General features: G+C 45.8%; 98 protein-coding genes and 19 pseudogenes (2 of these 117 only partly in view). 65 read left to right on the plus strand and 52 right to left on the minus strand.

Annotated elements, in window-relative coordinates:
- Window positions 1–115 carry the end of an osmolarity response regulator transcription factor OmpR gene (gene ompR / locus V6N89_RS20800; protein ID WP_338519320.1) on the plus strand. 608 nt of this gene lie to the left of the window's left edge, so only the last 115 of its 723 coding nucleotides appear in the window; its start codon lies off the left edge, out of view; its stop codon occupies window positions 113–115.
- 101 nt (window positions 116–216) lie between these two features.
- On the plus strand, window positions 217–1542 hold the full coding sequence (envZ, locus tag V6N89_RS20805) for a two-component system sensor histidine kinase EnvZ (RefSeq protein WP_338519322.1): 1326 nt from the start codon (window positions 217–219) through the stop codon (window positions 1540–1542).
- A 21-nt stretch (window positions 1543–1563) separates the two neighbouring features.
- On the opposite strand, the pseudogene V6N89_RS20810 reads toward envZ, so the two are convergent.
- Both V6N89_RS20810 and V6N89_RS20815 read right to left on the minus strand, forming a co-directional pair.
- Window positions 1564–2737: pseudogene (locus V6N89_RS20810) on the minus strand (MFS transporter).
- 81 nt (window positions 2738–2818) lie between these two features.
- Window positions 2819–5249 (minus strand): annotated as a pseudogene (locus V6N89_RS20815) (TIM-barrel domain-containing protein).
- Between the two features lie 299 nt (window positions 5250–5548).
- On the opposite strand from V6N89_RS20815, the gene V6N89_RS20825 reads away from it, so the two are divergent.
- Window positions 5549–7771: a TonB-dependent receptor family protein gene (locus tag V6N89_RS20825; protein WP_346993205.1), complete on the plus strand. Its 2223-nt coding sequence runs from the start codon at window positions 5549–5551 to the stop codon at window positions 7769–7771.
- Here V6N89_RS20825 and V6N89_RS20830 read toward each other — a convergent pair.
- The 3 genes from V6N89_RS20830 to hslR form a co-directional block, all read right to left on the minus strand.
- Window positions 7768–9330, minus strand: coding sequence for a phosphoenolpyruvate carboxykinase (locus V6N89_RS20830; protein ID WP_338519330.1), 1563 nt, complete (start codon window positions 9328–9330; stop codon window positions 7768–7770). The two genes, V6N89_RS20825 and V6N89_RS20830, sit on opposite strands and share 4 nt — an antisense overlap.
- A 417-nt stretch (window positions 9331–9747) precedes the next feature.
- Window positions 9748–10647: an Hsp33 family molecular chaperone HslO gene (hslO, locus tag V6N89_RS20835; protein WP_338519332.1), complete on the minus strand. Its 900-nt coding sequence runs from the start codon at window positions 10645–10647 to the stop codon at window positions 9748–9750.
- Window positions 10648–10670: 23 nt separating this feature from the next.
- Entirely contained in the window at window positions 10671–11075 is a 405-nt protein-coding gene (gene hslR, locus V6N89_RS20840; RefSeq protein ID WP_338519334.1) for a ribosome-associated heat shock protein Hsp15, read from the minus strand.
- A 129-nt stretch (window positions 11076–11204) separates the two neighbouring features.
- On the opposite strand from hslR, the gene gspC reads away from it, so the two are divergent.
- The 14 genes and pseudogenes from gspC (at window position 11205) to V6N89_RS20910 (ending at window position 24151) form a co-directional block, all read left to right on the plus strand.
- Window positions 11205–12125: a type II secretion system protein GspC gene (gene gspC / locus V6N89_RS20845; RefSeq protein ID WP_346993206.1), complete on the plus strand. Its 921-nt coding sequence runs from the start codon at window positions 11205–11207 to the stop codon at window positions 12123–12125.
- Window positions 12126–12216: 91 nt separating this feature from the next.
- Window positions 12217–14263: pseudogene (gene gspD / locus V6N89_RS20850) on the plus strand (type II secretion system secretin GspD).
- Between the two features lies 1 nt (window position 14264).
- A pseudogene (gene gspE / locus V6N89_RS20855) lies at window positions 14265–15831 on the plus strand (type II secretion system ATPase GspE).
- Complete coding sequence (gene gspF, locus V6N89_RS20860; RefSeq protein ID WP_346993207.1) at window positions 15831–17057, plus strand: type II secretion system inner membrane protein GspF; 1227 nt, start codon at window positions 15831–15833, stop codon at window positions 17055–17057. Before gspE ends, gspF begins: the two are co-directional and overlap by 1 nt.
- Entirely contained in the window at window positions 17057–17491 is a 435-nt protein-coding gene (gspG, locus tag V6N89_RS20865; RefSeq protein WP_338519339.1) for a type II secretion system major pseudopilin GspG, read from the plus strand. Before gspF ends, gspG begins: the two co-directional genes overlap by 1 nt.
- 9 nt (window positions 17492–17500) lie before the next feature.
- Window positions 17501–18126: pseudogene (gene gspH, locus V6N89_RS20870) on the plus strand (type II secretion system minor pseudopilin GspH).
- Window positions 18127–18179: 53 nt separating this feature from the next.
- Window positions 18180–18521, plus strand: a complete 342-nt coding sequence (gspI, locus tag V6N89_RS20875; protein WP_346993823.1) for a type II secretion system minor pseudopilin GspI — start codon at window positions 18180–18182, stop codon at window positions 18519–18521.
- A gap of 1 nt (window position 18522) precedes the next feature.
- Window positions 18523–19158, plus strand: a complete 636-nt coding sequence (gspJ, locus tag V6N89_RS20880; RefSeq protein WP_338519345.1) for a type II secretion system minor pseudopilin GspJ — start codon at window positions 18523–18525, stop codon at window positions 19156–19158.
- Between the two features lie 68 nt (window positions 19159–19226).
- A complete protein-coding gene (gspK, locus tag V6N89_RS20885; RefSeq protein WP_346993824.1) occupies window positions 19227–20201 on the plus strand; it encodes a type II secretion system minor pseudopilin GspK in 975 nt (324 codons plus the stop codon).
- A complete protein-coding gene (gene gspL, locus V6N89_RS20890) occupies window positions 20201–21400 on the plus strand; it encodes a type II secretion system protein GspL (RefSeq protein ID WP_338519349.1) in 1200 nt (399 codons plus the stop codon). Before gspK ends, gspL begins: the two co-directional genes overlap by 1 nt.
- Window positions 21397–21876 (plus strand): type II secretion system protein M, encoded by a 480-nt coding sequence (locus V6N89_RS20895; RefSeq protein WP_338519351.1) that lies wholly within the window; start codon window positions 21397–21399, stop codon window positions 21874–21876. The genes gspL and V6N89_RS20895 overlap by 4 nt, the downstream gene beginning before the upstream one ends.
- The gene (locus V6N89_RS20900) at window positions 21873–22379 is read left to right on the plus strand and encodes a type II secretion system protein N (protein ID WP_338519352.1); all 507 of its coding nucleotides are present in this window, start codon (window positions 21873–21875) and stop codon (window positions 22377–22379) included. Before V6N89_RS20895 ends, V6N89_RS20900 begins: the two co-directional genes overlap by 4 nt.
- Window positions 22355–22630: a type II secretion system protein N gene (gene gspN / locus V6N89_RS20905; protein ID WP_346993208.1), complete on the plus strand. Its 276-nt coding sequence runs from the start codon at window positions 22355–22357 to the stop codon at window positions 22628–22630. Before V6N89_RS20900 ends, gspN begins: the two co-directional genes overlap by 25 nt.
- Before the next feature lie 72 nt (window positions 22631–22702).
- Window positions 22703–24151, plus strand: coding sequence for a YdgA family protein (locus tag V6N89_RS20910; RefSeq protein WP_338519355.1), 1449 nt, complete (start codon window positions 22703–22705; stop codon window positions 24149–24151).
- A gap of 39 nt (window positions 24152–24190) precedes the next feature.
- Here V6N89_RS20910 and V6N89_RS20915 read toward each other — a convergent pair whose 3' ends face one another.
- From V6N89_RS20915 to yrfG, 4 genes and pseudogenes are all read right to left on the minus strand, one after another.
- Entirely contained in the window at window positions 24191–25276 is a 1086-nt protein-coding gene (locus V6N89_RS20915; RefSeq protein WP_338519357.1) for an MBL fold metallo-hydrolase, read from the minus strand.
- Window positions 25277–25442: 166 nt separating this feature from the next.
- Window positions 25443–26831: an NAD-dependent succinate-semialdehyde dehydrogenase gene (locus V6N89_RS20920; protein WP_346993209.1), complete on the minus strand. Its 1389-nt coding sequence runs from the start codon at window positions 26829–26831 to the stop codon at window positions 25443–25445.
- A gap of 198 nt (window positions 26832–27029) precedes the next feature.
- Window positions 27030–27577: pseudogene (gene yjjX / locus V6N89_RS20925) on the minus strand (inosine/xanthosine triphosphatase).
- A gap of 9 nt (window positions 27578–27586) precedes the next feature.
- Window positions 27587–28294 (minus strand): GMP/IMP nucleotidase, encoded by a 708-nt coding sequence (yrfG, locus tag V6N89_RS20930; protein ID WP_338519359.1) that lies wholly within the window; start codon window positions 28292–28294, stop codon window positions 27587–27589.
- A gap of 128 nt (window positions 28295–28422) precedes the next feature.
- On the opposite strand from yrfG, the pseudogene nudE reads away from it, so the two are divergent.
- The 3 genes and pseudogenes from nudE (at window position 28423) to V6N89_RS20945 (ending at window position 30477) form a co-directional block, all read left to right on the plus strand.
- Window positions 28423–28987: pseudogene (gene nudE, locus V6N89_RS20935) on the plus strand (ADP compounds hydrolase NudE).
- 3 nt (window positions 28988–28990) lie between these two features.
- Window positions 28991–29836, plus strand: a complete 846-nt coding sequence (gene cysQ / locus V6N89_RS20940; RefSeq protein ID WP_346993210.1) for a 3'(2'),5'-bisphosphate nucleotidase CysQ — start codon at window positions 28991–28993, stop codon at window positions 29834–29836.
- Window positions 29837–29895: 59 nt separating this feature from the next.
- A complete protein-coding gene (locus tag V6N89_RS20945; protein ID WP_338519361.1) occupies window positions 29896–30477 on the plus strand; it encodes a YceI family protein in 582 nt (193 codons plus the stop codon).
- A gap of 112 nt (window positions 30478–30589) precedes the next feature.
- On the opposite strand, the pseudogene mdoH reads toward V6N89_RS20945, so the two are convergent.
- A pseudogene (gene mdoH, locus V6N89_RS20950) lies at window positions 30590–32463 on the minus strand (glucans biosynthesis glucosyltransferase MdoH).
- Between the two features lie 103 nt (window positions 32464–32566).
- Window positions 32567–34189, minus strand: a complete 1623-nt coding sequence (locus V6N89_RS20955) for a glucan biosynthesis protein (protein ID WP_346993211.1) — start codon at window positions 34187–34189, stop codon at window positions 32567–32569.
- 486 nt (window positions 34190–34675) lie between these two features.
- Here V6N89_RS20955 and V6N89_RS20960 point away from each other — a divergent pair, with 486 nt between their 5' ends.
- Window positions 34676–35077 carry an outer membrane beta-barrel protein gene (locus V6N89_RS20960; protein WP_338519368.1) on the plus strand — a complete coding sequence of 134 codons (402 nt, stop codon included), beginning with the start codon at window positions 34676–34678 and terminating at the stop codon, window positions 35075–35077.
- Window positions 35078–35097: 20 nt separating this feature from the next.
- Window positions 35098–35229 (plus strand): hypothetical protein, encoded by a 132-nt coding sequence (locus V6N89_RS20965; RefSeq protein WP_346993212.1) that lies wholly within the window; start codon window positions 35098–35100, stop codon window positions 35227–35229.
- Between the two features lie 48 nt (window positions 35230–35277).
- Here V6N89_RS20965 and V6N89_RS20970 read toward each other — a convergent pair whose 3' ends face one another.
- The 4 genes from V6N89_RS20970 to V6N89_RS20985 are packed head-to-tail and all read right to left on the minus strand — an operon-like array spanning window position 35278 to window position 39062.
- Complete coding sequence (locus V6N89_RS20970) at window positions 35278–35508, minus strand: YheU family protein (RefSeq protein WP_338519371.1); 231 nt, start codon at window positions 35506–35508, stop codon at window positions 35278–35280.
- A 58-nt stretch (window positions 35509–35566) separates the two neighbouring features.
- On the minus strand, window positions 35567–36598 hold the full coding sequence (locus tag V6N89_RS20975; protein ID WP_346993213.1) for a hydrolase: 1032 nt from the start codon (window positions 36596–36598) through the stop codon (window positions 35567–35569).
- 24 nt (window positions 36599–36622) lie between these two features.
- On the minus strand, window positions 36623–37129 hold the full coding sequence (locus V6N89_RS20980; protein WP_338519375.1) for a TIGR02444 family protein: 507 nt from the start codon (window positions 37127–37129) through the stop codon (window positions 36623–36625).
- Entirely contained in the window at window positions 37110–39062 is a 1953-nt protein-coding gene (locus tag V6N89_RS20985) for an ATP-binding cassette domain-containing protein (RefSeq protein ID WP_346993214.1), read from the minus strand. Before V6N89_RS20985 ends, V6N89_RS20980 begins: the two co-directional genes overlap by 20 nt.
- A 177-nt stretch (window positions 39063–39239) precedes the next feature.
- On the opposite strand from V6N89_RS20985, the gene V6N89_RS20990 reads away from it, so the two are divergent.
- On the plus strand, window positions 39240–39446 hold the full coding sequence (locus V6N89_RS20990) for a YheV family putative zinc ribbon protein (RefSeq protein ID WP_338519377.1): 207 nt from the start codon (window positions 39240–39242) through the stop codon (window positions 39444–39446).
- A gap of 325 nt (window positions 39447–39771) precedes the next feature.
- Here the strand turns inward: V6N89_RS20990 and V6N89_RS20995 are convergent, their stop codons facing one another.
- Window positions 39772–39933 carry a hypothetical protein gene (locus V6N89_RS20995; protein ID WP_338519379.1) on the minus strand — a complete coding sequence of 54 codons (162 nt, stop codon included), beginning with the start codon at window positions 39931–39933 and terminating at the stop codon, window positions 39772–39774.
- A gap of 176 nt (window positions 39934–40109) precedes the next feature.
- Between V6N89_RS20995 and V6N89_RS21000 the strand changes: the two genes are divergently transcribed.
- Complete coding sequence (locus tag V6N89_RS21000; protein ID WP_338519380.1) at window positions 40110–41057, plus strand: DUF748 domain-containing protein; 948 nt, start codon at window positions 40110–40112, stop codon at window positions 41055–41057.
- A gap of 152 nt (window positions 41058–41209) precedes the next feature.
- Here the strand turns inward: V6N89_RS21000 and V6N89_RS21005 are convergent, their stop codons facing one another.
- The 3 genes and pseudogenes from V6N89_RS21005 to V6N89_RS21015 all read right to left on the minus strand — a co-directional run bounded on the left by V6N89_RS21005 (window position 41210) and on the right by V6N89_RS21015 (window position 42765).
- On the minus strand, window positions 41210–41368 hold the full coding sequence (locus V6N89_RS21005) for a hypothetical protein (protein WP_338519381.1): 159 nt from the start codon (window positions 41366–41368) through the stop codon (window positions 41210–41212).
- A gap of 188 nt (window positions 41369–41556) precedes the next feature.
- Window positions 41557–41823, minus strand: coding sequence for a SlyX family protein (locus V6N89_RS21010; RefSeq protein ID WP_338519383.1), 267 nt, complete (start codon window positions 41821–41823; stop codon window positions 41557–41559).
- 11 nt (window positions 41824–41834) lie between these two features.
- Window positions 41835–42765: pseudogene (locus V6N89_RS21015) on the minus strand (WD40 repeat domain-containing protein).
- A gap of 198 nt (window positions 42766–42963) precedes the next feature.
- On the opposite strand from V6N89_RS21015, the gene fkpA reads away from it, so the two are divergent.
- The 4 genes from fkpA to V6N89_RS21035 all read left to right on the plus strand — a co-directional run bounded on the left by fkpA (window position 42964) and on the right by V6N89_RS21035 (window position 48498).
- Window positions 42964–43746, plus strand: coding sequence for an FKBP-type peptidyl-prolyl cis-trans isomerase (gene fkpA, locus V6N89_RS21020; protein ID WP_338519385.1), 783 nt, complete (start codon window positions 42964–42966; stop codon window positions 43744–43746).
- A gap of 726 nt (window positions 43747–44472) precedes the next feature.
- Window positions 44473–44958, plus strand: a complete 486-nt coding sequence (greB, locus tag V6N89_RS21025; RefSeq protein WP_338519386.1) for a transcription elongation factor GreB — start codon at window positions 44473–44475, stop codon at window positions 44956–44958.
- Between the two features lie 189 nt (window positions 44959–45147).
- On the plus strand, window positions 45148–47367 hold the full coding sequence (locus V6N89_RS21030) for a Tex family protein (RefSeq protein ID WP_338519388.1): 2220 nt from the start codon (window positions 45148–45150) through the stop codon (window positions 47365–47367).
- Between the two features lie 327 nt (window positions 47368–47694).
- Entirely contained in the window at window positions 47695–48498 is an 804-nt protein-coding gene (locus V6N89_RS21035; protein WP_346993215.1) for a C1 family peptidase, read from the plus strand.
- A 1-nt stretch (window position 48499) separates the two neighbouring features.
- On the opposite strand, the gene V6N89_RS21040 is transcribed toward V6N89_RS21035, so the two are convergent.
- Window positions 48500–48622, minus strand: coding sequence for a hypothetical protein (locus V6N89_RS21040; RefSeq protein WP_346993216.1), 123 nt, complete (start codon window positions 48620–48622; stop codon window positions 48500–48502).
- 18 nt (window positions 48623–48640) lie between these two features.
- Between V6N89_RS21040 and V6N89_RS21045 the strand changes: the two genes are divergently transcribed.
- Both V6N89_RS21045 and V6N89_RS21050 read left to right on the plus strand, forming a co-directional pair.
- Window positions 48641–48898 carry a hypothetical protein gene (locus V6N89_RS21045; RefSeq protein ID WP_346993217.1) on the plus strand — a complete coding sequence of 86 codons (258 nt, stop codon included), beginning with the start codon at window positions 48641–48643 and terminating at the stop codon, window positions 48896–48898.
- Entirely contained in the window at window positions 48895–49488 is a 594-nt protein-coding gene (locus V6N89_RS21050) for a hypothetical protein (protein ID WP_338519393.1), read from the plus strand. Before V6N89_RS21045 ends, V6N89_RS21050 begins: the two co-directional genes overlap by 4 nt.
- A gap of 1 nt (window position 49489) precedes the next feature.
- Here V6N89_RS21050 and V6N89_RS21055 read toward each other — a convergent pair.
- The 3 genes and pseudogenes from V6N89_RS21055 to bioH all read right to left on the minus strand — a co-directional run bounded on the left by V6N89_RS21055 (window position 49490) and on the right by bioH (window position 51753).
- Window positions 49490–50489 (minus strand): annotated as a pseudogene (locus V6N89_RS21055) (putative metalloprotease CJM1_0395 family protein).
- A gap of 10 nt (window positions 50490–50499) precedes the next feature.
- Window positions 50500–50793 (minus strand): hypothetical protein, encoded by a 294-nt coding sequence (locus tag V6N89_RS21060; protein ID WP_338519397.1) that lies wholly within the window; start codon window positions 50791–50793, stop codon window positions 50500–50502.
- Between the two features lie 150 nt (window positions 50794–50943).
- Window positions 50944–51753: a pimeloyl-ACP methyl ester esterase BioH gene (bioH, locus tag V6N89_RS21065; protein ID WP_338519399.1), complete on the minus strand. Its 810-nt coding sequence runs from the start codon at window positions 51751–51753 to the stop codon at window positions 50944–50946.
- Window positions 51754–51851: 98 nt separating this feature from the next.
- Here bioH and V6N89_RS21070 point away from each other — a divergent pair, with 98 nt between their 5' ends.
- Both V6N89_RS21070 and V6N89_RS21075 read left to right on the plus strand, forming a co-directional pair.
- Window positions 51852–52175 carry a hypothetical protein gene (locus tag V6N89_RS21070; RefSeq protein ID WP_346993218.1) on the plus strand — a complete coding sequence of 108 codons (324 nt, stop codon included), beginning with the start codon at window positions 51852–51854 and terminating at the stop codon, window positions 52173–52175.
- A complete protein-coding gene (locus tag V6N89_RS21075; protein WP_346993219.1) occupies window positions 52165–52563 on the plus strand; it encodes a ComF family protein in 399 nt (132 codons plus the stop codon). Before V6N89_RS21070 ends, V6N89_RS21075 begins: the two co-directional genes overlap by 11 nt.
- A gap of 8 nt (window positions 52564–52571) precedes the next feature.
- On the opposite strand, the gene V6N89_RS21080 is transcribed toward V6N89_RS21075, so the two are convergent.
- The gene (locus V6N89_RS21080) at window positions 52572–55217 is read right to left on the minus strand and encodes a M14 family zinc carboxypeptidase (RefSeq protein WP_346993220.1); all 2646 of its coding nucleotides are present in this window, start codon (window positions 55215–55217) and stop codon (window positions 52572–52574) included.
- 160 nt (window positions 55218–55377) lie between these two features.
- Here V6N89_RS21080 and nfuA point away from each other — a divergent pair, with 160 nt between their 5' ends.
- From nfuA to V6N89_RS21100, 4 genes are all read left to right on the plus strand, one after another.
- Window positions 55378–55956 (plus strand): Fe-S biogenesis protein NfuA, encoded by a 579-nt coding sequence (nfuA, locus tag V6N89_RS21085; RefSeq protein ID WP_338519409.1) that lies wholly within the window; start codon window positions 55378–55380, stop codon window positions 55954–55956.
- Window positions 55957–56323: 367 nt separating this feature from the next.
- Window positions 56324–57040 (plus strand): aspartate/glutamate racemase family protein, encoded by a 717-nt coding sequence (locus tag V6N89_RS21090; protein ID WP_338519410.1) that lies wholly within the window; start codon window positions 56324–56326, stop codon window positions 57038–57040.
- A gap of 15 nt (window positions 57041–57055) precedes the next feature.
- Entirely contained in the window at window positions 57056–57436 is a 381-nt protein-coding gene (locus V6N89_RS21095; protein ID WP_338519412.1) for a VOC family protein, read from the plus strand.
- 28 nt (window positions 57437–57464) lie between these two features.
- Window positions 57465–58079, plus strand: coding sequence for a class I SAM-dependent methyltransferase (locus tag V6N89_RS21100; protein WP_338519414.1), 615 nt, complete (start codon window positions 57465–57467; stop codon window positions 58077–58079).
- Between the two features lie 8 nt (window positions 58080–58087).
- On the opposite strand, the gene V6N89_RS21105 is transcribed toward V6N89_RS21100, so the two are convergent.
- Window positions 58088–59341 (minus strand): MATE family efflux transporter, encoded by a 1254-nt coding sequence (locus V6N89_RS21105; protein WP_346993221.1) that lies wholly within the window; start codon window positions 59339–59341, stop codon window positions 58088–58090.
- Window positions 59342–59470: 129 nt separating this feature from the next.
- Here V6N89_RS21105 and V6N89_RS21110 point away from each other — a divergent pair, with 129 nt between their 5' ends.
- Entirely contained in the window at window positions 59471–60508 is a 1038-nt protein-coding gene (locus tag V6N89_RS21110) for a polysaccharide deacetylase family protein (protein WP_338519417.1), read from the plus strand.
- Between the two features lie 166 nt (window positions 60509–60674).
- Here the strand turns inward: V6N89_RS21110 and V6N89_RS21115 are convergent, their stop codons facing one another.
- The 6 genes from V6N89_RS21115 to V6N89_RS21140 are packed head-to-tail and all read right to left on the minus strand — an operon-like array spanning window position 60675 to window position 65220.
- Window positions 60675–61262: a GNAT family N-acetyltransferase gene (locus tag V6N89_RS21115; protein ID WP_338519419.1), complete on the minus strand. Its 588-nt coding sequence runs from the start codon at window positions 61260–61262 to the stop codon at window positions 60675–60677.
- Window positions 61263–61266: 4 nt separating this feature from the next.
- Window positions 61267–61914 (minus strand): SCO family protein, encoded by a 648-nt coding sequence (locus V6N89_RS21120; protein ID WP_338519421.1) that lies wholly within the window; start codon window positions 61912–61914, stop codon window positions 61267–61269.
- Window positions 61911–62828 carry a heme o synthase gene (cyoE, locus tag V6N89_RS21125; RefSeq protein WP_338519422.1) on the minus strand — a complete coding sequence of 306 codons (918 nt, stop codon included), beginning with the start codon at window positions 62826–62828 and terminating at the stop codon, window positions 61911–61913. Before cyoE ends, V6N89_RS21120 begins: the two co-directional genes overlap by 4 nt.
- Entirely contained in the window at window positions 62821–63960 is a 1140-nt protein-coding gene (locus tag V6N89_RS21130) for a COX15/CtaA family protein (RefSeq protein ID WP_338519424.1), read from the minus strand. Before V6N89_RS21130 ends, cyoE begins: the two co-directional genes overlap by 8 nt.
- 5 nt (window positions 63961–63965) lie before the next feature.
- Window positions 63966–64523, minus strand: a complete 558-nt coding sequence (locus V6N89_RS21135; protein ID WP_338519426.1) for a hypothetical protein — start codon at window positions 64521–64523, stop codon at window positions 63966–63968.
- Complete coding sequence (locus tag V6N89_RS21140) at window positions 64516–65220, minus strand: SURF1 family protein (protein WP_338519428.1); 705 nt, start codon at window positions 65218–65220, stop codon at window positions 64516–64518. Before V6N89_RS21140 ends, V6N89_RS21135 begins: the two co-directional genes overlap by 8 nt.
- A gap of 48 nt (window positions 65221–65268) precedes the next feature.
- On the opposite strand from V6N89_RS21140, the gene V6N89_RS21145 reads away from it, so the two are divergent.
- On the plus strand, window positions 65269–65475 hold the full coding sequence (locus V6N89_RS21145; protein ID WP_338519430.1) for a DUF2909 domain-containing protein: 207 nt from the start codon (window positions 65269–65271) through the stop codon (window positions 65473–65475).
- A 17-nt stretch (window positions 65476–65492) separates the two neighbouring features.
- On the opposite strand, the gene V6N89_RS21150 is transcribed toward V6N89_RS21145, so the two are convergent.
- The 5 genes and pseudogenes from V6N89_RS21150 to lexA all read right to left on the minus strand — a co-directional run bounded on the left by V6N89_RS21150 (window position 65493) and on the right by lexA (window position 71089).
- Complete coding sequence (locus V6N89_RS21150; RefSeq protein ID WP_346993222.1) at window positions 65493–66371, minus strand: cytochrome c oxidase subunit 3; 879 nt, start codon at window positions 66369–66371, stop codon at window positions 65493–65495.
- A gap of 21 nt (window positions 66372–66392) precedes the next feature.
- Window positions 66393–66980, minus strand: a complete 588-nt coding sequence (locus V6N89_RS21155) for a cytochrome c oxidase assembly protein (RefSeq protein ID WP_338520184.1) — start codon at window positions 66978–66980, stop codon at window positions 66393–66395.
- A gap of 96 nt (window positions 66981–67076) precedes the next feature.
- Window positions 67077–68692: pseudogene (gene ctaD, locus V6N89_RS21160) on the minus strand (cytochrome c oxidase subunit I).
- Between the two features lie 9 nt (window positions 68693–68701).
- A pseudogene (gene coxB / locus V6N89_RS21165) lies at window positions 68702–69867 on the minus strand (cytochrome c oxidase subunit II).
- A gap of 595 nt (window positions 69868–70462) precedes the next feature.
- Window positions 70463–71089, minus strand: a complete 627-nt coding sequence (gene lexA, locus V6N89_RS21170; RefSeq protein ID WP_338519432.1) for a transcriptional repressor LexA — start codon at window positions 71087–71089, stop codon at window positions 70463–70465.
- A gap of 160 nt (window positions 71090–71249) precedes the next feature.
- On the opposite strand from lexA, the gene V6N89_RS21175 reads away from it, so the two are divergent.
- From V6N89_RS21175 to V6N89_RS21190, 4 genes and pseudogenes are all read left to right on the plus strand, one after another.
- A complete protein-coding gene (locus V6N89_RS21175; protein WP_338519434.1) occupies window positions 71250–71405 on the plus strand; it encodes a hypothetical protein in 156 nt (51 codons plus the stop codon).
- Window positions 71406–71450: 45 nt separating this feature from the next.
- The gene (locus tag V6N89_RS21180; protein WP_338520185.1) at window positions 71451–71699 is read left to right on the plus strand and encodes a GNAT family N-acetyltransferase; all 249 of its coding nucleotides are present in this window, start codon (window positions 71451–71453) and stop codon (window positions 71697–71699) included.
- A gap of 314 nt (window positions 71700–72013) precedes the next feature.
- Window positions 72014–73066, plus strand: a pseudogene (locus V6N89_RS21185) (1-acyl-sn-glycerol-3-phosphate acyltransferase); the annotation flags it as partial.
- A 75-nt stretch (window positions 73067–73141) separates the two neighbouring features.
- The gene (locus V6N89_RS21190; protein ID WP_346993825.1) at window positions 73142–74299 is read left to right on the plus strand and encodes a hypothetical protein; all 1158 of its coding nucleotides are present in this window, start codon (window positions 73142–73144) and stop codon (window positions 74297–74299) included.
- Between the two features lie 153 nt (window positions 74300–74452).
- Here V6N89_RS21190 and ilvA read toward each other — a convergent pair whose 3' ends face one another.
- Window positions 74453–76003 (minus strand): threonine ammonia-lyase, biosynthetic, encoded by a 1551-nt coding sequence (ilvA, locus tag V6N89_RS21195; RefSeq protein WP_346993223.1) that lies wholly within the window; start codon window positions 76001–76003, stop codon window positions 74453–74455.
- Window positions 76003–77854, minus strand: a pseudogene (ilvD, locus tag V6N89_RS21200) (dihydroxy-acid dehydratase). Before ilvD ends, ilvA begins: the two are co-directional and overlap by 1 nt.
- A gap of 472 nt (window positions 77855–78326) precedes the next feature.
- Here ilvD and V6N89_RS21205 point away from each other — a divergent pair.
- Complete coding sequence (locus V6N89_RS21205) at window positions 78327–78944, plus strand: trimeric intracellular cation channel family protein (RefSeq protein ID WP_338519437.1); 618 nt, start codon at window positions 78327–78329, stop codon at window positions 78942–78944.
- 112 nt (window positions 78945–79056) lie between these two features.
- Window positions 79057–80573 (plus strand): annotated as a pseudogene (locus V6N89_RS21210) (YifB family Mg chelatase-like AAA ATPase).
- Here the strand turns inward: V6N89_RS21210 and ilvY are convergent.
- Window positions 80560–81430: pseudogene (gene ilvY / locus V6N89_RS21215) on the minus strand (HTH-type transcriptional activator IlvY). The pseudogenes V6N89_RS21210 and ilvY sit on opposite strands and share 14 nt — an antisense overlap.
- A 156-nt stretch (window positions 81431–81586) precedes the next feature.
- Between ilvY and ilvC the strand changes: the two are divergent.
- Window positions 81587–83065: a ketol-acid reductoisomerase gene (gene ilvC / locus V6N89_RS21220; RefSeq protein ID WP_346993224.1), complete on the plus strand. Its 1479-nt coding sequence runs from the start codon at window positions 81587–81589 to the stop codon at window positions 83063–83065.
- Window positions 83066–83141: 76 nt separating this feature from the next.
- Here ilvC and V6N89_RS21225 read toward each other — a convergent pair.
- A pseudogene (locus V6N89_RS21225) lies at window positions 83142–84391 on the minus strand (multidrug effflux MFS transporter).
- A gap of 482 nt (window positions 84392–84873) precedes the next feature.
- On the opposite strand from V6N89_RS21225, the gene V6N89_RS21230 reads away from it, so the two are divergent.
- The 3 genes from V6N89_RS21230 to V6N89_RS21240 are packed head-to-tail and all read left to right on the plus strand — an operon-like array spanning window position 84874 to window position 90375.
- Window positions 84874–86628, plus strand: coding sequence for an autotransporter assembly complex protein TamA (locus V6N89_RS21230; protein ID WP_431189817.1), 1755 nt, complete (start codon window positions 84874–84876; stop codon window positions 86626–86628).
- Window positions 86625–90113 (plus strand): translocation/assembly module TamB domain-containing protein, encoded by a 3489-nt coding sequence (locus tag V6N89_RS21235; protein ID WP_346993226.1) that lies wholly within the window; start codon window positions 86625–86627, stop codon window positions 90111–90113. The genes V6N89_RS21230 and V6N89_RS21235 overlap by 4 nt, the downstream gene beginning before the upstream one ends.
- Window positions 90114–90132: 19 nt before the next feature.
- Complete coding sequence (locus V6N89_RS21240; protein ID WP_346993227.1) at window positions 90133–90375, plus strand: hypothetical protein; 243 nt, start codon at window positions 90133–90135, stop codon at window positions 90373–90375.
- Here the strand turns inward: V6N89_RS21240 and V6N89_RS21245 are convergent.
- Both V6N89_RS21245 and V6N89_RS21250 read right to left on the minus strand, forming a co-directional pair.
- Entirely contained in the window at window positions 90372–90962 is a 591-nt protein-coding gene (locus tag V6N89_RS21245) for a hypothetical protein (RefSeq protein WP_338519449.1), read from the minus strand. The two genes, V6N89_RS21240 and V6N89_RS21245, sit on opposite strands and share 4 nt — an antisense overlap.
- On the minus strand, window positions 90955–91461 hold the full coding sequence (locus V6N89_RS21250) for an RNA polymerase sigma factor (protein ID WP_338519451.1): 507 nt from the start codon (window positions 91459–91461) through the stop codon (window positions 90955–90957). The genes V6N89_RS21245 and V6N89_RS21250 overlap by 8 nt, the downstream gene beginning before the upstream one ends.
- Window positions 91462–91752: 291 nt before the next feature.
- On the opposite strand from V6N89_RS21250, the gene V6N89_RS21255 reads away from it, so the two are divergent.
- The gene (locus tag V6N89_RS21255; RefSeq protein WP_338519452.1) at window positions 91753–92028 is read left to right on the plus strand and encodes a hypothetical protein; all 276 of its coding nucleotides are present in this window, start codon (window positions 91753–91755) and stop codon (window positions 92026–92028) included.
- 32 nt (window positions 92029–92060) lie between these two features.
- Here the strand turns inward: V6N89_RS21255 and V6N89_RS21260 are convergent, their stop codons facing one another.
- From V6N89_RS21260 to proB, 4 genes and pseudogenes are all read right to left on the minus strand, one after another.
- Window positions 92061–92963, minus strand: a complete 903-nt coding sequence (locus V6N89_RS21260) for a DMT family transporter (protein WP_338519454.1) — start codon at window positions 92961–92963, stop codon at window positions 92061–92063.
- 20 nt (window positions 92964–92983) lie between these two features.
- Window positions 92984–93925: a D-2-hydroxyacid dehydrogenase gene (locus V6N89_RS21265; RefSeq protein WP_346993228.1), complete on the minus strand. Its 942-nt coding sequence runs from the start codon at window positions 93923–93925 to the stop codon at window positions 92984–92986.
- Window positions 93922–94359: an acyl-CoA thioesterase gene (locus tag V6N89_RS21270; protein WP_338519460.1), complete on the minus strand. Its 438-nt coding sequence runs from the start codon at window positions 94357–94359 to the stop codon at window positions 93922–93924. Before V6N89_RS21270 ends, V6N89_RS21265 begins: the two co-directional genes overlap by 4 nt.
- Window positions 94360–94392: 33 nt before the next feature.
- Window positions 94393–95491: pseudogene (proB, locus tag V6N89_RS21275) on the minus strand (glutamate 5-kinase).
- A 191-nt stretch (window positions 95492–95682) separates the two neighbouring features.
- Between proB and V6N89_RS21280 the strand changes: the two are divergent.
- The 4 genes from V6N89_RS21280 (at window position 95683) to V6N89_RS21295 (ending at window position 100700) form a co-directional block, all read left to right on the plus strand.
- On the plus strand, window positions 95683–98157 hold the full coding sequence (locus V6N89_RS21280) for a M1 family aminopeptidase (RefSeq protein WP_338519461.1): 2475 nt from the start codon (window positions 95683–95685) through the stop codon (window positions 98155–98157).
- Window positions 98147–98704 (plus strand): DUF6702 family protein, encoded by a 558-nt coding sequence (locus V6N89_RS21285; RefSeq protein WP_338519463.1) that lies wholly within the window; start codon window positions 98147–98149, stop codon window positions 98702–98704. Before V6N89_RS21280 ends, V6N89_RS21285 begins: the two co-directional genes overlap by 11 nt.
- Window positions 98705–98857: 153 nt before the next feature.
- Entirely contained in the window at window positions 98858–99256 is a 399-nt protein-coding gene (locus V6N89_RS21290) for a hypothetical protein (RefSeq protein WP_346993229.1), read from the plus strand.
- A gap of 118 nt (window positions 99257–99374) precedes the next feature.
- Window positions 99375–100700, plus strand: coding sequence for an ABC1 kinase family protein (locus V6N89_RS21295; RefSeq protein ID WP_338519469.1), 1326 nt, complete (start codon window positions 99375–99377; stop codon window positions 100698–100700).
- 19 nt (window positions 100701–100719) lie between these two features.
- On the opposite strand, the gene V6N89_RS21300 is transcribed toward V6N89_RS21295, so the two are convergent.
- Together V6N89_RS21300 and V6N89_RS21305 are read right to left on the minus strand one after the other, a co-directional pair.
- Window positions 100720–101028, minus strand: a complete 309-nt coding sequence (locus tag V6N89_RS21300) for a DUF6482 family protein (RefSeq protein WP_338519471.1) — start codon at window positions 101026–101028, stop codon at window positions 100720–100722.
- Between the two features lie 113 nt (window positions 101029–101141).
- A complete protein-coding gene (locus V6N89_RS21305) occupies window positions 101142–102392 on the minus strand; it encodes a sterol desaturase family protein (RefSeq protein WP_338519473.1) in 1251 nt (416 codons plus the stop codon).
- A gap of 298 nt (window positions 102393–102690) precedes the next feature.
- On the opposite strand from V6N89_RS21305, the gene V6N89_RS21310 reads away from it, so the two are divergent.
- The 6 genes and pseudogenes from V6N89_RS21310 to V6N89_RS21335 all read left to right on the plus strand — a co-directional run bounded on the left by V6N89_RS21310 (window position 102691) and on the right by V6N89_RS21335 (window position 106860).
- Complete coding sequence (locus V6N89_RS21310) at window positions 102691–103551, plus strand: DUF3014 domain-containing protein (RefSeq protein WP_338519475.1); 861 nt, start codon at window positions 102691–102693, stop codon at window positions 103549–103551.
- The gene (locus V6N89_RS21315) at window positions 103538–104122 is read left to right on the plus strand and encodes a DUF1285 domain-containing protein (RefSeq protein WP_338519477.1); all 585 of its coding nucleotides are present in this window, start codon (window positions 103538–103540) and stop codon (window positions 104120–104122) included. Before V6N89_RS21310 ends, V6N89_RS21315 begins: the two co-directional genes overlap by 14 nt.
- A 52-nt stretch (window positions 104123–104174) precedes the next feature.
- Window positions 104175–105469, plus strand: a pseudogene (locus V6N89_RS21320) (amidohydrolase family protein).
- A 16-nt stretch (window positions 105470–105485) separates the two neighbouring features.
- Window positions 105486–106073 carry a YqaA family protein gene (locus tag V6N89_RS21325; protein ID WP_338519479.1) on the plus strand — a complete coding sequence of 196 codons (588 nt, stop codon included), beginning with the start codon at window positions 105486–105488 and terminating at the stop codon, window positions 106071–106073.
- A 119-nt stretch (window positions 106074–106192) separates the two neighbouring features.
- Window positions 106193–106552, plus strand: a complete 360-nt coding sequence (locus V6N89_RS21330) for a hypothetical protein (RefSeq protein ID WP_338519480.1) — start codon at window positions 106193–106195, stop codon at window positions 106550–106552.
- Window positions 106553–106680: 128 nt separating this feature from the next.
- The gene (locus V6N89_RS21335; protein ID WP_338519482.1) at window positions 106681–106860 is read left to right on the plus strand and encodes a hypothetical protein; all 180 of its coding nucleotides are present in this window, start codon (window positions 106681–106683) and stop codon (window positions 106858–106860) included.
- 5 nt (window positions 106861–106865) lie between these two features.
- Here V6N89_RS21335 and tusA read toward each other — a convergent pair whose 3' ends face one another.
- Genes tusA through rph form a run of 3 tightly spaced genes read right to left on the minus strand, consistent with a single transcriptional unit; the run spans window position 106866 to window position 108480 of the window.
- The gene (gene tusA, locus V6N89_RS21340) at window positions 106866–107126 is read right to left on the minus strand and encodes a sulfurtransferase TusA (protein WP_338519484.1); all 261 of its coding nucleotides are present in this window, start codon (window positions 107124–107126) and stop codon (window positions 106866–106868) included.
- A complete protein-coding gene (gene pyrE, locus V6N89_RS21345; RefSeq protein ID WP_338519486.1) occupies window positions 107116–107757 on the minus strand; it encodes an orotate phosphoribosyltransferase in 642 nt (213 codons plus the stop codon). Before pyrE ends, tusA begins: the two co-directional genes overlap by 11 nt.
- A gap of 9 nt (window positions 107758–107766) precedes the next feature.
- On the minus strand, window positions 107767–108480 hold the full coding sequence (gene rph, locus V6N89_RS21350) for a ribonuclease PH (protein ID WP_338519488.1): 714 nt from the start codon (window positions 108478–108480) through the stop codon (window positions 107767–107769).
- 266 nt (window positions 108481–108746) lie between these two features.
- Here rph and V6N89_RS21355 point away from each other — a divergent pair, with 266 nt between their 5' ends.
- From V6N89_RS21355 to V6N89_RS21380, 6 genes are all read left to right on the plus strand, one after another.
- Window positions 108747–109610 (plus strand): YicC/YloC family endoribonuclease, encoded by an 864-nt coding sequence (locus V6N89_RS21355; protein WP_338519490.1) that lies wholly within the window; start codon window positions 108747–108749, stop codon window positions 109608–109610.
- Window positions 109611–109806: 196 nt separating this feature from the next.
- Window positions 109807–111075, plus strand: a complete 1269-nt coding sequence (locus tag V6N89_RS21360; protein WP_338519492.1) for a tyrosine-type recombinase/integrase — start codon at window positions 109807–109809, stop codon at window positions 111073–111075.
- Between the two features lie 286 nt (window positions 111076–111361).
- Entirely contained in the window at window positions 111362–111883 is a 522-nt protein-coding gene (locus tag V6N89_RS21365) for a hypothetical protein (protein ID WP_338519494.1), read from the plus strand.
- A 169-nt stretch (window positions 111884–112052) separates the two neighbouring features.
- Window positions 112053–112343 carry a helix-turn-helix domain-containing protein gene (locus V6N89_RS21370; RefSeq protein WP_338519496.1) on the plus strand — a complete coding sequence of 97 codons (291 nt, stop codon included), beginning with the start codon at window positions 112053–112055 and terminating at the stop codon, window positions 112341–112343.
- Window positions 112344–112348: 5 nt separating this feature from the next.
- Window positions 112349–113707, plus strand: a complete 1359-nt coding sequence (locus V6N89_RS21375; RefSeq protein ID WP_338519498.1) for a HipA domain-containing protein — start codon at window positions 112349–112351, stop codon at window positions 113705–113707.
- 465 nt (window positions 113708–114172) lie between these two features.
- Entirely contained in the window at window positions 114173–114367 is a 195-nt protein-coding gene (locus V6N89_RS21380) for a hypothetical protein (RefSeq protein ID WP_338519500.1), read from the plus strand.
- Between the two features lie 873 nt (window positions 114368–115240).
- Here V6N89_RS21380 and V6N89_RS21385 read toward each other — a convergent pair.
- Window positions 115241–115343, minus strand: the end of a protein-coding gene (locus tag V6N89_RS21385; RefSeq protein WP_338519501.1) for a hypothetical protein. 824 nt of this gene lie beyond the right edge of the window; 103 of the gene's 927 nt are visible here — the last part of the coding sequence; the start codon falls outside the window, past its right edge; its stop codon occupies window positions 115241–115243.

Here is a 115343-nt window from a genome sequence, read left to right on the forward strand (position 1 = left end):
CGTGCAAGTTTCACGGTTGCGCAGAATGCTAGAAGCCGACCCAGCAAACCCTCGCTATATACAAACCGTATGGGGCCTTGGCTATGTATTTGTCCCTGATGGTGAGCAAATGTAGCGTCGTTGCTACTGCGCTTTGTCTTATCCACTTATGATATGGTTTAACAGCAACGTGCGATGTAGTTTTCTGCATCGCATTTTTACAGCAAAAGGTCGACTATGCGCTTGATACCTAAAAGTGCTTTTGGTCAGACCGTCATGCTTATTGGCGTACTGCTACTGATTAACCAAATCGTGTCGTATATCTCTGTAACCTATTATTTTATTCAACCCAGCTATCAACAAATAAACAGCCTTTTAGCGACACAAGTAAAATCTATTCTTGCCAACGACCTATTGGTTACAAACCAAGAAACACGCGATGAGTACTTTGAAAAAACCCGCGTATTAGTGCTTGATGAAAGCGCAGCGCGCAAAAACGGGTTAGAAAGTGCCGTCTATTATGGCTTTATGTCTTCGCAGGTAAGTAAACAACTGAATCAGCTGGCTGATGTACGCATAAGTACTACAACCCAAGCAAGCGATGACAGCGCACCTTATATCGTGTGGATTTCACTGAACCGCTACCCGGAAACCTGGATTTCTATTCCGATATCAGGCTTAAACGAAGCCAATATATCGCCGCTTACCATGTATCTTATGGTGATTGGGATACTCAGTGTCGCCGGAGGGTGGCTGTTTGTAAGGCGAATGACTCGCCCTCTACAAGCGCTACAAAAAGCGGCGATTTCGGTAGGTAAAGGCGAGCACCCTAAGCCACTTAGAGAGCAAGGCAGCACGGAAATGATCCAGGTGACGCGAGCTTTTAACCGCATGAACCAGGGAATAAAACAGCTAGAAAACGACCGCAATATTATGACAGCGGGTATATCACACGATTTACGCACACCATTAACCCGTATTCGTTTGGCATCGGAAATGCTGCCAGAAGACCAAGATTGGATAAAAGACGGGATTGTTAATGACATTGAAGATATGAATGCCATTATCGACCAATTTATTGACTATGCCCGTTACGACACCGAAGAAGTCACAAAAGAAACCGACCTTAACGCCATAATTGCAGAGCTTGTTCAGGCACGACACTTAGATGAAAAGCATCACATTGAATTGAAACTCAACGCTATACCGCCGCTACCGCTAAGACGCATAGCGATGAAACGCGTTATCGACAACCTCATTGAAAATGCCTTTAAATATGGGTCAGACGATATCGCCATCAGTAGTTTTTATAACCGCCATGAAAAGCGTGTGTATTGCAAAGTAAGAGACTTTGGCCCCGGTATTCCACAAGCAGAATTAGACAGTGTGTTTATGCCGTTTGCGCAAGGTGACAAAGCGCGTAACTCATCAGGTTCTGGGTTAGGCCTTGCCATTATTAGGCGCATTATCGAGGCTCATGACGGCGAAGTAACCCTGCGTAACCATCCAAATCAGGGTTTAGTGGCAGAGTTTTATCTTCCTTACTCGCCGTTTAAAGACTAGCGCGTTACCTCAATAAAGCGGCTATCCCTTATGGTGTTTTATCTTGCGACTATAGCCATAGGTTGACACCCACAATATCAGGCCGCCCACAGGAATTACCCAAAATGCTGTGGTTAGCGGCGCAAAGTTAGCCCATAACCCTGTAGAGAATGAGGCAACTTGAACGCCTGTAGAATTACCGATAATTGCAATGCCGGACAAGACAGGGCCGTTGTCGCTATCGATGTTCATTGCCGCTGATAGGGCTAAAGGAAACAACCCACCTAACCCAAGCCCTAACAACAAATTGCCAGCACCAATGCCGTAAAGCGTGGGCATTAGCTTAAGCGTAAACACGCCCGCTAAAGAAGCTGTAGCCATTAACAACATCATTCGATGCACAGACACAAAGCGCAGTAAAAATGGAAAGGTAAGTCGGCTTATCACCATGCCTGCAGTAAAACACGCCAGCAGGTTACGTGACTGCTCGCCGCTAAAGCCCAATCCATTTTGCGCATAGCTTACAAACCAATTGGCATTGCCAAACTCCACCGCACCATAACCAAATGCTAGCAAAGTGAGGAACATAAATACGGGCTGCCTAATAATTACACCAAACGCCAGCGTCTTCTTGTCTGAACTTGGCTGGCCTTTGAGTACTTTTGCCTGAGAGCGGGCGGCAATATAGGTGTAGCACGACAACATCATCATCACACCTAGCCACTACTTGAATGGGCAAGCGCCAGCTTTCTTCGATAAGGTATAAAAGGGTGACAAAGAACGACGCGGCGAACGTGCCAAGGCTAAACATAAAGTCCATTAGCCCCATCATCATAAAGCGTTTTTCAACGTACATGCGCGCTATCAGCGTGTGGCCAATAGTGAATATTGTTGAGCTTACAACACCAATTAACACCGCAAGCACTAAAAACCACTGCCATGAGGTGAGCAGAGACACCAAAATCAATAGCAGGGTATTCACGCTAAATAAACTGGCAAGCAAGGGCATAAACTCAAATCGACTGGCATACTTACCGCCAATCACCGCCCCCAGCATCATGCCAACGGAAAACAGCGAGAAAAGCGCACCGCTGATCACTTCTGACATTGCTAAGTCGTTGGCGATATCAGGAAGCAATATGCCCCATAAGATAAACAGTTTGCCGATAAGGAAAAAACCAGCAAATATGACAATTGTGGCAGGCAGTCGGCTCATTCAAGCTCCAAACGATTAGCATAAGGGCGCGATAACGCGCCCTTAATTACAATTCGAAAAGGGGAAATACCCCGTTAGGACTTACATTATCTTAATGTTTACAGATTGCTGGTAGTCGCACGAAATTGCAAGAGAAAACGTTTTCCCTTTTTCATTCCATACTCCGTCTACCACGTTGCCATCAAGAAGCACTTGGCGCGGCTTTTTATCAAGCCCATGCACTACATAAGTCAACGAACGCGTTTGCGGCATACCAATGTAACTTCCATCACTCGATATGCTAAGTGTTAACACTGCCTCACCGTCTGTCGATGCGCTCATGTTTAGGTTGGTGTATAGCTTTTTCTCTATCGCCTGTGGATTTTTGCCATCATCTTCATACATGGTGTATTGCGCGCTCGCAACCGAGTCATCGTGATAGTAGTGTAATGTTAGGTTGCTGGCGTCATAGTCTTCGGTTCGCGCAAGCTGTTCGCTCATAGGCACAAAGCTCCCCGCTTTTACCCATACAGGAAAGGTAGCATCAGTTAATGGGTAATGGACGGTTTTCCCCGCGCTGTCACCTTGGTATTTCTTATCAGAGAAAAAGTCGAACCACACGCCTTCTGGAAGCGTCACTTGCCATACTGATTGATTGGGCTCTGTGACTGGAGATACCAAGAACGCATCACCCCAAAGATACGCGCTAGCATCGTCAAACCAAGTGTCTTGATCAAAGGCCAATGAAAGCGGGCGCATAAGTGGTGTGCCGTATAATGCATTCTCAAACGCCAATGAATAGTTATAAGGCAGCATGGCGTAGCGTAGCTTGATAAACTCGCGTGCTATCGATTTTACCGGGTCTGCATGAAATACCGGTTCAGGGGCAATTGCGTCCTGCGCGTGCGGTCTAAACATAGGTGAGAACGTACCAAACTGTAGCCATCGGGTGTACAACTCGGGGTCAAAAGTCTCTCCACCCGCAAAGCCGCCCAAATCTGAGTGGGTGTATGCTAACCCAAACACGCTCATTTGAAGTGCAAGCTCTACTTGTGGCTTAAGGCCACCCCAGCTGCGACTTACATCGTAGGTCCAAGGCACCATACCAAAGCGCTGACTACCTAAAAACCCAGAGCGCATAAGCACAAATGGACGCGTATCCGGCTGAAGCGCCGTTAGATTGTTGTATACGGTTTTCGCCCATTGATGGCCATAAGCATTGTGCACCTCAGCACCACTCACTTTCTTTGAGTGCCACAAATGCTGAATATCGTCAGGATGCACTTCCGGCTCACCCAAGTCGCCCCACCAACCCGCAACACCTTGCGCAGCCAGTTTTTCATAAAACTGCCAGAGCCAGTCTTGCCCTTTCTCATTAAAGACATCCACCAAACCGGTATTGCCAAAGTAAAAGTCAAAGGTATAAGGCTGGCCATCGTCGCTTGTCGCCAAAGCATTAGCTGCTACTGCGCTTTCCCATTGCTTCGACGTCGTCAAAATAAAGGGTTCAGTAATCAGCACCGTTTTCACATCTTGGTCTCGAAGATGCGCAATCATATTTTCTGGCTCAGGAAAGCTATTGTTGTCCCAACTTAGGTTCCCCATGTGGCCTTTTACATCTTTACCAAACCAATAAAGGTCAAGTACTACGGCATCAACAGGAATATCTTGCGTGTTAAAAAGCTCAACCACATCCATAACTTCTTGCTGCGACTTATAGCCAAAGCGCGACGCAAAGTTGCCAAGTAGCCAGCGAGGCGGAAGAGGTTGTTTACCCGTGACCGCCACCGTTGAGGTAACGGTATCTTCAAGGTCGTCGCCAAGCACCAATATGTAACTTGCTCGCCCGCCCTGTGCCTTAAACAGCAGCTCATCATTTTGCGTGCTGCCCATATTTAGTTCACCTGATGCGGTGTTATCAAACAAGACGCTGTAGTTTTTGGAAGACATCACAGCAGATAAGCCGTAGTACATTTGATTGGACGAGGTGGTGTAACCATAGTGCGCTTTATTGTATAGCGGCATGCTATGACCACGGCGATTCATTCCCAATACCCGCTGACCGCCACCATAAAGCTTTTCGTTATCATCTAGGGAAAACGATAGGCTGACACCCAGTATCGCTAATCGAAAGCCCATTGCGTTCTTTCGCCACTATATTGCCATCAATGGCGTAACTGATGGCGTGGGTGTTTTTGTCGACATGCGCAGTAATTTCGTTGAATTTGAGTGTCAGTGACCTTTCATTTTCAATAAGTTCGACTTGAGAGGTATCCACGCCGCTGGCATCTGTTGATGTATGTTCTGGAAGCGCCATCGAAGGAAGATTGTGGTAGCGATTACCGTTGTTGTCAGTTAGAAAGGTAACTTGAAAGCTATTGTCGTTAAGCACTGTAATGGTGAAGTCATTGCTATCAGTATCGAGTAACAGTGTATTACCGTCTAAACTAAATTGTTGAATCTCAGCCGCTGCATGAGTGGACATTAGCGCCACTATTGTTGACGCAAGCATTGTGCGTTTTTGCCAGTTCATTGTTCTAAAACCTTCCTGTTAGATTCAGCCTCGGGCAAAGCTACAGCCACACACTGAATACTGTTTACAACTTATTAACCGATAATAGCCTGAGGTCTTGAGCACTTAAACATACATACGTATTCATTGGTGCGCCAAAGGGGTTCACGACCTATTGCTTTTCGATACACCCTCTAAATCAATGAAATGCCTTAAGTTAAATTAAATTCACTTTTAAACATTTTCATTGCCAAAGCACCACCAATGTAAATAATACTGCGAACTATTATCATTAAGCTTATATTTGATGGGGGATTTCAATGAAATACAGCGGTAAAGTTTCACTATTAGCGAAGTCGGTTCTAGCCGGACTTATTGGCGTTTCAGCGGCGCCAGCTCTCGCAAACATGGCACTAGAAGATATTGAACGCATCACAATTAACGGCGCGGATGACAATATCGTGTCCGATGTCATGCCTACACTATCTTCGGGCAAAATTTTTGCTGGTAAAAAAACTTCGGTCGCTAATTTAGAAGATATGCCGAATTTCATAGAGCCAAACTTGCGCCAAATGTTTTCGACGCTGCCGGGGCTGTTTGTATCTGACCAACAAATTCCGAGTATTTATAATATTAACTATCGCGGACTGGGCAACCCTCACGAATCCGAGTTTGTAGGCTTTTTCCAGAACAATGTTCCCCTTGCCTCCGATCTCTTTGGATACCCAACACTTTACTACCTACCACCAGCGCAACGCGTTGAGCGAGTGGAGTTCGTACGTGGTGGCGCGGGACTAATATATGGCCCCCAAATTGGACCCACTATAAATTTTGTAACCAAACGAGCAGAAGTCGGCAGCGAGACTCGTTTTCGTACTGACCACGCCGTCGGTAGCAATAGCATGTATAGCACGTACAACGAGTTTGCTACATCTAGCGGCGACTTTGGCTTTCTCGCATCCTTCGACCACCGTAAAGCCGATGGTCCGCGTCAAAACGAAGACTTTGACGTCACTTCAGGTCATGTCAGCGTAGCTTATGAAGGCTTCGACAACATCCGGTTGGGTTTCGAACTTGATGTTTATAATTCTGATTCGGGTGAGGCGGGTAGGCTAAGCAGCGCAGAGTTTGCCCAAGACCGTAATCAAACACTTACCCCATTTAACCGAATAGAAATTGATCGTGTTATTGCTAATTTCACCTATGAGCAAAAACTCAGTGAGCGTGAAACCCTTGACGCTAACGTGTGGTACTCTTACCAGGACAGATTTAGCCGCCGTTCTGGTCAATTCTCCCTGCCAGAGAACGAGCCTCTTACCACTAACATTGACCAACAAGAGTTCAATAATTGGGGCTTTGACGCAAGATACGCCAATGCTTGGGGTGATCAAAACATTCTGACCGTTGGCACCACGTCATACTGGGGCGATAGTCCTCGTACGCGCCACGTTAGTAATGATATTCGCTCTAATCAACAAAATGCGGAAGATTTGTTGTTCGACCAAGATAGAAAGATGTCTTACAACGCAATCTTTATAGAAAACTTGTTTAAATTCGATAAGCTAAGTGTCATACCTACGGCTCGCTACGAACGTATTAATTACGATTTAGAAGAGCTAACTAAAAACCCCAATTTGTCTCGCGATGCAATCAACCTTGATGAAACGGAAAACGAGCTACTCTTCGGATTAGGCTTGATGTATCAACTTAGTGATGTCAGTGAGGTTTACGCGAATATCTCAGAGTCATATCGACCTCAACGCTTTGATGATCTTGCCAACCCTAACTCTGAATTAGCAGCAACCAATGGGCCTGATGTATCAAGTGCAATGAACTATGAGATTGGTTTTAGAAGTGCACCAATACAAGGTTTAACTATCGACATTAGTGCGTTTAGAATCGATTTTGACGACAAAATAGAGACTATTCAGGTAAATATTGCCGATATTGAACGCGTTAATTCAGGCGATTCGCGTCATCAAGGCGTGGAATTCAGCATTGATTATGATTTATTAGCAGGTAGCGAGAACAGTTTGCGTATATTTGCTAACGGCTCGTTACTTGATGCTGAGATAGTATCCTCACAAAACGCGGCGCTCATTGGCAACGCCACAGCATTCTCGCCTGAATACTTACTTCGAACTGGCTTCATGTACAACAGCGAACGTCTTGATGTAGCACTTACGGCAACCTTGGTTGATGAGCAATATTGGCAAGATTCTAATCAGTCGCGCGGTACTGGCGTTGATGAAATAGATGACCTTATACCATCTTATGAAGTTGTCGACCTGACAGCAGAATATCGTTTGCACCCACAGTGGGCGCTATACGGTGGCATCAACAACTTGTTTGATGAGAACTATTACTCTCGTGTAAGAAATGACGGTATCGAGCTAAGCATTAGAAAGAACCGTTTTTGCTGGCGTACGCTTTCAAATGTAACTTTTACACCCACAAAAAAGCCCGCAACTAAGTGCGGGCAAAACATCGATCACGTTGAGTGTGATGAACGTTGGGAAGGGTCAGAGCAAGTAACTATTTAGTTACCTGGCCCTGCTTTGACGATAGCGTCACTAACATCGTACTTTTCAAAGTTTTGTTTGAAATCATTTACTAAGTTAGCGGCATATTCGTCGTATTTCGCTTTATCTGTCCAGGTGTTTTGAGGCACTAACAAATTGCAGTCAACACCAGGAACAGCCACTGGCACATCTAAATTAAGTGCATCGACGTGCTGTGTTTCAACCCCTGCAAGCTCTCCCGATACAATGGCATCAATGATGGCACGCGTAGTAGGAATATCGAAGCGGCTACCTGTGCCGTATGGGCCACCTGTCCAACCTGTATTCACAAGGTAAACTTTGGCGCCAAACGCTTTCACACGCTTGATAAGCAGCTCAGCATAAACACCTGCTGGACGCGGGAAGAAAGGTGCACCAAAACAGGTAGAGAATGTAGACTCAATATCGCTGGTTGAACCGATTTCTGTTGAACCCACTTTAGCGGTATATCCGCTTAGGAAGTGATAAGCGGCTGCCTCTTCGCTCAATACAGAAACAGGAGGAAGTACGCCACTTACGTCGCATGTTAGAAATACAACCGAGCGTGGCTCGCCACCACGGTTTTCAACTACACGCTTTTCAATATGTTCAAGCGGGTATGCTGCACGTGAATTTTGAGTAAGACTGGTGTCTGTGTAGTCAGGCGTGCGCGTGTCATCAAGTACGACGTTTTCTAAAATAGTGCCAAACTTAATAGCGTTCCATATTACCGGCTCGTTCTTCTGCGATAGGTCGATACATTTCGCATAGCAGCCGCCCTCAATATTAAAGACACTGCCAGGTGCCCAACCGTGCTCATCATCACCAATTAAAAAGCGCTTAGGATCTGCAGAAAGTGTAGTTTTGCCTGTTCCTGACAAGCCAAAGAACAAGGTCACGTCCCCTTCTTCGCCCACATTGGCAGAGCAGTGCATTGGCAATACGTCTTTTGCAGGCAGTAGGAAGTTTTGTACTGAGAACATGGCTTTTTTCATTTCACCCGCGTAGCGCATGCCTGCAATGAGTACTCGCTTTTTCGCAAAGTTAATAATTACTGTACCATCGCTGTTGGTGCCATCGCGCTCTGGCTCGCAAGTAAAACCAGGCACATTCAGAATTTGCCAAGGCTGATCGCCTTTCACATTCCACTGCTCAGGAATGATAAATAGGTTACGAGCAAATACATGCTGCCATGCCGTCTGTGTTCTTACTTCAAGTGAAAGTGCATGCTCTGGGTCTGAGCCAACTTGAAGGTGAGAAAGGAAATGTTCTTGCGTAGAAAGATAAGCATCTACTCTCTCCCATAACGCATCAAACTTATCCGCATCAAAAGGCTTGTTTACTTTGCCCCAGTCGATATCGTTTTCAGTGGTAGCTTCTTTGACAATAAAGCGATCGTTTGGTGAACGACCCGTTCGCTTACCGGTTTCAACAACAAGTGCACCGTTTTTATCTAGTACACCTTCACCACGCTTAACTGCGCGTTCGATGAGTTCGGCGTTCGACAGGTCGGTTAGTGGCGTTATTTTCAGATCCGTTTGAACTGAGGCTGCTGCGGTCATGGCTGTTACCCTATATGTAATTTTTCAAAAGCACTTTCAAAAAAGTATCACCTCAATGAGTGTAAAGTAAACAAGGGGTTTGACGCATTTTAAAATGACATAGTCAGTATTTCTCAGGTTTAACTTTCATAAATATTGTAATTTACTTTCAGGGAAAGGGTTTTCCTTGCATATAAATTCAGTTTTACAGACTAATGACGTGTTATTGATCGATAGATTTCAAAACAAAAAAAGAAGTAACCCCTGCTGTATTTTTTCAAAGTTATAAACAGCACGAGCGTGTAGATATCACATCCGCAAGAACGAAAGCTTACCAATGAACAAAAAACAACCAGATGTGAAGTGTAGATGTGCCATTAAAAAAGCACCTTTAGTGCAGAACACTAAAGGTGCTTTTGAGTAACACGCTATAAAGGCTTATTGATTCGCTGACGGCGCTTCAAAATTACCGCTGTGAATTGCTTCGATATCGATGCTGTCAAAACGATACTCAGCGTGACAGTATTGGCAGTTCATTTTCACCGCGCCTTCTTCTTCAACAATGGCAAGAAGCTCGGCTTTTTCGACGTGGCGTAATGCTTCAGCACTGCGTTCCTTTGAACAGGTGCATTTAAATGACACGTCTTTTGCTGGGTACATTTCAACATCTTCTTGGTGATACAAGCGATAAAGAAGGTCTTCAACCGACAACGTGAACATTTCGTCTTTGGTCAGGGTTTCTGTAAGTTTAGCGATGTGCGCAAACTCGTTAGCTTGTGATACATCCGTTGCACTAGCATCCGTTGGCAATACCTGTAGCAGTACACCTGACGCTTTGGCACTCTCTGGGTCGCTCATGTCAGTCATTAAGTGTACACGTGTGGCAAGCTGCTCTGACTGATCGAAATAACCCTCGATACACTCAGCTAGACTCGGTTTGTCTAACGCAACAACACCCTGATATCGCTCGCCTTCATCTGGCGTAATAGTAATAACAAGGACAGCTTGGGTAAGCAGTTCTGAAAAAGTCTCTGGTAGTGCAGTCAAAGATTCATCCCAGCGTGCAACACCGCGAAAAGTTTGGTCGTGGGTCGCATTAATAACCGCGTAACTTACAGGTCCTTTGCTTTGGATTTGCAAAGAGATTTCACCTTTGAATTTTAACGTGGCCGTTAGCAGTGACGTTGCCGCCGCCATTTCGCTTAGCAACGTTTGAATTTGTACTGGGTATTCATAGCTGTGCACAATTTGCTTCAAACTTTCGTTCAAGCGCACAAGCTCACCGCGCACATTAGCTTGCGTGAACATAAAGCGGTGTAGTTTATCGAAGTTGCTCATAGGTAATCCTGTTGTGAAGCCGCTTATTGCTGCTTAAATTTAATAATCTGTCGTCGCTGCTTTTTATCCGGCCTATGTTCTGGTTTCGGACTATGAAAAGCGTTCATTTTACGTGCCGCTTGGTTTTCTTCACGTTTTGTTACACTTTCATCAGTTTCTTCATACAGTGCCTGTGCAAGCGGCGCACTTAAGCGCTTGTCACTTAAGCCTAGCACTTTAATTTCACGAATATCCCAGCCAGAGGGAACTTTTATCATGGCATCAAGCTCTACATGCTTGCCTGGTTTGGCGCGCTGGCCGTTGTATTGCACCTTGCCGGACTGCACCATATCCCGTGCAATTGCACGAGTTTTAAAGAATCTTGCAGCCCATAGCCACTTGTCCAGCCTGACATTTTGTGTTGTATTGTTGCTATCCATTTGGCTCATGTAATAATTTCGTAATGGTGCGGCTTTAGTGTTGTGACCCCCACCTTTACTAGGCTATTATGGGTTTCGCTAAAGCGCGGTTAACCAAAAATTCACTTTATTATAAAAAGCAGTACCACTAGTGGCAGCATGACATTCAACAAACCCAATCCACAATCTCTGGTTGTTTATGTGAACCAGCATCAAAAACAGCTTAATACCCTCGTAGTGGTTCTGCTAAGTCTGTATTTAATTGCGTTCGCTGCCAAAACGCTTTGGCGAATTATACCTGAACCTCAGCTGTCTGCGACACCTGTCGTTGCGCGTGGGCCTTCGATTTCATCGCCGTCAGTGCAAAATGGGGTCAACGTTCGCAAAATACAACAGCTGAATTTGTTCGGTGATGCTGCAGCGGCGCCTAAGACTGAAACTGTCGTTGAAGTGACTGATGCACCAGAAACGCGACTTAACCTGACGTTAACGGGCGTGGTTGCAAGTTCAGAGCAATCATCAGGAACCGCAATTATCGAAAACCGAGGTAGCCAAGCAGTTTACGGTTTAGGTGAGAAGATTGAGGGCACCAATGCCACATTGCAAACGGTCTATCACGACCGCGTGATCATTAGAAATGGAGCGCGCAACGAAACGCTGATGCTCGACGGCATCGATTATGAAGAAGCGAATCGACGACGTGAGCAACAAGCTCGCCAGCGTCCACAAGTGAAAGCGCCCGAAGAAGACACGCGAGCACTGAGCGAAGAGGCGCTAGAAGCGACGGCAACCTTGCGCGAAAGACCAGCAAGCTTTACTGACTTTATCTCTATATCGCCCAAGACAGACGAAGGTCAGTTGATTGGATATCAAGTTAGTCCGGGCAAAGAACCAGAATTATTCAAATCGGCGGGGCTACAAGTTTACGATGTTATTACACAAATAAATGGGCTCGATCTAACCGACATGCAGCAGTCGCAAGAAGCATTGTCAGAGTTACGTAACGCGCAAACGATAGAATTAACGATTATTCGAGATGGTGGCTTAACCACGCTTTATTTAGATTTACCTGAGTCGTAAAAAACTAACAAGACAGGCATGACTCACAATAAAGCCGCGGTATTTAACATCATTAGCACCGTCGACCGATTAGGAAAGAAAGGAAGTTAGAATGAAAAGGCGTACTGGCCAACAATTATTATCTCGCTTAGCCACGGCAATGTGCACCGCGCTTGTGTGTTTTTCGGTGACGGCTGCCGAGTACATGCCAAATTTCAAAGATACGGACATCAATGAATTTATCAATATCGTAGGTAAAAACCTTGAGCGCACGATTATTATTGACCCCAACGTTCGCGGCAAAATTAGTGTTCGAAGCTACGATATGCTGGATGAAGATCAGTATTATCAGTTCTTCTTAAACGTACTGCAGGTTTACGATTTTGCTGTGGTTGAAATGCCAAGCGGCATTTTAAAAGTGGTACGTTCAAAAGACGCTAAAACGTCTAACATTCCTGTGGTTGAAGGCGCCAACCGTGATGGTGATGAAATGATCACGCGTGTTGTACCGGTTTACAACGTACCAGTGCGTGAACTTTCTCCTATTTTACGCCAGTTAAATGACCAAGCTGATGGCGGCAACGTGGTAAGCCATGACCCCTCAAACGTGATGATGCTGACTGGCCGTGCAGCAGTGGTTAATAGATTGGTAGAAATCATTGAGCGCGTTGACCGTGCGGGTGATGAAGAAGTTGAAATTGTAAAGCTTCGCTTTGCGTCAGCATCAGAGATGGTGCGTATTATTGATAGCATCAATAAATCACAAGGTAAGGCAAACACTGGGGCGAAATCTGAGCCGCGCGTGGTAGCGGATGACAGAACCAACTCTGTGATTGTCAGCGGTGATATTAAAGCCCGTCAGCGTCTAATAAATCTCATTCAGCGCATGGACCAAGAGCTTGAAACAAACGGCAACACCCGTGTGCTGTTCCTTAACTATGCCAAAGCAGAAGACCTCGTTCAGGTATTACAAGGTGTATCAGCGAGCATTCAAGCAGAAGAGCAAGGTGCGGCAAGCAACACCCGTCGTGGTCGCTCTAGCCGAGAAGTGAGTATTGACGCACACGAAGACTCTAATGCCATTGTTATTACTGCTGAGCCCGACATGATGCGCTCGCTTGAAGAAGTAGTAAGACAATTGGATATACGCCGAGCTCAAGTCCAGGTAGAAGCGATTATCGTTGAAGTATTCGAAGGTGACGGCACTACACTTGGCGTGCAGTGGGTGTCAGAAGAAGGCGGTGGTACACAGTTCAACAACGGTGTTATTCCAGTTGGCTCGTTAGCCGTTGCCCTGCGCCAAGCGGAAGACCGTGAGGTGACGACGACAAACATTACCGCCAACGGTGAAGTAGTTGAATCGGTAAATACTATCGAAGGTGACTTTACAAACCTTGCAAGCATACTGGGCGGTGCAAACGGAATGATAGCCAAGCATTATTCGGGACGGTTGGGGCGCAGTTATTCAAGCAGTAAGCAACGATACCAATTCTAACATCTTGGCTACGCCGCACCTTACTACCATGGACAACGAAGAAGCATTTTTCATTGTTGGTCAAGAAGTCCCCATTATTACGGGTACTACAACGGGTGCGAACAACTCTAACCCATTTCAAACGGTAGACCGCCAAGAGGTAGGTATAAAGCTTAAAGTTACGCCGCAAATTAATGAAGGTGATGCCGTTCAACTTCTTATAGAACAAGAAGTATCAAGTGTCAGTGGCGCAACATCGGTTGATATTGCCATCAACAAACGTGAAATAAAAACCACGGTTATCGTTGATGACGGCGGCACTATCGTATTAGGCGGTTTGATTGATGAAGACGTACAAGAAAGTATGTCTAAAGTACCGCTTTTAGGTGATATCCCGTTACTAGGCCACCTATTTAAAACGACGTCTACTACCAAGCGTAAGCGCAATCTTATGGTGTTCCTAAAGCCAACTATTGTGCGCGACGCTGCAACCATGAACAGTATCAGTCATCGCAAGTACAACTACATGCGCGCTCTACAGCTTAAACGCCAGCAAGAGGGCGTATCGCTGATGCCTTACCAAGAAACTCCTAGCATGCCACAGTGGGATGATGCGCTTTCTCTTCCACCTTCTTTTGAAGAGTATTTAACAGAGAAAGAAAAGCAGAAAGAAGGTAACGACTAGAATGGCAGGGCAAGACGAACAAATTACCCAAGCGCTAGAGGCTCAGGAAGAGGCGTTGGAGGCGATGGGCGAAGAGGCAGATGGTATTGACGATGAAGCCAAGCCCAAGGCAGCTGTCGTTTAGTTTTGCCAAGCGCAATCAGGTATTGCTAGAGACCAATGAAACACCTGCAGTGCTATATTTCACAGAAAACACACCGTTTGATGTTTTTGCGGAAGTGCGCCGCTTTTATGGTGAACCGTTTGTACCTAAGACAATACCGGCTGACGAGTTTGAAAGCTTACTTACCAACGCCTTCCAGCGTGATAGCTCTGCAGCAAAACAGCTTATGGAAGACTTAGGTAACGAAAGCGACCTGTTTGCACTGGCCGAAGATCTGCCCGATACCGAAGACTTGCTCGACAGCGAAGATGATGCCCCTATCATCAAGCTGATCAACGCCATGCTGGGTGAAGCCATTAAAGAGGGCGCGTCTGATATTCATATTGAGACGTTTGAAAACCAACTTGTCGTGCGCTTTCGTGTGGATGGCGTATTGCGAGAAATTTTACGACCTAATCGCAAGCTTTCCTCAATGCTGGTTTCCCGTATTAAAGTTATGGCCAAACTGGATATCGCAGAAAAACGCGTACCGCAAGACGGCCGTATAACGCTGCGAATTGCTGGTCGCGCGGTTGATGTACGTGTTTCTACAATGCCGTCGAGCCACGGCGAACGTGTAGTGCTTCGTCTACTTGATAAAAACAACGCTCGTTTAAATCTTGAAGATTTAGGCATGACGCAGCAAAACCGAGGTCATTTCTCAACGCTGATTAGAAAGCCTCACGGGATTATTTTGGTAACAGGTCCAACGGGCTCGGGTAAAAGTACAACCTTGTACGCAGGCCTTACTGAGATTAACTCACGCGATCGCAATATTTTAACGGTGGAAGACCCCATCGAATTTGACTTGTCAGGTATTGGTCAGACTCAAGTTAATGCTCGGGTCGACATGACCTTTGCACGCGGTTTACGCGCTATCTTGCGTCAAGACCCTGATGTCGTAATGGTTGGTGAGATTCGAGATATTGAAACCGCCCAAATTGCGGTACAGGCCAGTTTAACGGGCCACTTGGTGCTTTCTACTTTGCACACCAATACCGCAGCAGGCGCCATTACGCGTCTAGAAGATATGGGTATCGAGCCCTTCTTGTTATCGTCAAGCTTGCTGGCCGTGTTATCTCAGCGCTTGGTAAGAACACTATGCCCAGATTGTAAGAAGCCTCACACGCCAGATGCATCAGAGCTTGAAATTCTCGGCGAAAACGCCAACAGCGACACGGTGATTTACTCTCCGCATGGCTGTGCAGCCTGTAACCAAACGGGGTATCGCGGACGAACGGGGATTCACGAGCTTCTACTTGTAGACGAAAAAGTACGTGAAATGATGCACGAAGGGGTAGGAGAGCAAGCAATAGAACGCTACATCAGACAATCGACGCCAAGTATCCGCGAAGACGGGTGCCGCAAAGTACTTTCAGGGGTAACCTCGTTAGAAGAAGTGCTTAGAGTCACAAGGGAAGACTAATGGCCGCTTTTGCTTATAAGGCGCTTAATGCCAATGGAAAAAATTCAAACGGCGTATTAGAAGGCGACAACGCTCGTCAAGTTAGACAACAACTGCGCGAAAAAGGCCTGATACCGTTAGAGGTTGAACAAGTCGCTGAGCGGGCGCAAAGCGAAGGTACAGGCCTGCCGTTTACCTTGTTTAAGCCTCGTATTTCAGCGTCTGATCTTGCCTTGCTTACACGTCAGTTAGCCACATTGGTTGAGTCAGCGCTACCGGTAGAAGAAGCGCTATTGGCGGTAGCCGAACAAAGCGAAAAGCCTCGACAGAAAAACATGATGATGGCCGTTAGAAGCAAGGTGGTAGAAGGCCACGGGCTTGCTGATGCAATGGCGGAATTCCCCAGCGTCTTTGACGAGTTATATCGCGCCATGGTGGCTGCGGGTGAAAAATCAGGCCATTTGGATACGGTATTGAACCGCTTGGCCGACTATACAGAGCGTCGCCAGCAAACGCGCAGCCAAATTTCACAAGCCCTTATTTACCCATCGCTTATGCTGTTTTTTGCGGTGGGAATTATTGTGATGCTTCTGACTATTGTTGTGCCCAAAATTGTGGGGCAGTTTACCAATTCAGGCCAAGAATTGCCGACTATTACTAAGCTACTCATAGCCATTAGCGAATGGATGCAGAACTACGGGCTATTTTTGTTTATCGCTATTGTGCTTTTGATTGTGGTAGTGCAGCGATTATTGCAACAAAAACACATGAAACTGCGCTATCACCAATTGCTTCTGAAGTTACCTTTAATTGGTCGCGTTTCGCGAGGTATGAACACCGCGCGCTTTGCCAGAACACTCAGTATTTTAAGTGCCAGCGCCGTGCCGCTATTAGAAGCAATGCGGATATCAGGTGACGTGTTAGAAAATCAGCATATTAAGAATCAAGTTTCTGATGCCGCAGTTAACGTTAAAGAAGGTAGCAGCCTTCGCGCCGCGCTAGACAATACAAAAATGTTTCCTCCTATGATGATGCATATGATTGCATCTGGGGAAAAGTCGGGCGAACTTCAGCAGATGCTGACGCGCGCGGCAGATAATCAAGATAGGGAATTTGAAGCGCTTATTGGTGTCTCACTTAAGGTATTTGAACCCTTACTTATTGTGTCGATGGCAGGTATCGTTCTGTTTATCGTAATGGCAATATTGCAGCCAATTTTAGCATTGAACAACATGGTGAATATTTAATGAAAACTCTACGTCGCAGTTCTGGATTCAGTTTGATAGAAGTAATGGTTGTACTTCTTATCATAGGTATTATGGCAGCTATGATCGCTCCTAACGTAATAGGCAGCGGCGAAGAAGCCAAGCGCCAAAAGGCCGCTGTAGATATTCAAACGCTGAAAGGTGCGCTTCAGATGTATAAGTTGCGCAACAACCGTTACCCAAGTACCGAACAAGGCCTTGAAGCTTTAGTGAGCGCACCCACCATTGAGCCTATTCCACGTAACTACCCTGAGGGTGGCTACATTGACCGTCTACCGGAAGACCCTTGGGGCAACCCTTATGCATTGATAAGCCCTGGAGAGCTCAGCGCTATTGATATCTTCTCAAATGGCCCAGACGGCGAGCCAGGCACCGACGATGATATTGGTAACTGGAATATCGACGAGTACCTTTAAGGTTTAAACATGCAGAGGCGCAGCAGTACACGCAACTATCACGCAGGCTTTACCCTTATTGAGGTAATGGTGGTGCTGCTGCTCATCGGCTTAGCCGCAGGCTATGTCATGTATAACGCGTTTGGTTCAAGCCAAGTCGATTTGCTAAAAAGCCAAGCGCAGCGGGTACAGGTATTGGTCGATATGGCCAGTGATTTTGCCGTACTTAATCAAAGACAACTCGGTATTCGTTTTGAACACGATGACAACGAATACTACTTTGTCTACCTCGATGATGAAGACAAATGGCAACGTCTTGAAGATGAAGAGATGTACGCCACACATACCGTCCCAGAGCCCTTTACCTTTACCCTCAACCTAGATGATTTACCCTGGGCGCAAGAGGACCGTTTGTTTGACAGAGAACTGTTTGACGAAGAGCTCAGCGTGTCTGAAGAGGGCGTAGAGATTGGTAACGAAGAAGACAAACAGTTGCCTCCTCCCCAAGTGCTAATTATGTCTAGCGGTGAAATTACGCCTTTTACCCTTTCGTTTAACTTCGAAGGTGGCTTTGATGAGGATCCAGTGTACTTCAGTGTACAAAACCAAGAATTACCCCTTTGGTATTAGAAGGTCCGCTGGAGCAGCCGCTGTGAAGGCTCAATTTGATACTCGTAAACTGCAACAAGGTTTTACGTTGTTGGAAGTCATGGTGGCGTTGTCTATCTTTGCGCTAGCTGGCACCGCAATATTAAAAACAGCATCTGAACACCTTTCAAGCATTGGGCAAATTGAATCAATTACATTTGCAAACTGGGTTGCCAGCAATCGATTGAATCAGCTTCAGCTTGAAACCACATGGCCGCCCAAAAATAATGTAAAAGGCAACATGGAAATGGCCGACCGCACTTGGTATTGGCGTCAAACTGTTACCAAAACCAATGACAACGATTTACGCTCGGTCACCATTTTTGTAGGCGAAGATGAAACCTACAATGACTCGTTGACATCAGTGACTACCTTTGTCGCTAAGCCGACAACGGGGAGCTAATGTGAACAGTAAGCAAGGTGGTTTTACCCTTATCGAGGTACTTATAGCCATGGCGATATTTGCCATGATTGGCCTTGCCTCCACCAGCATTCTCACCACCGTAATAGACAGCAATGCGTTATCAGAAGAGCGCTTTGCCAAATTACAGCTTTTACAGCGTGCGATGACCACCATTGAACGCGATATACAGCAAGCAGTACCTCGCCCAATTAGAGTTAACGGTGAAAAGCAAGACGTTGTGCTAGCGGGCGGCGAAGTCGATGGCAGCGACGATGACGGCATAGGTTTCGTACGTGGAGGGTGGCACAACCCTCAACTAATGCTACCACGCAGTACACTGCAGTATGTAGCCTACCGCTTGCGCGAAAATAGAATTGAACGACTCTATGGCAATTATGTTGATAACGTCATAGGTTTCGAACCAAAAGTACGCGTATTGCTTGAAGATGTTGAAAGCTTCAAAGTCGAATTCATTGCCCCTAATAGCGAGGTCACAACCGTTAAAGATGAAGACGATTTAACATGGAGTGAGGGCTACCAAGGGAAAGCACTGCCACGTGCAGTAGCGGTAGAATTTATCAGTAAAGACTTCGGCAAAATTCGCCGAGAATTTGTTTTAACGGTAGGTGAGCAGTGATACACCGCCACGTACGTCATCGGCAATCAACGCCACCGTCGCTTCAGAAACAGCGCGGTGTAGCGCTAATGATTGTATTAATGGTCGTAGCTCTTGTTGCTGTGCTAGCGGTGGATATGGGGTCACGCCTACAGCTTCAAATACAGCGCACAATGAACTTGAAAGACAACAATCAAGCCTATTGGTACGCGCTAGGCGCAGAGGCATTTGCTCGCAAGTCTATTCAAACCCTAGTCACCGAAAGTCCAGATGTTATATCGCTTGACCAGCCATGGGCGCAAGAGTTTACGTATCCTCTTGAAAGTGGTGGTCTAACAGCAAACTTGGAAGACCTTCAGGCCTGTTTTAACCTTAACGCTATCCTCTCTGGCGCAAGTGGCGGCAATGGAAATGGTGGCAGTAGAAACGCCAGCAACAATCAAACTGAAGCAATGGAAGCCTTCCACACCATGCTTCTTGCGCTTAATATTGATGAACTTGATGCGTATACTGCTAATACCGTCAGAGACAGTCTTGCTGACTGGGTGGATGAAGACGATTTCCCGCGCAGCTACGGTGCTGAAGACAGTGAATACGAGTCGAGAGAATTTCCTTATCTTGCGGCAAATGGACCGCTGGCATCCACCAGTGAATTGCGTATTATTAACGGCGTATCACCCAAGTGGATCAGGAATCTACTGCCTCTGGTATGTGTGATCCCAGACAATACGGATTTGAAAATTAACGTCAACACACTTGATGAAGAGGATATGCCTCTTTTGGTAGGCCTTACGGGTTTAGACACCCAACAAGCATCAAGTCTCATTAGCGGCCGTCCTCAAGGAGGATGGGAGAAGCGAGAAGATTTTCTGAATGACCCGGCAATCACCGCATTGAACTTGTCGAACTCTCGCTTAGACTGGTTTCAGGTGAAAACCGAATATTTTATGTTGCACACAAAAACACAGTACAACAAAGCAACTTTTAAGCTTTCCACCGTGTTTCACGTGGACACTGATAACGGTGTTAGCATTGTGAATCGCGAGTTTGGGGGAACCTATTGATGGAACAATTATTGGTGCGACTAGGCGCCAACCAAGCCGATCCAATTAGTTGGCTGGTTTATTCACAAACTGAAGATGAAGTGATTGCGTCGGGCGAGTTACCTGATGCCGCTGCATTGTCCACACTTACTGAACGAGCAGGGCAGCGCGCGGTTATTGCGCTGGCACCCAGCAGCGACATTTTGTTGAAATGGGTAACGCTGCCGCCCAAAGCAGGCCGAAAAATACTGTCCGCAATACCATTCATGTTAGAGGACGAATTAGCCACTGATATTAGTCAGCAGTTTTTCGCCATTGGACCGAAAAAAGGCAACGAACAAGCGGTAGCTATTGTCAGTCATGACAAGATGCTGCAGTGGCAACAATGGCTACGTGATGCAGGCTTATTTTGTGACACTATCATTCCTGATGTACTGGCAGTGCCAGTGACAGAAGACGGTTGGTCGGTACTTTCATTAGGCGAACAATTACTCGTGCGCCAAGACACCTTCAAAGGCGTTCAAGGCGAACAAACTTGGTTACTGCCAACCTTGGGCCACTTCAGTGCACAGCAAGCGTCTGTCGTTACTATCACCAACTATGCTGGTATTGATTTAAGCGCGTTACCAAATACACAAGAGAACGAAGCACTGCTTGAATTGCCAATGCAAGTGTTGGCAAAAGAAGCAATGCAGAGCAATTTTAATTTATGCCAAGGTGAGTACAAGATAAAGCGCAAACGCAGCGGCGCATTGTCACAGTGGCGTATTGCCGCGGTACTGGCCATTCTTGCATTAGGTACTAGCCTGGTAGACAAAACCATCACGCTATATCAGCTGACAGCACAAAATGATGCGTTAGGTGCCGAAATAGATAAAACCGTAAAGTCTGGCTTCCCAAACATCGGTACTTATCGCAATGTAAGATTGAAACTACAAGGCGAACTGGCCAAGTTAGAACAGGGTGGAGGCAGCGCCTCTATGCTAGTGATGCTAGACCAACTTTCTTCAGCATTTTCAACAACGGGTGTAAAACCACAAACGCTGCGTTTTGATGCAAGTCGTACTGAAATTCGCATTCAGGCACAGGGCAAAAACTTTGAGGCACTGGAGCAGTTTAAGCGCACTGCAGAAGCAGCTGGCTTTGTAGTAGAGCAAGGCGCAATCAACAACCGCGACGATGGCGTGGTAGGTACAGTATCAATTAGGAGTACCTCATGAATGCATTATTAGAAAAATACAAAGCGCTTACCGAACGAGAGCAAAAGCTAGTGTTGGTATCGGCCGTGGTTGTCGTTGTCGGGCTATTTTATTTTTCTGTTTGGGCACCGCTCAACGGCGCAATCGACAAACAAAAACAGTTACTCGACAATCAGCAGTCATTGCTCGTTTGGGTAAAAGACAGTGCGGCTCGTGCCAAGCAACTTCGCCGCAGTACGTCGGGTCAGCGAGCTTTTTCAGGCTCGCTACCTCAGGCTGTTAACCGCACCACCAGCAAACACAACATTGAAATTTCTCGTATGCAGCCTCAGGGGGACGAGCTTCAAGTCTGGGTAGACCAAGCTGCCTTCAACAATGTATTAGATTGGTTAAAAGCCATGGAGAGTATGGGCGTCGTCATTCTGCAAGCCGATATTGCAGAAGCAGATCTCGCGGGCCATATCAAAATTCGCCGACTACAGTTAGGTAAAGCATGAAGTCAAAGCTAAGTTGGATAATAGGTGCAATTGTCGCCTTTATTGTATTTGCCATTGCTTATATGCCAGCATCTCACGTGCTTGGCAGAGTCACTCTGCCTAAAAATGTCACTATAAGTGATGTGAGCGGCACATTGTTTAACGGTAAAGCGCAGACGGTCGTGGTCAACGGGCTTCCAATTAACAATGTAAAATGGCAATTAAATGCGCTGCACCTTCTCATTGGACAAATCAACCTTGACGTAAAAGCAGGCAATATTCGCGATAAAAACGATATTGCGTTTGAAGGACCTATCAGTACTGGGGTATTCAACCAAAATACCGTAAGTACAACGGACTTTACCTTATACCTGCCCGTTGATCGCGTGATCGCACAGGTACGATTACCCCTGCCCGTTAATGCAGGTGGACGCTTTAAAGTGAAGCTGGATGAAATGACATTTGGCCCAACGTGTCAAAGCCTTAGTGGGACAGGTGATTGGTTAAATGCAACTGTTGCTTAGGTACCCAAGGGCCAATTGATTTCGGCACGTATTCCGCGTCATTGCGATGCGAAGGTGAAGACATTGGTATAACCGTTAGTGAACCTAACCTACTTAGCCTCTCAATCGACGCCGTCGTGGCGCCATCGATGAAAAATGTCAAAGTGAGCGGGAAATTTAAGCCTGATGAAAGTCTTCCAGAAGAAGTACATCAAGCTTCTCGCTTATTTGGCGCGCCTGACAACCAAGGCTATATCGCAATCAGGCTGTAAACGCTTTACAATCAAGTGTCTTCGCGACAACTGCTAAGACACCATATCACTCTTGAAACAAAGGATTGTACTATGAACAAACCTCTTATTTTTGGTGGCGGCATTACCTTAGTGGCATTGGCCGTAGCCCCTTACTTTGTCGGTAATGGTGTCGAAAGTGCCGTTAACTCAACGATAGATTCTATTAACGAGCAGGTGATTTATAAGGCAAACGTTGTCGATTATGACAAAGGGTGGTTTAGTACAACCGCCACTATCAACGTTGCTATCAACATTGGCGCAATTATGTCTGCACAGCAAATAGATGCAGATGAAATGCCGATGGATGAAAACCCAACCATGACTGTAATGTTCAACGCTCACCACGGCCCTGTTTACTTTGGCAACGGCGTAGGCGTTGGCAAAGTAAAATATACGCTTACCATCGACGGTGAAGAATTGCGTGAATACGCGGTATGGGATGAATCCAAAGCCCTGTATTCAAATGAAGGCGTAGTGGGGCTTTTAGGTAGCTTAAATTTCCGCGACGAAATTCCTTCTTTTAGCATCACCAGTGAAGAAGATGGCGCGACGGTAAGCTTTTCAGGGTATCGTGGTGAAGCGACACCACAAGGCGATACAACTGTTTATAAAGCTACCAGCGATTTGCTAAGTGGTGAAGTAGAGGGCGCTGCGTTTGAAATGTCCTCTATGTCTGTAGATACCATTTATTCAGGCGACTTTGTGTCTGCGCTTAAGGGAGAATTGTTCGACTCCAAAGTAGACGTGAAGAAAGTAGACGTGAAGATAGCCAGCATGAAAATTTCAGGGTTTGAGGCTGAATCTGACATCACTGTAGATGACATTACGTTTATTGCCGACACTCAAGTGAACAAGGCGGCAGATACCGCTAATATCTATGTTGAGTATGCGGTGGGCAAAGTGAGCGGCCCAGATATGGAAGCCTCTGACATGGTACTTGGCGTCGCAGTGAATAACATAGACGCCGACTTTATGCGCGCTTATCAAAAATTCAATAATGAATCGATGCTTATGTCTCCTGAGCAAGTGCCTGAAAAGATGATGGCGTTTATTCAAGAAAACCTACTATCGCAGCTTGAAGCCGAACCTGAAATTAATATTACCAAGCTGACAGCAACGGTTCCTGAGGGCTCATTTAGTGCTAACGCAAACACCAAATTAGTAGGTATCACGTCACTACCTGGAACGATGGAAGATATTGGATACTGGGTAAGTCATTTGCTTGCTGATGCTAGTATTACGGCTGATAAGGCCTTTGCAGAAAGTATGATGTCTGGCTACATGATGGGTCAGATTATGGCAAACCCGCAGGCGCAGTCGATGACACCAGAAGAGATACAAGCGGCGGCTGACCAGCAAGCACCTATGATGATCCAGTCTTTCGTTCAGCAGGGTCTTATCAAGGCGACAGAGCAAGGTTACGAAACCAAAATTACGCTAAAAGACGGCCAAGCCGATGTAAATGGCACAGCTATTCCACTGCCTTTTGCACCTCAGTAAATAGCAAAGACGCGTAAATCCAAAAAACGTTGAAGGACATTACTCTTTACCAAGGGTAATGTTCATCAACTCTTTTGCACCATATACCCTCCCTGGTGCTACCACAGACACCGCTTCGAGTAATGCAGCCAACCCTGGCTCACTTCGCTTCATAATATGCGATAACAACACCCGCTTTGCACCTGAGGCTTTAGCTATTGCGATGATTTGTTTAGGGGTCATATGTAGGTTTCGAGCCACGACACCTGCGTTGTCATCAATGGCGTTATTTAGCACTAACAGGTCTGCACTTGCTGCGAACGCACTAAGCGTGTTCGACTTATCGTTGGTATCACCAGAGAATACTAGCGTGCATCCATTAGCCTTCACCTTCCAAGCAACGGCTGGAATTGGACCATGATGCACTGATATTGCTTCTACTGTTACGGTCTCACTCAGCGTTGAAACAAAAGGTGATGACAACGATGCGTTAAGCGAAACCGATGTAGGATAAATAGTATAGTCGTCTTGTGCTTTTTGCGTGTACGAAGACAAATAGCGATATGCACCGTCTTGACCAAGGAGAGTATTCAAATAGGCTGACGTGGAGGGCATAACACCATTACCGTCTGGGCCTAGTAACGCCAAATCACTGTCTCGTGAAGTAAAGAAACTGCCTTTCACATAGCTCGGTAAATCAGCGGCATGATCAGTATGAAGGTGTGTTAACAAGATAGCGCTTAGATCAGCAAACTGTGCACCAGACGCGCCAAACTGAACGCTACTTCCACTACCCGCATCAACAAGCACCCTTGCTTTACCCTCTACCCACACAACATAACCGCTAGAGGTACGCCCGTCGTCTAATTCAGGGCCTCCAGACCCCAACACTTGAAGCGACACATCATGACATGTAGGCGCAATACTTTCTTCGCTGCTATGAGACACTGGCGATGAAATTTGCTCGCCATTAGTGTGCAGATAACTGTTATGTGCAAACACTGATGGCGACAGACAAACGGTCGCACCAATTAGTGCACTAACAACACGGCGCGCCAACGGTACACGCAACTCGCTAGTACAATTGTGGCCATTAGCCTTGTGAACACGCGTGTAGCGGTTTGCGAAGAGTAGTAATGCCTTCATTCTGGTATTCCTTGAACGGGGATTTGTTGCGCACCCAAACCATGCGCACTTATAGAGACCGATATTCATGGCCATTGTTTTCAATACTAGTAAAAAAAGGGAGCTAAGCTCCCTTTTTTAGCGCGTTTTATTTTTCACGGTTACACAAAAAAATCTTTGTGTGATGTTACTCTGCGTGTTTTTCCGCCACCATTATGGTTTTGATGTTAACAAACTCTCGAATACCGTAGCCGCCATGCTCACGACCATATCCGCTGTCTTTAACACCACCAAAAGGTAGGTTGGGTTGTGCTAAAGAATATCCGTTAATATTGACCATTCCTGTGTCAAATTCATCTTTAGCAAGGTCGATAGCTGCCTGCGTATCGGCACTAAAGATTCCGCCGCCTAAACCATAGCGAGAGTCGTTGGCCACTTCCATAGCCTCTTTGTTATCGCGCACGCGAATGAGCGATGCCACAGGTCCAAATAACTCGTCATCATAGGCAGGCATACCAGAAGATACATTTTCAAGCACGGTAACTGGGTAGTAATAGCCGTCCGAATCAGGAATTTCGCCGCCTAAAGAGAGCGTGGCGCCTTCTTCTATCGACTTCTTGACTTGTTGATGTAGCTCATCGCGCAAGTCTTTACGAGCCATGGGGCCAAGGTCGGTATTTTCGCGTGTTGGATCACCCACTTTCAATTTACGACATTGATCGACGAACTTGTTTTTGAACTCGTCATAAATACTATCGACAATGACAAAACGCTTTGCCGCAACGCACGTCTCACCATTATTGATGACTCGCCCTTGAATACACATTTCTACAGCCTGATCGATATCTGCATCAGCAAGCACCAAAAATGCATCGTTACTGCCCAGTTCCATTACCGTCTTTTTAGACAGGCTCGCGGCTTCTTTTGCGACTTCTTTACCCACTTCATCACTACCGGTAAAGGTCACGCCGCGAACGTATTTATGCTTAATCAAATCGCTCGCCGTTGCGCCATCTATTAACAAAGACTGATACACATTTTTGGGAAAACCAGCATCTTCATACATCTGCTGTATGGCCACGGCCATGCCGAAAACATTCTTCGCGTGCTTAAGTACTGTTGTGTTACCTGCCATAATATTTGACGCACTGTAACGAATGACTTGATACAGGGGGAAGTGCCACGGCTGTATGCCAAGAATGACGCCAATAGGTTGGTAGGTAATAATAGCGCGACCGCCTTCAAATATTCGGTGCTCATCATCTAAAAACTCTGCACCATGCTCTGCCGTATAGCGACAGATATCAGCACATAGCTGCACTTCCTGCTTACCTTGAGCAGTGACTTTGCCCATTTCTCGGGTCATTAAACTCGCCAGGTCGTCCATTCTCTCTTCCATAAGATTGGCGAGATTGTTGAATAAATCTGCTCGCGTCTCAAACGAGGTACGACGCCAGTTTAGATAGGCCTCTTGTGAACGATTAACAGCATGTTCAGCATCCTCGGCAGACATTAGGTGATAATGGTCAATTTTTTCCCCGGTAGCCGGGTTATAGGTATTTACTGTCTTACTCATTGTCACACTCCTTATTCCGTTTGGTTCAAGGAAACTGCAACTACGACACCAACAAAGACAAAATCAATAAGAACAATAACTTAAATCAGAACATAGCGTTATATGCCGAGTAACACGAAAGAAGAAACAAGAAAAGATTACCGATCAAGGTAAAGATTTCAGAGAGAACGGGTCTAAGTCACCCGTTCTGCTTGTGGGCTAGTCTGTATAAAGATCGGGAAAGTGAAACTTCGCCATGGCGAGTGTGAGTGCGACTTCATATACGCTTTGGCGTGTGGCGTGATTTAGGGTTAGCAAACCAATCGCCCCTCCCTTTTGCTTCACGTTTACGGTATCAAAGAGTTTGTCCATAACCTAAGCCCTAATTCTTCGCCACGCTGAAGCGCCTGATACACACTCACAGGCAGTGGTAGGCTTGCACTGCGACTCACTGACCAATGCCCTTCGTGATAAATTGCTACATAGGCAAAGGTCGCAGGGCCATCTTCAAAAACATCGACACCGCCTTCAATAGCCACATACCAGGCGTCTGTTAGCCCGCCCTGATGATATTCCAACATGGCTTTAACGCGATTAATAGCGCCTAGACGCGTCTCTTCTTCGGTCATAGGTTGGTCTGCAACACCGCTGGGTACAGAAATACCTTGAGCATCGAAGTCGTGCTCTAAAGTGTCAGATAACGTGTTAAGCGCAGCATTGACTTTGACAGGATTTTTCGACCCTACAAAAATGGTATCAGAAAGCATGATATGTCCTTATTTTTTGCCCTTTTGAGCGACTGGGTTCGCATGAATATCGTTAAGCATTAATCGGTAGTCTCTTACTGCCGGGAATTCAGTGATATTGCGATTGGGGAGCTGACTATCTGGATTATCAACCGCTAGCAAGTGCTTAATTCCATATGTCTTGGCTGCATTAAGAATTGGTAAGGAATCATCAACGAACAACGTTCTGTCTTTGTCGAAATTCACACGAGCTTGAAGACGCTTCCACAGCAGTTGCGACTCTTTCGTTACGCCAAACTCATGGGTCGAAATTAGGTTGTCTATATGTTCATCTAACTGAGTATGTTCTAGCTTCAATGCCAAACTATGAGGGTGGGCATTGGTGACCAGAATTACCTCTCTACCAGACTCATGAAGCGCCTTTAAAAAGGGAATTGTGTCGTCACGCAGCATTAGCAGGTGCGCTAGTTCGCGCTTTAACGGCATAAACTCACCGTCTAAGTCCATCTGTAGTGCCTCTGCCCAATAGTCTAGGCAGTACCATTGAATTTGACCGAAAACGGCATCGTAACGCGCCGTCATTTCAGCGCGACTATCCTCTTCTGAAATACCGCGCAATTCAGCTAAACGCTTAGGTAAATGATGTAACCAAAACTGATTGTCGTAATGCAAGTCTAACAGCGTGCCGTCCATGTCGAGCAACACAGTGTCAATTTCATTCCAGGGCAGAAAGGGCAAGCGATTTTCCTTATAATGAAGTAAGCTAAAGATTGTGTTCTTTGTCTGTTTGAATTTTAGCAACAAAGAGCAACAGGCCTTAGATACAGATTGTATGAAAATATGATAACAAAGTTGTAGCGAGAGACATGCCTAAAATTGACCCGAACAAACCGTTACCACAAATTCATTCTCGTGAGATTGTAGCAAAGAGCAAGCTCTTCAGGGTCGAGCGCCTTGATCTTGAGTTTTCTAATGGCGCAACGAGAGAGTTCGAGCGCATGGCCGGAGGCAACCGCGGCGCAGTTATGATTGTGCCCATGCTAGACAAAGATACCATGGTGCTTATTCGAGAATATGCAGCTTAGCACACACTCTTATCAACTGGGTTTTCCTAAAGGTTTGATTGACCCGGGGGAAACCGCAATTGAAGCGGCTAATCGCGAGTTGCAAGAAGAGGCAGGCTTCGCCGCCAACGAAATAGTAGAGCTCCATAAGGTCAGTATGGCGCCCACTTTCTTTAATGCTTCAATGACTATAGTGCTGGCACAAGACCTATATCCCAAGCAATTAGAAGGTGATGAACCCGAACCACTTGAAGTCATTCACTGGCCTTTAGCCCAAGCTGATGCTTTACTTGCACGAGAAGACTTTGTTGAAGCACGCTGTATTGCTGCGCTGTTTTTAGCTCAAAAGTGGTTTAAGGAACAATAAACAATGCCCGATGACGCCCACCCCGACCTATTAGAACTTGCCAAAGACATTGCCATAGAAGCTTATGAAGCGGTTTTAGAGGTGTATGACAAAGGTGACTTTGACGCCTATCAAAAAGACGATGAGTCGCCAGTAACCAGTGCAGACTACCTTGCTAACGACATTATTAATAAGCGGCTAAAGGCAGCAACCCCCGACATTCCTATTTTGTCGGAAGAGAACAAACACGCAAGTCTAGAAGAGCGAAAGCACTGGTCACGTTATTGGCTGATTGACCCCATTGACGGTACGCAAGAGTTCATTGCTAGAAGCGGTGACTTTGCAGTAAATATTGCGTTAATTGAGAACAATGAGCCTACAATTGGCGTTATTTTTTGGCCACCCGGTCAGTCTTTGTATTATGCGCAAAAAGGTAAGGGCGCCTTTAAATCTTCACCAGATGGCGAGCATCAAATTCGTGTGCGAAAGCTAGACGACCCTCAAAAGAGCGTCGTTATGATTGCGATAAGCCGCCGCCAGTCACGAGAAAAGGTGCTCAGTCGCATGTGTGCAAAACGCGTTTATCAAACGCTACCATTGGGCAGCTGCTCGCTGAAAGCGTGTTTTATCGCGGAAGGAAAAGCCGACGTCTTTATGCGTATTGGCGTAACGGGTGAATGGGACACGGGGGCTTCGCAGTGTATTGTGTCAGAAGCAGGTGGCAGCATTTTTGCAGCAAACTTTGAGCCGCTCACATACAACCAGCGCCACTCGCTAGAGAACCCGGACTTCGTTGTTATGGGCGACCAGCGCGTGCCTTGGCAGGATGTTGTGCAATATGACGACTTTGTAAACCCGCACCAACATTAGACCGTATAAATGACCATCTCACGCGATGGGACCAACAAATTAAAAGGAGTACCCCAATAATGGCGACACGTTTTCGTACGTTATCTACCGCAGTGCTTGCTTGTGGACTTGCATTTCCAGCCGCTGCAGACTGGAGCCTGGACAAGGACACAAGTTCACTACACTTTATGTCGACTAAAAATGCTCAGATCACTGAAGTGCACCAGTTTGATAATTTCGACGGTAGTTTATCTGACGACGGTAAATTAATGGTAACGGTCGATTTGTCTTCTGTGAATACGGCAATTGATATACGCAATAAGCGCATGCAAGAGATGTTGTTCAATGTTGCCAAATACGCTGACGCAACATTTCAAGCGACGTTACCTGACTCGATGATGAACGTAGAAACTGGCACAGTAGTATCAGGAAAAGTTGATGGCATTTTGTCATTACACGGCAAAGCAGTCCCTACAAGCTTCTCGGTTACCGCAAGTAAATTAACTGACGATACAATGTCAGTAACGACATCGTCGCCAACGCTTGTTAAAGCTGACGCATTCGGTTTGGCTGAGGGTGTAGCAGCATTACAAAAGATTGCGGGTCTAAGCAGCATAACGACCACGGTGCCAGTAACTTTCTCGGTAACATTTACGCAATAAGTACATCCGATAACACGGATAATCAGCCCACAAAAAACCGCACCCTTTACTGTGCGGTTTTTTGTTTGCTCAGCCTTACCCTATTAATAAGTCAGGGTACTCGCTTAATGCGTTAGGCACTGTTTACTAGAGCATGACGCATCGGTAACGGTTTTTCAGTTAACACTTGTTCTGGCATGGTAAGCCATAGACTTTCAGGTAGCGCTGGCACCTCAGGCTCATGCTGACTAATAGCGAAATAGGACATCGCCACGCGCAAGCGTTTAAGTGCTTTGCATTCGTTGCGTTCTTGGTCGATAACAAAAACACCCCATTTACGCATGACAAGCCCAAGCTTATCGCTACTGGTTAGTCGTATAACAGGAGCTGCTAGTACCATCCCCACTAGCACTGGCAATAGCCACATGAAAAGGGACGGGGTAAAATAAAAAGTTGTTACACCCCACGCCACTGCCAAACAGCTCATTATCTGCGTATGTTTTATAGCGACTTTCCAAGGTACTTTGCGACCTTCTCGCTCTTGCGCTTCCCACTTAACAGAGTGTCCAACAAACACGCTAATCACAAAGTAGCTGTGGTAGAACATCATAAGTGGGGCAATAAGTACCGCCATTGCCAGTTCGACGGCTGCGCCTTTCAGCAAAGACCAAGCGCCACCAAACGCTTCACGACGTTTCATTAACGCAAACGCGATGCCCAATAACTTGGGCAAGAACAAGAGCGCAGCCGTTCCCCACATGGTTACCATCATCATATCTTGACGCGCCACCTGCCAGCTTGGAAACAATTGATATTCAGATACAAAGAACTCTGGTACAGATGTGGCGCGAATCAATGCATCAGCGGTACCAAGTGCCAACATGCAGAACAAAATTAGTGATGAAATGTAGGCAAATGCGCCAAACAAGAAGTGCAGGCGATTGGCCATTTTTAGACCCTTCACATTGAGTAGCCCTAGGTGCTGGATATTACCTTGAACCCAGCGGCGATCTCGAATGGCGTAGTCAACGATATTGCTCGGCACTTCCTCATAGCTTCCGGTCGTATCAGTGAGCAAGTACGCTTGCCAGCCAGCACGTCGAAGCAGTGCAGCCTCAACAAAGTCGTGGCTTAAAATTTCGCCGCCAAAAGGCGCGCGGCCCTCAAGCGTCGGCAGCCCGCAATGCTGCATAAATGGCGCAATGCGAATAATGGCGTTGTGTCCCCAATAATTCGCGCTGTCAGTTTGCCAAAACGACAATCCCGTCGCCAGCATTGGACTATAAAGGTGCGCAGCAAACTGCACAAAGCGACCAAAGAAGGTGTTTTGACGAACCGAGCATCGGAATGGTTTGTACCAGTGCGGTATCAGGGTTTTGTTCGATACGACGCGCAAGGTCTTGCATTCGCTCGCCACTCATTACGCTATCGGCATCAAGCACAATCATTGCTTCATAATTACCGCCCCAGCGTTCACAAAACTCTTTTAGGTTACCCACCTTTCGATGCAAGTTTTGCTCGCGTCGACGATAAAATACCTGTTTTGAATAGCGACCTAATCGCTTCTGCAACCGCGTGAACGCGCGAAGCTCGGCATCCGCTTTTTCTGTATCTCTTGTGTCGCTAAGCATAAAAAAGTCAAACTGACTGGCATTGTCACTGTCTATCAGCTCTCGGATGCAGGCTTCAAAACCGACCATAATGCGCCGCGTATCTTCATTATAAACTGGCATTACAACGGCGTGACGTTTGTGTAGCAATGCGTGCTTATCTGGAGAAGGCTGCTTTTTACGAAGGCTTAGCGGATCTATATCAAATAGCTGTAACACAAACCCAATAATACCCGTCCAGAAAGCCATACATAACCAAGCAAACAGAGTAAGACCTAGTCCAAGCTGTGCTATCTCAAGGTTCGTTAACCCGTTGGGAAGAAAAATCTCATATAGACTCCAACTAAGCCAGCGCCGTGCTTGGAATCACTAGCATTGCCATTATTGCCAAACGCATAGCGTCTCCTTTGATAATCCATGTTGACGTCGTTGATTGCACGTCGCGTTGAGCGATTGTCCCCTCTGCGTTCGAGGCGCCTGATGGTTGCACCGACAAGTCCTTATTTTGGTTGGTAGACATAATTCCACACCTCACTAATACGAACGCCGTTCTGCTCAATGTAAGCACGCATATCTACTGTCTGCTTTTCTTGGGGCTTTACTAGAAAAGTAGCGCGCCACTCTTGCCCGTCAGCCACAGGGTATAGGCGCTGCTTTGACACAATGCCGTTCACCCCATGCACAACAAGGCGCATGTTTTCACTGTCGAAGGCTGCGTTGGCTGGCGCGGTGAAATCCACACTAAATTGACGAGTAGACGTTAGAGCGTCGTCTTTAAACTCATCACCGGGTAGCACGGCTTTGCCCTGTCGCGTTCTTACAACCGATGCCAAATCACTTACAAATGGGCTTTGCTCAACCGTGCTTAGCACATAAGAAAAATATAATGAGTCACCCGCTTTGAAGGCTTGTTCAGGCGTCCAGAAAGCAACAATGTTATCGTGCACTTCAGATTTCGTTGGGATCTCAACAATTTCGAGTCTGCCTTTGTCAAAGCCGACGTTAGGGGTTACCCAAAGTCCAGGGCGAAGGTGATAGTTTGCTTCCGCATCAAGATAATTGTCCCACTCACCATCACGCTGCAGCATGCCAAAGCCTTGCGGCGCAGCGTCACTTAAAGAGGTAACTTGAAGGCGCGCAGGGTTAGTAAGTGGGCGCCAAATTTCTTCATAAGCATGAGTAACCATAAGCACGCCATCGCTGTCATGTACTTCTGGACGATAATCGTCATAGCGATGTTCGGTATTTTCACCGTATAAGAACATGCTTGTAAAAGGAGCTATACCAAGCTTGGATACGTCTTCACGAGCAAACAACCAGCTCTCAACGTTTACCTTAGTATCAATGCCAGGCTCGATAACAAACTTGTACGCTCCTGCAACAGAAGGACTTTCCAAACGTGCATAAATGGTTATGGGCTGGCCTTCACTAGGCTCAATAACCCAAAATTCGGTAAAATGTGGGAATTCTTCCCCCTTAGATAGAGCGGTATCAATGGCAAGACCGCGCGCAGAAATACCATAAACCTGATTTTTTCCAATAAGGCGGAAATACGATGCGCCCAGAAACACTGCGAACTCATCTTTATAGTTTTCATTTTTTATAGGGTAGTGGACACGAAACCCCGCGAACCCTGACTTTTCGTTGGTCAGGCCCGCCAAGTCTTTTGCTTTGCCATCATAGCGAAACATGCTGCTGTCGAAATCAAGACGAGAAGGCGCATTACTGGCATCAATAGTGTGGATTGTCACTGGATACTCGTAGAGAAAACCAGGATGAAAAAACTGCAGTTCATAATCGTTCTCGCCCCGCCAAAGGCTTTCTTCGCTATTGAAGCGGATATCGCGGTACGTGGAATAATCTATTTCTTTTAACTGACTGTCGAGCCCATGATCGTCTTGCTCATAGCTTTCCTCAGCTGACGCTCTTGCCGCATCAATGATTGATTGCAACACGGGAGACGCATTTTTAGGCTGATTAGCATCGCTTACTTGAACCGCCCACGCAGGTTGAAGGCTTGCACTCACTAAAACAAAAGACAGCACACTTGCTACTGTTACAAGTGCATTTGAGAACGCCTGTGATTGAAAACACGTTGAAAAAAGTAAACCTGGCTTTGCCATTTGTCCTCTCCTTATGAAAACAGCAGTTATCGACTGCAACACGAGTACCAGGTGTTCGATAACGCACATGGTATTCCAGTAGAGCTGAGCAAAAGGTGTTCCATTAAAAGAAGCAACCAACATTAAATTAAGAAATACGTTTAATTACATGCGGTTGCACCTCATAAAAATCGAAGGATGCTATACCTTGTTTTTCAAACACTAGGCGTAAAGGCCATGCTCATTAATATTAGTGTTGTTTTTTAGCGACACTTCTTAGTAATAATCCGACCAAGCGAGGTAAACATTGCGTAACGCCGCAGTCTTTAGGCATTACGCGCAATCTTTTTTACCCATATATTTCAGTAGGTTAAAAGCAGCTCAAACGCATTTTAATTAGTGCTCGCGAGAAGTTGGCAAACGCTTTGCAACGCTTCTGTCCTCAGCAAAACGTTATTAATCGCGCTATACAGGGCGTTTTTATTGTGAGTATTAAGGAGTTATCACATGCGTAAAACAGTCGCACTTATCGCTGCACTAACGGGCGTAGCACTTCCTCTTTCAGCCTTTGCAGATAAGCCTGATTGGCGGTATGTAGAAGGCGGTTACACAAAAATGGATTTTGACGGCAACGAGTCATTTGAGCCAGATGGCCTCACGGTAAATGGCAAGTACTTGCTCGACAGCAACTGGTACTTAAACGGTGAGTACAGTTTCTTTGAAGAAGGTAATTTTGATTTCGATATGCTCACGTTGGGAGCGGGTTATCGCCTCCCTATAAACGCCACTACAGACGCTTATTTTGGTGCTAACCTAGAACGCGTCGATGGCGACGTAGAAGATGAGACAGGCTACAGCATTAATGCAGGCCTTCGTTCTATGATTACTGAACAAGTTGAACTTGCTTAGGTGAAATTGGCTACTACGATGTGGACGACGGTGAAGCGACATTCAAAGTTGGGGCAAACTATTACATTACACCGCAATGGGCGGTTGGTGCTAATTATAAGGTCATCGATGACTGGGACATTATGCAGGTAACAGCACGTTACGCGTTTTAAACCTTCCTCTCCTCAGGTAGGTAAGCCGGGTAGCTCGACCCGGCTTTTTTATTCGTCACTTTCCAGCTGAATATCTTCTTTGCGTTTTATATCCACAGTTTCGTGTAGCTCTGAATAAACGAGAACGGCGTCACCTGACTTTAGTCTATCTAATACTTGCTGCACTTTAATATCGAGTGATATTTCTTCCTCGCCATAGTCAGTACCTTCACGAAGCACAAATGCTTCGGCCAAGCTATACAGCGTATCAGCTTCCAGAGCATCAATTGGAATAATCATTAACTCTTCTTTCCCATATATGTTGTCTGTCGCGGCTAATAGCAGCCCAGATAAACTCTTATTTAGAATAACGGCAGGTGCTATCTCCAAGCAGTACTTCACCAACAAATCGTTTCACTCTTTCGTGAAGCCAGACCTTGGGGTTTAGCACTGAACCTTGCATAAACCCAACATGCCCACCACGTTCGCTCAGCTCTACCGTGACATTACGCGCTAGCTCTTCCTCTTTTGGAACAATGAGGTGATTCATGAATGGATCATCAATACTATGCAAAACCAGAGTTGGACAGTGTATTGCACTTAAGAAATGATAGGCGCTACATTTTTCATAATAGTCCTGGGCGTCGGCAAAACCATGCAAGGGTGCAGTAATTTTTTCGTCAAACTGTGTAAAGCTTGTGATGTGATCAACATCACTTTTTGTAAGTTGAATAAGTTTGCGGTAGTCAATGTACTCCATTTTCTTTCTTAAGGTACTTTTCATACTACCTAGCAGGTACTTTTGATAAACCCGCGAAAAGCCCTGATTAATAGACTTGGCGCATTCAGAGAGCTTTAGCGGTGAAGAAATTGCAACCGCGGCTTTCAGGTAGCGCTGCGCTGGATTTTCACCTAAGAGCTTTAACAACATGTTCCCCCCAAGCGAAAAGCCGATGGCAACTTTGGGTATGCTTGGGAACTTATCGTGTAACCATTGTAGAAAAAAGCTCGGATCTTGAGTTTCACCACTGTGATATGCCCGCGCTCTTAAATTAGGGACACCACTGCACCCGCGATAATGCATCATCACTACTTGCCAGCCGTTGGTTGATAGCTGAGCCATCATATCATTGGCATAGTGCGATTTAATGCTGCCTTCTAACCCATGAAACATGACAACCATGCCGGATGTTTCCTGTGGTCTTGGCCCCCATGCTACATCAACAAAATCGTCATCTGGCAACGTTAAGCGTTCCATTTCGTATGACAGCGGTAGGCGTTTTTGAATAAACCTTGGCCATATTGTCTGAACATGACGATTTTTGGCCCACCCTGGCACTTTAAAGCTGCTCTTAATTATTTTTCCATGCGATAGCGCTGATTTACTCATTTTGTTTCTTTTTTATCTTTATTATTAAGGTAATTGATTTACTACAAGGCCCATCAAACGGCGTGCTTCACTGTTATCTCGCAATGAATAGGCATTAATAAGTGCAGCAATAGATGCATTAAAAATATTCCCTGCCTGTCCGGTGACAGGTAAGCGAGTAACATCCTGCTCGTTAAACGCTGAAACAATGTCATTTTGCTGTTCGCGTTCAAGGGCTAACTCTTGCGCCTTAAGCGTTTCGTAATGCGCACTGTGAATGCCATCTTCAGGCCTAGCTGCTTTACGAACAGCACGGTGCACTTCAAGCTTTTCTTCACTCTCTAACGTGGCGTTAATAATTGCCTGCAACTGAGGTAGGTTTATGATGACATTATTTTCTAAACACCAGCACACAAGCAAGAGAACGTTTACATTCATTCCATGATTGTCTTGCAACAACAATGCGAGTGGCGCAATATCCGCAGTAGCATAGCGGCTTACCGAGTACTGCCAAAATGCTTTGTTATCAAGCTTAGGCATTGGCGTTGTCATAAGTTTCTCGCTCAAGTTCTATTTTTTCTTGGGCATCCAACCACGCCATTTCTTCCTCTTCAAGCTGCTGCTTTAATTTGGTTTGCTTATCTAGTAATTGCATAAGTTTTGCTTTGTTTTCGTCACTATATAACGATGTATCAGACAGCGACACTTCAACGTCGCTCAGTGCTGCGCTGTGTTTTTCCATCGCTTTTTCATGTTTCTCAACCGCCTTTTTAAGTGGTGCTACCTTCTGGCGAAACTCAGCTTCACGGCGCTTTTCTTCTTTACGGTCAATTTTTCTTTCCGGCTTACTTTGTTCACCCGAAGATTGCTCGGCATCAGCCTTCGCTTCACTATTTGCCTTGGCTTTTTCAGCGGCTTGCTGTTTTAAAATCCAGTCGCGATAGTCATCTAAGTCACCACTAAATGGCTCTACCGAACCACTGTCTACCAAATAAAAATCTTCACAGACTGAAGAGAGTAAAAACCGGTCGTGCGACACCAGTACCATGGCGCCTTCAAAGCCTTGTAGCGCAATATTTAGTGCATGACGCATTTCTAAGTCTAGGTGGTTAGTCGGTTCATCAAGTAGTAACAGATTGGGCTTCTGATAGACAATGAGCGTCAACACTAAACGTGCCTTTTCTCCGCCAGACATGGGCGCTACAGGCGCCAGTGCTTCATCACCGTTAAAGCCAAAGCCACCAAGATAATCGCGAAGCTGTTGTTCCGTAGCCTTTTCATCTATTCGCTGAAGATGAAGTAGCGGTGTAGCATTCGCATCAAGTGTTTCAAGTTGATGCTGAGCAAAGTAGCCAATTTTTAAACCTTTTGCCGCATTGAAGACGCCGGCTTTTGGCGCGTGCACACCAGCAAGCAGTTTGATCAGCGTCGACTTTCCTTGCCCGTTTCGCCCAAGCAAACCAATCCGACTGCCGGGCACTAAATTAAGCTTTACCTGTTGAAGGACAATATAACTGTCGTACCCCAACTGAATGTTTTCCATCTGTACAAGTGGGTTTGGCAATGATGTGGGTTCTGCAAAAGCGAAACTAAATGGGCTGGCCATATGCGCGGGCAACAGCGTTTCCATTTTTTCTAATTGCTTGATGCGGCTTTGTGCTTGCTTTGCCTTACTCGCTTTTGCCTTAAATCGGGTGATAAATGAGTTTAGATGAGCCACTTTCGCTTGCTGCTTTTCGTATTCTAAGTTCTGCAAGCGAATACGTTCAGCACGCTGTGTCTCGTAGGCGGAATAGTTACCTGTATAAGTAATAAGTTTTTGTTGTTCTACGCTGACAATTTGCGCCACCGTGTTGTCAATAAACGCTTTGTCATGTGAAATCAATAACAAGGTTCCTGCATAACGCTGCAGCCACTTTTCTAACCAGATAACGGCATCTAAGTCTAAGTGGTTTGTTGGCTCATCAAGCAAAAGCAAATCCGACGGACACAGCAATGCTTGAGCAAGGTTTAAGCGCATTCTCCAGCCACCAGAAAAGTCAGTAATAAGCGCATTTAGCTGTTGATTGGTAAAACCTAAACCCGCCAATATCGTGGCCGCGCGAGATTCCACATCGTAAGCTCCCGCTTGTTCAAGCTGCCCGTGTAGCTGCCCTATTTGCACACCATCTTCTTGCTGTTCCGCGTCCACCAACTTAGCTTGAAGGCCACGTAGATGTTTATCACCATCTATCACGTAGTCAATGGCAGATCTGTCAGTGGCTGGCGTTTCTTGGGCAACGCTCACAATTCTCCAGTCGTTCGGTACGCTGCATTCTCCAGCATCGACACTTAACTCATTGCGCAAAAGCGCAAAAAGGGTCGACTTTCCGCAGCCATTACTCCCAATTAGCGCCACTTTGTGACCGGGGAACACTTGCATAGAGGCGTCTTCCAGCAGCATTTTGCGGCCACGAAGTAATGAAACATTTGAAAGCTTGATCATGAATTACCTGCGATGAACAACTGAGGGCGCGTATAATACCAGTTCGCACAGGCATTACACAGCATTCGTCAAACACTAAAATACCGCGGCATGATAGCAAAAACTTAAGGTAAAAGCTGATCACCTAGGGAGATTTAACGGTATAATGACTCAGTAAGTTTTTACAAAGGTGTAAGTATGTCAAAACGCGTTAGACGACGCTTTGTTGCGGGAGCGACCTGTCCTAAATGTCAGGAGCAAGATACCATATCGTTGTATTTTGAGAACAACGTTGAGAAGCTCGAGTGCGTGGCCTGCGGCTACCATGAAGCCCAGACTGATGAAAAAGTTAGCGCAGTAACACGCGCTAATGAAGATGTTATCGGCATTTTTAAGCCTCACTAACCGTACCGGCTTTGCAGCCAAGTTAAGCCCAAAAAGCTAAACTATAGAAAGTGTGAGCAGAGGCCTGTTCACACTAACACGAGGACTACTCGGCGTTTTTTGAGCGCTTACACAAAACCCATCTAGTGATGACAAACACTAACCCGGTTATACCGCCGTTTATGGCGTAGACGGTCAGCTTTACACTGTCACTTATGTTGTCAATAACCTTGTCCAGCAGATAAAGTTGCAAAACCCCAACAACAACGCATGTAATAAAAGCCCAAAAAACATTTACCATATTAATCCGTCCACATTACATCAAACATGTAGGCAATCGCCGCACCTAAGCACCGCCACCTGCAGCACCCAACGGACCCGACACTGCACCAGCTACTGCACCACCAATAGTGTTCGCCATCAAGGCACCTAGCTCAAAATCGCCCCAGCAGTATTGTTCGCAGCCGCCGCTGACCATGCTAATTTCGTTTGCTTTTAATTGTTGCATTACTCTTTCCTTAGAATTATGACGTAGCCTTATTGCTACCGTATCAGACTCTCATACCTCGATTTAAAAGAAACCTGATCTACCTAGCTAGAATTGAGTACGCCATAAAAACGTTTCGGTACAGTTTTTGATGCGTCACTAAGTGATTATAAGGGTTTTGACGGGAGAATAAGCTCATGGTGCCATTTCGATTTATCATTGCGTTACTTGCGCTTTTGGTTGCTCTCAGGGCCAGTATGCCTTACGTCATTACGTGGTATATCAATGATACCCTTAGTAAACCTGGCAAATACGATGGTCGCGTGGGTGATGTCGATTTAATGTTATGGCGTGGCGCATACCGTCTTGAACACGTATTGCTGTATAAGAGCAACGGAAAAGTCGACCGTCCGTTATTTACAGCTGATAGTGTAGAATTCACACTATCTTGGTCTGAATTGCTTAAAGGTGCAGCGGTTGGGCGAGTGGTTATTAGTACCCCTGAGATTAATTTCGTCGACAGTAGTGAAAATGAAAAACGCCAAACGGGTAAAAATGAAAATTGGCTCTCCATTGCCGAACAACTCTTTCCCCTGCGCATTGATAAGCTTGCGGTTATAGACGGGCGTATTTCGTTCAACAACCCAGATACAACTCCCTCGATTGATATAGCTTTGCACGACATCCAAATTGAAATAACGAATTTGGTAAATAGTACGTACCTGTCTGATACTCGAGTGGCAAGAGCAAGTGCCAAAGGAAAGACGGCCGAGCAAGGTACACTCACTATCAATGCAAAACTCAACCCAGCCACCGCTCGCCCTACGTTCGATATGGACATACACGCTGATAATGTGGGGCTCGTCAATTTCAAAAATGCTCTCGACACCTATGCCCCTTTTGACCTTGAGGCAGGCACTATGACGTTAGCGGCTGAAGTCGCGTCTAATGAAGGGCAGGTAAAGGGTTACATTAAACCCGTACTGCATGACGTTGAAGTCTTTAGCTGGAAAGGCGATATTGAACAAGACGGAGATGGGGTTATCGAAGGCAGTATAGAAGCCGTATCTGCCGCCGTTACTGAGCTATTTGAAACCAAAGCAAAGACCAATGGGCAACTCGCATTCCAATTGAGGGCGATTTAACGCATATAGAAACACAAACTTGGGACGCCGTGATGGCTATTATTGAGAACGCCTTTATAAGTGCACTGAGTGGCGACGTAGAACGCTCTGTCGAATTGGAGAGACTGGAAAGTGCTAGCACAGACTAGCGCCGTGCTAGCTAGACATCGGTGTTAGATTGTACAGCTGTCGCCGCAATCGTTGGCACCATCGCGCATACCCTCAATTTCCTTGGTAGCTTGCTTGTCTTTTTCAGCTTGATTTTTCTCAACAGTCGCTTCAATGGCATCAAAGTCAAGATTATCAAACGCGTCCATATCAAAATCGCTCATGGCAGTCGCTCCTAACGTTGTATCAAAATAGAGTACCCTAGGGATACGGGCATCCAATACCGCAAGTGTAATCGTGGTGGTCACTTTTAGTGAACTAGAATATTAGTTCGAAGTACGATAAGCCATAACCAAACAATGTATGACGGTAAACAAAAAAACCGTGTTGACTAAGTTTTTGAATTATTTCACTAGTAGTGCGGAGGCGGTGTCTCTTCAGACTGTTTTGCGATATTTGAAGGCTCAATCGATTTTACTCTGTCGATAACATGCCGTACTTTGAACGCTAAGTCGTCAAGTTGCTGCTGCTGTGAAGATAGCGCGTCATTAAGCGCTTCTATGGTATGTTCTTGAAACGCAATTTTGGTTTGCAACTCTTCGATGTAGCTATGGGCGCTATCAAGCTGAGCTTGTAATGCTTTTGTACTTGCCTGCGCATCAGCGTGGTTATCTGTCATTGTACTCTCTGTTATTCTCGTTGCCATACTTCAGCTAAGCCACTACTGCTTGCTGACACTATATTACCATCTGGCATGAAGGCAACGCCATACACAACTGCAGTTGGCGGCGATATAGTTTCACGAGACGCTACTTGAATAGCTTGCAATTGATTGCTAGGTCTTTAGATCCCACAGGTATACCTTGCGAGAAGGCGAACCAGTAAGCAAATACTGACCATCTTTAGAGAATTCAACGTCGGTAAATATTTTTTGCCGAGAAGCAAAGTTGAGCGCGCTCACCGCTTGCCCTGTTTGCACGTCCCAGATTTGTGATCTGCTTTTACTGTCTGCGGTAAACGCATAGCGTCCTTCGTCATCCAGTGCCACTTTGGTAACGCGCGTAGGATGCGTAAACGTATGAATAATTTGGTAGGTCTCAGTACTCCAAAGGTAAGCGATATAGTCGTTTCCACCAGTAAGGGCGTACTTGCCATTAGGTGAAATATCAATAGAGTTTACTTTTTCTTGGTGCCCTAGAAATTCAAGTCGCCTTGAGGTACGCGGCTCGAAATACATAACTTGGCCGTTTGAGCGTGCCACTAACACACCTTGGCCATTATTTGCGACCGCTACGTCGCGAATTGACGATTCATCTATCCGCCAGAAGCCTTCAGGCTCCCCACTTTCAAGACTCCATAACGCAAACGCCTCTCTGTCTGCTGTCACCACATAACGCTTGTCTGCGCTAATGTGCACCGACATCACCAGGTTATTGCCCTCGCCTTGATGCCCCCAATGATACAGAGGTTCGCTTTCACCTATTCGCCAAACGTTAATGCCATTATCAACGCCAGATAGAACAGAAAGCGTGCCGTCGGTAGAAATATCTGCCGCATAGGCACCCTCTTCCACATGACGCCACTGCTGTATTGGCGTAGTATCGGGTACAGTACATCCTATAGATCCGCCAATAAGTACGATGAGTAACACTATTCTGAGGAACATTTGAGCCTTAAACATAATCAAATGGGTTTCGCTTTGTAAACGCTAGGTTTAACATAGCACGGATCACGCATCTTTAAACTATCGTGCACACTGCTTTGGATGCAGCAGTATAGACATAGACGCATGATGATAATAATTAATGGAGACGTTTTTATGCAGAAGTCGCTCGTTGCCTTATCTACCATCGCTGCGCTAGGCCTTTTCGCTTGCCAGCCAAACACTACTGATGAGGCCGCTGCTAACGCTGATAGTGCAAATACAACTTCTGTTTCAGCAGAAGAAATGACAGATTCTCAAAAGCAAGCTTACGCTATGGGCGCAAGCATGGGCCTATTTGTTAGCAACCGCGCAGAGCAGCAAGCTCAACTTGGCCTAACTCTAGATCAAGAAGCCTTAAAGCAAGGTTTTAACGACGGTCTGGCTGATACACTTAAGTTTACCCCTGAGCAAATTCAACAAATTGCACAGCAAGGTGAAGAAGTGTTGCGTGCGAAGCAGCAAGAAATGGCTGCACAAGCCGCTGAGAAAAACATTGAAGCTGGCCTTGCTTATCTAGAAGAAAATGGTAAGCGTGAAGGTGTAACGACCACAGAGTCAGGCCTTCAATATGAAGTACTTACCGAAGGTGAAGGCGCAAGCCCAGTAGCCACTGACACAGTAAAAGTGCATTACCGTGGTACATTGCTTGACGGAACAGAGTTTGACTCGTCTTATAAACGTGGAGAGCCTGCTGAATTTCCACTAAACCGCGTTATCGCGGGTTGGACTGAAGGTGTTCAGTTAATGAAAGAAGGTGCGAAATACCGTTTCCACATTCCTTCAGAACTTGCTTATGGTCAACGTTCTACTGGCGCAATCACACCGAACTCAACGCTTATTTTTGATGTTGAGCTTCTTGAGGTAGTGAAGCCAGAATCTGAAGACGCAGCTGAGTAAGCAAAGCGCTAGCGCGGTTTATGACAGCCGCAAAAGAGAAAGCCGACACATTTTGCGTCGGCTTTTTTGTTTAGTGAGTCAGCGTAATCCTTGCCTACCTTTTCCCTACGAGCCAGTGGTGTTTAACCACGCGCGTACCCAAATAGTAAAGTGGGTTATTCAATATGCTTGGTGCCTCGAATCACTTTATAACTATAGTCGAAACTCCCCGTTTTGCACTTTTGAACTGCCACTTTCTTGTAACAATTTAGCCTTAAAGTACTGCGCTTAGAACCATAGGTTTTAAGCCCTATAATCGCTGTGGTGCACGCCGTCTTTCGGTGTGAACTTTTAAAGTTGCAAAGTGATTAAGTAGCGAGTGACCTATTTTATACATGGTGCAATAAGCGATGAGATACAGCACGGTTTCTATACTTTTTAATCGAATAACAATATCCAGTAAGGCGTACAACAAAAACAAAGCACCGCTCAAAAAAAGCATGAAACCAATGATAGTACCGCTGGTGTGCAATGGCTCTTGCTCTGATCGCCTTCGGTTTATCAAAGGTAACTTATTGCGCATTCATTTCCCCTAATTGGCTTGTTCATTATTTATACTACGACAATACACAAATAGTTTATGTTCAATAAATATTCAAATGCGCTTTTTTAACGCCTTTTCGCTATATTTTTGCGTAATAGCCACATAAAGTATGAGATATCGCTAAGGATGACATTTAGGGCACTGTGAAAACACCACTTATTACCCGCAAGGGTTACTTAAAGCTAAAGCAAGAACTCGACTTTTTGTGGCGAGAAGAAAGGCCAGAAATCACGCGTAAGGTAACGTGGGCAGCAAGCCTCGGCGACCGCAGTGAGAATGCTGATTATCAATACAATAAGAAGAAACTACGCGAAATAGACCGTCGCGTTAGATACTTGCGTAAATGCTTAGAAAACTTAAAAGTGGTGGACTACGACCCACAGCAAGAAGGCAAAGTCTTTTTTGGTGCATGGGTAGAGATAGAAAATGAAAGTGGCACCGTGATGGAACTGCGTCTTGTTGGCTATGATGAGATATTCGGACGCAAAGACTATATCTCTATCGATTCTCCGATGGCGAGAGCACTAGTAGGAAAAGAGGAAGACGACGAATTTGTTGTTAAAACCGAAACAGACACCAAAGAGTGGTGGATAAACCGTATATGGTACGACAGCACAGACAGACTCTAGCCATATTGTGTAACGCAGATGAGACAACCCCCACAGCCACTATACGCTAATGATCAGACGACTAACCGTACACCGCAGTGATACAATCACTGCTAAATTTTTCACATGTAACGCTGTGTGCCATGGGCATTCAACACATCGTTTCTTCGCATTTGTCTAACGCGAATTTATAGTATTTTAGAGCGACTTATGATTATCAATAAAATTGCCGAAGAACTTGCAGTACAGCCTTCTCAAGTTACTGCTGCGGTAAAGCTTTTAGATGAAGGAGCAACCGTTCCTTTTATTGCGCGTTATCGTAAAGAGGTTACCCAAGGCCTAGACGACACGCAGTTACGTAACCTTGAACAGCGTTTAACGTATTTACGCGAGCTAGAAGAACGCCGCGAGGTTATCCTAAAATCCATTGACGAGCAGGGTAAATTGTCTGAAGCGTTAAAGTCGAGCATTGTGAGTGCCGACAGTAAGACGACGTTGGAAGATTTGTACCTGCCTTACAAACCCCGTCGCCGCACTAAAGGCCAAATTGCCATTGAAGCAGGGCTTGAAGGTCTGGCAAATGTGCTTTTTGATGACCCTAACACAGACATTGATAGTGCCGCTCAGTCCTATGTTGATGAAAGCAAGGGCGTTGCCGACACTAAAGCAGCACTTGAAGGCGCGCGCTATATTTTGATGGAACGATTTGCTGAAGATGCTGCGTTACTCGGTAAAATCCGCCTTTACCTTGTGGAAAACGCACACCTTAAAAGTACCGTCGCTCCAGGCAAAGAAAAAGAAGCCGTTAAATATAAAGACTACTTCGAGCACAGCGAGAAGTACAAAACCGTGCCGTCGCACCGCGCGCTTGCTATGTTCAGAGGCCGTAACGAAGGCATGCTGCACATTCAACTAGATGCTGACCCACAAAGCGAAGAAAACGGCCCATCGCACTGCGAACATATTATCGCTAGCCATTACGACATTATGCATCGCGGTCGCAGCGCCGATGACTTTCTTGCACAAGTTGTACAGTGGACATGGAAAATCAAAATTGGCTTACATATGGAAACAGAACTCTTCAGTACGCTTCGCGAGCGCGCTGAAGAAGAAGCCATTGAGGTATTCGCCAAGAACTTAAACGACCTACTCATGGCCGCGCCTGCGGGAGCGAAAACCACCATGGGTCTTGACCCAGGTTTACGCACGGGCGTCAAAGTGGCAGTGGTAGATCAAACAGGTAAGGTTGTAGCAACCAATACCATTTTCCCCCATGCGCCTCAAAACCAGTGGGATAAGTCGATGCGTACGCTCACAACCTTGTGTAAGCAGTACAAAGTTGACCTTATTAGTATTGGTAATGGTACAGGCTCACGTGAGACAGATAAGCTTGTGGCAGAAATGCTGAAAGCCAATAGTGATCTCGGTGCACAAAAAATCATGGTAAGTGAAGCAGGCGCGTCGGTCTACTCGGCTTCGGAATTAGCGTCAAAAGAGCTGCCAGAGCTTGATGTTTCGCTGCGTGGCGCCGTATCTATCGCCCGTCGTTTACAGGACCCCCTTGCAGAATTAGTGAAAATTGAGCCAAAAGCCATTGGTGTTGGTCAGTATCAACATGACGTGAGCCAAAGTCAGTTGGGTAAGTCGCTGGACCGCGTTATTGAAGACTGTGTAAACGCCGTTGGTGTAGACTTAAACACCGCGTCACCAGCGCTACTAAGCTATGTGTCAGGCCTAAACAAAACACTTGCCCATAATATCGTTAATTTCAGGGACAGTAACGGCGCGTTTTCAGATAGAAAGTCACTCTTAAAAGTTGAACGCCTAGGTCCAAAAGCCTTTGAACAAGCTGCAGGTTTCTTACGCATAGTTAACGGTTCAAATCCTCTTGATGCCTCGGCGGTGCACCCTGAAGCCTATCCTGTGGTAGACAAAATCGTTGATACCACTGCGGTGGCGGTAAACGATATCATTGGTAACACCGAGCTTTTAAAGAGTCTGTCGCCCGATACTTTTACAAGCGAAGCCTTCGGATTACCCACAGTTAAAGATATTCTTAAAGAACTAGATAAGCCTGGACGGGACCCTCGCCCAGAGTTTAAAACTGCGGTATTTAAAGAGGGAGTTGAAACCATTAACGACCTTAAGCCAGGCATGATATTGGAAGGTGTGGTGAGTAATGTCGCCAACTTCGGTGCCTTTGTTGATGTTGGCGTTCACCAAGATGGGCTTGTGCATATTTCTGCACTCACCAATAAGTTTATCTCTGATCCCCGAGAAGTAGTGAAAGCGGGTGATATTGTTAAAGTAAAAGTGCTAGAAGTTGACGTTGCACGCAAGCGTATCTCCTTTACCATGCGACTTGACGATACGCCATCTCAATCAGGCAGCGCAGCAAATAAGACCGCAGACAAAGGTAACCAAGCCTAGCGCTGGTAAAGGTCCTGGAAAAGCACAAAGTAAACGTGCTAATCAGCCAAGAGGCGGACAAAATCGCAATGGCCAGATACAAAATAGTGCCATGGGCAATGCTTTTGCCGATGCTTTCGCAAAAGCTAAGAAATAGCGCAAACGACACATGCACCCAGCTCTGTACGAGATGGGTGCATATTTGCTAAGTTAATGGTTAAAGGTACTAAGCCAAACTGCAGTGGTTCGATAGAAAGTTGTTGATGTTATAAACCTAGGGGCTGTGAATCTTTGTTGAACGGATAGTCGCGGCACCATATATAGGCGAGCGCATCAAAGGACAGACTCATGAGTACAACCACAAGTTCAAACTCAACTTACCCCAGAATTCATAATGTCAGTGCTGATTACCCCGATCTTAGAGATAGAATTTATCAGCCTCACTTGTCGCCCTTAAAGCCCTTCATAGACCCCCCTGGCAACCTGGTTATTCTTGATCAAGGTGAGGATGCGGCATGCACTGGGTTTGCGCTAGCCGCAACGATTAATTTCATCTATCGCCAGCAGGGCAGAAAGCACAATGTCAGCCCTTGGATGCTTTACGCCATGGCAAAGCGTCACGATGAATGGTTAGGAGAACGCTATGCAGGCTCCAGCTGTCGAGGCGCAATTAAGGGGTGGCACAACAGCGGCGTATGTAGCAACAGACTCACCGAAAACATTGCGCACAGCAACGAATTTGAAATGACGCTTGAAATTGCCAGTGATGCGAGCGGTCACAGACTAGGGGCATACTATCGGCTTGCGCGTGAAATTAGCGATTTCCACGCGGCGCTAAACGAAGTGGGAGTTATTTTTGTCTCTGCACGCATTCACGAAGGTTGGAACGATAAACAGGGCGATACAATCTTCCTACGGCCAGAGACCATTGGTGGCCATGCGTTTGCTATTGTTGGTTACAATGACGAAGGTTTTTGGATCCAAAACTCATGGGGCAGCGAGTGGAAAAAGTCGGGCCTCGCCTTGTGGCGTTATGATGATTGGGCGCTGAACATCATGGATGCGTGGGTGGTTCAGCTGGCTCTTCCCATAACCAAGCATTGGTACACACCATTGTGCTACCCAATCTACTGCTCAAAAACGTTTATCTAACTCAACACCACGCGTTAGCATTCAAGACCATTTTGTCCACTTTGACGATGGTCACTTTGATACCACCAGCAAGTACTGGAGTAACAAGAACCACGTCGATGCCATTATCGAAAAACTCGCCCAAAGCAAGTTCAAGAAGGTCATGTTATATGCACACGGTGGTCTAAATAGTGTCAAGTCCTCCGCTCGACGTGTGGCTGCAATGAAGGACACTTTTTTAAAGAACGGTGTTTATCCTATTCACTTTATGTACGACACCGGGCTTCTTGAAGAACTTAAAGATATCCTTGGCTTTAAGAATAAAGAGGTTAACAATAAGGTTGGTACGTTTACTGACTATACCGACCGCATTTTAGAGTGGGCAACGCGTAAAGTAGGGGGGCACTTTGGCGAGAAATGAAGTCAGATGCCTGCACACCGTTTAAACGAGCCACATCCGATGGAAGCTATTTTCTAACCAAGCTCGCTACTTATCTTGCGCAACACCCTGATGTAGAGTTACATGTGGTTGGTCATTCCGCTGGCTCCATATTCCACGCACATAGTTTAGAACGACTGTCTCAAATTGCCCCTGACACAAGAGTCTCGAGTCTGCATTTGCTTGCACCCGCAATCAACTATGCATTGTTTGAGACGACCTTAGCGCCGCTTATCGCCAGTGACAATATTAAACATACCGTGGTGTACAATTTGTCAGAGTCGCTCGAAAAAGACGACCACGTTGCCCATATCTATCAAAAATCATTGCTCTATCTTGTATCAAATGCATTTGAAGCAAAATCGAACACGCCGCTGTTAGGCATGGCGGAGCACAATACACCCAGCAAAGGAATAACGTTTGTCTATAGTCATGGAAAAGTAGAGGACAAAAGTGCATCAACGTCTCATGGTGGGTTTGATGGCGATATCAACACCATGAATAGCGTGCTAACAGATATTATTGGCAATGCGCCCCGGTATCCTTTTACAGAGGCAATCTTGGACTACTAAATCACCATCTAAACGGAAGATTAAGCTTGAAATGAAAGGCCTTCTCGCGCGGCGTGTATGCCTGAGTGTAAACATTTTGAATACGCCCAATGCGCGCCTGTATGGATGGGTCAGATGCTTGGTCTGGCGATTCGCCAAAGTTGAGTGAGCGCCTACCAACTTCATTCTCTACTGACTGCGAAGGGCCACCAGCTTCAATTGCCTGCTGATTTTCTAAAATAGCATTGTCTAAGCTTCGCGTTGGTCGCTCGACGCCCGCAGGCTCAGTAATGTCGTCGATACTTGGTGTAGAAGGTTCACTTGAATTCGCACTTTCGCGCGCTTCGCGATTCTCCTCAGCAATGTCGCTTCTTGCTTCAAACGCCTTTTGCGCTGCCTCTGCCGCTACTTTTAAGTCTTGTGACGAAGGTTGAGCAGGCGCAAGTGCAGCCGCGCGAACCTGCTGCATTTTACGCAATGTTTGTTCTGGGCTTTGTGCTTCAGATATGTCTATTGAAACCTCGCCACCCGTTGCGTAGCGTTTGTTATCAGGTCCCGTTGTATATTCGTACTGCGGTGAACCCGCGTACTGTCCACCCGTGGCAGCATGCGCTTGCTCATGTGAACGTACTTCTTGATCACGTGCTTTAAGTTGCTCAATTTCTTGAGCATCTTGTTGTTCTTGTTGCTCGCTCTGACGGGCCTGCTGTTCGTCCTGCGCGCCTTGCTTGCCAGCACTTTCGTCTTGGGCGTTATCTTTATCTTGCCCAAATACGTTTTGAAATGCTGCTTGAAGTTCGGTTTGAATTTGCGGGCGGTCGTACGTCACTAAGCGCTGGCGGCTGACCTGGGCTTCTTGCCTTGTCCGCTTCAGAACCCAGCCCCTTTTGCGAAGCACCTTGCTCGGCATCGCTGGTTTGGGGAATGGTTTCGCGCTGCACATTGTCGCGGCGCGCAGACTCTGTGTTTATATTCGCGGTCGGATACGCAATCGCGTTAAGAATTGGCGTAACGATATTCATCGCACTGCCCCTACGCTATCGTGTCGATGATGGTTCCTAACGTGTCGTTTGCCACTTCAAGCACGCGCGCTGACGCCTCTGCGTTAACGCTGTTAATGTTGAGCGCAATAAGGTCACTTGTTAGGTTACCATTTGAAGGTTCTACTTGTGCATTTTCCTGCACATTGTTTGAAGAAGAGCTGCCTTCGGCCGTGCGTTGAGCAATGTTAGACGCAGCCTGCGTAATACCATCACTGGCGTTTTGCAAACCATACTGTCCCGCCAAAAACGCGGAATTAACACTAGCGCCATTTATACTTGTCATACACTACCTCTATCCTCTCATGAACAATTATTAACCAATTTAGAGAAAATAGAAAGCCCCTAGAGCATTGCCTAAAATAAACGTATGTCCTAAAAGGCTTTTTATTTAACGTGAGGTTTACTATGAGCTCACCTTTTCAGCACGCACTATTTATGACGCCTTTTGCTGATAAACGTTTGCAGCAAAACGAAACAAGATATCAGCAGTCTGCTGCGGGTGCGAGATAAATGGAGCATGTGCGGCATGAGGCAACACCACAGAATCTGACTGTGGATGTAACTCACAAATCTGATCAATCCCCGTGGTTGGCACCAAGCTGTCAAGCCTACCGTAAAGCCTTAATGTGGGCACTGCTATGCGCCCTACATCCTGCCTCAAGTCTTCACAGGATAGAATGCGCAGCCCCTTTTTTAGCGCTTCTTCAGCAGGGTCTGGATATTGAGTCACTTGTTGGCGAATCGTTTTAATATCATGTTTCGCCGTATCGCTGCCCATAGCTTGGATAGCTAGAAAACGTTCGAGCGTTTTTTGGAAATTTTTTTCCAGCTGGGTTTCAAACATTTTAAGTAAATCTGCCGCGATCCCAGGCCAGCCAGGCCCAGCGATAAAGCGCGGTGTTGAGGCAATAGTTACTAAGCCTGTGAGCTTTTCTGGCGCCATTAGGGCGATTTTCTGTGCGACTAATCCACCTAATGACCAGCCCACCAATATGCACTGCTCTGGCAACGCATTAATGATGGCGTTTGCCAATGAATCAACATTATAGGGTGATGGCACTACACCTGCGTTCTCACCAAAACCAGGAAGGTCAATCGTGGTAACGCGAAAATTATCACTCAGATAAGGAATAAAAGAGGTGAACGCGCCGCTGTTCATCCCCCAACCGTGAAGAAATACTACATCGATACCTGTACCCTCTGTACGGGTGACAAGTGCGCCGTTTGTATGCAAACTTTCCATTTACACCTCCTTTGGCTGACACGTACTTTCGCAAAAGTACGCCATGATGAAATTAGACCGTCGGTCGACACGTTAAGGAAGTTGATGGAATCAACACTATGAACCTTTCATGCTTGCTATGTTATCAGGCAAGTCCCACGCCAGTATGTCAGTGGTGTGACGATGACATGTTTTTTTTCGACCCGCAGATACACGGTGACAACTTACTCGAGTTCGGCCCAGTAGGGCGACACGTTAAACACAGTCACTATAACGCATTGAGTCTATTGGGATTACACATATGGCCCATGTCATCACTGGTTCACCAGTTTAAGTTTACCCATTCTCTAACCGCAGGCAAAGTACTAAGCAACTGGTTTGTCCATAGAAAGCGACAGTGCACGCTAAAAGTGCCTGATTTACTGTTGTTTGGTGCCTATTAGTGCATGGCGAATTGCCACAAGGCACTACAATCAGGCAGCGGTTATTGGTCATTTCTTGAGTGAAGGGTTGGGGATACCCATTGAAGAATATTGGGCCACGCGAAGTGGCACGAGCGCGCAGCATCACTTATCAAAGGTACAGCGTTCAATAAATGCATCGCGAGTATATCAACTTACATCGCGCGGTATTGACCCTTGGTATGAACACAAGCAAAGACGCAATAAAGGTGCTTTTACCGTCGCTATCATAGACGATGTAATCACCACTGGGGTAACCGTTAACGCCCTTGCTCAACAGTTAAAAGCGCGCTACCCCAATCTTGATATTCAAGTATGGGCGGTGACTTTCACGCCACCACCGAAAAGCACGCTGGTAGACACGCATTAATTGATGTATCAGCGAATGAAGTGAGACTGATAAATGGCGTTAGCCAGCATCTTATTGGTGCCAAACCAGTAACCTCTAAACTGAGCATTGTCAGTAAAACCAATTACCACACCACGTCCCATTTTTTGAGTAGTGACGGCTGTTGATTGTGCCATCAATGCCACCATCGCTTTGTCGCTAAAGCCTGCCATTAACGGCGTTTCTGTGTAGCGAGCTGGCGTAACAAACGGTGACTTATCCGCTTTTACAATCATATTGCTGGTTTTAAACATGGGTAGAGTGTCGTTACTGTAGCCATAAAATAATGGATGTGTAACATCAATATTGGCTTCAAATACCGCGCCTGCAACCAGTTTGCGTGCGTACAGTGCTGCACCATCTGCATAAGTTAATGCACTTTCATCAAACGCATTGTTAATACTGTCGCGACTAACAATTTCAGCGTCTAGCCACTTATTGTCAGCCAACATGCGAAGTGCCGACTTTTGACCTATCACAACACCGCCAGCTTTGATCCACTGTTCAAGCTGAGATTTTTGTGATTCAGAGAAATCATAGCGACCGCTAACAAAAATAATATGCGTATATGCAATGGTATCGTCTGACAGCGCACGTCCTAGGTGCTGTTGCTCAACAATGCTCGGAGCAAGTCCAACTTTGGTGTCAAAGTAATGCCAAATCTCTCCCACTTCATACTCGCTTGTGCCTTCACCGCCAACAATCAGAACTTGAGGCGCAGCCACAGGCGCCATACTTCTGCTTCCTAAATCTGCACCTGAGGGAGTGAGGCCGCTTTTAAAACTAAATACTCTAAGCACCTTTAGTTGTTGTTGCGCACTTGCTACCACCTCGGTTAGGTTGTCTGGTTGGCGCAACCCTTTAGGAATAACAATACTGCCAGCAGGCAATGTTTTGGTGCTATTGTCATACTGAATCGCGGTGAAGGCTTTTTCAGTACTTCTTACTTGTACACCTGCCTCTATCAGAGTTTGCAGCATAGCTGGCGCATAATAATGATGCCAAGAAAACGCGTACGCGTAAGCATCGTTTTCAATGTCATTGAGCGTGATATTGGCCAGCGATGCATCGCTAGCGCGTTTCACGTCGCGTGCATCACCCTTATCAAGCGCGGCGTAATCTAAATTGAACGCCAAAGCTAAATTCCATGTAGAAACATCATAGAAGGTGTTGTTTTCAAACGATGTTTGCGTTGAAAATATGGACTTCACTAGGCGGTATTGCGGCTGATTAGTTGGAACAAATACAGCGCGGCCAGGCTGATAAGTCACACCGTCAACCTTGCTCGTTTTATTTACCACCTCGAAGCGAATATTGTGCTGCTCAAGCAACCCTAAAAATGCGTTGAAGCGGCCCATGTCCTGAGAGTCGCCAACGACATAGCCTACCGTGTCATCATTTTTTGCCTGTGCTTTGGTACTCTCTACAAAATTTGACTGATAGTCGAGTATTGCCGCTTTGTTCGCCAGCGCCCCTCTAAAAGTGCTAAGTGACGTGGTAATTTGGTTAGCAATGGTGTCGCTAAAGGCCAGTTCACCGTTGATAGATGACTGCAAATGACCACGCGAGCTGGCTTGTTCAAAAAGAATACCAATGCTGCCGTGAAGATCGGGATACGTTGACCCTTTTCCAGCATAGAAATCATCAAAGGCTTCCTCTGTGAAATACAGCTTACCTTGCGCGTCAAATGCGGCCGCATGATATTGGGCTAACGCCTCAGTCAATGTGACGTTTTCATCCGGCGTCATTGGGTTTTTACGAGAGCGCACACCTGGTTGAAAGAAGTAGGTACTGTCTGTACCCATTTCATGGAAGTCAGTTAACACATGAGGTCGCCACTTATGAAACTGCTTAATGCGTGCTCGTGACTCTGGATGTGCTAGCAGCAGCCAATCTCGGTTCAAATCGAACCAATAATGATTAGTTCGCCCAGAAGGCCAGCCCTCGTCATGTTCTCTATGACGTGAGTCAGAGACTAATTGCTTTCCTTTGTGCATATTTGCCCATTGCGCAAAACGCGACAAACCATCGGGGTTGAAAGACGGGTCGAACAGCACAATATTGTTGTTCAGCAAGGCATCTACCTCCTCGCCCTCACCGGCGGCAAGGTAGTAAGCAAGGGCAAGTGCAGCGTTGGAGCCCGATGGCTCGTTTCCGTGAATGCTATAGCCCATGTAAAAGACAAGGGGAGCGTCGTCACTTACAGGGTCACCACTCTTCATTGCCTTAATATGCGCTTGTCGCATAGCGGGAAGATTGGTGCGATTTTTAGGTGCAGTAATGGTCATGAGTAGAAGAGGACGATTTTCATGGGTACGACCGGTTTCTTCTATAGTGATGCGATCTGACGTTGCCGCTAGCAGTTTCATGTATTCGACAAGTTGGTCGTGACGCACATGCCACTCGCCAATGTTGGCACCTAAAACCGACTCTGGAGTGGGAATAGCCGGATTATAGGTTACGCTATCGGGCAAATAAGCATGCACCGATTTGCCACCGCGGTCTGGCGTGATGATAACTGACTCAGCTTGAGCGGTTTGTGGAGCCACAGCCCCTAAGGTAAATGCTCCCAAAGCAAGCGTTGTGGCCAACGCCAAGCGTCTTTTAAGAGCGCATTGGTACAGATTCACTAGCATCGCGTTTCCCGTCTTGTTGTTATGGTTGAAGTTACCCGACATGGCGGCGCATTCAACAAATACGATTTACTGAAATAATTTATTTAATTAATACCTGACTGTTTTACTCAGGTAAATTTGATACACTATGTCTAACTTTTTAAATTTGTAGGACTTGCTGATGATAACTATATCAGAAGAAGCCCAGGCTCACTTCGTAAAACTGCTGAGTAAACAAGAGTCTGGCACGAATATTCGTGTATTCGTCGTAAACCCAGGCACTTCGTCGGCTGAATGCGGCGTGTCCTATTGTCCGCCTGATGCCGTTGAACCTACTGATACGCGTTTGCCGTTCAATGGGTTTGATGCAGTGGTAGATGAAGAAAGTGCGCCATACCTTGATGAAGCTGAAATTGACTACGTTACCGATCAAATGGGTTCACAGCTAACGCTTAAAGCGCCAAATGCCAAGGCACGCAAAGTTGCTGATGACGCGCCCCTAGTAGAGCGCATTAACTACATGATCGAGTCAGAAATTAACCCACAGCTAGCTAACCATGGCGGTAAAGTTATGCTTGTAGAGGTCACTGACGACGGCTACGCTATTTTGCAATTTGGCGGCGGCTGCAATGGGTGCTCAATGGTAGACGTTACGCTAAAAGAAGGCATCGAAAAGCAGATGCTTGAGCAGTTTGCGGGTGAGCTAAACGGCGTACGCGATGAAACTGAGCACCAAGCAGGTGAGCACTCGTATTACTAACTGCCTATCTCGCTCGGTTAATAAAGCCATAGCTATCATGCTACTCAAAGACATACACCAAAGCTGGCAACGCTTCAAAATAGGGTTATCTATTTTTGTTGCTTAAGCGCGGTGCTATTGTTTACTCTAAGTCAATATTCAATCTTTCTTAATTACCTTTCTCTTGCCGTACTGTTTGTTGGTTTTGGGCTGGCCATGCTGGGTTACATCGGCATATTTCTCCATCGGCTCTCTTCTATCAATAACAAAAAAACGCCACCCAAGTTTTAGCCTGTAAGGCACCTAGTGTTATTGAAACTCTTGTAATGCCCACAGTGACACGGCACAGTGTTAGCTTGGCTTCTCAGAACCTTGGTATCGCAAAAATATGAAAAAGCTAGGCCTTATTGGTGGAATGAGCTGGGAATCAACAGTGAGTTACTATCAGGCGATAAATCGTGGTGTAAATGATGCGCTTGGGGGCTTACATAGTGCCAGCATTTTACTGTCCAGCGTTGACTTTGCCCCCATTGAGCAACTTCAACATCAAGGTAAATGGGACGATATGGCACGCATGCTAAGCGATGAAGCGAAGCGCCTAGAGAACGCGGGCGCAAGCGCTATCGTAATTTGTACAAACACCATGCATAAGGTTGCCCCACAAATAGAAGAAGCCGTGTCTATACCTTTGCTGCACATTGCCGATGCAACAGGCAAAGCGCTGCAAGAGGCGGGTGTTAGCACAGTGGGGCTTCTTGGCACTCAATTTACCATGGAGCAACCTTTTTATACTGAACGATTAAAAGAGAAATTTGGTATTAAGGTCCTTATACCCAATACATCGCAACGACAACTAGTCCATAACATTATTTATGAACAATTATGCAAGGGTGTGATTTGTGTTAAGTCACGCAGCGCGTATATTGATGTTATAAGCGCATTATCTGAGCAAGGTGCCCAAGGCGTTATTTTAGGGTGCACGGAAATAGCGTTATTAGTACAACAATCACAAACTCCTGTTCGTCTTTTTGACACCACGTCCATTCACGCTCAGGCGGCCGTGAAATTTGCACTCTCGCAAAACAGTAAAGACCGACAAGACTAAAGAAAGGACACGATTATGTTTAGCCATGTAATGATTGGAGCCAACGACCTAGACGCATCAAAGCGTTTTTACGACGCCATACTGGGCGTGCTAGGCTATGATGAAGGCGTTTTTGACGAGTATGGCCGAGTGTTTTACTACACGCCTAAAGGTATTCTTGCATTGACCAAGCCAATTAATGGCGAAGAAGCGACGCATGGAAATGGAACCACTTTGGGGCTAGCTGCGCGCACACCAGATATTGTTGATGAATGGCACAAAGTAGGCTGCGAAAATGGGGGAGTGGCTTGCGAAGATCCTCCTGGTATCCGTGGCAACGACAAACGCCAACTCTATCTTGCTTATTTACGCGACCCGTCAGGTAACAAGCTTTGCGCAACGCATATAGTGCGTTAGCGGCAAGATTACACAATAGGGATGACACGTGACACCAAAGCAAACAGGTAAGGCGTATGACAGCATTACGCATAGGTGGACCCGAGAGGGCTTCAATCGCCAGAACGGCGTCGCAGCTTACAAAAAAGCGCTGACGTTTTTACCTGATACCTTGGTAACGCACAATGCCGCAGCCTTAGATATTGGCTGTGGCTGTACCAATCGCTTTATCCCCATTATCGAAGAGGCAAGGCTGAACTATGAAGGCATTGATATTTCAGCAGAGATGCTAAAACTCGCACGCTCAGCCTTTCCAAAACACACCTTCTACCACGACGATATTTGCACATTCTCGCTCCCTAAAACCTACGCGTTTTTCAGCGCTTGGGACAGCTTTTGGCATCTTCCATTAGACAAGCACGCGCCCGTATTGAAAAAGCTTGTGAGTCACTTGCCATCTGAAGGCGTTTTACTATTTAGTTGTGGCGGTGTGGACGACTCAGGTAGTCATACAAATTGTGCAATGGGCCCCGAAGTCTATTATGCGTCAATCGGCATAAACGGCTATATTTCTCTTCTCATTGAGGAAGGGTGTTTTATTCGTCACATAGAATACGATCAGTATCCTGAACAGCACACCATTGTTATTGCGCAAAAACGTTGACGTTGTTTTTAAGCAAGTTTGTCCATCCGATAAAACGACCACCCCAGTGTCACGCCTCTTGCCAGTAAAAAGGCAAGTAAAGCATACCATAAACTGACGTTGCCTTGATGTTGTGTGAAATACCATACGGGAAAGAACACAAACAGTGCACTTATAACCATAGTATTGCGCATGGCACTTGCTCGCGTTAGCCCAACGAATACACCGTCATACAGGAAGCACCAATGTCCGAGCATAGGCAATAGCACCATCAAGGGCAAATAGGGGGTAGCGGCATCGATGATGCTAATGTGCTGGGTAAGCGTTGCTATGATCTCTTCACCAGCAATATAAAAAACAATGCTGTAGAGTACGGCAAACAGCGAAGACCACAACAAGCCTTGATACGTTCTGCGGTTTATTTCTTGTTTGTCTTGCGTGCCTTTTGCTTCACCCACAAGCGCTTCAACACCATAAGCAATACCGTCCAGCCCTAGCGCAATTAGCACGAAGAACTGCATGAGAATTGCGTTCACCGCTGCCGACGTTTCGCCATAGCGTGCACCTTGCATGGTGAGGAATGCCAAGCATGCTTGTAGCGCCAAGTTGCGTATAAGCATATCGCCATTTAATTTAAGTATGACTTTTCGCGCAGCACGGTTAAACCACGCAGAGGAAATTTGGACACCCCCAACGTGTTTTAATGCTACGGCCAGTGACAGTATAACCATCGCATATTCTGTAAAGACACTGGCCAGTGCAACGCTTACCACGGAAAACCCCAAACCAAACACAAACAACACATCTAGCCCGGCATTCAAAAGATTCCCAATTATCTGAATAAGCATAACGCTACGCGTGCGTTGCTGCCCCACCAACCAGCCGACAAGCGCCAAATTCAGCATCGCTGCTGGCGCTCCCCACACTCGAGTATCAAAGTAGTGCTGAAGGTGTGTCGCCACCTCTTCATTTGGATTGGTCAACGCCAAGCCAATTTGCAAAATAGGGGTTTGAAGTACTAATACCAGTATCCCCAATACCAAAGCCACAATAATGGTTTGCCACAGTACTTTAGCCGACTCGACATGTGCATTTTCACTGCCTTTAGCCTGTGCACTTAAGCCTGTTGAAGACATGCGCAAAAAACCACAAACCCAATAAATTTGAGTAAGAATCAATGCCCCTACCGACGCTCCTGCAAGCATGGCAGGCACTGACATATGACCTAAAACAGCAGTATCGACTAGCCCAAGCAAGGGCGTTGTTATGTTTGCCAAAATCATTGGCAGCGCTAGCGCTAATAGACGTGTATGATCCTTAAAAAAAGAAGCTGTGATTCAGAAGAGCGAGGCATTGGCTGATCTCAATGGTTTCGTGACGTTTATAAAGTGGCAACAAAAAAGGAGTGTACCATGCATTTGACTAATTTTAGGCCTTGGACGAGCCTCAACTTACTTGCTCACAACGTCATGCGGTATATCGCGTTGTTACTTTGCGGCGTGTGTTTGACACTCATTAGCTACACCACCAACAAAGCGTTTGCCGCTGCGGTTCAACAAGAGGCAATGCCCACGAATGCGGTAATTTTGCTATACCACCATGTCTCAACGCAAACACCTGCAAGCACCAGCATATCGCCCAGTAAATTCAAAGAGCACATGGTGTATTTAAAGGAAAACCACGCTGTCGTGTCACTGCAAGAAGTCGTTAACGCTTTGAAAAACAAGACGCCTTTGCCCGATAAAGCGGTGGCGATTACATTTGACGACGGCTACGCCAATATATTAGAGAATGCACACCCTGTACTAACTGAACTGGGCTTTCCATACACTATTTTTATTAACCCAGGAGAAATAGGTGTGGGCCCCAAGCAATTGACATGGGAGCAAGTAGAGAGCATGCGTAATGAAGGTGTGAGTTTTGCCAACCACACCATGGATCATTTACACATGCTCAACAACATGCAGTCCATGGGACAAAAGGCATGGCTTGAAAATGTATGGCAAAACGTCGAAGAAGCACAGAAGCAATTAGATTCACGGTTGGCCATTGGCACTCAATACTTGGCTTACCCTTTTGGCGAATATAACCAAACTTTAGAGCAGCAACTCAAGAAACACGGTTACATTGGATTTGGCCAACATTCAGGAGCAGTTGGGCCTTACAGCAGTATGCAAGCACTCCCTCGCTTTCCCGCTGCTGGGCCTTACGCCAATCTATCGAGCTTAAAGACTAAGCTCAATAGCCTGGCTATGCCTGTCAAAAGCAGCTCTGTAACTGACCCGCAGTTGAAAACAAGGTCGTTAGACAACCCTGTTCGATTGACAATTGAAAGCGAAGATATGCGAGTATCTCAAGTTACGTGCTTTTTCGGGGGCGACCCTATTGAGACCAGTGTAGAAGACAATACCGTATCTTTTAAACTCGACGCTTCACTGCCCATTGGCTAGGTCTCGAGTGAACTGCACGGCCCCCTCAATACAGCAACCCGGGCGCTATTACTGGTATTCTCAACCTTTCTTTGTCGCTGACAGTAATGGGAATTACCCCGACTAGGAATTAGGTCGGTTAGGGCCAGGTGAGCGATACCACATTTAGCGCTGAGAAAACGTTTACCTAAACAGGTCGTGCAAAGCGAATGAATCCCTTGTTAATGGACTCTTCGCTAAAACCCGCATGCTGATAAAAGCGAATTGCATCAATATTGGAAAGCTCGACATCAAGAACAAGCTTTCGTTTATTTAGCTTCTCAGCTCTGGCGAGCATAGCATCTACCAAAGCTGTACCTATGCCTTTTCGCTTTGCATGCTTAGCCACAGCCACGTGGCCCAACATAAGTTCAGTATTCGTTGGAGGCGTTAAGTTAATCGCGACAGTCTGATTACGCATCAAGACTGTCATAGCTTCGTCTAGCGAAAAATAAGACGTGATGCTATCAAGGGTTGCACGGTCAAACTCTGCCCCTAACTTGCTATGCCATGAAGTGACAACACCAAGTATGTGATTGCCGTCCACCGCCACCCAGTGGTTTTGAAAGCCATATTGCCCACCACCCAGTTGCCACGCATGAGCAAGGTAGCCGTCGGCTGTTTTGGTTTGATTATGTCCGAAAATAGATACTAACAATGACTCCGCGGCACTTAAAATAAGAGGAGCCGTTTGAGCGGCATCAGACGCCACTCCTTGCCTGATTTTGATATCCATATAACTACTTCAAGATTATTACTGGCATATCTTCCAGTATTTGCTGAGAATCACTTATCGACAGCTTTCCTGGCTCTCTTCTGGGCTTAAACCTTCCTGTAACGCGAGCTAATGGGTCGATAAGTACGACAGACGCACTATGGTCAACTAAGTAGTTCGGATCATCAGTACTGTCAGCAATCGCGTACATCATGCCCAAATTGCGAACGAAAGGGAAAAGGGCTTTGTGCTCACCAGTCACTGCGACGAACTCTTTATTAAAATAGCTCACATATTCAGAAAGTCTATTTATTGAGTCACGTTTTGGGTCAACCGAGACAAACACCACTCGAATAGGCTCTTCACTTTCTATCGCTTGAAGCTGAGGATAAATAGCGTTTAGTTCAGCCATTGTCGTGGGACATATATCTGGGCAAAACGTGTAGCCAACAAATACCAAGCTCCATTGTCCTTCAAGCGAGGCATTGGTAAATGGATTGCCTTCGTGATCGGTTAACGCAAAAGGGGCAAGTGCTCTAGCTTCAGGGTAGGTTTGAAAATATTTTGGCGAGTTCTGATTTTCAATTGAAGGAGGCGCAATATATAACGCCCCAACAATGCCCGCACATAGTGCTAAAAATGCAATTACGCCAACTAAAATCCTTTGATTCATAAACTTATAGGTACATAGTGATCCAACAGCAATACCACAAACAATACCATGAGATGAATGATTGAGAACCTAAAAGTTTTCATAGCGGTTTGACTATCTGCGGCATACTTCAGCTTTATCGCATACGCCAAAAAGCCAAGATTCAATAAACTGGAACCTACCAGATAGATAAGATCGCTCATACCAATTAAATAAGGCATTAGACAAATTAGCCCCAACAACACGGTGTAAAGCAAGACAGACGTTTTAGTAAATGAGACACCGTGCGTCACAGGAAGCATTGGAACCTTAGCTTTGGCATAATCTTTCTCACGGTGGATAGCAAGCGCCCAGAAATGCGGCGGTGTCCAGGTAAAAATAATCAGCACAAGGAGTAACGCATGCGCATGCACTTCTCCGGTAACCGCAGTCCATCCTAGTAAAGGAGGAGCCGCTCCGGCAAGACCGCCAATAACGATATTCTGCGGCGTTGCGCGCTTAAGATACATGGTATAGATAAAGGCGTAACCAACTAGGCTTGCCAAGGTTAACCATGCCGTCAACATATTCACAAAAAGCGCAAGTACTGCAAAGCCTACGACGCCGAGTGCAAACGCAAACCACAGTGCATTGTTTACGCTAACCTTTCCCTTAGCAACAGGGCGATTGAAGGTACGCGCCATCATGCTGTCAATTTTATGGTCTACAACATGATTGATAACCGCCGCAGAAGCAGACAGCATTCCGATACCAGCTAAACCACATATAAGCGTTGTGGCATTAACCCAATTGGGTGTAGCTAAACACATTCCCACCAGCGCTGTCAGCAGCAGTAGCATCACTACATTTGGCTTGGTCATTTCATAGTAATCTCGCCACGATACCGTGTTGTGTTTTCTTGTCGAGCGGGTAGCAATTGAGATTGTTTTAGCCATGGAAACCTCCGGGCGCCTTGGTAAGAGAATGGGCAGTGAAAGATGCAGAAGGGATTGCTGAATCAGAAACACCTTGAGAATAACGGTGGTCCCCACCGTCTTGTAGACCAACTGAAACGGTTGAATTGTGACTGAAAAGAGTAAAAACCAAATACAATAACGAGAGTAACAAAAACGCAGCTACCGCATTGTGCAAAACGGCCACCGCCAGCGGTAGCATAAAGACCACATTGCTAATCCCTAAGGCAACTTGTGCAGTAAGCGCAGATAACATCACAACCCCAATGCGCTTTTGCATAGAACTTGTTGCCTTTGACATAAGGATAGATACACCCAGTGCCAACAGGTATGCAAAAGTAATCAAAGCGCCGACCCGATGCACGATATGCATAGTCACACGCTCTCCATAGTCATGCGCACCGAATTCATAATTGTCAGCGTCAGGTACGCTGTAGGCGCCCGCAAAGTCTAACCGCGCCTGCCAACCACTTTCACAAATTGGCATCTCTGTACACGCTAACGCGGCATAGTTTGCAGATGTCCAACCACCAAGTGCAATTTGTGTGACAAGTACAGCGACGCCTACACAAGCAAAAAGCCGTAGTTTGTGTTGCAACGTTTGCGGCATGGTTGATAGCGAGCCATCAACAGCTTGGTCTGCATTGTCTCGTTCTCGCAACCTTAGATAGAGAATAAACAAGCACGATATAACGGTAAAACCACCCAACAGGTGTCCCATCACAACGACAGGCAATAGATTCAACGTTACCGTCCACATCCCCAGTGCTGCTTGGAAAATAATTAATGCAAGCAGCAACAGCGGCAGCCTCAAAGGAGTTCCCGTTTTGCGTTGACGTATGGCAATGATCGCAATGGCAAGCACACATAGCCCTAACGTACCTGCAAAATAACGATGAATCATTTCATTCCATGCTTTGAAAGCTTCTACTGGGCGCTCAGGATAAGCAGCATTAGCTTGCGCCACTTTGTCTTCGCTAAGCGGCACCGTTAAATTCCCATAACAACCGGGCCAATCGGGGCAACCTAAGCCCGCATCAGTGAGACGAGTATAGGCACCGAGAATAATGACAACGGCTGCAAGAAAGAGACTAAAAAGGGTTAACTTTTTCATGGCGATCATCCTATACGAGAGAGTTTTAAAAGCTTTCTGATGTCCGCCAACATATTTCTACTCTCCATAACAGCGTCTTTTTTGTCATTTTTGATTTCATAGAACAACATGGCGTTATTCTGTGTATCAACGATGTAGACACTATTAGACGCCAGTCCGGCGGTATTTGAAGACGTGAACGTACTTACATTAGGATATTCAGAAAGCGCTGCGATAGCAGATTGATCGCTATTGTCAGTCAGCAACACTAAGGCTTCAGCCCTATCTGACTCTTTGCCTAGTGCTAACCATACTTGGTTAATACTAAATAACGCATTTTCACACACTGCATCACACTGCTGTGGCATAACGTAAACCATGCGCCACTTTGGCGGTGAAGACGCAAGCACGTCGCTCATATCAATAGTAGGTGTCAATAACTGACCTTTATTGGTCGCGGCCTTGGTAAACCAATCATTCTCAAGCGCTAGTTTGGCTAAAATAACTGGCACAACAAATACCGCAATCATCAAAAGAAGCGTTTTCTTTGAAGCGGTATTTTTTACAGATGCAGTATTACTCATTGCTACGTCCTTTCTTACTAATTGCAAAACCACCTATGGCAGCTGCTGCAATGGCTAATCCAAACCACTGTACAGCATAACCAAGGTGCTTTTCTGGCGACATCACAACAGGCTGATAATTGCGAGCAAATGCAGGATTTTCTGATGTGAGCTGGATTACGACTGGCAACAACTGAATGCCTAAACCACGGCTTAGTGCTGCGAAATCAAGTTGCTGAACAAGTGCGGGAAATTGAGACAAATCATCATTTGTTTCTGTCACTAGAGGATTGGCGCCAGGTACTGACACCACGCCTTCGAAAGCTAGCAGTTCATTATCCAATTGAATAGTGGGCAATGTGCGCATGAAATCAGGTGCAGGTACCCATCCATAATTCACTAACAACCACCCAGCATTGGTACTGACAGGCACGACAATATCGAACCCAACACGCTGATTGTGAATTTGATTATCGAGATAGATGAGGTGCTTAGGGTTTGGTACGCCGCTGAATTCAACACGGATATCTCGTGGGTCATCATGTGATAGCGCCGCCACCAAACTCATACTTCCATTGCCTTGCTTTTGCGCTATGCTAGCTAAACGTTGCTGTTTTTGTACCATGCGTTCAAGTTGCCAATATCCAAGTGCACACATAACCGCAACGCTGACTGCGGTAATTAGCCATGGAAGTAACGTGCTTGAGCGCGCAGACATAACTAACAAGCCCTACACAAACCAAAAAGAAAAACAGAGGTGTGAGACATGATCAAAATTATTCTAGTTGCCTTAGTGCTATACATGATTGTTAACTTATTCATGGCAATGCGCGTAATGATGAGAAACGACCCTAAAAATGGCCCTATGAGCAAATACATTGGGCGTAGAGTACTCACCTCCGCGGTAATCGTTATTATTATTCTTGTTGCTATTAGTACAGGGTTAATTACGCCGAACCCTAGACCTTACTAGGGCTCGGCAAAGCTTAGCTAAAGTACATAAACAAAGATGTAGAGCATTACCCACACTACATCGACAAAGTGCCAATACCAACTTCCCGCCTGAAACGCGAAATGGTTTTCTGGCGTAAAATGTCCCTTTAACACTCGGAAAAACAACACAATAAGGATGATGGTTCCCAAGGTCACATGCATGCCGTGAAACCCGGTCAGCATGAAGAAGGTATTGCCATAAATACCCGATTGCAGTGTCAGGCCTAAATCTTGATAAGCGTGGATGTACTCTTCAACTTGTAAGAACAAAAACCCACAGCCCAATAAAATAGTGACGCCTAGCATTAACGTAAGCTGCTTACGCTTATTTTGCTCTAGACCAACGTGGGCAAAGTGAAGCGTGATAGATGAAATCAGCAGAATGACGGTATTAATCGTTGGCAAGCCCGCCGCACTCATTTCCTGTGTGGTGATACCGCCTGGCGTGTTAACTAGCGGCCACATTGCTTCAAAGGTCGGCCATAACACCTCGTTAGTCATTGCATTATTTGATGCTCCGCCTAGCCAAGGCACTGCTATAAAACGTGCGTAATACAGTGCCCCAAAGAACGCGGCAAAAAACATGACTTCAGAGAAGATAAACCAACTCATCCCTTGACGATATGACCTACCAAGTTGGTCGCTATACAAGCCCGACATTGACTCATCAATTTGGTTTTTGAACCAACCAACAAGCATCACAAGTAGCACAACAATGCCTGCGGTTAAGATGTGGCCACCGTAGCCAGTTTCACCCCTAGTTGCTTCTACTACAAAATTGCCTGCGCCAACGGCAATAAGAAACAGCGCTATCGCGCCCACAATGGGCCAGGGACTTTGCGCGGGTACATAATATTTTTGATATTCTTGCTGCATTTTCTTCTCCTTGTCCTTTGGCTACTCACCGCTTTGCGATGAGTCCACCATAAAAGGATTCGGTTTAGTCGTTAGGTCACTTGCTCTCGCGGTGACGTCATATAATGTGTACTGCAATGTAAAATAGGTAATTTCTTCAGGAAGCTGGGGGTCGACATAAAACTGCATAGGCATGTAGGCTTCACTTCCTGCATCTAACGGTTGTTGGTTAAAGCAAAAGCACTCTGTCTTGTTTAAGTAAAGTGCTGCGGTTCCAGGAGACACAGAGGGAATAGCTTGCGCCACAATGTTGCTAGACGCGGGGTTTCTAACGTAAAACGACACCGTATTGAGCTCACCAGGATGTACCTTTACGCGTTTGGTTTCAGCGCGAAACTCCCACGGCATACCCGTGTTGGTGCGCGTAATGAACTCAACTGTCACTTCTCGTGATGTATCAATGTCGACGGACTGATAGACGGCTGCAGAGTTTTCTGTTTTGCCATTTATTCCTGTCACATCGCAAAAAACGTCGTATAACGGCACCAACGCAAAGCCAAACCCAAACATCCCAAAGACGATGGCGATAAGCTTAAGTACCATTTTGTTATTTGCACTCGCTTGTGACATCACATCCCTCCTTCGCTGCATTTATGTCGAGGTGATAGCGGCCCCCTCATTTGAGGGGGAGTGGGTCCACTATCTCACCGACTGTTATGGCAGTGATTACTTCACAACAGGTGGTGTTTCAAAGGTGTGATAAGGAGCAGGCGATGGAATTTCCCATTCTAACCCTTCTGCACCATCCCACACTTGTGCTGAAACTGGCTCACCTTGTTTTTTGCATGCTTTGATTAATAACGCCAAGAAGATGAGCTGTGACAGACCAAACGCAAACCCGCCTAAACTTATCCACTTATTAAAATCTGCAAATTGAAGCGCGTAATCAGGAATACGGCGAGGCATCCCAGCAAGTCCGACAAAGTGCATTGGGAAAAACAGTACGTTTACAGACACCAACGAGCACCAGAAATGCCATTTTGCCAATGTAGTGTCGTACATTTTTCCTGTCCACTTTGGCAGCCAGTAATAAACGGCCGCCATGATAGAAAACACGGCTCCCGTGACCAATACATAGTGGAAATGCGCTACAACAAAATAGGTATCGTGATACTGGAAGTCTACTGGCGTAATAGCCAACATAAGTCCGGACAATCCACCGATGGTAAACAGCACGATAAAGGCAATAGCAAACATCATTGGCATTTCAAAGGTCAATGAACCGCGCCACATTGTCGCAACCCAGTTAAATACCTTCACGCCAGTCGGCACAGATATCAACATGGTCGCGAACATGAAAAACATCTCCATATACACCTAAGATACCCGTTGTAAACATGTGATGCGCCCAGACAACAAATGACAACAGCGCAATCGATGCTGTGGCGTATACCATTGAGGCATAGCCAAACAATTTCTTGCGTGAAAAGGTAGGCACAATCTGCGAAATAATGCCGAAAGCTGGCAAAATCATAATGTACACCTCTGGATGCCCAAAGAACCAGAATATGTGCTGGAACATAACTGGGTCACCACCGCCTGCTGCGTCAAAGAAGCTCGTACCGAAGAACTTGTCAGTGAGTACCATTGTCACTGCACCAGCCAGTACCGGCGATAACGGCAATCAGCAAGAACGCCGTTATGAGCCACGTCCATACAAACAGCGGCATTTTCATCCATGTCATACCAGGGGCACGCATGTTGAAAATAGTAACGATCACGTTAATGGCGCCCATGATGGACGAAATACCCATGATATGAACCGAGAAAACAAACAGGGCAGTAGAGTCACCGCTGTACGTTGTCGATAACGGAGCATAGAAAGTCCAACCAAACGCTGGACCACCGCCTTCCATAAACAACGAACTTAGCAATATTAGAAAGGCGCCAGGTAAAATCCAGAAGCTCCAATTATTCATGCGAGGCAACGCCATATCTGGCGCACCTATCATCATAGGTACCAGCCAATTAGCAAGGCCCGTAAACGCAGGCATTACGGCGCCAAACACCATAATAAGCCCATGCACAGTGGTCATCTGGTTAAAAAAGTTTGGATCGACGATTTGCAGACCGGGTTGAAATAACTCTGCACGAATAACCATGGCCATTGCGCCGCCCACCAAAAACATAATGAAGGCGAACCAAAGGTACAGCGTACCAATGTCTTTATGGTTTGTAGTAAACAACCAGCGAGTAATACCCTTTGGTATATGATCGTGATGGTCGTGCTCGTCGTGATGCACAGATGAATCTGGCGAAATAACTTCAGTTGCTTTGCTCATAACTCGCTCCTACTTGCCCGTTGCCACGGCGTTTACATCCTTCGCCTGTACCATGTCACCTAGGTGTTGTTGCCCCATGCGTTGCGTTCATAGGTAACCACTGCTGCAATTTCTTTAAGGCTTAGCATTTTCCCAAATGCTTGCATGGCAGTACCAGACTTACCGTTTATCACAATATCGATATGGCCTTGCTGGTCCTCTAATGCCATTTTGCTTCCTTTCAATGCTGGGAATACACCGGGTAACCCTTCACCGTTAGGCATATGACAAGCTGCGCAGGTTGCGTTATACACCCGTTCGCCTTCTTTCATGAGTTCATCCATTGACATATTCATCGACAATAAACGCTGCTCTTCTTCTTTAGCTCGACGAACACTTTCTTCTTGTTCGCTCATCCAGGCGGCATATTCTGCTGGCTCTTTAGCAATGACGACAACGGGCATATATCCGTGGTCCTTGCCGCATAGCTCTGCGCATTGACCGCGATAAATTCCCGGCTCGTTTACTTTGGCCCATGCTTCGTTGATGAAACCAGGGTTAGCGTCTTTTTTGACAGCAAAGTCGGGTACCCACCACGAATGAATCACGTCATCAGACGTAATCAAAAACCGAACTTTCTGACCTGTAGGGATCACAAGCGGGCGATCAACCTCAAGCAGGTAGTTGTCGGTTTTCTCAAATTTGTTCTCAATTTGCTCTCGTTGAGTGGCAAGTAACGAATAGAACTCGACATCACTGTCCATATACTTATAGTGCCACTTCCATTGAGAGCCTGTCACAAGTACCGTCATGTCGGGCTCTGACACATCTTCCATCGCAATAAGTGTGTTCGCCGCTGGGACGGCCATAAAAATGAGGATAAGAAAAGGAACCACTGTCCATGCAATTTCCACTTTCACGTTTTCGTGAAAATTAGCTGGTTTGGCACCCCGGGACTTTCTGTGTAAATACATGGATGCGAACATTACGCCAAACACGACGACAGCAATGCCGACGCAAATGAAGAACATCAACATGTGAAGGTCATAAACCTGTCCACTGATGTCCGTGGCGCCGCGCCTGAGGTTCAACGAAGACAATTCTTCAGCAGCCTCTTGCGCAAAAAGGAAATGGGAAAAAAGCAAAAAGGGAATACTGGCAGCCCCTTTTACCATCATGGTCATTAGTTGTTTCACTCAGCACCTCCGTAATGGTAGAACCATTAACGCTAAATGTTTGTGCGCGATGTCCCTACCAAATGGTTTGCGAACGACTGACCCACCACTGCAATTTGTAAAACAAATTTAGAGCCATTGTTATTATTTTGTTAATCTCTGTATAAGAATTGCGCAATAATGACGTGGCGTCTAGTCTTTTCTGTTAATTTTTTGACGAGATGATTAAAATTTAATCATTTTGTAAAAATAGCCTGCACTGAGATAGTGCATTGATAGCGAAGGGGCTCGTGGAAGGGAGGTAAAAAATCAAACGCTCATTTTGAACGAACAGCGTTCAGTAGAAATTGTAAATAAGCTTTTAAATCAGGCAGTAAAATAAACCATAAAATCGTATTCAAACACGAGCGGATATAGGACATATCAAAAAACTAGGGTACTTTGCCTCTATCATCATGGATATTGATAATGATGTTGAACAATATCGCTAACAATCATGCTCGTCTTTATCTTTGTTCAAAAAACAACCTTTCGAACATAAACCGACTAGAAAAGCGTAAGATAAGTTATAAAAAAAGCGGCTACAAAGCCGCTTTTAATTAAACCTGTCGAAACCTTACATCCAGTCAGCATTTCTGATAACACCAACGGCTATCCCTTCAATGGCAAATGGTTGAGATGCAAGGTCAACCTTTATCGGCGCAAACTCATCATTCTCTGCATGCAACAGTACTTCTCGACCACGCTTTTCTAAGCGCTTTACGGTGACGTCTTCATCTACACGTGCAACTACTACTTGCCCGTTATGTACATCGGTAGTGCGATGGACCGCAAGTAGATCGCCATCAAGAATACCAATGTCTTTCATACTCATGCCGTTTACACGTAATAGAAAATCGGCATGAGGCTGAAATAGTGCTGGGTCTACTTTATAGTGCGACTCGACATGTTCTTGCGCCAATATGGGTTCGCCTGCAGCAACACGGCCAATAAGCGGGAGCCCTTCTTCTTCTGGCGTTTCGTCTTCCAGAGGGATATTTAATTTGATGCCTCGAGATGTGCCGGGCAAAATTTCAATGACACCCTTACGCGCCAACGCTTTTAAATGTTCTTCGGCCGCATTCGCTGATCGAAAGCCAAGTTGGCGAGCGATTTCAGCGCGCGTGGGCGGCATCCCTGTTTCCTGCATTGTGGTTTTAATAAGTTCTAAAACTTCAGTTTGTCGAGCTGTGAGTGGGCGCATAAAAGACCTGTCTGTTCATACAGTTCCTGTAAGTATATACACCTAAATTTAAATAACAAGCGCTACACGGCAGCAGATAAAATAAAACTTGAAAAACGTCTTTTTGGTCACATTTAATACAACAGAAAACTAATACTAAAGAAAAATGGACGCATATTAGATGCTAAGATTTTCTCCCTTTTCTGCCGACCTTGCGCCCTACTTTGACAGCATAAACAGAGAGTGGATAGAAACCATGTTCGCCCTCGAGCCTGTCGACGAACAGGTTATTTCATCACCTCAGACCTCTATCATTGACCAAGGAGGCCACATTTAGTTTGCCAAACATGATGACTTAGGCGTGGTTGGTACCTGTGCTTTGATGAAAAAAGGGGACGGCATTTTTGAACTAACCAAAATGGGTGTAGTCAGTAGTGCGAGGGGTCTGAAAGTTGGTGAGGCCCTGTTAAAGCAAGTTATTGAACAAGCACCGCTCATCGCGCACAACACCTTATTTTTACTGACCAATAAAAAGTGTGAGGCCGCCATTCATTTGTACGATAAGAATGGCTTGTACATTGTAATTCAATTATGCAGCAATACGGTGATGCGTACGCTAGGTGTGATGTAGCTATGCGCTACACAGGCATTTGATACAACAAACAGACGTAACACAACGCGTACACGTCAAGGATGATATAAAGGCATAGTGCGAGATAATTCGCCGACTGTGTTACACTTCGCCCGTTTTCATTTCATAGGACAATTTTATTCATGTCGTGGATGCGAAAAGCCCTTTTGTCGGTGTTTCATTATCCTGTTAAGTTACTGGTAAAAGCCCACAGCATTCCAGTAAACGTTGAAACCGAATTAGGCATAGACAAAAACAAGCCCATTGTTTATCTGCTTCCTACCAACTCAGTGACCGACCAACTGGCCCTCAGAATGTCGACACAAACACTGGGGTTGCCCAGCCCAACCGAAACGTTGACGCTGGCAGGACGCGAGTATTCGTCTACATTGTTTTTGCGAAAAACTCAGCCTTTATTCCGTACCTCGCCAAGAGATACCGATATTGAAGAAGTCTTCACCGACTTATTTCATCTGCATCGCGACCACGAAAATCTAGATTTACAAGTCGTACCGGTTTTTGTCACATGGGGACGTGCTCCGGGCAGAGGCAACCCAGGCCTGAGTGATCTAATTGCAGACCGCGCGGCGCCTAGCTGGTTGCGCAAATTAATTATTGTGCTGTTTTTAGGTCGCGACAACTTTATAAACTATTCTAAAGCCGTATCGGCTCGTGCCATGTCAAACCAGCATGGGAGCGATCAGAGTATTGCCCACAAACTTGTTCGCGTAGCAAGCACTCACTTTCAACGAAAACGTCAAAGTATGACGGGCCCAACATTGTTGGAACGCCAAGAGCTAAATAACAGTGTGTTGGGTTCTGAAGCAGTTCGTCGTGCCATAGCCGAAGAATCTCGCAGCAAAAAAGTGACGCATGAAAAAGCCAAGGAAACAGCACAATCGTATATTACAGAGATTGCCGCAGATTATCGGGAAGGCCTTATTCGTTTTGGCGATCGCTTGCTTACGCGAATTTGGAACAAAATATACAACGGCATTAGTGTAGGGCACGCCGATCGCATTCGAGAACTGGCTGCCAACGGGCACGAGATTATTTATGTTCCATGTCACCGCAGTCACATGGACTACCTATTGCTAACCTACGTTATTTATCATGAAGGAATGGTGACGCCTCACATAGCAGCGGGGATCAATCTTAACTTTTGGCTAGGTAGGTAAGATGTTCCGCCGTGGCGGCGCCTTCTTCTTACGTCGTAGCTTTGCTTAAGCAACAAGCTCTACACAGCGGTATTTAGAGAGTACCTCGAGTTACTTTTCAACAAAGGTTACTCAGTAAAATACTACCCAGAGGGTGGACGAAGCCGCACAGGGCGCCTTATACCACCTAAAACAGGTATGTTAGCCATGACAATTCAAGCCATGCTTAAAGGGGTTAATCGCCCTGTAAGCATTGTGCCTGTCTATATCGGTTATGAAAACGTGATGGAAGTAAAAAGCTACCTGAACGAATTGAAAGGCTCTAAAAAGAAGAAAGAGTCAAATCTTCAAGTATTTTCAGCAATTAAAAAGTTAAAGAACTACGGTCATGGTTACGTTAACTTTGGCGAGCCTCTTCAACTAAGCCAGTTCTTAGAAACCCATGTACCTAACTGGCGTGACTGTCGCGATGCCGAGCCTGAGAAAAAGCCGGCATGGTTAACACCAGCAGTAAATGAGCTGGCTAACAATGTGATGACACGTATAAATCGCGCTGCCGCATTAAATGGTATGGCACTAACATCGTTGTGCTTGCTGTCGTCAAAAACACAAACAATGAGTGAAACGGAACTAAAGCAAGCGCTTGGAGATTTCATGTCGCTGTTTAAAGCCGTACCATTTAGTGAAGATGCCACAATACCTGACGTGTCAGCAGACACGTTACTTCGCGATACGCTGAAGCTTGGTCGCTTTGATATCAAGGAAGATGACTACGGACGCCTAATCAGCCCTCAGCCGAAGTCTGCGGTGTATTTGACCTACTATCGCAACAACATTTTGCACCTGTTTGCTATACCAGGCCTCGTTATGGCATCTGTTTTCGCACACAAGGGGATTAGCCGCAATGCCATTTTGCAGCTTATTGCCGCGCTATATCCGCTATTACAGAAAGAGCTGTTTTTGCACCTATCTCAAGATGAAGCGCTGGCGCATACTGACGCGTTGATAAACGCGTTACTCGATAACGGATTGCTGCGACAAAAAGACAAAGAGCTATTTCCACCTGACGCGCATTGCAAGCAGTTCCACTCGGCATGGCTACTAAGCCGTTGTATGCAAGAAACCTTACAGCGCTATGCTGTGGTACTGACCATTTTGGACAAAGAGAAAGTAATAAGCCGCAGTGCACTAGAGCGCGAGAGTAAGAAAGTAGCTGAGCGACTATCTACACTTTACGGTTTAAGTTCACCGGAGTTTTACGATAAGAATGTGCTATCGAGCTTCATTGGCGCGCTTAAGGACAACCATTGGTTAGACTCTGAAAAAGACGGCAGCCTGAAATACTCAGAAGAATGTGAAGCACTGCGCGAGGACGTTATGGCCCTTATTTGGCCAGAAATGATGCAGCATCTTGAAAACGTTGCATTAGGGTCTACAAGCTAACTAGGCTATAGAACAAAGCAATAAAAAAGCCCAAACACGCTCGTTTGGGCTTTTTTAATTGTGCCGCTTTACACCGCCCCACAGTAAACCTTCGCTTAACATGAAACGGCGCAAAGCGAAAACCTGCTATTCACGCCGTAGCCTGGGTTGCACCTATCTCTTTGGTTGAGATAAGAAGAAGCGATAAGCGGGATTGTCTGTCACTTCTTCCACTTTATAACCCAGCTCAGCAACATGCTGATTAAAGTCTTCTCGGCTCTCAGGGGCAATATCAAACCCGGCTAACACAAGGCCTTCTGCCGCACCGTGATTGCGGTAGTGAAAAAGCGTAATGTTCCATTGCTCACCCAACGTATTGAGGAAGTTAAGCAATGCACCGGGACGCTCGGGGAATTCAAAGCTAAACACTTGCTCATTTAAGATAGTGGGCGGCCTGCCCCCAACCATGTGACGCACGTGAAGCTTGGCAAGTTCGTTGTCGGTCAAATCGACGCAATCATAGCCTTTGCTGTGAAGATCGCTTTGAAGCGCCGCAAACTCTTGTTGACCGCCTTTTAGCTTCACGCCTACAAAAATGTGCGCTTCGCTTTCGCTTGCATACCGATAGTTAAACTCGGTAATGGCTTTGGCACCAACACATTCACAAAACTGTTTGAACGCCCCCTTGGTTTCAGGGATGTTTACCGCAAATACCGCTTCTTTTTGCTCGCCCAATTCACACCGTTCAGACACATAACGAAGGGTGTGAAAATTGATGTTTGCACCGCATAAAATACCGCCCAATTTCTTGCCGCGCAGGTCGTGCTCTTTGGTATATTTTCGAATGGCAGCAACTGACAACGCGCCGGCGGGTTCAGCAATAACGCGAGTATCGTCAAAGATATCTTTGATTGCCCCGCAGATTTCATCGTTAGTCACCGTAATGGTTTCGTCAATAAATCGATTGCACAGCCTAAAGGTCTCTTGGCCCATTACTTTTACCGCGACGCCGTCGGCAAATATCCCGACGCTCTCAAGCTCGGTAGGCGCACCATTTTTTCTGGCTTCGATAAAGCAAGCTGACTCTTCGGACTCAACGGCAACAATCTTGATGCTGGGCTTGAGCTGCTTCAGATATACGGCAATACCTGCCGCCAATCCGCCGCCACCCACAGCAATGAACAAAATATCGAGGTTAGGGTTTTGCTCAAGCAACTCTCGTGCAACAGTACCTTGGCCTGCTATGACATCAGGGTCGTCAAACGGAGGTACAAACGTGTAACCATGGGTATCACAAAGCGCTTTGGCATGATTGCTAGCTTGGTCAAAGCTCGTTCCGTAAAGCACCACATTCACGTTCTCACCGCCAAAACGACGCACTGCATCTACTTTAATATCAGGCGTGGTTTCAGGCATTACGATGGTCGCGTTAATACCTTTCATTTTAGCGCTGTATGCCAGCCCCTGAGCGTGATTACCAGCAGATGCACCAATAACACCCGCTTTTAACTGTGCATCGCTTAACGAACAAATGCGATTATACGCGCCGCGTAACTTAAAACTTTTTACGGGCTGCTGATCTTCTCTTTTTAGGAAAATCTCGTTATCTAGCTCTGCTGACAATAACGACATATACGAAAGCTCACTTGCCACCGCCACATCATAGACAGGGGCAAGCAAGATTTTTTTCAGATAGTCGTGGTCGCTGATATGCTGACTTGTCATTACAAGTTTTCCAACTTACTCACGTCGCGCACAGCACCTTTGTCAGCACTGGTCGCCAATGCGGCAAATGTTTTCAATGACGTGGATACTTCGCGAACGCGATTTTTGGGGCGCCATGGCTTGTCACTCGCTTCCATTTTTTCGCGACGTTCGGCCAGCTCTTCATCACTGATGACAATGTTGATTGTGCGGTTTGGAATATCAATTTCAATCTTGTCACCGTTCTCTACAAGACCGATACCGCCACCACTTGCTGCCTCTGGCGAACAGTGACCAATAGATAGACCGCTAGTGCCACCGCTAAAACGTCCATCGGTAACCAGCGCACAAGATTTACCAAGGCCTTTTGATTTTAGGTAAGAGGTTGGATACAGCATTTCCTGCATACCCGGTCCACCGCGCGGACCTTCATAACGAATAAACACCACGTCACCCGCTTTTACTTCATCACCTAAAATACCTGCTACCGCATCGTCTTGGCTTTCATAGATCCTCGCCGTACCGGTAAAGGTTAAAATAGATTCATCGACGCCTAGCTGTTTTTACAATACAGCCGTCTTCGGCTAAATTGCCGTAGAGCACCGCGAGGCCGCCTTCTTGGCTGTACGCATGTTCTATCGCACGAATACACCCGTTTTCACGGTCATCGTCAGCGTCATCCCAACGGCAATCTTGACTAAATGCCTGCGTGGTGCGAATGCCAGCAGGACCTGCACGATAGAAAGTATTTGCAGCTTTGTTTTCTGGATTGGTGATATCCCATTCGCTAATCACGTCTGTTAATGGCTTACCAAGTACATGGTTGACATCAGTGTTAAGTAATCCAGCTTTATTTAGCTCGTTTAAGATACCTAGTACGCCACCCGCGCGGTGTACGTCTTCCATGTGATACTTCGGCGTTGACGGTGCCACTTTACATAAATGCGGTACTTTGCGAGACAATCGGTCGATATCGTCCATGGTAAATGGCACTTCACCTTCAAGCGCTGCTGCAAGTAAATGCAAAATAGTATTGGTTGAACCACCCATCGCAATATCAAGGCTCATCGCATTTTCAAATGCTTTAAAGTTGGCAATGTTGCGAGGCAATACGCTTTCATCGTCATCGCCATAGTAGCGCTTACAAAGCTCAACTATTTGCTCACCCGCCTTTTTAAACAAGCCTTCACGGTCTGCATGCGTGGCCAACATAGAGCCATTACCAGGAAGTGACAAACCTAACGCTTCTGTTAGGCAGTTCATCGAGTTGGCGGTAAACATACCTGAACATGAACCGCACGTTGGGCATGCAGAACGCTCAATTTCTTCGCTATCAGCGTCGCTAACTTTGTCATCAGCGGCCGCCACCATGGCATCAACAAGATCGAGCTTGATCAGCTGGTCTGAAAGCTTGGTTTTACCTGCTTCCATAGGACCGCCAGAGACAAAGATTACCGGTACGTTAAGGCGCATAGACGCCATAAGCATTCCGGGCGTAATTTTGTCACAGTTAGAGATACATACGATAGCGTCAGCACAGTGCGCATTCACCATGTACTCTACTGCATCGGCAATAATTTCACGAGAAGGTAAGCTGTACAACATACCGCTGTGACCCATAGCAATGCCATCGTCTACGGCGATGGTGTTGAACTCTTTAGCAACGCCTCCGGCTGCTTCAACGCTGCGAGCAACCAGCTGGCCAAGGTCTTTCAAATGTACATGCCCAGGTACAAACTGCGTAAACGAGTTCGCAATAGCGATAATTGGCTTTCCGAAATCAGAGTCTTTCATTCCAGTTGCTCGCCACAATGCGCGAGCACCCGCCATATTTCTACCTTGTGTGGTAGTTGCAGAGCGTAACTTAGGCATAAGTTCTTCCCGTAAAATTACGGCCTTTCGGCCTTTGTGTGAAACTTAACTATTACATGTAAACCTAGCGTTAACCAGTTCCACTTTTCTTCAGCTTTACCGTTTAACAAACCGTATTCAGTCGTGAAGAACGAAGGACAAAAACACGGTGACCAGTAAATAGCCCCTTGTTTTCAATGATATATATGACTAACAATGCGCAATCCATTGGCACTGAAAAATGAAATGTTGTTCGTTTGAGGCTATGGCTTTACCTCATATTTCAGCACGCAGAATGACCTGCGCGGTGACATTGGGCAAAGAAATAGCATGAAACGTAAGGCCTGATCAAGTATTTTGCCGTATATCCTAACGCTTTTAATCCTTTTGGGCATTCGCTGAGTTAGGCTATAAATTTCATATTTTAGCGTTCGGGTCGCCCTAACGTATTGTCGATAGTTACTTTAGCGAGCACAAACTGAAGGTTGTAAACATGTTTGATTGGTTTCACTGGCTTAACCTCGCAGGTGTTGCGGTATGCGCAATATCTGGCACCTTGATGGCTTACCAAAAACGTATGGACGGGTTTGGCGTCGTTGTACTGGCCAGTGCAACCGCAATTGGTGGCGGTACACTGCGAGATGTTATGTTGGATGTTCCCGTGTTTTGGATTGCCGACACCGACTATCTGTATACCACATTAATCGCGGCCTTTATTCCTATTGTATGGCTACGTGTCAGCCCGCGCTTTCCCTACCACTACTTACTGATTGCCGATGCTTTCGGGCTGGCTTTATTTAACGTGGTGGGTATGGAAAAAGCTCTGGCAAACGACACAGGAATGGCTGTAGCGATAGCAATGGGCACGATAACCGGTGTGTTTGGAGGTCTGCTACGTGATGTCATATGTCGCGAAGTCCCCTTAGTACTCAATGGAGAGCTTTATGCCATGACCTGTATTGCTGGTGGCGTTGTGTATGGGATTGGTTTACAGCTTGATTTCGCCACACAGTGGTGTGGCATTGCAGCCTTAGCAACAACCGTTCTACTGAGGTTAGGCGCTATGCGCTGGCACTGGCAGCTTCCTGTGTTTTATAACGATCATCATTAGTGCTTGTTCCAATATTGAATGTAAATAACGCCAGAAGTACAGTTCATTAACCTGCAAAACAGCCCTAAAGTGGAGGCGTTTCATTACTTAAAACACAAGGATGAGAGCCACAATGGGCATGGCAGTAGTTAAGACATTTGCAGGGCAGGGCGTTTCTGCGCCCGAGGTGCAGGTAGAGATCCATCTTGCCAATGGCTTGCCTGCTTTCCAACTAGTCGGCATGGCAGAGACCAGCGTAAAAGAAGCGCGAGAAAGAGTACGCAGTGCCCTTATCAATAGCGGGTTCGACTTCCCAGCCAAACGAATTACCGTCAACCTAGCGCTTACCGATATACCAAAATTTGGCGGACGTTTTGACCTTGCTATCGCCGTCGGTATTTTGGCTGCTTCAGGGTATATCTCAGACACAGCAATACTCAATCTCGCCTTTGTTGGTGAGCTAGGCCTTAATGGCGAGATAAAGCCGGTAAACGGCCTTATTCCGGTGGTCATGGCAGCGGCAAGCGAGGACATACCGCTTGTATATCCAGGCGATAATGACATTGAAGCGGCTTTGGTGTCTCACGCTACCCGATACCCCGCGTTTGACCTTCTCTCGGTTTATGAGCATTTAGCTGGCAACAAAAAGCTAATTAAAGGCAAATCCTTTATGCCGAGTAAAGACAGCGCACTCGGTTATGGGCTGGGACGACATTATCGGGCAAGAGCAAGCTAAACGGGCACTTATCATTGCCGCTACGGGTGCCCATAATCTACTGATGGTAGGGCCTCCAGGCACAGGCAAAAGCTTGCTTGCAAGCCGATTACTGGCGCTGTTACCTGACATGACAGAAGAAGAGGCACTGGAAGTTGCGGCTATTCATTCAGTCAAAGGCGAAAAATTAAAAGCAGAACAGTTTCTTCAGCGCCACCTGCGCTCACCGCATCATACAAGTTCAGCCGTTGCCTTAACCGCATGGAGGCTCAAGCCCCGTTCCCGGCGAGATATCGCTTGCCCATCACGGTATTTTATTTCTGGACGAACTACCCGAATTTGGACGCAAAGCGCTAGATGTGCTGCGTGAACCACTCGAAACTGGAGATGTGCACCTATCGCGCGCTTCTGGCAGCGCCACATACCCGGCTAACTTTCAGTTGGTTGCGGCTATGAATCCAAGCCCCACAGGCGACATTGACGATAATCGACTGACTCCACAACAACAACTTAACTATTTAAACCGACTGTCAGGACCATTTTTGGATAGGATAGACATTCAAGTTGAAGTGCCACGTTTACCAGACTATGACTTACCCGAACAAGCGAATAAACCTGACGATTCCCTCTTTACTATCAAGAAAAGCGTAGTGGCTGCACGCAACAAACAGCTCATGCGACAAGGCAAACCCAATGGTGCACTTCACGCAGGGGAACTGGCAGACATTTGTAAGCTTTCACGTGCTGACCTTCAGTTTTTGCAGGCAGCAGCCAAACAGCTTAATTTATCGATGCGCGTATTTCACCGCACGCTGAAAGTGGCTCGTTCTATCGCTGATCTAGACGAAAAAGCGGCGGTTAGCCGCACGCACATTGCAGAAGCACTTGGCTACAGAGCGCTGGATAACTTGATCAAACAACTTAGCGCAAGCTAGCGTTGAGCTCCATGAATGCATTGATAAGGGGCTCGTTTTGTTTGTCCTGCAAGCAGCATAGCCCTAGAGCATAAGGCTCAATATCATCTACCTGAATTTGTGTAACGGCACTGGCCATACTTGAATGATCCAGCACAACTTTAGGCACAAAGCCTACCCCGCATTCTAGGGCTACCATGCTAACAATAGCCTCGTTACCACCTACATAAGCATAAACATTGGGGCGTATGCCGTGCTCGGCAAACCAATGATATGCCGTGCGCCTCGTCGGCCCTGTTTCAGGCATAATGACCTGATGCTTAGTCCAATCCAGCTGGCTTAACGTAGTCAGTCGCCATTCTCTTGGTGCAATCAGTACCAAAGGAACATTATCAAGGGCGGTAAAATGCAGGTCGGTGGGCATATCAGGTGTATAAATGGCGATTGAAAGGTCGCATTGTTTGCCTTTCACCTTTTCAATGGCAAGGGCGGGATCACTAGGTGATCAGTCGAATATCAACACCAGGGTGATGCTGCCTAAACTGACGCAGCATGGCGGGCAAATGACTTTGACTGGCCGTAACCGAGCAAAACACGCTGAGCTCTCCCTGAAGGGCGTCGTTATCTTCTTTTAAATCGACTTTTAGCTGCTGCCAGTCTTTTAAAGCGTGTTTTGAAAAAGCTAATAGCTTATGCCCGCTATGGGTAAGCGCCACTTTTCGGTTATCGCGTTTAAACAGGGTACAACCTAATTCGTCTTCAAGGCGTTGAATGACGCGGCTTAACGTTGATGGAGACACGTACATAGCTTCGGCGGTCACCCCAAAGTGTAGGCTAGTTGCTAAATGATTGAAGAGCTGAAGGCTTCGAAAGTCCATAACATTTCACTTTTTGCAATATTATCTTGCAAATATATCATTTTCCAAAACAAAAGAAATATTTTAGTCTCAATACCAAGTCGTCATAGACGAGGTCTGTCAACGCCAAGGTCGGCGTTTGATATTGACAAAAATGAATGTTGTTCGGAAATTTTTATGGCTAATTATTTCAACACCCTGTCACTTCGCCAGCAGTTAGATCAGCTTGGCCGCTGCCGTTTCATGGCACGCGATGAATTTGCTGACGGTTGTCAGTTCTTAAAAGGCAAGAAAATTGTCGTTGTAGGCTGCGGCGCGCAGGGCCTTAACCAAGGCTTGAACATGCGCGACTCAGGGTTAGATGTTTCTTATGCGCTGCGTCAAGCGGCCATTGATGAGCAACGCGACTCATATAAGCGTGCGACAAGTAATGGTTTTACGGTAGGTACGTACCAGGATTTAATTCCTGAAGCAGATTTAGTTTATAACTTAACGCCTGACAAGCAGCACGCGAGTGTTGTGGAAGCAGTCATGCCGCTAATGAAAGAAGGCGCAACGTTAAGCTATTCACACGGCTTCAACATTGTTGAAGAAGGCCAGCAAATTCGTAGCGACATTACCGTAGTAATGTGCGCACCTAAGAGTCCTGGTTCTGAAGTACGTGAAGAATATAAGCGTGGCTTTGGTGTGCCAACACTGATTGCCGTGCACCCAGAAAACGACCCTGAAGGTAAAGGTTGGGATACTGCCAAGGCACTAGCGAGTGCGACAGGTGGCGACCGTGCAGGTGTACTTGAGTCATCATTTGTGGCGGAAGTGAAATCTGACCTTATGGGTGAGCAAACCATTTTATGTGGTATGCAACAAGTAGCGGCAGTACTTGCGTTTGAAAAAATGGTTGATGACGGCATTGACCCAGGATACGCAGGCGCACTTATTCAGTATGGTTTAGAAGCTATCACTGAAGCACTTAAGATTGGCGGCGTGACCAATATGATGGATCGTCTGTCAAACCCAGCAAAAGTGAAAGCGTTTGAGCTTTCTGAGCAATTAACTGATTTACTTCGTCCGCTATTTGAAAAGCACCAAGACGACATCATCAGCGGTGAGTTCTCTCGCACTATGATGGAAGACTGGGCAAACGGCGATGCGAACCTACTTAAATGGCGTGCAGAAACCGGTGAAACCGCGTTTGAAAATGCACCCACTTATGAAGGTGAAATCAGCGAACAAGAATTCTTTGACCACGGCATCTTGTTAGTTGTCATGATCAAGTGTGGTGTTGAAGTTGCGTTCGACGTAATGGTAGAAGCCAGTATTCTTCCAGAGTCTGCGTACTATGAATCACTACATGAAACACCACTTATTTCAAACACCATTGCGCGTAAGCGTTTGTATGAAATGAACGTGGTAATTTCTGACACTGCAGAATATGGGAACTACTTATTTGCCAATGCGGCAATTCCAATTTTGCGTGAGAAATTCATGCCTGCGATTGACACAAGTGTGATTGGTAAGGGGTTGTCTGTAACGTCTAATCAAGTTGAGAACAAACGCCTTGTTGAAATTAACGAAGCTATTCGTTCACACGGTGTGGAATCGGTAGGTAAAACTCTACGTGGCTACATGACTGACATGAAAGCCATCATAGGGTAGGACAGTTTCTGTCGTTAGGTGCTTAACTAAGCCCTCTTGCCCGACCATTTTGGTCGGGCTTTTTTATGCCTGATTATTACTCCCCGCACTCACGTGTACGCTCAGCGTAACGCACAGACACATAAGCTAGCGCAAAGAACACTAAAAAGCCCAGCCCAATAGGCATTAAGCTGCCTGTTAAAAAGCTATCAACTAACAGTGCAATGGGTACAGAAAAAAGGCTAGAGAATGAGCCGATAATAGCTGCGCCTAAACCAGCCATTTCACCCAGTGGCTGCATGGCCATGGCGTTTAAATTACCAAACAGAATACCCACAAAGAAAAAGCCAACAAACATAACGGCAACGGTCAGTACAATAGGAGGGAGTCCATCGTAGGCATAAAGCAATGCAACATACACCACGGCAAATACGTTGACGCCTTTAAGGGCAAAACGACATAGTTTGCGCATACCAAAGCGCATCACCATAGTGCCATTAAAATACGATGCCAAACCGATTGAAAACGCTAAGGTAGCAAAGATGTATGGGAACCACTCACCCATATCGTAATACACGGTAAATATGGTTTGCGAAGCACTTAGATAGGCAAGAAACGCCCCAAAAATGCAGCCCATGGCGAAGGTATACCCCATGACCGATGGGTGAGTAAGGATAAATTTAGATGATGTGAAAAACGCCTCCCAAGAAAAGGCTTTGCGCTTTGCACGCGGCAGAGTCTCGCCTTGACGCGAGAAAAACCACACGCCGGACATAATAGCGACAACTAAAAAGAGCGTGAAAATATGGAACCATGAAAACAAGTCCATTACGGTTTGCCCGATAATAGGAGCAAGCATTGGCACCAATATAAACACCATCATAATAAATGACATTACGCGGGCCATAGCGTCGCCCACGTAGAGATCGCGAATAATCGCCATGGAAGCAATACGTGGCCCAGACACGCCAAACGCCTGAATAATGCGCCCCACCAGCATAGTTTCAAGGTTTGTTGCCATCATGCACACAAAGGTACCTAGTGCAAAAATGCATAGCCCTACCAAAATCGTCAGTCTGCGCCCGCGACTGTCGCTAAACGGTCCAAAGAACATTTGGCCAAACGCCATACCTACAAAAAACACCGTAACGATAAGGTGAGTTTCGCTTGGGTTGGCTACATTAAGCGCGTCGCCGATTTGTATAAGTGCTTAAGCAGCATGGCATCAATACTTAACGCCACAAGGGATGTCATTGTTGCCATTAAGGTAACAAACTCAAACAAACCCAAAGCGGGTTTTGTAACAACTGCGGTATCTTCAGATACGCTTTGTGATGTCTGCGGCATAAAATCTCAAAGTAGAAAAAGGTGAGGAAATAAAAAAGCGCGTAAAGACGCGCTTTCAAAGTACATAGTATAACCTATCCATGGTCAAAAAGCCGCCAACAATCGATGTTTCTGTCGCGAAAGCTAGCGGCTTTAACGGTTCACTCGCCTTGCGAAAAGGAACTAAAGGCACAATCTATCCTCATAACAAGATGAGAATACTAACGCAAAAGACAATGTCCAAAAGAGTTTCATTAATTGCGTATCCGTGATTATGACCGCAGGAATTTGATCTCTCATCGAAGTTTGCAGATACAAATCGTTGTTGTGTTATTATTGCCTTCGCTCAGAACATGGATTTTTATCTGGTTCACAGTGTGTACCGCCATCTTGCGTTACCATAAGGATTTTGCTTTTTCATGCCAGTTTACCGCCGTGGCGTCGTGACATGTCGACCTCATATTCATACGTACAAGCCCACACCAGTAGAGCGCAAAACAAAGATGTTTAGGCAGTATTTTGCATTTTTGGCACTGTTTTTCACCGCAGCGTTTAGCTGGGCGCAAACACCAATTACCTATGACATAACAGGCGTTGACCAAGACAATATTCGCAACAATATTCGCGTCCACTTAAACAATCTCGACGTAGAGAAAAAGCTACTCGACAACCCGTATTGGCGCGACGAAATAAGCGCTACGGTTTCCACGGCGGTTGAACCATTCGGCTATTACAACAGTGAAACTGAAGTTACTCTGGGCGAAGGAGACAAAGTTACCGTTGCGGTCTCATTAAATGCCCCACTTACCATTAATAAAGTGACGCGAGAAATCATCGGCGATGGGCGCGAAGACAAAGCGTTTAGGACTCGTTTTAACTCTCTTAAATTAAAAGAAGGTGACGTGTTAAATCAGACCATTTATGAGTCTTTCAAATCATCGATGTTTAACTATGCCCTGTCTAATGGCTACTTTGATTTTTATTGGCAGGCAACACGGCTTGATTTGGTGCGCGATGAGAAACAAGCAAACGTGCTTCTTATTGCTCAGAGCGGCCCGCAATATTATTTCGGTGAATTGAAATTTGTCGGAGAAGACAAAGCCAGCGCTATCATACAAAGGCTAAAACCTTTTAAAACTGGAGACGCATACTCGTCTGCCGTTCTCGCTGACTTCAATCGCAGCTTAAATCAATCAGGTTATTTTACTCGTGTGATTGCTCGACCTGTTGTAAGTGAAGCGCAAGAGCGACATGTCCCCATTGAGGTTTCGCTGCTGCATCGCCCCACCGATGCCTTTAATGTGGCGCTTGGCGCCGCAACCGATACCGGTCCACGTATTCGGTTGGGCTGGGAAAGACCCTGGGTTAACAGCCGCGGACACTCAATTTCATCGGACATATTTATTTCGGCGCCAGAACAATCTGTTACCGCCGATTATCGTATTCCCATGAAAAACATTACGCAAGATTACGCCAGTATTGAAGCGGGCTATCAGTTTATCGAATACAACAACACGTCGTTTGAAAGCGAAACTCTGTCACTGGCAGCACACCGCTATTGGCAAGCGAATAACTCACCCTGGCAGCACGATGGCTCGGTAACGTACTTAAGAGAAACCTATGATCAAGGTGAACTCAACACAAATACAACATCCCTGGTGCTTCCTGGCTACTCTCTGTCGTATCGCAAAAAAGATACCGAATTGAACATCAACAATGGTTTATATGTGCAAATGCTAGCGCAGGTAGGCCGAGAAGGGTTGGGCTCTGATATCGACTTTGCCAAAGCGGTTGTCGAAGCCATGTATATTTATACGTTCAACAATGTGCACCGCGTAACCATTAGAGGAGAATTAGGCGCAATAAAAACCAATAGCTTTGACGAAGTGCCTACCTCGCTGCGTTTCTATGCGGGTGGGGATAGAAGTATTAGAGGTTTTGACTTTCGCGATATATCCCCTCAGGCAGACATCGTTAATCCAGAAACGGGGGAGACAACACTCGATTCGATTGGCGGACGCTATCTTGCCACATCAAGCATAGAGTATGCGTATCAGGTGGCTGACAATTGGCGAGTAGCAGCTTTTGTTGATGTTGGTACCGCAACAAATGATGTTGATTCTCAACTATCAGTTGGTGTTGGCCCGGGCATACAATGGGTTTCCCCGATTGGCCCAGTTAGAGCCTATATTGCCCGAGGGTTTTCACCCGAAGGAGACGCTTGGAATTTTCATTTAATGCTGGGGCCTGAATTATGAAGAAACGCACGGTCTCGCTGGTACTCTTATCACCCGTATTTCTATTGGTGGCTATTTACACATTGCTAATCAGCCCGCTAGGTGGACCCACGATAAAAGTCATTGTTAACACCTTTGTTTCTGACTTGCACATCGAGGAGATTGAAGGTGGGCTTGCTGACAGCCTCACTATTTCTGAGCTTACATGGCGAAATGCTCAGTGGGATGTGCGCGTAGAAGAAGTCTATGCAGATATAACATGGCGCTGCTTATTTGAGCCACGAGTCTGCGTGAACGACTTTGCAGTAAGTCATGCCGACATTAAGCAGCTTGCCGCCCCGCCAACACAAGAAGATACCGCCCCTCAAAGCGAAGTGACACTGCCGCTCCCTATTGATATTTCGACGTTAACGCTCAATCAGGTAAACCTGTCTTTATTAACAGTTCACGTATCGCTTAGCGAATTGAACCTTGAAGGGTTTGAAGGTGAAAGCGCCATCAACCTTAACCATTTGGCCCTTAAAGAACTGCAAGTATTGCTTGTACAGGAACAAGGTTCATCACCTAGTACCAACACGGCCTCTTCGCCTAGCTTGCCCACATCGTATTCATTAAATTATTCTGTGCCTTCTCTTCCCGAGATAAGTGCACCATTGCCTATTTCTATTGGTACATTCTTGTTAGAGGGAATGACATTTGAACAGGGCAACAACAAGCAGCAACTTAGGTTACTTTCACTGACTGAGGCGAGTTTTAAAGACACTGATCTGAAGGTCGACGATATTGTCGTGGTTCATCCGCTTGCAGAAGCAAAAGGAAACCTCAGCACGACCCTCAGTGATAAGTACCCACTGAAATCAGCGCTTAAGGTTAAAACGAAACTTGATAATAGCCCACAACAAATCGCCGTTGAAGCCAATGGCGCCCTCGATAGCTTAACCGTATCAATTGCCGCCACTGGGGCGGTAGAAGCCCAAGTAGCCCTTGACGCTAACCTGCTTACCGATACCTTGCCTATTCAATTTACAGCGAAATGGCCAGAACAAGCCATACCACGTGTCGACAATGGGTTTGTAAGAGCTGGTGAGCTTTCCCTCGTGGGTACCATGGGAGATTACGTACTAAACGGCAACGGCGCTGCTGTACTGCCTGATATTGGGGAAGTCCCCGTAACGCTTGATGTGGTGCTAAAAAAGCACAATATTTATGTGAACCAGGCAAATATCAAAGCGCTTGAGGGAAGTCTCGTTAACACAGGCACGCTCTATTTGAACGAGGTGATCGCGTGGGAAGGCAAAACCTCATTGAGTGGCGTATCGGCCGTTCGTTTCAGTAAATACGCTCCCACACGCCTAAATGGAGAGGTAGAGAGTATCTTGCAATATTCACCGCAAGGCGGATTGCATATCAGTCTTCGAGATATGAATGTGTCAGGTGAACTACAAGGTAAACAACTTAACGTAAACGGCAATGCTGTTTACGCGGGGCCCAGCGATTTGTTTGTTACCAATGTCAGTATCAAACAAGCGCAAAATACGATTAAAGCGGTAGCACAAGTACTAAATAAGCGTCACCTCAACGCTGATATCGATATCGACGTGGCCGCCATAGAGACATTGTTCCCGGATATTTCTGGTGCAATTAATGGCGATATCATAGCGGTAGGCCCTTGGCAAAACCCTAAAGCGAAGGGTGCCATTAACGTCAATGATATCCGCGTTTCACCCAGTTTATCTGAACCTGCCGCACAGCAAGGGCCAATTAACGGCAGTATAGCCATTAACGGCGCCTACACCGATCACAAGGCCGACATTGCGCTTGAGGTACCTGAGCATAGAGTTAACCTGTCTCTAGCAGGTGCCTGGCAAGACAATCACTGGAAAGGAGATATCAGTGACACTAATGTTAAGCTTGCCAATATGCAGTGGGCACTGTCTCAACCTTTCAGCGTCGATATTGGTACCGCACCGCTTTCAGCGAATGTAGGCGCACATTGCTGGACATCTCGTAAAGACGGCGAGCTATGTATTTCTAACGTTAATTACCAGGACAACCGCGCCAGCTGGGATATCAACGCATCTGCACTACCCGTTGGCTTGTGGGCAAACGAGCTGGTTCCGCACATAGTATCAGCATCCTCAATAGCAACATTAAGTGTTAATACCAAAGGGCGCTACTCACCAAACGATCCTATTGACGCCACCTTTACTGCATCACTAAGTTCGGCTTCATGGCAACTTGGCGAAGAAAGGCCATTAACCCTGACTATCAACGCAGTTGAAACAACTGGGCAAATTAAACAAGGCGAGTTAAGTACATCGTCGCTCATTTCCAGTGAAGATATAGGCGATGCAAAACTTGCATTTACTACGCGTCCTCTGGACGAGAGAAAACCCTTAGAAGGCCAGCTGACAATGAGGGGGCTAGATGTTTCACCACTAAAACCCCTTTCACCTACAATTCGCACATTAACAGGCATACTCAATGGCGATATCACATTGGGTGGGTATCTCGATGCGCCATCCCTGTCGGGGGAATTGGCTATTGCCGATGGTGCGATAGATATTCAGGATACGCCTGTCACGTTGTCTGATTGGCAGCAGCGGATTGTGCTTGATGAGCAGTCGGCTACCCTTGATGGAACGTTTGTCTTAGGTGGTGGGAAAGGCTCACTCAACGGCGCAATTAATTGGTCAGATACGCCTAGCGCTGACCTAACGCTAAACGGCACTGGTTTTGAAGTGCGCCAGCCCAACATGCGACTGAAGCTGTCCCCCAACATCACGGTTGTTGCCACCAGCGAGAAAATAGACGTTACCGGAGATATTAATATTCCGTGGGCTCGTATTGAAATAGAGTCACTTCCTGAAAGTGCGGTATCACCATCGAAAGACGTTCACTTGCGCGGTGAGCCTACGCGAGAAGAACCGCTGGATATCGTCCACGCTTCGGTAATGGTGAATATTGATAAAGACAAAACTCAAGAAGTAAAGCTTGAAGCATTTGGTCTGACGGCAAGCTTACACGGAGGTATTCGCGTGAATACCCAGCCTACATTAGTCGGTTACGGCGATTTACAAATACTCAATGGTCGCTACAACGCCTATGGTCAAAAACTGATTATTCAAACCGGGGAAGTTCAATTTAACGGTCCAATCGACCAACCGCTACTGCTTGTAGAGGCCATTCGCGATCCTGCAAAAACTGACGGTGACGTAATTGCAGGAATACGTATCGATGGCCCGGCCGATTCTCCAAGTATCAATTTATTTTCAGAACCTACCATGGATCAACAAGCGGTATTATCATACTTGCTCACTGGCTCTGGTGAACCAGGTTCTGGCGACCCAAATTACGCTGCGCTCTTGCTCGGTTTTGGTTTGTCTAATACAAAAACACTCACTGGCCAAGTGGGTGATGCGCTAGGAATTGATGACTTTAGCTTAAGCACTAACGAGAACAGACTATCGGTTACCGGACAGATAAATGACCTAGCTTTCTGTTGAGTACAACGTTGATGTTGGTTTGAGTAACAACGATGCAAATAGTACCTTGCGACGCCGACAACTTCCTCCAGATTTGGCACTGAAATATCAGTTGCTATCGAGCCTGTATCTTGAAGCAATTCAAACAACCTTAGAAGATCAGTCTGAATTTGCCCTAGATTTGTACTACGAATTTTTTCTTGGCGATAACCGAAAACAAGATGAAGATGACCCTGACGAAGACAAAGAGAAAACTTCATCACCCAGCGGTGAATCGCCTTAGCGATAGCGGTGGCTGGCCACATCCTCAAGCGCTTTAAGCTGTTTTTCAAAGCGCTTTTGCCGTTTGTCAGCCCACACGTACCAAATCACCAACACAACACAAAGCCCGCCCATTACGTAAACCATCTTTACCAATTTTTCAGGCGCTACTTCTGCTGATAGATACCTTTCTAGCAAAAATGCAGCAATAAATACTACGGCAGACCAGGCTGAATGCTTTGTGATAAAGGCTATTTTGACATTGTTTTTTATTTGCTTAGATAGCTGAAGAAGATGATCTACGGTTTGTGAATCTTTTGAAAATGCAGCCACCCGTCGCAACCAAAGCTGATACATCAAAAGCGGTATGGCAGCAGTAAAAATCACTAGGTTCATGATCTGTGCTGCCAGCGAAAGTTTATCCCAATACGTAACTATCATATAAACAGCCGGGGCAAACGCGAGTGAGTCGATAACCATATACCAGCGCTGTTTAGTTCTTTCGCTGCGTAAGTTGCGTTTGACTGCCTCAAGATCAATATCGTCTACTGGCTGAGTCTGCCATAACGCAGTTAGATTATTTGTCTTATCATCACCGTCGCTAAGCATGAGGTGTCTCCTGTATCACACTTTGTTTGGCGCGCTTCAAAATTACGCCCACATGATTTTTGGTAAGGCCGCAAACATCAGCAATTTCGTCGTAGCTCAGCCCTTCTAAAGACAGCGTAAGCACCTGACGAGATTGCAGTGGAAGTGCACGTACTGCATTTAAAAGCTGCTCTAAAGACTGTTGCTGGCTTGATGCTATTTCTGGGGAATGCGCTGAACTATGATAACCATCTGAACCGAGCTCTTCGCTTTCATAACGATGAGTATCAATACGCTTCACCTGGCTTGCTACGTGAGTCACAGCTCGGTTATGTGCTATTTTAAGGATGTAGGTTTTAACGCTACTATCGCCTTTAAAGCGCGCCAACCCCTGCCATACCGCTATAGCAATTTCTTGCAACAGCTCCTGTTGCATAGCAGGGTTGGCCTCGTAGCTATTCGCTACTCGGCTTAGTAACGCGCCGTATTGAGAAAAAACGGCTTCAAATCCTTGCCCCAAAACTCGTAAACCCTACCTAGTTCTTATCTATATCAGCAACGAAGTTGCTAAAAATGGTTTGGCGCTGTTTTTGTACAACGACCCTAGTACGTCTATAAATCAACGCATTAGGCTACATGATAAAAGTACAGTCTGCCTTAGTGCGTTTTTATTACATAATTTTTTTTAAAACGCGCTGTAATTTTTTTTAGCTTCCTATGACTAGTGATATTGAAAGCATTGTTCTAAGACCTAGCAGTGCGATGCGAACATATTAAATTGCTACATATACACCACATTAAGGAGAGCCTAATGTCTACGTTAAGCCTTGTACTTTTACTAAGCGGTATTACTTCTATTGCGCTCCTAGCGTGTTACTTGGATGCAAAATTTCAATGGCGTTTAAATGACTGGATGAATGGAAAGTGTAGCAACCCGTTTATTGCCAGCAACGCTACGATACAGGCGCAGAAAATAAAGGAAAAGGATGCGCAAATTGAAAAGCTTATGGAACGAATAGAGACACTTGAAGCCATCGTGACTGAACCCGCTTACGAACTAAACAAGAAAATCAACGCATTAAAGTAAGCGCTGCGACAAAACGGCGTAGCGGTTTGATGTTAATTAGGTACTGATGGGCGGCGCATAAAACCAGGGATTTTTCCCATGGCAATAGCGTTGCCTATCAGCACAATGACAACGCCAATTACAGACAGTAAGCTCCACTGATAGCCTTCAAAAAAGGTTGATATAACAAGCGCGACCATGGGGTACACCAACACCACATAAGCCGCTTTATCAGCCCCCATTTGCTTAAGCAATTTCATATAGGCACCAAACGCGAATACCGATCCAAACAGCGCCAAATACAGCAATGACCAATAAAAACTGCTGCTTGTAGGAATGACTAATTCGCCGGGTAAGAGAAGCGATGTAGTAAACAACAGCACCATGGCGTATGACATAGCGTAAAAGTTCATTTGTATGACTGGGGTGCCTGCAGTAAGAATGCGCTCAGAAATCACGTTGCCTATAGACGCACATAGAAAACTAATGAATGCGATCCCAAGCCCCGTTGCTAACGCTATGTCCATTGACACCTTAGAAAATTCCGGCACAAATAAACAAATGATGCCACTCAGTCCAAACGTAGCACCAATAACAACTTCTTTGCGAATGGGCTCTTTCAACCACCAGCGGCGTAACACTACATTGATGTAAATAATACAAGAGCTCATCAAAGCCAAAAGTGCACTGATGATATGAGCTTGGGCAAGATACAGCAGCGTGTAATTAAGGCTATACAAGAAAAGGCCCACAGCAGCCATTTTTACATGTACATGTAATGGCAAGTTAAGTGGCAGCTTCTTCACCAAGCAATATGCACCCAAACACGCCGACGCCAGCAAATAGCGAAGCGCAATCGCAAAGGTTTCTGAGGTATGCCCAATTTGATACGTAATGGCTATCCAGGTAGACCCCCAAATTAAGCAGCACAAAGAAAAAAGCGTTGGGTTATTCATTGATATTACTTCGTTAAAGGTTAGAGGTGATTCAGATGCTCAGTAAGCGCTTTAACCGCACTGTCTAATAGCGTCTGCCTAGCGCGCTTACCAACCCATGCATTGTGAGGCGTTATTAAAAGGTTAGGTAATTTGGCATTAAGCAAGACATGGTCTTTTGGCGGCGGCTCGACAGACAACACATCTAAGGCCGCGCCACCAATCTGCTTATTTTCTAAAGCGCGAAGTAGCGCAGGCTCATCAACCAAGCCTCCACGTGCCGTATTGATAAGAAAACTACTGGGTTTCATTTGTGCCAGTAAATCGGCATTAATCATTTTTTCGTTTTCTTGGGTTAGTGGACAGTGCAAGCTAAGCACGTCAGCACTTGGCAACAGCGTGGCTAACGTGGGGCGAGGGTCGTCCTGTTTACCTGGTCGTGCGGCAATACTCACTCTCATACCAAACGCTTTAAACAAGCTCTCCACTCGTTTGCCCAATTCACCATGTCCAACTATCACTGCATGCTTACCGGCAAGTTCAAAAACGGGGTGCTCAGACAAACAAAAATGCGACGATGCAGACCACGCGCCTTGGTTAATATCGTTTTGATATTGCATAAAGCTCGTCGCGAGGTTTAACAAAAGTGTTAGCGTATGTTGTGCCACACTGTCAGTGCCATATCCCTCAACATTTCTCACTTCAATGCCATGTGTTTTGCAATAGTCGAGATCAATATTGTTCATGCCAGTCGCAGTAACACCAATGTACTTTAACAGTGGCGCTTGTTGCAGCGCGCTCTCATTAAGCACAACTTTGTTAACCAATATGGCATTGGCATCTTTGATACGGCTTGCTGTATCGCAAGCTTGGGTTTGCCCATAAACCGTCGTATTAGCGTCAAGCGAATAAAAAAGCTCAGTATCAAGTGTCTCTAGGCCCAGCGTCTCTGCATCGAGAAACACTACGTTAGGTAAGCTCATAGCCCTTCGCTTATCGACTCAAGTGCCGCCTTTACTCTTACTGGTATCGGGATGGCCTTATCTGTTTTTTTGTCAACGAATACGTGAACAAATTGCCCATGCGCCACGCGCCGCTGGCTTTCTCCAGCATAGACAGAAAGCCCGTAAGTAACAGAGCTTCGGCCTATTTTGATAACCCGAAGGCCTACGTATATGGCTTCGGGATAGGCGGCTGGCGCAATGTACTGACATTGACTACTCACCACATAGGCAACTGACTTGCCGTTATGAATATCTAAGCCACCTTCCTCAATTAGGAAGCGATTGACTGCGGTATCAAAAAAGCCGTAATACACCACATTATTGATGTGCCCGTATGCATCATTATCTTGCCAACGTGTGGCAATGGTCACGGAATAGGGGTAGTCAGCAAGCGTTGGCGTAATGTCAGTCATAAGGCTCCTCGTTGCGCATGTACTAATTAAGGCTTAATACAACACCATATCATCACGGTGAACGGCCACATCGGCTGTTTCATAACCTAACACATTGGCTATGTCTTTCGACTTTTTCCCTTTTATAAGCATTAAGTCCTTTGCGTTATACAAGCTTAATCCTTTGGCTACTAACTGGCCTTCGCACACTATTTCGACCGCGTCGCCTTGTTCAAAAGCGCCATCAACATGAGAAATACCCGAGGGAAGCAAGGATGCGCCTTTTTCTATAAGGGCGGCCTTTGCACCGGAATCGATCTCTATTTTACCTGCCGTTTTTAAGGTATGGGTTAGCCATAAACGTCTTGCATTTGCTGGCGTGCTGCTGGCGTGAAAAAGCGTACCAGGCACTAGGCCTTCCATTAGCGCGTCAAACGTTTCTCCTTTTCGCCCATTAACAATAAGGGTTTGAATACCGCTACTGGTGCACTTATCTGCAGCTTCTATTTTTGTTCTCATGCCTCCCGTGCCCACTGACGTACCCGCGCCACTAAGCAAGGCTATAAATGTGTGTATCTATTTTATCAACCTGAGGTATCAGCGTTGCTGTTAGGTCTTTACGTGGGTCTGCCGTGTACAGTCCATCAATATCAGAACAAATAATCAACGTATCCGCTTGGGCCACTAGCGCCGTGTAAGCACCTAAATTGTCGTTATCGCCAACCTTAAGCTCATTTACGGCAACGGTGTCGTTTTCATTAACAATAGGCAAAGCATTGTGGTTGAGTATTTCCCGCAACGTATTTTTGATATTTACATAGCGCGTGCGGTCGCGAAGGTCGTCCGCAGTAAGCAGTACTTGAGCGCAAGGGAAGTCGAAAAATCGCTGCCAATTCGCCATCATGAGGTTTTGACCAATGGCAGCCATGGCTTGTTTCTCGGCGATAGACGCATTGTGACGCACTTTAACTTTACTGCGACCTGCCGCAACGCTGCCTGATGAAACGAGAATAACTTCTTTGCCAGCCTCGCGACTTGCAGTGATAAAACGCGCTAGCGCCAACAAATAACGACCACTGCATTCATTGCCCTCGGGCGCAATAAGAGCACTACCAACTTTAATGACAGCTCGCTGCCAAGTAAAACGATTCATAAGGAGAAATAAAAAGGAAACAAGAGGTCAAGAATACGACAGTTAACGCGTTAAGCAAAACGTTCTGTTACAGATTTTTTGCGTTAAAACATGGTTAGTTTACGGTCAAAAACTGGATTCATTTACCGAGGTCGATATACTAACTGTGTTATCTTATAACAACTCTAACTTACAAGTTGCAAGGAAACTGCATGAGCACCGCAAAACGACATTTAATCTGGCTTGCGCCAGTGTTGTCTATGCTGATTTCTCTTCCAAGTGCTAACGCCGCCATTAAACAAACTAAAGGCGACTTTGAAGATAAATTCCGTCAGCTAGACGAAGTACTTCCTACTCCTAACGTATACCGTAACGCCGCAGGTGAGCCAGGCCATCAATACTGGCAGCAGCAAGTAGATTACGATATCGATGTAAAGCTACTTGAAGACAAGCGTCGTATTGAAGCAAAAGAAACGATTACGTATCACAATAATTCACCGGATACGCTGAAGTACTTGTGGATTCAACTTGATCAGAACAAGTTCCGCGATGATTCAATGTCAGCGCTTACCACCACGTTTGGCGGCATTGGCAACCGTGGTCCAGGTACCCAAGCAGCAAGTGGCAACAAACCAGCTAAATTGAGCATGGGTGCACTTCGCCGTCAGCAGTTTGTTGATGACAATGAGCTTGGCTACACCATTTCTCGCGTTGAAGATAAGTCGGGTAATGACTTACGTCACACTATTGTTGGCACCTTGATGCGTGTTGACCTTGCTAAGCCGCTAGCGCCTGGTAAGAAAGTAACGTTTGATATCGATTTTGCGTTTAACATTGTTGAAGAAGACGCAGTATCTGCACGCGCAGGTTACGAGCACTTCCCAGATGATGGGCGCGAAGGCGGCAACGACATCTTCTTGCTTGCACAGTGGTTCCCTCGTCTTGCGGCGTACACAGATTACGAAGCATGGACAAACAAAGAGTTCATCGGCCGTGGTGAGTTCACGCTAGAATTCGGTAACTATGAAGTTGATATTACTGTACCTGCCGACCACATTGTTTCGTCAACAGGTGTACTTCAAAACCCGAAAGATGTGCTCACGAAAACGCAGCGTGACCGCCTTAAGAAGGCAGAAAAAGCAGATCGTATCGTATTCATCGTAACGCCAGAAGAAGCTATTGAAAACGAAAAAGAAGGCACATCTAAACTTAAGACGTGGACGTTCAAAGCTGACAACGTACGTGATTTTGCTTGGGCATCTTCGCGTAAGTTTGCTTGGGACGCGCGCGGTTATCAGCAAGGTGGCGACACACAGCCTCTTGTTATGGCTATGTCGTTCTACCCGAAAGAAGGCGGTGAGCTTTGGGAGAAGTATTCAACTGAATCTATCATCCACACAATGGATGTATACAGCCGCTTCAGTTTTGATTACCCGTACCCGGTAGCGCAGTCAGTAAATGGTCCAGTAGGTGGTATGGAATACCCAATGATCACCTTCAATGGTCCACGCACTGAGCTTCGCGATGACGGTTCCCGCACATACTCGCTGGCTGAGAAGCGCTTTCTAATTGGCGTTGTTATTCACGAAGTCGGTCACATTTATTTCCCAATGACGGTTAACTCTGATGAGCGTCAGTGGACATGGATGGATGAAGGCCTTAACAGCTTCCTAGATGGCGTAGCAGGTCGCGAGTGGGACCCAACAATTCCTTGGGGTGTTGAGCCACGTGACATTACTGGCTACATGAAGTCTCAAACGCAGGTGCCTATTATGACGCAATCTGACTCAGTATTGCGTTTAGGTCCTAACGCTTATACTAAGCCAGCCGTTGCACTGAATATTCTACGTGAAACCATTCTTGGTCGTGAGTTGTTTGACTTCGCGTTTAAAGAGTACGCACAGCGCTGGATGTTTAAACGTCCAACTCCTTCAGATTTCTTCCGTACTATGGAAGAAGCATCAGGTGTTGATCTTGATTGGTTCTGGCGTGGCTGGTTCTACACCACTGATCACGTAGACATTAGCCTAGACAGTGTTTATAAGCTGCGTCTAGACACTGAAGATCCAGATATCGACTTCGCTCGTGAGCGTGAAGCTGAAATGGAGAAACCGAAGTCACTTACTGATATTCGCAACAAAGAAGAAGGTAAAGAGCTATGGGTTGATCGCTTTGAAGATATTCGCGACTTCTACGACGAAAACGACCGCTACACCGTAACCAACAAAGAGCGCAACAAGTACAAGAAATTCCTTAAAGGCCTTAAGCCTTGGGAACGTAAAGCATTTGAGCGCGCTGTTGAAGAAGACAAAAACTACTACGTGCTAGATTTTAGCAACAAAGGTGGTTTGGTTATGCCTATCATTCTTGAGCTGACGTTTGAAGATGGCAGCACAGAAGAGATGCGCATTCCTGCAGAAATTTGGCGTCGTACACCGAAAGCGGTAAGCAAGCTTATCGTTACGGATAAAGACAAAGAGCTAGTAAGCGTAACCGTTGACCCACACTGGGAAACGGCAGACGTTGATGTAGAAAATAACCACTACCCACGTCGCATTATTCCATCGCGTATTGAAGCGTATAAGAGCAAGCCGCGTAACACCTACGAGTATCGCGATCTTATGCACGATTCAAAAACCGAGCTAGATAAAGACGAAGACAAAGAAGAGGACAAAGATGACGAGTAAGTTGTCTTTGGCTTTTAAGCAGGGCACTTCAGCCCTGCTTGCCAGTCTTATTGTCTTAACGGTAATTTGTGCCAGCTTGTTTAGTGCACAGCTACAAGCACATCAAATTAAAGCCGCCATTACCACAGTGTTGTTTAATCAACGCACTGAAAATATTGAAGTAATGCACCGCTTTAATCTTCATGATGCCGAGCACGCGGTAAAAGCCTTGTTTGACAAACACGCAGACATTATGGATGACGAGAATACTCAACAAGCGTTTGCCGATTATGTGGCTAAGCACTTTGCTATTTTAGATAGCGAGGGTGAGCCGCTAGTGCTTGCAAAGGTAGGCTATGAAGTTGAAGGTAAACACTTTTGGGTATACCAAGAAACCGCTGAGCCACCAGCATTAGCAGGTTTGCAGATTCGCCACGATGCACTTCGTGATTTATGGCCAAAACAAGTTAATACGCTAAACGTAGAAGGTAAAGGTGACATAAAAACCCTTACTTTTGCCGATACAGTGAATTTGCTTGAAGTAAGCTTTAAAGGGCATGAACACTAACGCTTGTTGTTCTCTACCGCTTTTCTTATATCAAAACCCGCTCTTTGTAGCGGGTTTTTCTTTTCTGACCAATGTGAGACTGAAGTCTTATAGTGTTTTTTGTTCAACTTCACTAACGTTTATGTGGGCAAGTAAACACACAAAGGGCTTACCATGAGCAATAGTGTCGCATCTCCATTAAATACCCAGGCAAAACGCGTTCAAACCAGAAGCGAAAGAAAGCGTAAGTCGGCAAGTGTGAAACAAAACGAAACGTCTCAGGCAGCGTCAGGTACAACCGTCTCTGCGAAAGCCGGTGACAACGCCTTTGCAAACAAGAAGAACATTATGTGGGTGCTATTAAGCGGTGCCATGGCACTCACGTTTATCATCATGTTGTTTTTGCCCAATACAGGTATGGGCAATGGACTTATCGCAACGTATTCAGCCATGCTGTGGTGCGGTTTTTTTGGGGCATCGCTATGGCGATATAGAAACGCTAGTGGTTGGGCTGGTTTTGCATATGGCAGTGTAATTGGCTTCATTGTTCAGTTTGCATCACAGCTTTTATAGCGTGTGAAAGACTGCTTATGCAGTACAGTATGCAATAGAAACGAACGTCATAAGGTAGAGTAATCACAACAGGCCCTTTGCGCGTACAAAAGGGCACCGTAGATGTGTGAGTATACCTATGACAGACAAACCAACCCCTCGACCGACAAAGGCTATTCCTTCTTCAAGGCTATCGCGCGTAACGCGCCTAGGCTCGCTTGCTGGTCGTATTGCAACCAATGTGGTATCGCAAGGTGCCGGGCAACTGCTGAAAGGGGAAAAGCCTGTACTTTCATCACTTCTACTAACGCCCAAAAACATCAGTAACATCGCGGATCAACTTGCCACAATGCGCGGCGCTGCAATGAAGCTAGGTCAGCTTATATCAATGGACACAGGAGATTTTCTCCCTCCTGAACTCGCCACTATTTTGGGGCGATTGAGAGAAGACGCAGACCCCATGCCTAAGCCGCAGCTTATCGAAACATTAGCAACGTCATGGGGAAAAGATTGGCAGGAAACCTTACTGTATTTTTCCTTTGCGCCCATTGCCGCGGCCTCGATTGGTCAAGTACATAAAGCGATTACTTTAGACGGAAAAATGCTTGCCGTTAAAGTGCAGTATCCAGGTGTAAAAAAGAGTATCAACAGTGATGTGGACAATGTCGCTACATTAATAAAACTCACAGGTCTTGTACCCAAATCACTTAATGTCGCCCCGCTATTAAAAGAAGCCAAGGAACAGCTACACCAAGAGGCTGACTACTTAAGAGAAGCGGACATGCTGACCCGATATCGCGCCCATCTAGACAGTCACGATTGCTTCATAATACCAGCCTGCCATGAGCCGCTAACCACATCAACGGTGCTTGCTATGGACTTTATCGAAGCATCAAGCCTCGACACACTCCTCACCGAACCGCAAGATGTTCGAGATAGACTCATGACGGCCCTAATGACCTTATTCTTCAATGAGGTATTTGAGTATAGGCTACTGCAAAGTGACCCCAACTTAGGAAACTACAAATACAAAGCCGACACGCAACAAATCGTGCTTCTAGATTTTGGTGCAACCCGAGAGGTTCCTGAAAAGATAGCAATGCATTATCAATCGCTGCTAAATAGTGCAGCGAACAACAGTCTGCTAGATATGGAAAAAGCAGCAATGGATATTGGGTTGATTGACGCCAGCCACAGTAAATCACAAATAGACGCGGTTCTCAGCATAGGTATGGAGGCCTGCGAGGCAATAAGGAGTGAGTCGCCCTACGATTTTGGCCAAAGCGACCTTGTTGCCAGGCTACATGAAAAAGGCATGGCACTCACGATGGAGCACGATTTTTGGCACACACCGCCTGCCGATGCTTTATTTATTCACCGTAAGCTGGGCGGCTTGTTTCTTTTAGCCAAGCGGCTTTCAGCGCGTGTTGATATGCAACAAGCCGCGGCGCCTTGGTTAGCCTAGTGTATGCTATTTCTGCCTTTTAGTAAGGTAAATCCATACTAAAAGGCAATGCCATTTGTTCAGCGCTTTTTGGTGGATTGCCGATCATTTCATCGTATGGCGTGTCGTGCTTCATGACCGCTTTTTCTACACTGCAGTGTGCAAATGCCTCGCGTATATGGCCTGAACTAAAAAAGCGCATTGGTTTGTTTTTCTTGTCATACACCATGCCGCTCTTGTCACCGATAGACAGGTAAACAAGATAAACATTCATTTCGTATGACTGCACCTCTAAATAATCAATAGCGGTGGGGGTATCTTCGATATCTTTGAAATAAAACTTGTGCATACATACCTCATTCTAAATCTTTGCTAGAGGTAGAACTTGCGGCGTGGTTGACACTCCAGTTCAGAGGCCAGATTTACGCCGCTCGTTTCGCTCTAACAAGGACAGTATGTACGTTATGCGAGGTTATCGGGTTCAGTTGGAAGCACGGCTTCTTCAAGAGGAGGGCGCTGGTGGGTATAACGCACAGCTATGCCCAATACAAACAAACTGATCACCGAACAAACAGCATACACCAGTGCGGCCGTTCCCATGCCTGCAGCAACCCACAAAAGGGGAAAGACAAGCAGTCGCGGTCCTTCCATAGCCAAAGACATTTTTGATTGTGAAAGAATAAAACCATTCTGGATGCTCATAACAATAACGGTCACAACGGCAATAAGTTGATGACTGGTGGGCAGAGCGCCAATATTAAGCAACAAGTACAGCGTCACCCCAAGCATAATGATGTGTTGCAGTAGACTGTAGCGAGTTACGGCTTTGTGTATTTTTGGATGATATTTTTTAAATTCACTCAACGGCTTTTTGTCCTGTGGAAAACGCGCAGATACATCATCTGGTCGCCACCCCGTGCGCCCAAACCATACGCGAAATTTATCTTTCCATGAGCGAGTGTGGTAGCTATCTCTAGTCAACTGACTATAAATCTGCAAATTCGCCCAAATGGGGTTAAAACTCTTTAGTGCACCGCGAATTCCATAAACTGGCGACTCATCTTTTAGCTCTGGTATAAACGTGCCAAACAAACGGTCCCAAAGGATAAAGACACCGCCATAGTTTTTGTCGATGTACACGCGGTTTTGTGCATGGTGTACGCGATGATTAGAGGGAGTAACAAAAACATACTCCATCCAACCCAACGTTTTTATGTGTTGGGTGTGCACCCAAAACTGATAAACAAGGTTTAATGCACCCACAGTAATAATCATTGCAGGCTCAAACCCAAGCAGCGCGAGAGGAAGGTAAAATATCCAGCTGAATAAGGCACCGCTGGTTTGTCTTAATGCTGTGGTTAAGTTGTAATCTTCACTCGAATGATGGACGACGTGCGCAGCCCACAAGATACTCATCTCGTGACCCATTCGATGATTCCAATAATAGAAAAAATCATAGGCGACAAACGCTACTATCCATACCCACCATGTGTCAGGTAAAGAGAATAACGCTACGGCGTCATACACCAGTATGTAAACAGTAAAAGGGATAAGTTGATGGCCAATTGCAACCACCCGCGATAATACCCCAGCAGTCAAGCTGGTAATGGCATCGTTCGTACGATAATGGCCTGTTTTGCGCTTGTAATCGACAATAAGCTCTATACCAATTAACAGAAAAAACAGGGGGATAGCAAACAGTATCACGGTCATGGCACATACATTAGATCATACGCGCCCAAATGTTAAACAAATGTTTGATAAATTATTGAAGATTTTACATTTATGCGCGTTGAGATTGTTTTACAGACCGTCCGATTTTCAACTACATTTAGTTCAAAGACAGGGTAATACTGAGATAAAGCAATCGAAAAGTAACTTTGAAACGTTATAAACGTGTTCAAATAAAGGAATTTTCCTATTTCGGGAACAAATCTCTTGCTTGAACTTCTAATATTAGGTGTTATCTCTGGTAGTATTACACGAGGATAGTTTTCGTAACGGAGTCAATATGAGCGAGTCGTCAGAAAAGAAATCGTTAGCGCCACATTTTGTCATTGTCGGTATTGTTCTTATCGTCATTCTGGCCGTGGTATTTTGGCCTAGCGACGACAAGCCTGAAGTGGTAGAAGCACCTGAACCTGAAGTTGTGGAGCCTCAAGCACCGCCAGCTATCGAGCCGGAAGTATTTGAAACACAGCCTGTAGCTCCAACTGTTGAGTTGGAAGAAAAAGAGGTTGTGGAACCGTTACCTGAGGTGGTTGAAGAAAAGCCCGAGCCGCTTGACGTTAGCGACCCAGCGATCAAGTCATCGCTTTTAGAAAATTCAACGGCCGACGAGTCTTCAGTTAATCGCATGCTGGTTAATGAAGGGCTACTGCAGCGCTTTGTGGTTTCTGTAACCAACTTAGCTAATGATGAAATGGCGCCTAATCATCAACTGCTTACGCCACCTGAGCAAAATTTCCGCGTGTATTCACAAGCTGGAAAACAATGGATTGATGCGGCAAGTTACAAGCGCTACACGCCTTACGTCAATATGCTTGAGTCATTCGATAATGAAGGATTACTTAACGTATACGCCATGTACAAGGACGATATTCAGGCGAAGTATGCAGAGATTGGTGATCCAGATAAAGACTTTAATACTGTACTGTTAGACGCAATAGACCAATTGCTAGATACGCCTGAAGTACCTGTCCCTGTAGAGGTATATACCGACTCTGTTGCCTACAAATACGCAGATGAGCGGTTGGAAAATCTTAACGAGCCTCAAAAGCAATTATTGCGCACAGGCCCTGACAACATGCGTCGCATTAAAGCCAAACTGCGTGAACTTAAAGTGCTGGTAGAAGAGCGTGGATCTAACTAGATTCCAGCAGCAGTTGAAGGGCACGTCATCGAAGACGCGCCCTTTGCCTCCAGTAGAAAAATGGAATCCAGATTTCTGCGGCGACATCAATCTCACTATAGCACTGGACGGCAGGTGGTTTTATGAAGGCAGTCCTATTGGCAGAGCAAGTCTGGTGCAGCTTTTTGCTTCGGTGCTCAAACGAGAGGGCGACAATTACTTTTTAGTCACACCTGTAGAAAAAGTGGGGATAACCGTTGAAGATACGCCTTTTCTGATAACACAATGGCAAAAGCGCATTGACGATAGCACCAACCAAACTCACTTCACTTTTACTACACAGACTGGCGATGTCATTGTATTAAAAGACCCGTCTCAATTAGAGTTGCGTTTACCGCCTGCGACGATGAAAGACGCCGATGCCACACCAATCCCCTACATATGTGTACGCCGAAACCTATGGGCAAGGCTGCATCAAAATGTCTATTACCAGCTGTTAGACTTGGCACGTGAAACTACAACAGCAAACACCACGCAATTTACCCTGCACTCGGGTGACACAGAGTTTGTTATTGGTGAAGTAAACACATAGCGTTGCGTAAGCGCTTTAGTTATAGTTTAAAAAACAACCAAAAAGAACCGTCATGAAAAATACCTTGCTAACACTTGGGCTCGCAGCCAGCTTTTCTTTGTTGTGTACTTCAGCCTTAGCCGACACCCTTATTTACGCAGGCCAAGCATTTACCAAGCACCTCTACGACACTACAAAAAAACGTTACCCTTGTTGTAGAAGGCAACAAGATTAAAGCATTAAAAAAGGGGTTTGTTGAGGCTGGTCCTAATGACATTGTCATAGACTTAAAAGACCACACCATCATGCCAGGGCTGATGGACATGCATGTGCATCTTTCATCGCAGCACGGCGGGCCTCAAACGTATTTGGAAAAGTTCTCGCTTAACGAAGCAGACTTAGCACTTCGCGCGGCAGACTATGCACACACCACGCTGCAGTCTGGCTTCACTACGGTAAGAAACCTAGGCGACAGTTATAATGAAACTATCGCCCTTCGCAACGCCATTAGTAAAGGTATCGCTACCTAGCCCTCGTATTTACACAGTAGGCAAAGCGATTGCCACCACCGGAGGCCATGCGGACCCCAGCAATGGATTTTCCCATGCACTACGCCCTGACGTCAGCCCTAAACACGGTGTGGTAAACGGTGAAATTGAAGCCCGCGAAGCAGTAAGAACCCGATATCAAGACGGCGCAGACTTAATAAAAATTACCGCTACAGGTGGTGTACTCAGCGTTGCCAAAAGCGGACAGAACCCGCAATTTATGACGGATGAATTAGAGGCTATCGTTGAAACTGCAAAAGACTATGGCATGACGGTCGCAGTACATGCGCACGGCAAAGAAGGTATGAAGCGCGCCATTGAGGCGGGTGTCGATTCTATTGAACACGGCACATACATGGATGACGAAATTCGAGAATTAATGAAATCGAAAGGCACCTTTTATGTACCTACCATTTTGGCAGGTAGATTTGTTGCTGATAAAGCCAAAATTGATGGCTATTTCCCAGAATTAGTTAGGCCTAAAGCAGCTGCCATCGGCCCGTTAATTCAAAAAACCTTTGAACGCGCTCACAAAGCAGGCGTAAAAATTGCTTTTGGTACTGATAGCGGCGTTTCTGCCCATGGTGATAATGCCAAAGAGTTTGCGCTCATGGTAGAAGCAGGCATGGCGCCTGCAGACACACTTCTCAGCGCTACCGTAAATAGTGCGCAACTGCTAGGTGTAAGCGACATTCTTGGCACATTAGCGCCAGGGAAATATGCCGATATCGTGGCTGTTGCAGGAAACCCGCTAGAAGATATTTCACTCATGGAAAGCGTCACGTTTGTTATGAAGGATGGCGTTATCTACAAGCAGTAATAAATGAAAGGGTTACATGGCACTCGGTAAGAAGGTAAAAAAGAAAACTAAACAAATTGTTGATTCTAAGCACATGCTTACCGGGTTAACGCTTGCTTCATTTCTTGAATCAACCATTGTGCCGATCCCCCTTGAAGCGGTTATGATACCGCTGATGCAGGCGCGACGAGACTCGCTGTGGCTTATCGCGCTAATGGCGACCGTAGGGTGTGTTGTTGGTGCGCTGTTTGGCTACGCCTTGGGTTACTATCTGTTTGACCTTATTGGGCAATGGGCTATCAACACATTTTTCAGCCAATCACAATTCGACAACGTAAAAGAGCAAATGCAAAACCAAGGATTCTGGTTTGTAATGACGCTTGGTATTGCACCTATCCCATTTCAGGTTGCCATGCTTGCTGCTGGGGCTACGCAATTTTCCCTTGGGCTATTTCTTCTCGCCACGGTAATAGCAAGGTCATTACGTTATTTCGGCCTTGCCGTTGTTGTATATTATACCGGAGAAAGAGCAGAGCAGCTGATAAGGCGCTATCGTATGAAAGCTGTCATCGCTATTACTGTGCTGGTGTTGTTACTGTGGTGGTTATCCAACCTTTTCCGCTAGCCCTGTTTCTGGATTATGGTGTTAAACACTTTTATCGATTTACTACGATAATTTTTTGAACTTTACATTTGATAATGATTCTCATTTGCACTAATGTTGTTTAAAACGGAGGTGAAAATATGAATACTCAGCGACTATGCCCAGTTTATCGCAAATGGCTTCAGCTCAATCCATCTAGCGCCCGCGAACATCGTTTATTATCGCAACATCAAGCTCAAAAGGCACACAAGCAAGGAGATGTGCACGTAGCTCGCACACTGAGCTATCAAGCATTTGAAACGGCAAAAGTTGTGCTTACTTCACTTCAGCCCACGACCCAACAGCACAGCGAGACTGTAAAACACGACATCGCAGCGTTTGGTAGTTTGGGCCTGTATTTGTATTCTTTGCTTCGAAGTGACAGTAAAAAGCGCGAGGCGCACACAATACTGCAAGAATGCCAACAACAGCTTATTGCGGTAATGCCACTTCATGCTTAAGCAGCCCCAACGTGTGCCGATTGATTAGCACAATTCAGTACGCCATTGAAAGAATGAGTGTTCCTTTCCAATCGCAACACATGGTGAACATTGCATCGCACTAGCAATGCGAAAAAAAGGAGAATGTTATGCCGTCAAAACAACACCAACACGATGACAACTTTATTTCGTTAAACGTCAGAGCATCAGTACTGCGCAAAATGCTAAGCGGTGAAAACCTGCATATGAGTGATATTCACTGCACGTGTGCACAAAGCAAACAAGCGTTACAAAAGCTACTTTTACAAGCTGTTGTGGGAGAAAAGTAGAGGCGCTACTCGCGCCCCTTCTTGATCACATATTGATAGGGCATCTCATCGGTTTGCGACGCCACTAATGTATGGTCCATAAAGCGACAGAAACTGGGAATGTCTCTTGCCGTTGATGGGTCATCCGCGGTCACCGACAGCGTTTCACCATCGGCCAGTTTTCGAATGTTTAAACGCACCATCATGACAGGCTCTGGGCAGCGAAGTCCCAACGCATCTAAATGCGTGCTAGCACCGTTAAACGCACTTTCGAAATCAGATGCCATAGCTTTCACGATAGGTGTTTATTGCACTAATCTGCTCATCATGGCCACCTTTTTCAGTCAAATAGGCTACCACGTCTGCCAGCGATACTATTGAAATTACGCGCGTTCCGAAGTCTCTTTCCACTTCTTGAATCGCCGACAGCTCACCGTTACCACGCTCTTGTCTATCAAGGGCAATTAACACACCTGATAAGCTGGCTTGTTGCTGCTCAATAAGCGTCATCGATTCACGAATGGCCGTACCTGCGGTAATCACATCGTCAACAAGCATTACGCGCCCTTCAAGCGGACTGCCCACTAAATTGCCGCCTTCACCATGGGTTTTGGCTTCTTTACGATTAAAACAATAAGGCACGTCAAGGTTGTGTGAATCGGCAAGGGCAACAGCCGTTGTGGTGGCAATTGGAATACCTTTATAGGCTGGACCAAATAGCACATCAAACTCTACGCCTGCATCCATCAACGCGTCGGCATAAAAGCGTCCTAGCTTGGCTAAATCGCCGCCGCAGTTAAATAAACCCGCGTTAAAAAAGTACGGGCTTACGCGACCAGATTTAAGCGTGAATTCTCCAAACTTAAGTACGCCTCGGGCAATAGCAAATTCAATAAAATCTCGCTGAAACGCTTTCATGATGACCTCTTATGCTAATGCTGCTTTTTGAATATCAAACAACTCACGCAGACCGTGCTTACCAATTTTAAGCAGCTCGTCTAGCTCTTCGAATGAGAACGGTTCACCTTCTGCTGTGCCTTGCACTTCAATAAGCTTACCCGTTTCAGTCATTACAATATTCATGTCAGTTTCAGCAGCAGAGTCTTCGGTATACTCTAAATCCGCAATCGGTGTACCTTCATAAATACCTACCGACAGTGCCGCAATCATGTGCTTAAGCGGGTTAGTTTTGATAATGCCTTTGCTACGCATAAAGGTAAGAGCATCAACCAATGCCACACATGCACCTGTGATTGACGCTGTACGCGTGCCGCCGTCAGCTTGGATAACATCACAGTCTAAAGTGATAGTGTTTTCGCCTAAAAGCTGTAAATCGACAGCAGCACGAAGTGAACGTGCAATAAGACGTTGAATTTCAAGCGTACGGCCACCTTGCTTGCCGCGCGCCGCCTCACGACCGCTTCGCGTATGCGTAGCGCGAGGAAGCATGCTGTATTCAGCAGTAATCCAACCTTTACCTTGGCCTTTCATAAAGCGTGGCACACCTTCTTCTACCGTCGCGTTACACAAAACCTTCGTGTTACCGAACTCCACCAGCACAGAGCCTTCAGCGTGGCAAGTGTATTGACGAGTAATTGTAACTGGGCGAATTTGACTGGCGGTTCTGCCGCTTGGACGCATAGTGTTCTCCACAACGTAAATGCTAAAAATGAGGCCGTGCCACGTAGTTAAAAACAAGCTTTGTAAAAAGCAAAATGGTACGCAACACAATATTGGTGCTAAGTATAACGCAATACCCTTAAGCGTTAAAAACGAACTTTGTATAGAAATGGGGTTTTGTGCGCTAATATAAAGGGAACAAGAAAGCCTGCCTTTAAGAACAGTGTATACAATGCGTAATATTCGCGTTGTTTTTGCAGGGTTTCATTTAAACCTTAAGGAATTTTATGATTTACAGCATGACAGCGTTTGCGCGCGTTGAAACTAAAAAAGACTGGGGCTCTGCGGTTTGGGAAATTCGCTCAGTTAATCAGCGTTTCTTGGAAACCTATTTTCGACTTCCTGAACAGTTTCGTTCTCTTGAGCCAGTACTGCGCGAACGCTTTCGCAAGAAACTGGCCCGCGGAAAAGTAGAATGTGCCTTACGTTTTACGGCCAACGATGCAGCTGTAACCAAGCTTAGCCTTAACGAAGAATTAGCCAAGCAAGTGCTTAATGCCGCTGACTGGGTGCAGTCTCACGGACAGTCTACAGGCGTGAATCCACTAGATGTATTGCGCTGGCCTGGCGTCATCGCTGCCGAAGAAGCCGATATGGATACCATTCACGGCGATGTGATGAACGCATTCGACCAAGCACTCACCGATTTTATTAGTGCACGTGCGACTGAAGGCGAAGCACTTAAGGGCATGATCACCCAACGCTTAGACGCCATTGAGGTAGAAGTAGAAAAAGTGGCCGCCAGAATGCCAGAAATCATGGTGTGGCAACGCGAAAAAGTACAAACACGCTTTGAAGAGGCCAAAGTAGAACTGGACGCTGGTCGTTTTGAGCAAGAAATGATTATGCTGGCCCAAAAAGTGGACGTTGCAGAAGAGCTAGACCGCCTTAACGCTCACGTTGCGGAAACCCGCAATATCTTGAAGAAAGGTGGGGCGGTAGGTCGTCGTCTAGATTTCATGATGCAAGAGTTTAACCGCGAGTCGAACACATTAGGCTCTAAGTCAATCAGCACCGATATCACGCAATCAGCGGTTGAACTCAAGGTACTTATTGAGCAAATGCGCGAGCAGATCCAAAACATAGAATAACAAGTTTTCTAGTATATTTTGGGCTTAAATTGGCGATTTAACATGCTTTTTTAAGGATTAGTCACCATTTATTTATCCTAGCTAATAAAAAAATAAGCTAATTTAAGCCCCAAGTGGTGACCAAAGTGGTGACTTTTGGTCCAACTTCCCCCTCATTTTGTTCGCAATTTTTGTTCCGAATAATGAGGGAAAGTTGATGGATATCTCGCAAACTGCAAAACATATTGAAGCGCTGGTTCAATCCGGCCAACCCACTTTCGAAAGCGTCTACCCTAGTCTCTATCTTGATGTGAAATCCAAAGGTACGGCCAGTTGGATCATCCGTTACCAATTATTTGGTAAACGACGTCAGTATAAAATTGGTGGTTATGGCAAGGGGCATGAAGAGCTGCTTGATCTTGAAGACGCCATTAAGCTCACGATTGATTGCCGACAAAAGCTAAATGACGGCATCGATCCGAAACTAGATATTGAACGTCAAAAGCAACCAAAGCTCGTGACCTTTGATGATTGTGCTAACAAATACTTAGAAAAGAAACGCACTAAAATAAAGACTGCGCACGTATACGAACGGGTGTACAACAATGAGATAAAGCCACACCTAGGTAACATTCGCATCGACCGCATTCATAGTTATGACATCGACAACGTTATCCAGCGTGTGTTGGACTCCGGCCGTCCAGCTATTGCCAATCAGGTGCTATTGTTTATCAAACGCGTTTACCGTTTAGCGACAAAATATGGCGCAGTCACGGTCAATATTGCCCAAGAATTCTCGCAAGTTGATGATGCAGGAGGCACAGACACTAAGAGGCAGCGCTTCCTAGAAGAGCAAGAAATTGAGTCAGCATTTGCCGTATTTCGCGAGCATCCTATCAAGATCCCGCGCAGTACCTATATTGCATTGGCGCTATTACTGCTATTAGGCAATCGAAAAATGGAACTGCTCTCAGCTAAGTGGGAACAAGTCGATCTTAAGCGGCAGACCTTTAAGTTGTTCGCAAACACCACTAAAACCGATGCGGCGTTAGTGATCCCCATCCCAGATAAAGTATTACCGTTGTTTCAAGATCTCCACCTTCTTAGTGGCGACCATGAGTATCTTTTCCCCAAACGCCGGGCCAGCAAGCATCCTCACATCTCACCGGATACTATAAATGATGCTGTCGCCTGCTTGTTTGGCATTAGCTATGGTAACCGTAAGCGGGGACCAAATTATATGAAGGAAGAAGGTGTCCATCACTTCACATTACATGATTTAAGACGTACGTTTCGTACCTTACTTTCCAAGTTGGGTGTACGCCGTGATGTGGCGGAGAAGTGTATGAACCACAGTCTAAAGGGCGTTGAAAAAACGTACGACTGCTATGGCTTTTTTCCGGAGCGTGTAGACGCATTAAACCGACTGGCTGACTTGGTGATGCCCCTTATTCAATATAAGCCAATGACGATCAGTAACCTGTAGCTTAGCAGCGAATTAGTATCAAAACACAACCAAATATCATCTTGAATATTGCTGTGCTAATTTTAATTTGAGCGAGATAGCCATAGCTGAAAAGTATATGAACTAACCCCCAAGGATGTTGAAAAAAACTTTGACGGCTATGGCTTACTTGTTGAGAGTTCGGATGCGCTGATTCGGTTAGTCACGCTATTGCTACCCCTAACGAAGGTAAGCCATAACCACTAACCTTAGGGGCAATAGAAAAAATGCTGAGCTTGTCTCAGCGGAATCTTAAAATGGAAACGTTATGTATTATCCTGAATTAAAATTCTTTCCTCCTGTCCTCATTGTGTATTGTGATGACTCAGAACAATACCCAACTTCCGTTGGCTTATTGGCGCAGGGTGCCGCCTACCATTGGTACGTAATGCCGGACGATGAATGGCTGAACAATAGCTATTCCCTATCCACGAAGGAGCGTTTAACCTTAGATTATCTTAATCAGGTGGGCGACCCCAAAGATTATATTTTTGATCGCATTTCAGACCTTACTTCGGGTTACGGATTGCTTCATACGTTCAACATTCCAAAGACCACGAAACTTCTACAGCAGATCAACTATGAAGGCAGCCACTCAAGGAATGAAGAGAATATGATGTTCAAGCTTAAAAATATCGTAGAGTTGGTACCGGAAAGATATCAAAAGAGGTTTTCGAAAGAAATGGATATAAGCACTGATCGCGAGCGACTTAACCCAGAGCATGCAGATGACACTTGTATCGCTGCTATCTGGACGGTTTTGCGCCTCAGTGGTATTCAGCAATGCTAGTGAACGATGAATAGTAACATGACTAACCACTCAATAATTCACCGATATGAGTGAATTATTACATTTCAATGAATCGTTCTTCATAAAATCACCGCTAGCGGTGAATAAACTTGTCATTCATTAATATCTGCCTATAATCACTGGTACTAATGAATATTAGAGTAAAGCGATGGCAAAGAAAGTCACTACCTCAAAAATGCCTGAGACAGCATTTATTGATAACGTACTGGTGTTAGGGCAATTGATTAAAGCTAAGCGCACAGAGATGGGCATGAAACTCGCTGATTGTGCTGCGCTATGTAATGTGGGTATCAATACCTTATCTCGCATTGAAAATGGCAATGATAATTGCACCCTCGCTGCGACATTTGCCGTGCTACATGGATTGGGTATCAAGCTTACGTCACCTTCGCTTGAAAAACGACATAACTCAGGTGTCAGCGATGACGAGTGGGTATAGCAAGAATGCCAGCAGACAATATCAACCAGCCCTCAGAATACACTCTGCTCATCTACTTAGCAGAACAACGTATTGGCACGTTAACTTTAGATAAAAGTACTAATCTGCTCAAACTTGAATATGAGCAGGAATGGCAGCAAACAGGCTACCCACTTTCTCCATCGTTAACACTGGATAACGCTCATTCTCGTGAAGTCGCCTATAACTACATTGATAATGCCTTACCTGAAGGAGAAGCCCGAAAACTCTTAGCGGAGCATCTCGGCGTCTCAGAAAAAAATGTTTATTCCCAAGTAAGGGCCATTGGCAAAGATTTGGCCGGGGCCATTTCATTTGAAGCGATAAAACAAAGCTCAGAAGTTTTACCAGAGGCATGTGAGCCGCAATTTAGAGCGATAGAATATGAGGAGCTGGTAACGCGGCTTGCCAACAAGGAAGATATTGGCCTAATAACATGGGATGACAAACCACGCCTGAGTGTGGCTGGCGTACAAGACAAGCTCAACATATTCATAGATAAGAAAGGCCAAATTGGGTTTGGCGATGGGACATTGTGTTCAACGCACATTCTCAAATTTGAAAAGCAGAATTGCCCCAATCTTGTACTCAACGAATACTTCTGTATGAAACTATCAAAGGCAGTAGGTCTACCCACCGCATACGTGCAGTTCACTCGCTTTGAACAATACCCGGCACTGATTGTGGAACGATTTGATCGAAAATATGCGCCTGAGCAATCCAAAGTCTTTCGCAGACACGTGATTGACGGCTGCCAAGCGCTTAACCTACCGCGAGACTACAAATACGAACGAAACCTAGGTGATGGCAGGGATGTACAACACATTCGGGACGGCGCAAGCTTGCCCCGACTCTTTGAACTGGCAAAAACCATGACATCGCCTGTTGAGAGTCTTCAATGGCTTATCAATTGGCAGTTATTTAATTTGATGATAAGCAACTACGACAGTCACGGAAAAAACGTCTCCCTGTTTTTTGATAAGCGCAATAGTCGATTCACGCCAGCCTATGACTTAGTAAATGTTGCCATGTTCCCGCAGTTTAAGCATGTACTTGCTATGGCGATGGGCGATGAGTTTGACCCCGACAGCATTAACGCCTATCAAATGGCTGATTTCGCAGAAACCTGCGGGGTGAATAAAAAGCTCTTGTCGCGCCAGTTAGGTGATTTGGCAAATAAAGTCATAGCCATACTTACACAGCAGTCATTTATCGAAACAATAACTCAAGAACCGCTTTTTACCGAAGACGACCGACAATACATGGCTGAGGTGCAAGCGCATATCTTGGCACGAACACAGCACTTAAGATCACAAGCGTCTGATATACCGAATATTGAAATATGAGGGTAAAAGCCAGAAGAAAAAGTGTACTAAATTCGCTCTGCATGAGTGCGAGCTTTTGGCAACACTTTTGCCAAATTTGGAAAAGAGATTGCCGACTTTGACACGCGAATTGCCAAAAATGGCAAGGTTTTAAAAGCACAAAAAAAGAACTTTTTTGGCGGATTGAAATTTAAACGCAAAGTTCACCTTACATTGGTTATATAACTTTATAAATTTCATAATCGTTATAATAGTTATACCATGAATCGCTCAAATTCTCTACGGAAAAAGCGGGTTCACAGTCACTTAGAGCGAACTATTTTTCAATGCTTTTTCGATATCTACACTATTATTTGAATGACTTGTGGTTTCTTTCTGACAATCAAAAAATAGTAAATATTAAATATCTTCATGCTCGATTACGCACGTCTAAATAGCCCCAGACCGCTCAGCTTGAGTGATTGACAATATTAAGGCAGCAAGGTTATGGAAATACCAACTCAAGATGTCAATAACATGTTTAAAGAGATGATCGACGAGGCAGTCGCTTTTGCAATCGTGGGTAAGGATGGACAAGTTGTCTATTCATATGCTCAGAATATAAAGATTAACTTTGACCCACACGATGCCTCCAAGATCATTGAGATGATTGCGCAGTTAACAGATAAGGAGGAGCTTTAACATTTGATCCTACGCACTAGCTGAGAATCGACTAGACTTTACTAGATAGGTTTTTATTTGAGCTTTCTAACTTTTCGCTATCTCGTGACAGGCAAAACGGGCGCAGTGCCCGTCAATTGAGAAAATCGCTATAAATTGAGTAACAATCTAATTGAGGATGAGATACGCTCTTAAATTCTCTGTCAGGCTGTGAATATCCGTATAAAACGTGTTCTCTGCGCTCTCTGACGTACGAAATCTAAGTTTGTTCACAAAAGAAACTAGCTCGCCCTCGCACTCGCGACAGCTTTCAAAAATTACAAAATGTATGTCATATCTATCCAAAAGTGGGATCAGAAAATCGAAAAATTCGGCTACTACAGACTCACTTGTCGATGCGATTTGTAACCTATTAATAATCAAATTATTGTGTAGATTATAGCCATCGTCGGCTTTGTATCGAAATAATATATTCAGGGGGCTTGTGTTGAGGTTCGAAACGAAATTTGATTGTATTTTTGCAAATCTGAGGTGAAGCAGTCTGACGGAAAATACTTTGCGACGTCTCTCTCAAAACTCTTAGCTTCTGTTTTAAAGTCATCAAAACAATCGGCTAAACTTATATGCTTTTCGCTATATGAATTGTCTTTTGTCAAATATCTTCTTTGGTCCGCTTTATTTTCTTGTAACAATCCAACTAGACCGACCCCTAATGGTTTTCTCTTGCTCACTGTAAACCTACCTTGCTATCAACAATGTAGGTTTTACGATAGTACACTTATAACCAAAATGAAAGAATATCTTTATCATTATACATATTTGAAATATGAAGATATGATATCCACTGACTAGTACGATGATGCGGAACAACTGATATTGTTCCGGCTCATTAACTTACAAATGACATCCGCTATGGGCTACATAAATATTTCTTGTACCTTCATTAGTATAAAATCCAAAGTAAAGTCTGTCTTGATAATAAACTCCATCACAACAA

Origin of the sequence: Alteromonas gracilis (genome assembly GCF_036870955.2) — a bacterium.
GTDB classification, from domain to species: domain Bacteria; phylum Pseudomonadota; class Gammaproteobacteria; order Enterobacterales; family Alteromonadaceae; genus Alteromonas; species Alteromonas gracilis_A.

What these genes read in the sequence shown, in the direction of transcription:
- gspK (WP_346993824.1), top strand. Translation starts at nt 19,227, where the DNA reads ATGATTGTATTAATGGTCGTAGCTCTTGTTGCTGTGCTAGCGGTGGAT.
- V6N89_RS20955 (WP_346993211.1), bottom strand. Translation starts at nt 34,189, where the DNA reads ATGGCAAAGCCAGGTTTACTTTTTTCAACGTGTTTTCAATCACAGGCG.
- V6N89_RS20900 (WP_338519352.1), top strand. Translation starts at nt 21,873, where the DNA reads ATGAAGTCAAAGCTAAGTTGGATAATAGGTGCAATTGTCGCCTTTATT.
- bioH (WP_338519399.1), bottom strand. Translation starts at nt 51,753, where the DNA reads ATGGAAAGTTTGCATACAAACGGCGCACTTGTCACCCGTACAGAGGGT.
- V6N89_RS21300 (WP_338519471.1), bottom strand. Translation starts at nt 101,028, where the DNA reads ATGCACAAGTTTTATTTCAAAGATATCGAAGATACCCCCACCGCTATT.
- V6N89_RS20910 (WP_338519355.1), top strand. Translation starts at nt 22,703, where the DNA reads ATGAACAAACCTCTTATTTTTGGTGGCGGCATTACCTTAGTGGCATTG.
- V6N89_RS21050 (WP_338519393.1), top strand. Translation starts at nt 48,895, where the DNA reads ATGAAGTCAGATGCCTGCACACCGTTTAAACGAGCCACATCCGATGGA.
- V6N89_RS21380 (WP_338519500.1), top strand. Translation starts at nt 114,173, where the DNA reads ATGGAAATACCAACTCAAGATGTCAATAACATGTTTAAAGAGATGATC.
- V6N89_RS21325 (WP_338519479.1), top strand. Translation starts at nt 105,486, where the DNA reads ATGGCACTCGGTAAGAAGGTAAAAAAGAAAACTAAACAAATTGTTGAT.
- hslR (WP_338519334.1), bottom strand. Translation starts at nt 11,075, where the DNA reads ATGAGCCAAATGGATAGCAACAATACAACACAAAATGTCAGGCTGGAC.
- V6N89_RS21355 (WP_338519490.1), top strand. Translation starts at nt 108,747, where the DNA reads ATGATTTACAGCATGACAGCGTTTGCGCGCGTTGAAACTAAAAAAGAC.
- V6N89_RS21095 (WP_338519412.1), top strand. Translation starts at nt 57,056, where the DNA reads ATGTTTAGCCATGTAATGATTGGAGCCAACGACCTAGACGCATCAAAG.
- V6N89_RS20970 (WP_338519371.1), bottom strand. Translation starts at nt 35,508, where the DNA reads ATGATTATTCCAATTGATGCTCTGGAAGCTGATACGCTGTATAGCTTG.
- gspL (WP_338519349.1), top strand. Translation starts at nt 20,201, where the DNA reads ATGGAACAATTATTGGTGCGACTAGGCGCCAACCAAGCCGATCCAATT.
- V6N89_RS21035 (WP_346993215.1), top strand. Translation starts at nt 47,695, where the DNA reads ATGAGTACAACCACAAGTTCAAACTCAACTTACCCCAGAATTCATAAT.
- V6N89_RS21180 (WP_338520185.1), top strand. Translation starts at nt 71,451, where the DNA reads ATGAAAAAAGGGGACGGCATTTTTGAACTAACCAAAATGGGTGTAGTC.
- V6N89_RS21230 (WP_431189817.1), top strand. Translation starts at nt 84,874, where the DNA reads ATGTTTAGGCAGTATTTTGCATTTTTGGCACTGTTTTTCACCGCAGCG.
- V6N89_RS20990 (WP_338519377.1), top strand. Translation starts at nt 39,240, where the DNA reads ATGTCAAAACGCGTTAGACGACGCTTTGTTGCGGGAGCGACCTGTCCT.
- V6N89_RS20975 (WP_346993213.1), bottom strand. Translation starts at nt 36,598, where the DNA reads ATGAGTAAATCAGCGCTATCGCATGGAAAAATAATTAAGAGCAGCTTT.
- V6N89_RS21270 (WP_338519460.1), bottom strand. Translation starts at nt 94,359, where the DNA reads ATGACTGACATTACGCCAACGCTTGCTGACTACCCCTATTCCGTGACC.
- V6N89_RS21115 (WP_338519419.1), bottom strand. Translation starts at nt 61,262, where the DNA reads ATGGATATCAAAATCAGGCAAGGAGTGGCGTCTGATGCCGCTCAAACG.
- V6N89_RS21280 (WP_338519461.1), top strand. Translation starts at nt 95,683, where the DNA reads ATGAGCACCGCAAAACGACATTTAATCTGGCTTGCGCCAGTGTTGTCT.
- V6N89_RS21155 (WP_338520184.1), bottom strand. Translation starts at nt 66,980, where the DNA reads ATGTCACAAGCGAGTGCAAATAACAAAATGGTACTTAAGCTTATCGCC.
- V6N89_RS21005 (WP_338519381.1), bottom strand. Translation starts at nt 41,368, where the DNA reads ATGAGCGATTTTGATATGGACGCGTTTGATAATCTTGACTTTGATGCC.
- V6N89_RS21375 (WP_338519498.1), top strand. Translation starts at nt 112,349, where the DNA reads ATGCCAGCAGACAATATCAACCAGCCCTCAGAATACACTCTGCTCATC.
- V6N89_RS21205 (WP_338519437.1), top strand. Translation starts at nt 78,327, where the DNA reads ATGTTTGATTGGTTTCACTGGCTTAACCTCGCAGGTGTTGCGGTATGC.
- V6N89_RS21260 (WP_338519454.1), bottom strand. Translation starts at nt 92,963, where the DNA reads ATGAATAACCCAACGCTTTTTTCTTTGTGCTGCTTAATTTGGGGGTCT.
- pyrE (WP_338519486.1), bottom strand. Translation starts at nt 107,757, where the DNA reads ATGAAAGCGTTTCAGCGAGATTTTATTGAATTTGCTATTGCCCGAGGC.
- V6N89_RS21285 (WP_338519463.1), top strand. Translation starts at nt 98,147, where the DNA reads ATGACGAGTAAGTTGTCTTTGGCTTTTAAGCAGGGCACTTCAGCCCTG.
- V6N89_RS21110 (WP_338519417.1), top strand. Translation starts at nt 59,471, where the DNA reads ATGCATTTGACTAATTTTAGGCCTTGGACGAGCCTCAACTTACTTGCT.
- V6N89_RS21245 (WP_338519449.1), bottom strand. Translation starts at nt 90,962, where the DNA reads ATGCTTAGCGACGGTGATGATAAGACAAATAATCTAACTGCGTTATGG.
- V6N89_RS20960 (WP_338519368.1), top strand. Translation starts at nt 34,676, where the DNA reads ATGCGTAAAACAGTCGCACTTATCGCTGCACTAACGGGCGTAGCACTT.
- V6N89_RS21190 (WP_346993825.1), top strand. Translation starts at nt 73,142, where the DNA reads ATGGAAGTAAAAAGCTACCTGAACGAATTGAAAGGCTCTAAAAAGAAG.
- V6N89_RS21080 (WP_346993220.1), bottom strand. Translation starts at nt 55,217, where the DNA reads ATGCTAGTGAATCTGTACCAATGCGCTCTTAAAAGACGCTTGGCGTTG.
- V6N89_RS21010 (WP_338519383.1), bottom strand. Translation starts at nt 41,823, where the DNA reads ATGACAGATAACCACGCTGATGCGCAGGCAAGTACAAAAGCATTACAA.
- V6N89_RS20920 (WP_346993209.1), bottom strand. Translation starts at nt 26,831, where the DNA reads ATGAGTAAGACAGTAAATACCTATAACCCGGCTACCGGGGAAAAAATT.
- V6N89_RS21265 (WP_346993228.1), bottom strand. Translation starts at nt 93,925, where the DNA reads ATGAGCTTACCTAACGTAGTGTTTCTCGATGCAGAGACGCTGGGCCTA.
- gspI (WP_346993823.1), top strand. Translation starts at nt 18,180, where the DNA reads ATGGTGGCGTTGTCTATCTTTGCGCTAGCTGGCACCGCAATATTAAAA.
- lexA (WP_338519432.1), bottom strand. Translation starts at nt 71,089, where the DNA reads ATGCGCCCACTCACAGCTCGACAAACTGAAGTTTTAGAACTTATTAAA.
- V6N89_RS20915 (WP_338519357.1), bottom strand. Translation starts at nt 25,276, where the DNA reads ATGAAGGCATTACTACTCTTCGCAAACCGCTACACGCGTGTTCACAAG.
- envZ (WP_338519322.1), top strand. Translation starts at nt 217, where the DNA reads ATGCGCTTGATACCTAAAAGTGCTTTTGGTCAGACCGTCATGCTTATT.
- V6N89_RS21330 (WP_338519480.1), top strand. Translation starts at nt 106,193, where the DNA reads ATGAATACTCAGCGACTATGCCCAGTTTATCGCAAATGGCTTCAGCTC.
- V6N89_RS20825 (WP_346993205.1), top strand. Translation starts at nt 5,549, where the DNA reads ATGAAATACAGCGGTAAAGTTTCACTATTAGCGAAGTCGGTTCTAGCC.
- V6N89_RS20945 (WP_338519361.1), top strand. Translation starts at nt 29,896, where the DNA reads ATGGCGACACGTTTTCGTACGTTATCTACCGCAGTGCTTGCTTGTGGA.
- V6N89_RS20830 (WP_338519330.1), bottom strand. Translation starts at nt 9,330, where the DNA reads ATGACCGCAGCAGCCTCAGTTCAAACGGATCTGAAAATAACGCCACTA.
- V6N89_RS21310 (WP_338519475.1), top strand. Translation starts at nt 102,691, where the DNA reads ATGAGCGAGTCGTCAGAAAAGAAATCGTTAGCGCCACATTTTGTCATT.
- rph (WP_338519488.1), bottom strand. Translation starts at nt 108,480, where the DNA reads ATGCGTCCAAGCGGCAGAACCGCCAGTCAAATTCGCCCAGTTACAATT.
- V6N89_RS21360 (WP_338519492.1), top strand. Translation starts at nt 109,807, where the DNA reads ATGGATATCTCGCAAACTGCAAAACATATTGAAGCGCTGGTTCAATCC.
- V6N89_RS21045 (WP_346993217.1), top strand. Translation starts at nt 48,641, where the DNA reads ATGTTATATGCACACGGTGGTCTAAATAGTGTCAAGTCCTCCGCTCGA.
- V6N89_RS21140 (WP_338519428.1), bottom strand. Translation starts at nt 65,220, where the DNA reads ATGTCTGCGCGCTCAAGCACGTTACTTCCATGGCTAATTACCGCAGTC.
- tusA (WP_338519484.1), bottom strand. Translation starts at nt 107,126, where the DNA reads ATGGCATCTGATTTCGAAAGTGCGTTTAACGGTGCTAGCACGCATTTA.
- V6N89_RS21290 (WP_346993229.1), top strand. Translation starts at nt 98,858, where the DNA reads ATGAGCAATAGTGTCGCATCTCCATTAAATACCCAGGCAAAACGCGTT.
- V6N89_RS21135 (WP_338519426.1), bottom strand. Translation starts at nt 64,523, where the DNA reads ATGAGTAATACTGCATCTGTAAAAAATACCGCTTCAAAGAAAACGCTT.
- V6N89_RS21365 (WP_338519494.1), top strand. Translation starts at nt 111,362, where the DNA reads ATGTATTATCCTGAATTAAAATTCTTTCCTCCTGTCCTCATTGTGTAT.
- V6N89_RS21175 (WP_338519434.1), top strand. Translation starts at nt 71,250, where the DNA reads ATGCTAAGATTTTCTCCCTTTTCTGCCGACCTTGCGCCCTACTTTGAC.
- V6N89_RS21070 (WP_346993218.1), top strand. Translation starts at nt 51,852, where the DNA reads ATGAACCTTTCATGCTTGCTATGTTATCAGGCAAGTCCCACGCCAGTA.
- V6N89_RS21030 (WP_338519388.1), top strand. Translation starts at nt 45,148, where the DNA reads ATGATTATCAATAAAATTGCCGAAGAACTTGCAGTACAGCCTTCTCAA.
- V6N89_RS21335 (WP_338519482.1), top strand. Translation starts at nt 106,681, where the DNA reads ATGCCGTCAAAACAACACCAACACGATGACAACTTTATTTCGTTAAAC.
- ilvC (WP_346993224.1), top strand. Translation starts at nt 81,587, where the DNA reads ATGGCTAATTATTTCAACACCCTGTCACTTCGCCAGCAGTTAGATCAG.
- gspG (WP_338519339.1), top strand. Translation starts at nt 17,057, where the DNA reads ATGAAAACTCTACGTCGCAGTTCTGGATTCAGTTTGATAGAAGTAATG.
- gspF (WP_346993207.1), top strand. Translation starts at nt 15,831, where the DNA reads ATGGCCGCTTTTGCTTATAAGGCGCTTAATGCCAATGGAAAAAATTCA.
- V6N89_RS21145 (WP_338519430.1), top strand. Translation starts at nt 65,269, where the DNA reads ATGATCAAAATTATTCTAGTTGCCTTAGTGCTATACATGATTGTTAAC.
- V6N89_RS21105 (WP_346993221.1), bottom strand. Translation starts at nt 59,341, where the DNA reads ATGATTTTGGCAAACATAACAACGCCCTTGCTTGGGCTAGTCGATACT.
- V6N89_RS21090 (WP_338519410.1), top strand. Translation starts at nt 56,324, where the DNA reads ATGAAAAAGCTAGGCCTTATTGGTGGAATGAGCTGGGAATCAACAGTG.
- V6N89_RS20985 (WP_346993214.1), bottom strand. Translation starts at nt 39,062, where the DNA reads ATGATCAAGCTTTCAAATGTTTCATTACTTCGTGGCCGCAAAATGCTG.
- V6N89_RS20895 (WP_338519351.1), top strand. Translation starts at nt 21,397, where the DNA reads ATGAATGCATTATTAGAAAAATACAAAGCGCTTACCGAACGAGAGCAA.
- V6N89_RS21000 (WP_338519380.1), top strand. Translation starts at nt 40,110, where the DNA reads ATGGTGCCATTTCGATTTATCATTGCGTTACTTGCGCTTTTGGTTGCT.
- V6N89_RS21295 (WP_338519469.1), top strand. Translation starts at nt 99,375, where the DNA reads ATGACAGACAAACCAACCCCTCGACCGACAAAGGCTATTCCTTCTTCA.
- cysQ (WP_346993210.1), top strand. Translation starts at nt 28,991, where the DNA reads ATGCCCGATGACGCCCACCCCGACCTATTAGAACTTGCCAAAGACATT.
- V6N89_RS21130 (WP_338519424.1), bottom strand. Translation starts at nt 63,960, where the DNA reads ATGAAAAAGTTAACCCTTTTTAGTCTCTTTCTTGCAGCCGTTGTCATT.
- hslO (WP_338519332.1), bottom strand. Translation starts at nt 10,647, where the DNA reads ATGAGCAACTTCGATAAACTACACCGCTTTATGTTCACGCAAGCTAAT.
- V6N89_RS21235 (WP_346993226.1), top strand. Translation starts at nt 86,625, where the DNA reads ATGAAGAAACGCACGGTCTCGCTGGTACTCTTATCACCCGTATTTCTA.
- V6N89_RS21370 (WP_338519496.1), top strand. Translation starts at nt 112,053, where the DNA reads ATGGCAAAGAAAGTCACTACCTCAAAAATGCCTGAGACAGCATTTATT.
- V6N89_RS20995 (WP_338519379.1), bottom strand. Translation starts at nt 39,933, where the DNA reads ATGCAACAATTAAAAGCAAACGAAATTAGCATGGTCAGCGGCGGCTGC.
- nfuA (WP_338519409.1), top strand. Translation starts at nt 55,378, where the DNA reads ATGATAACTATATCAGAAGAAGCCCAGGCTCACTTCGTAAAACTGCTG.
- cyoE (WP_338519422.1), bottom strand. Translation starts at nt 62,828, where the DNA reads ATGGCTAAAACAATCTCAATTGCTACCCGCTCGACAAGAAAACACAAC.
- fkpA (WP_338519385.1), top strand. Translation starts at nt 42,964, where the DNA reads ATGCAGAAGTCGCTCGTTGCCTTATCTACCATCGCTGCGCTAGGCCTT.
- gspC (WP_346993206.1), top strand. Translation starts at nt 11,205, where the DNA reads ATGACATTCAACAAACCCAATCCACAATCTCTGGTTGTTTATGTGAAC.
- V6N89_RS21150 (WP_346993222.1), bottom strand. Translation starts at nt 66,371, where the DNA reads ATGCAGCAAGAATATCAAAAATATTATGTACCCGCGCAAAGTCCCTGG.
- V6N89_RS20980 (WP_338519375.1), bottom strand. Translation starts at nt 37,129, where the DNA reads ATGACAACGCCAATGCCTAAGCTTGATAACAAAGCATTTTGGCAGTAC.
- V6N89_RS21255 (WP_338519452.1), top strand. Translation starts at nt 91,753, where the DNA reads ATGTCTACGTTAAGCCTTGTACTTTTACTAAGCGGTATTACTTCTATT.
- V6N89_RS21120 (WP_338519421.1), bottom strand. Translation starts at nt 61,914, where the DNA reads ATGAATCAAAGGATTTTAGTTGGCGTAATTGCATTTTTAGCACTATGT.
- ilvA (WP_346993223.1), bottom strand. Translation starts at nt 76,003, where the DNA reads ATGACAAGTCAGCATATCAGCGACCACGACTATCTGAAAAAAATCTTG.
- V6N89_RS21060 (WP_338519397.1), bottom strand. Translation starts at nt 50,793, where the DNA reads ATGACAAGTATAAATGGCGCTAGTGTTAATTCCGCGTTTTTGGCGGGA.
- V6N89_RS21305 (WP_338519473.1), bottom strand. Translation starts at nt 102,392, where the DNA reads ATGACCGTGATACTGTTTGCTATCCCCCTGTTTTTTCTGTTAATTGGT.